Below are 115,343 nucleotides of genomic sequence, written 5' to 3' on the forward strand. Positions count from 1 at the left end.
AAGCGGCCGTTGAAACCGTCAGCGAGGCTCTTGAACAGGTAAAAGAAACCGTTGCCGAGATGCCGTCTGAAGTAGCCGAGGCTGTTGAGGAAGCAGCAGAACAGGCTGAAGCGGCAAAAGAAGCGGCCGTTGAAACCGTCAGCGAGGCTCTTGAACAGGTAAAAGAAACCGTTGCCGAGATGCCGTCTGAAGTAGCCGAGGCTGTTGAGGAAGCAGCAGAACAGGCTGAAGCGGCAAAAGAAGCGGCTGTTGAAACCGTCAGCGAGGCTGTTGAACAGGTTCAAGAAACCGTTGCCGAGATGCCGTCTGAAGTGGCCGAGGCTGCTGAGGAAGCAGCAGAACAAGCCGAAGCGGTCAAAGAAGAAGTTGTTGAAGCAGTTAGCGAAGCTGTCGAGCAATTTCAAGAAGCCGTTGGGGAAACACCGGCTGAAGCCCCTGCTCCGGTAGAAGAACACAAGCTCAGTTGGGCTGCGCGTTTGAAACAAGGCTTGACCAAATCACGCGACAAAATGGCAAAATCGTTGGCCGGCGTGTTCGGCGGCGGACAGATTGACGAGGATTTGTACGAAGAGCTAGAAACCGTGCTGATTACCAGCGATATGGGCATGGAAGCCACCGAATACTTGATGAAAGACGTGCGCGACCGCGTCAGCCTCAAAGGCCTCAAAGACGGCAACGAATTGCGCGGTGCGCTGAAAGATGCGCTGTATGACTTGATTAAGCCTCTGGAGAAACCTTTGGTCTTGCCGGAAACCAAGGAGCCTTTCGTGATTATGCTTGCCGGTATCAACGGCGCGGGTAAAACCACATCTATCGGTAAATTGGCCAAATATTTCCAAGCGCAGGGCAAATCCGTGTTGCTGGCGGCAGGCGATACTTTCCGTGCCGCCGCGCGTGAGCAGCTTCAAGCTTGGGGCGAGCGCAACAATGTGACCGTGATTTCGCAAACCACAGGCGATTCCGCAGCCGTTTGCTTCGATGCCGTCCAAGCTGCGAAAGCGCGCGGGATCGACATCGTGCTGGCTGATACAGCCGGCCGTCTGCCGACGCAGCTTCATTTGATGGAAGAAATTAAAAAAGTGAAGCGCGTGTTGCAAAAAGCCATGCCTGATGCACCACATGAAATCATCGTCGTGCTTGATGCCAACATTGGTCAAAACGCCGTCAACCAAGTCAAAGCCTTTGACGAAGCTCTGGGTCTGACCGGCCTTATTGTGACCAAGCTCGACGGTACGGCCAAAGGCGGCATCCTTGCCGCCCTTGCCTCCGACCGCCCTGTTCCTGTCCGCTACATCGGCGTAGGCGAAGGTATCGACGATTTGCGTCCGTTTAATGCCAGAGCGTTCGTGGATGCCCTATTGGATTAAACAGACAGGTTGAGGCTTTGTGAACGCTGTTTGCAGGGTGTTTCATGCACTTTGAAGGCTCTGTATTCGGTATGGGATACCTAAGCCAAACAGGCTGTTAAAAAGGCCGTCTGAAACCTAAAATCAGGTTTCAGACGGCCTTTATTTTATTTGCAGGTTTAGTTTTTCCGTGCGGTAACAAACTCGGCCAGTTGGCGCAGGCGCAGGGCTTTGTCGCCGAATGGCTCGATCAGGGCAACGGCTTCTGCAATCAGCGTTTCTGCGTAAGTACGCGCGGCCTGAAGGCCCATCAGTTTGACGTAGGTCGGTTTGTCGTTGTCCAAGTCTTTGCCGGCGGTTTTGCCCAAGGTGGCGGTATCGGCTTCGCAGTCCAATACATCGTCGATCACTTGGAAAGCCAGACCCAATTTGGCGGCGTAGCGGTCTAAGGTTTGGATTTGCGCCGGTGTTAAGTCCGGGCAGGAAAGTGCGCCTAAGGCCACGGCAGCACGGATGAGCGCGCCGGTTTTGAGGCTGTGCATCTGTTCCAGTTCGGCCTGATTCATGGCTTTGCCGACATTGGCAAGGTCGATGGCTTGTCCGCCCGCCATGCCGAGACTGCCGGATGCTTGGGCCAGTGTGGACAACATGGCAAGCTGACGTTCGGCAGGCAGGCCTGTCGGACGGCTCAGTACATCAAAGGCTTGGGTTTGCAACGCATCGCCGACCAAAAGGGCGGTTGCTTCATCGTATTGCACATGGCAGGTCGGTTTGCCGCGGCGCAGACTGTCGTTGTCCATCGCCGGCATATCGTCGTGAACCAACGAATAGACGTGTACCATTTCGATGGCCGCCATCGCCTGCTCGACGGCATTTTGGTTTGCTTCGCCCAATTCGGACGCGGCAAGCACCAAGAGCGGGCGCAGCCGTTTGCCGCCGCCGAGGGTAACGTAACGCATGGCTTCGTGCAGCGTATGCGGCACTTGGCTTTCAGACGGCAAGAAATGCGCCAGCAGCAATTCGGTTTGTGCTTGGGCTTTTTGCTGCCATGTTTTGAGTTCATTCGCCGGGTTCAAGGTTCAACTCCTTCAGTTCGCCGGCATCCAAGACTTGCAGTTTCTGCTCGACTTCCGCCAATTTGGTTTGGCAGTATCTGACCAATTCGTTGCCTTCCTGATAGGCGGCCAAAGCGTCTTCCAGCGGCATTTCGCTGCTTTGCATGGCTTGGGTCAGGGTTTCGAGGCGGGATAAGGCTTCTTCAAAGGATTGGGGGGCGTTTTTTTTCATGGTTTGAAATGATGGGCAGAAAAGGGGAATTGTAGCATTTTTAGATGATGAAGGCCGTCTGAACAGGGATGAAAACGAAATCAAAGATTTCTGTTTCTTCGTTCAGACGGCCTTTTTTCAAACGGAATAACGTTATCAGCCCGGTAAAACGGCTTTTTGATAGTTGAGCGCGATAAACTGCTTCTCGGCATCCAATTCGGTGATTTTGAACAATGCCTGTGATTTGGGCAGCGCGTCAAACGGGATACCGGTCGCGCGCGTTACCAGCGGCAGGCCTTCAATGCGGACGAGGTCTTCTTTGAGGATGGTGGCCGTCAGCTCGCTCGTGCCTTGCTGTTGCAGATAGACGAGGCTCCAGTAGGCTTCCATTTGGCGTTGGAAGTCGGCGTAGGCTGTATAGGCGGCATCAAAGTCGCGCAGTGCGGCGAAAAGCTCGGCATCGCTGTTTTGATACAGCGGCTCGGCCGTGTCGTCGATCAGGCTGATCAGCTGCTTTTGGTTGATGTAGTCGGCGGCGCGGCGCAGCGGCGAGGTAAACCAGCCATAATGCTGCACGCCCATGCCGATGTGCGGCTCGGATTTGGTGCTCATGCGCACTTTGCCTGCCGGTTGGACGCGGAAAAGACCGGGCAGCTCGTTTTCGTCCAGCATTTGCGCCCAAGTGCTGTTGGCAAGAATCATCATCTCGCTGACTAGCGTATCGATGGGCGAACCGCGTTCGCGGCGGACGACGGATACGTTGCCTTCCTCATCCAATTCGATGCTGTAATCGTATTGCGGCGCACGGTCGGGTTCGTATTTGCCGCGCGCTTTTTGTAAGGCGATGGCAAATTGATAGAACCAAATCAGGTCTTGATGGTGGGCGAACATCATTTCGCCTGCTTCGTCCAAGCCGGTTTCGGCGTTGAAATGCGGCTCGATGGTTTGGATGCGCAGGTTTTCGGCGATGTTGACCGCTTCGATTTTGCAGGTTGGCGCGCCGATGTTGAACTCGTTGTCCACATCGAAATAAATGCTGATGGAAGGGCGGTATGCGCCTGCATCAAGGCTGAACGCGGCAATCCAGTTTTCGGGCAACATGGTGATTTTGCCGCCGGGGAAATAAACCGTGCTCAAGCGTTCCATGATGTTTTTTTCCATTTTGTCGCCTTGTTTAATGGCAAGCGACGGTGCGGCGATGTGGATGCCGACGCGTTTCATGCCATTGCCCAAGTCGGTCAGGCTCAAGGCATCGTCCACTTCGGTGGTCGATTCGTCGTCAATGGAAAAGGCGGTAACGTCGGCTTTGGGCAAGTCGGGCATTTCAGGAAGCGGAAGGTCGGGGAAACCTGTTCCTTTGGGGAAATATTTGATTTCAAACCCGTCTTGCAGGTATTGGGGAATGGACGTAATGCCGCCCGTTTTTTTCGCCAATTCGTAGGCGGAGGTTTTCAATGCATCGGCAGCTTTGGTAAAGGCTTTGTAGGTCAGCGACTGCTTGTCGGGTGCGTGCAGGATGGTTTTCAAATCCGCCGCGATTTCAGACGGCATCTTGCCGCGTTTCAAGGCTTCTGCCCAAGCGTCGATTTGCGCGTCTTGCTGTTTTTTGCGTTCGATGGCGGCAAGCGCTTGTTTCAAAGTTTCTTCGGGGGCGGCTTTGAACACGCCTTTGGCTTTTTTGTAGAAATACATCGGCGCGGCGTAAAGCGCAATCAAAGTCGCCGCCAGCTCGGTTTTGGTCGGCGCATGGCCGTAATATTCTTCGGCGATGGCTTCGGCGGTAAATTCCTCTTCGCTGCATACTTCCCACAATAAATCTGTGTCGATGTCCGCCGCCTGCGCCTGCGCGTTCTCCAAAAACGCCGCCATATCGCCGTCAAACTCGGCAAAGACATTGTTTGCCTTTACTTTGGTGCGCTTGCCGTGTTGTGTATCGACTTGGTAGGTGGCATCGTTTTTTTGGACAATAGAGGCAACTTTGAATTGGCCGGACTCTTCGTAAAAGATATTCATTTTTTAGGATTTTATGATTTGTAGGAAACGCGTGATTTTAGCAGATTTGCACAAGAAAGGCCGTCTGAAAAACATACTTTCAGACGGCCTGTTCAAACGGCGGATGATTAATACTGATATGCCGCCAGTTTGCGTTTGATTTCAGGCAGGGCTGCGCGTGCGGCCTGTTCACCCAGTTGGATGGCGCGTTGTTTTTGGTCGAAGCCGCCAACCGAACCCAGCTCCAAAACCTGCGGTTTGATGACCACATTGGCTTGGCCCAATTCTTGGTGCAACGCAGTTTGACTCATTACGTTGAAGGTTTGGTCAAGATAGGAGAACATGCCTTGGCTGACATTTTTGGCCGGACGGGCGGAAATATCGACGGCAATGATGAAGTTTGCGCCCATTTTTTTCGCCGCGCTGACCGGTACGGGCTGCGACAGGCCGCCATCTACATATTTGCGGCTGCCGATAACGACAGGTTGGAACACATTTGGAATCGAAGCAGAAGCGCGGACGGCCTGTCCGGCATTGCCTACGTTGAATACCACCGGTTTGCCGCTTTCAAAATCGGTCGCGACGGCGGCAAATTTGATGGGGAACTGCTGCATCGGGCGGTTGCCGACTTTACGGTTGATGTAGTTTTGCAGTTTTTCGCCTTTGATGAAGCCGCTGGTGGACAAGGTCAAATCCACCAAATCGGTTTTACCCAAAATTTCCGCTTCCAATTCGAGGCGGTCGGGCGACATTCCCGAAGCGTACATACTGCCGACAATCGAGCCGGCGGATGTGCCGGTAACGATTTTGACCGGAATATTGTTTTCTTTCAAAACCTTAATAATCCCGATATGGGCAAAGCCTTTGGACGCGCCGCCACCCAAAGCCAGCGCAACCGTGGCTTTCGGTTTGGGTGCAGTATGCGAAACCGTATTTTGACCCTGCGTAGAAGGTTTGGATTGCGGCGCGTTGCCGCTCGGACAGGCAGCCAATACCAAGACGGACGAAGCGGCTAAAAACGTTTTGAATGTGGAAAAAAGTTTGTTCATGTTCAGACAGCCTTTAATATGTCGAAAGGGTTATTTTACTCTGAAATTAAGTCGAAAGGCCGTCTGAAATCAGGTTTCAGACGGCCTTTTAAATGAAGTTTAAGCCAATTCGAGCTGTTTTTCCAAACTTTCGACCAGTTGATCGTCCAAATTCAAAGCTTGGGACAAACGGCTCAGGAACACGATTTCCTTGCGTGATAAGTCCGCGCAGACCAATCTGGCCGCCAGATAAGTTTCGGCTGCCAAAGCCTCGTCGCTGCCGACCGAAGCGGCAATTTGCTCGATAGAGGCCGGTTGCGCATATTCCGCCTGCAGCCATGCCGCCGTTTCCGCATCGCTGCCGCTTTCACGCTCAATGGCCGCGCGTTCCGCATCATCAATCAGGCCGTCTGAAGCCGCCGCTGCAATCATCGTTTGCAAAATCACACGGCTGTGGTTTTCACCAATCAGGCCGGCAGGTTGGAACGCACTTTGCGGCAATTCGTCCTGCTGGCGGTTTTGTTTCCAGTTTTGATAGCCTTTATAAGCCAGAAAACCCAAAGCGGCGACCGAGCCGGCCTTGACCAGCTTCTTCGCGTTTTTCTTTTTCAACAGCATCGATGCCAAAGCACCCGTCAGCGCGCCGCCGCCGAAAGAATTGAGCGGGCTTTCCGCCACCGCTTTGCCGCCTTTTTGGGCCGCACCCAAAACCTGATTGAGCAACTGACTGAAATCCATAAAAAAATCTCCTGAAAACCAATACATTGCAAATATAGAGTAGAAACACCCAAAAACCAAGCCAAAGAAAGTTAAAAGGTGCAAACAAGTTTTCAGACGGCCATAGCCGACTTTCGGTACAATCACACCATTCCAAACAATAAACCCCATCATGACCGATACCGCCCAAATCATTACCAGCTATGGCCGCCGCTATATTGTCCGCACTCCCGACGGTCAAACATATGACGCCACCACCCGCAAAAAACGCGTTGATTTCGCCTGTGGCGACCAAGTCCGCATCAGCCCCATCAACGGCGAACAAGTCGTGATTGAAGACTACCTCCCGCGCGAAAGCCTGCTCTACCGCCAAGACGCGTGGAAAACCAAACTGATTGCCGCCAACGTTACCCAACTCCTCATCGTAACCGCCGCAAGCCCCTCACCCAGCGAAGCCCTGTTGCAACGCGCCCTCCTCGCAGCCGAAGCGGCCGGCATCGACGCCGTTATCGTCCTCAACAAAGCCGACCTCCCCGAAACCGCCCAATGGCGCGAGAAACTCAAATTCTACGAAACCCTCGGCTATTCGGTGGTCGAAACTAACGCATTGGAAAACGCCGACATCCTGCGTCCCATTTTAGAAGGGCAAACCAACATCCTGCTCGGACAAAGCGGCATGGGCAAGTCCACCCTGACCAACGCCCTACTCGGCAACCAAGCCGCCCGAACCGGCGACATTTCCACCGCGCTCGACTCCGGCAAACACACCACCACCCACGCCCAACTGTACGATTTAAACGCAGAAACCCGACTCATCGATTCCCCCGGCCTGCAAGAATTCGGCTTGCACCATCTCCAAGCTGCCGATTTATTGCAATACTTTCCCGACCTGCACCACCTCATCGGCCAGTGCCGTTTCCATAACTGCACCCACCGCGCCGAACCCGGCTGCGCCGTCAAAGCTGCTGCCGAATCAGGCGAAGCCAAACCCGAGCGTATCGAGTTTCTGCAACGCGTTACCGATGAATTGTTGAGATAAAGTTTTAAGCAAATAAGCGTTTGGATAAATAAAAAGGCCGTCTGAAAATTTCAGACGGCCTTTTGTTGAAGCATAACCAAATTTACCTTTCAACCGGTATCGCTACCTTAGCGGGAAAGAGACGGTGCTTTTCGTGGCGGATTGATCATGAGAAGCACGGCTTCTTCAATTTTTTTGTCCTCCCGATCATGGAGCTCTACCGGAAACTTCAGACGCAACACTGCAACAATAGCGCCAACCGATAAGCCTGCATCATGAAGCAACTCAATTTCTTTAAGTACAGGTGCGGAAAGGTTTAACATGGTTTCTCCTTAAGATTTGATACTTAGCCCACTTTATCCCCGGGCTGTGCGCCTGCGTCGACATCGAGGAGCTTCAGTTTGCCTTCTGCTGTGGCGGCGGAGAGGATCATGCCTTCGGATACGCCGAATTTTGCCATTTTGCGCGGGGCGAAGTTGGCGACGGCGATGACCATGCGGCCGTTCAACTCAGTGGGATTGGGATAAGACGCGGCGATGCCGGAGAAGATGATGCGTTTTTCAAAACCGAAATCGAGGTCGAATTTCAGGAGTTTGGTGCTGCCTTCGACGGCTTTGCAGTTCAATACTTTGGCGACGCGCATGTCGATTTTCATGAAGTCGTCGAAGCTCGCTTGTTCGGCGACTTTTTCGTATTTACCTTCTTCGGCGGCAGGCGCAGGGGTCGTCTGAATGCTTTGTTTGTTGGCTTCGATTAAGTCGTCCACTTGTTTTTGCTCCACTCGTTGCATGAGGTGTTCGTATTTGTTGATGGTGTGTACGCCCAAAGTTTCGCGTGTGTTTGCCCAAGTGATGGCTTTCAAATTCAGGAATTTGGCGGCGTTTTCGGCCACTTTCGGCAATACGGGGGCGAGGTAGGCGGTCAACATGGTAAAGGCGTTGATGAGTTCGCTGCATACTTCGTGCAGGCGTTCGTCTTGGCCTTCTTGTTTGGCCAGTTCCCAAGGTTTGTTGGCATCAACGTATTCATTGACAATGTCTGCCAAGGCCATGATGTCGCGCAGGGCTTTGGCGTATTCTCGGCTTTCGTAGCATTCGGCAATGGCTTTGCTTTGCGCAGTCAGTTTTGCCAGCAATGCGCTGCCTGAAACGTCTTTCAGACGACCTTCAAAGCGTTTGGCGATGAAACCTGACGCGCGGGCGGCGATGTTGACGTATTTGCCGACGAGGTCGCTGTTGACGCGGCTGATAAAGTCTTGCAGGTTCAAATCGATATCTTCGATTTTGCTATTGAGTTTGGCGGCGATGTAGTAGCGCATCCACTCGGGGTTCAGGCCTTGTTCCAGATAGGATTTGGCGGTGATGAATGTGCCGCGCGATTTGGACATTTTTTGTCCGTCCACAGTCAAAAAGCCGTGTGCGTACACGCCGGTCGGGGCGCGGTGACCGGAGAAATGCAGCATGGCGGGCCAGAACAGGGCGTGGAAATAGAGGATGTCTTTGCCGATGAAGTGGTACATCTCGGTTTGGCTGTCGGCTTTGAAGTATTCGTCAAAATCGGCGCCGATGCGGTCGCACAGGTTTTTAAACGACGCCATGTAGCCGACGGGCGCATCCAGCCAAACGTAGAAATATTTGCCCGGCGCGTCGGGGATTTCGAAACCGAAATACGGCGCGTCGCGGGAGATGTCCCAGTCGGACAGGGTGGTTTCTTCGCCTTCGCCCAGCCATTCTTTCATTTTGTTGAGGGCTTCGGGTTGCAGATGGGGCTTGCCGTCGTGCGGATTGTTGCCGGAAGTCCAGGCTTTGAGGAAGTCGGAGCATTCGCCGAGTTTGAAGAAGAAGTGTTCGGATTCGCGCAATTCGGGTTTGGCACCGGAAACGGCAGAATACGGGTTGATCAGTTCGGTCGGGGAATAGGTCGTGCCGCAGACTTCGCAGTTGTCGCCGTATTGGTCTTGGGCGTGGCATTTCGGGCATTCGCCTTTGACGAAGCGGTCGGGCAGGAACATTTGTTTTTCAGGGTCGAAAAGCTGCTCGATGACGCGGCTCTCAATCTTGCCGTTGGCTTTCAGCGCGCGGTAAATGTCTTGGGAAAACTGTTTGTTTTCAGGGGAATGGGTGCTGTAATAATTGTCGTAGCCGATGAAAAAACCGGTGAAGTCGGCGAGGTGCTCTTCGCGCACTTTGGCAATCATGTCTTCGGGCGCGATGCCTTGTTTTTGCGCGGCAAGCATCACGGGCGTGCCGTGGGTGTCGTCGGCGCAGCAGTAGTAGCATTCGTGGCCGCGCAGTTTTTGAAAGCGCACCCAAACGTCGGTTTGGATGTGTTCGACCATGTGGCCGAGGTGGATGCTGCCGTTGGCATAGGGCAGCGCGGAAGTGACAAGGATTTTGCGTGTCATGGTTTGTGCTTTTAAAAACAATGGATAAAGATGTTGGGAATTATACCGCAAAACAATACGCAAAGGCCGTCTGAAACCCGATTGCCGGTGTTTCAGACGGCCTTTTATTTATCGGCTGCGTATGGGATTAACCGCGTACGCGTTCGATTTTTGCGCCTACGCCGCCGAGTTTTTTCTCGATGTATTCATAGCCGCGGTCGAGGTGGTAGATGCGTTCAACGATGGTTTCGCCTTCTGCGACCAAACCGGCCATGACGAGGCTGGCGGAGGCGCGCAGGTCGGTTGCCATCACGACGGCGCCGGAGAGTTTTTCCACGCCTTTGATGTAGGCGGTGTTGCCTTCGGTGGTGATGTCTGCGCCCATGCGGTTGAGTTCGGGAACGTGCATGAAGCGGTTTTCAAAAATGGTTTCCACCACGCGGCTGCTGCCTTCGGCAATGGCGTTCATGGCCATAAACTGCGCCTGCATGTCGGTTGGGAAGCCTGGGTGGACGACGGTGCGGATGTCCACGGCTTTGGGGCGTTGTTGCATGTCGATGGAAATCCAGTTGTCGCCTGCTTCGATGATGGCGCCTGCTTCGGTCAGTTTGTTTAGCACGACTTCCATGGTTTTTGGGGCGGCATTGCGCAGGACGACTTTGCCGCCGGTCATGGCGACGGCGCAGAGGAAGGTACCGGCTTCAATACGGTCGGGAACGACGCTGTGTTCGCAGCCGTGCAGTTCTTTTACGCCTTCGATGGTCATGGTTGCTGTACCGATGCCGCTGATTTTTGCACCCATTTTGACGAGGCATTCGGCCAAATCGACGACTTCGGGCTCGATGGCGCAGTTTTCGAGGATGGTGGTGCCTTCGGCAAGCGTGGCCGCCATCAGCAGGTTTTCGGTACCGCCTACGGTCACGACGTCCATGGTGACGCGCGTGCCTTTCAGACGGCCTTTGGCTTTGACGTAACCGTGTTCGATGGTGATTTCCGCCCCCATGGTTTCGAGACCTTTGAGGTGTTGGTCAACCGGGCGCGAACCGATGGCGCAGCCGCCGGGCAGGCTGACTTGGGCTTCGCCGAAGCGGGCGAGGGTCGGGCCCAAAACCAAGATGGATGCGCGCATGGTTTTCACCAGCTCATAAGGTGCGCAGGTGTTGTTGACTGTGCCGCCGTTGATTTCAAATTCGGAAATGTTGTCGGTCAAAACACGTGCGCCCATGCCTTGCAGCAGTTTTTGAGTGGTTTTGACGTCGGCGAGCATGGGTACGTTTTTCAGGCGTAAAGTGCCGGAAGTCAGCAGACCAGCACACATCAGCGGCAGGGCGGCGTTTTTCGCGCCGGATACGGTGATTTCGCCGTTGAGGGGGCCGTTGGCAGAGATTTTGAGTTTGTCCACAGGATGTCTTTCGTTATTTGTCTGCACGGTTTATGCCGCACAAATGAAATGAGATGGGTAATAAACCATCAATTATAAGGGATTATGCCCTTGCTGTTAGATTTGGCAGTATTAAATTTTCACAAGGTTTGTTTACGTTGCGAAAGGATAAGATTTCAGGCCGTCTGAATGGTTCAGACGGCCTGTTTGCCAAGGCTTATTTTTTGGCTTTGAAGCCTAAAAGGTGTTGCGTGGTGGCCAGCCATGCGCCGAATACGCCCAGCGCGATGACGAAGCCGAATACCAGCGACATTTCGCTAAATGTGAAGAAACGCCAGCCGATGTTCAGACCGTAGGGTTTGAAAATCGCGTCCACCAGCGGCCGTACTTCGGCCAAAAGCCAAGCCGACAAGCCCAGGCTGACGGCGGCGGAGAAAATACTCTGCCACATTGCCTGATAAAGGAAAGGACGGCGGATGAAGGAAGCGGGCGCACCCAAAAGCTTGGTGATTTCCAGCTCTTCCTTACGGCTGAGGATTTGCAGGCGGATGGTGTTGTGTGCCACTAAGACAAAGGCCATGCCCAATGTCAGCGAGAGGAACCACAAAATCTTGCGGATAAATTCGTTAATACGATAAAGGGTTTGTACCCATTCCGTATCCATGGTTGCCGATTCGACGCGCGGCAGCTTGGTAATGTCTTTATAGATGGCCTGCATCTGATTCGGCGAAGTGGCAGGGTCGGGCGTAACGATAAAGACGTCGGGCAACGGGTTGCCATCGAGCATGGAAACGAGGTTTTGGTCGAGATTGGTCTGCAATTCTTCCAAACCTTCCTGCTTGCTGATAAAGCGGACTTTATCGATACGGCTGTCGCGTTGGAGCAGGTTTTTCACCGTATCGGCATCAGAACTTGCCGCATCGGTGTCCATATAAACCGTAATCTGTGGCGATTCGTTAAGTTTGCCCAACACGCTTTGTCCGCTTTGGATACCCAAATACATAAACAGCGGCAAGGTCATGGCAACGGCAAGCATGAACAGGGTCAGCAACGTGCCGATGGGTTGGCGCAGAAGTTCTTTGAGTGCGGCGCGCGCCGATTCGACGTGTAACGAGATGTAGTGAATCATACTCATGCGAGGCGTCCTTTCTGCAGGCGCAAGACGCGGTGGCCGTAATCCGCCATCAGCGTTTCATCGTGCGCCGCAACAATCACGGTCGTGCCTGCTTCATGGAAGGTTTTAAACAATTCCATAATATCCAGCGCGTAGGCGCGGTCGAGACTGGCGGATGGCTCGTCGGCAATCAGCAGGCTGGGTTGGTGAACCACTGCGCGCGCGATGCACAAACGTTGTTGTTCGCCGCCGGACAAAGTGATGGGCATATCGTTTTCGCGGCCTTTCAAGCCGACTTTCTCAATCGCAATACGCGCACGCTCTTCCGCTTTGCGCGGCTGGTAGCCGCCAATCCGCAAAGGCAGGATAACGTTTTGCAAGACATTGCGGTCGTAGAGGATTTTGTGGTCTTGGAAGACAATGCCGATATGTTGGCGCATAAAGCCGATCTGATTGTCGCTCAAGGTGCCGAGGTCTTGATTGTTGAACCAAACCTTGCCTTTGGTGGGCTTGGTAATGCCTGAAATCAGCTTCAAAATGGTGGATTTGCCCGAACCCGAATGGCCGGCAATAAAAATCATCTCACCTTTGTTAATCTGGAAACTGACATTTTTCAGGGCTTCGAAACCGCCGGGATAGGTTTTGGAAACTTGTTCGAAACGGATCATGGGTTTTCCTGAAAATAGGGTTTCAGACGGCCGGTATCATCGATAGGGCAACATGCCGTCTGAAAAAATGGGGATATTCACAGATTATAAATATTTCGGCTGCTTTTTGATAGTGAAACCCCGGTTCTGCCTGTGGATACACTGCCGGTTTGCAACACAAAGCAATATGGTTTGAAATAAAGGCCGTCTGAACGATTGGGTTTCAGACGGCCTTGGTATCAGCGCAGGTTAAGTACCCTATCCGCTGTTTTATTTACATTTGGTTTTGGCCAAATTCACGGCGGCGGTCAGGCTTTTTTCGTTGACTTCGCCGGTGATGGTTTGTTTGTAGCCGCATTTCGGCGCTTCGACGACAGTGAAAGGCAATACGCCGACGTTGTTGCCGTGGGCTTTCATGAAGTTGCGGCTGTTGGCGCCGGTGTAACGCCAAATCGGATAGCTGACCGGCGTTTGTTTTAGGAATTTGCCGATATTGTCGGTCGTATCCAGTGCGATGCCGACCATATCGACGCTGCCTTTTTTCTGCGCTTTGTACCATGCGGACATGGCAGGCATTTCTTTACGGCAGGGGCCGCACCAGGTTGCCCAAAGGTTGACCACGCGCACGGGGGCTTTGAGCGATTCCAGGCTTTGCGGTTTGTTGTCCTGCCAACCTGCCGTTTCGTCGGCGGCAAAGGCTGGCGCAGCGGTAAAAACGGCGGCGGACAAGAGAAGGGCGGTTAAGGCTTTCATGGTTGTATCCTTGAGGTTGCCAATCGAAATTGGGTTTATTGTAAAACGGTTTGGTGGGTATGCCTACCGATTCATATCAAGAGATCAGGTAAAAAGTTTGAGTAAAAATCAGTTGCAGACGATAATAACCGCCATCATTGAATGATTTTGCAATAATACGGAGAATTTCATGCCGTCTGAATTCACACTTTATCACAATCCGCGTTGCAGCAAATCGCGTGCCGCGCTGGCTTTGCTCGAAGAAAAAGGCGTTGCCGCCGACGTGGTCAAATATCTGGATACCGCGCCCGATTTGGCGACTTTGCAGGATATGTTTGCCAAACTCGGCATCGAATCGGTGCGCGGCATGATGCGCACGAAAGACGATTTGTACAAAGAATTGGGTTTGGACAATCCCGATTTGGACAATGCTGCCCTGCTTCAGGCAATCGCCGAACACCCCGCCCTGCTCGAGCGTCCCGTTTTGGTAACGCCTACGCGCGCAGCCATCGGCCGTCCGTTGGAAAACATTGCCGCCCTACTCGGCTGATAGGGTTGGATAAGGCCGTCTGAAGATGATTTCCCTGCTTAAAAGCCGCAATGGCTTGCGATACTACCTGTTTCGCGGCCTTGCTTTGAGCGTTTTGCTGGTGTGCGGTATTTTTTTGAGCGGCACATGGCAGATTTACCGGACAGGTTCGCACACCTTGCCGAAGGACGCTCATGCCGATGCGGCGGTGGTGTTGGGTGCGGCGGCGTGGGACAAACGCCCGTCGCCGGTATTCCGTGAGCGCATCAACCACGCCATCACGCTCTACCAAAGCCATCGGGTCGGCAAAATCATTTTCACCGGCGGCACGCCCAAAAAAGGATTCATGACCGAAGCCGAAGTGGGGCGCCGATACGCGCTCAAGCAGGGCATACCGGCGCACAATATCCTGTTTGAAAACACATCGCGCAACACTTACGAAAACCTGCGCAATATCGTCCCCATCATGCACGCCAACGGAGTCGGCAGCATTATCGTTGTCAGCGACCCGTATCATTTGGCGCGCGCCGAAGAAATGGCCGCCGATTTGGGCTTGTCGGACGCGCAGTTCTCCGCCACCCCGACCACGCGCTTTGACGAGCGCAACAAGAAAGCCAAGTTTCTGATGCAGGAGAGCTATTCTTTGTTTCTCTACCGTATCGGCAAATGGAGCGATGCGGTTTGGAATTGGATAGGTGGTTGAGCCTTCGGTAATCCATGTAAAAGGCCGTCTGAAGCCTTTTAGGTTTCAGACGGCCTAAATGTATTCTTACTTATTGATATTGATTTGCAGCTACACTGCCAAATAAGACTACAGCCAGTACCAGATAAATTACCATTACGATGGCAAACAGAATCAAGGCAGCCTTGAAATAATTAGCTTTATTCGGATTGGTGTTTGAACCGAATGCCCATACAAGCATCATAACTATATTGACCAGCGGAATCATCATAATCAAGTTTGTTATCAACCATTCTTTGACGCTTACAATTGGAGCCTGTTGATGGCCGATTTGGTTTTGTTCAGTCATATCTTGTCCAATACATTAAATAAAAAGAATAATAATTATACATAATAAAGCCTTATTAGTATAGCATACATATTCAGACGGCCTGAGCCTATGATTTTTGCAGCCGCTATTTCAATTGGATGTAAAACGTACCGTCCGGCACGACGGGCAGGTATTTGCGGTAGAAGTCCAGATAGGTCTTGTTTGGGTCTATGTCGGCAAACTGCTGCGGATACAGGGTTTTGGCGATAAATTGCGCGCTGGCCAAATCGGCGAGCGAGCGGGAGGCGGTGTGGTAGATGCCGTAAACGCGTTTGTTTTTGACGGCAGGAATGTCTGCCCAGCCTTTGCGTTTGACAAATCCGGCCAGGCGGCGTTGCGCATCGGCCTGGCTGATGCCTATGCCCATCGCCATAATGTCAGGCTTGTCTTTATGGCCGTTTTCCGTCCCCGAAATGACGATGACGTCGGGTTTGGCCGTCAGGAATTTTTCAGGGTTTACCGGTCCCCAGTTTTTAACGTAAGGCGCGGCGATATTGTTGCCGCCTGCTGTGTCGGCAATCGCGCCCCACATATCTTTGCCGAAGGTGTAGCTGTATTCGGACGGGCCTTTGTCGCCGAACTCGATATAGATTTTCGGTTTGGACTGCTTGGCGCGCGCGACGCGTTTTTGGATGTCGGCAATGCCTCGGGCGTATTCGGCGGCAATTTTTTGGGCGCGCGCCTGCGTACCGTTGAGTTCACCGAAAATTTCCGCACTGCGCGTGTGCCGCGCGACGGTTTCGGCGTTGAAATCGACCACGACGACGGGTATGCCTGCCGCTTTAATGCGCGGCAGGTGGGTGGCGATGGCCTTATACTGCCAGTCGGCCAGAATCAATACGTCCGGCTTGAGCGCGAGCGTTTTCTCCAGTGAAAACGTGCCGGTGTTGATGTTGCCGATGTCCGCAATGTTTTGCAGCGTAGGCAGCTTCTGTTTGAACATAGCCCAGCTGCCGGGATTGAATTTCTCCCAAAACTCACGCGAAATGCCGATGACGTTTTTAAATTTGTCCGCGCCCGTTACCGCGATATAGTCGGGATAGTAAAACGCCAAAACCGCGCGTTTGACAGGGACATCGACTTTGACTTCGCGTCCCAATACGTCTTTGATAGTTTTGATTTCGGCTTGGGCAAAAAGGGGCAGGAGGGCGAGGGCGGTAAATAAAGCGCGTTTGTTCATGAGCGGATACTTTCAAAGAAATAATTATCATTTGTCTTGTTTTCGGGAGAAAAGTTCCCAAACGGTCCTTCTGCGCCGACATTATTTTCAGACGGCCTTTTGTTCGTTGTTTAAACCACGCCGAAAAAGTAAAATAACCGTTTTAAAAGATTTTGGAGCCATCATGACCGTCAAAACCCGTTTCGCCCCCAGCCCAACCGGCTACCTGCACATCGGCGGCGTACGCACCGCGCTGTTCTCATGGGCGTTTGCCCGCCATCATAAAGGCGAATTCTTATTGCGTATTGAAGACACCGACTTGGCGCGCTCTACTGCCGAATCCGTCAACATCATCCTCGACGGCATGAAATGGGTCGGCCTTGATTACGACAACGCCGACAACGTCGTTTACCAAACCCGCCGTTTCGACCGCTATAAAGAAGTCATTGCCGAACTTTTAGAAAAAGGCCATGCCTACTACTGCTATTGCAGCAAAGAAGAGCTGGAAGCCATGCGCGAGAAAGCCGAAAAAGAAGGCACGGCGACTTACGATCGCCGCTGGCGTCCGGAAGAAGGCAAAACCCTGCCCGAAATCCCTGCCGACGTGCAACCCGTTGTCCGTTTCAAAACGCCTTTGGACGGCGTAACCAAATGGACGGACTTGGTCAAAGGCGAAATCTCTATTCCCAACGAAGCGCTCGACGACCTGATTATTGCCCGCGCCGACGGCACACCGACCTACAACTTCTGCGTTGTCGTGGATGACTACGACATGGGCGTTACCCACGTTATCCGCGGCGACGACCATGTGAACAATACCCCGAAACAAATCAACATCTTAAAAGCCATTGGCGCCACCCTACCCGAATACGGCCACTTGCCCATGATTCTTAACGAGCAAGGCAAAAAAATCTCCAAACGCAGCGGCGATACCGTTGCCATTACCGATTTCGGCGCAATGGGCATCCTGCCCGAAGCCATGCTCAACTATTTGGCACGCTTGGGCTGGGCGCACGGCGACGACGAATTCTTCACAATGGAACAATTCATCGAATGGTTTGATTTGAAAGACGTTTCCCCATCTCCAAGCCGCATGGACTTGAAGAAACTCTACTGGATTAACGGCGAACACATCAAAATCACGCCTAACGACAAACTGGCTGAAATGGTGAAACCGCGCCTCGCCCTGCGCGATATCCATGAAACAAGCAAGCCTGCTTTGAAAGACGTGTTGGCATTGGTCAAAGACCGCGCCCAAGACCTGAACACCCTCGCTGACGAGTGCCTCTACTTCTACGTCAAACAAACCCCTGCCGAAGCTGACGTGCAGAAACACTGGGACGACGAAGCCGCCGCCCGTATGCTGCGCTTTGCCGAACGCCTCGAAGGTTTGGAAGACTGGACCGCCGAAGCCATCCACGATCTCTTCAAACCTTTCTGCGACGAAGAAGGCATTAAAATGGGCAAACTCGGTATGCCCCTGCGCCTCGCTGTCTGCGGTACGGCGAAAACCCCAAGCGTCGATGCCGTATTGGCATTAATCGGCAAAGAAGAAGTGTTGAAACGGATCCGTTCGTAAGGCATGAATGATAAAAGGCCGTCTGAAATGTTTCAGACGGCCTTTTTATTTTGAACAGGATTTATTTATTCTTCTTCGTTCGGTTTATTTTTATCTTTTTTGCGCCATAGGCCTTTAAACAATGCGCCTGCTGCAACAGCACCGAAAATAATCAGTTTGCCGAATTTAGCCAGTAATGCGCCGGCCAAAGCTAATAATCCCAGTTTTTTTGCAGCGATACCGCCAACCAAGGCAGCCAGTCCGTATTCGGCCACTTTGTCGGTTGCAGCATTGAAATCGCTGTAGCGCTTGCCTTCATTGAATTCGATATTACCCAACAATTCTTGCACAATAGGTTTGTATTGATCTATGCTTTTCAAATCGGTGATCATAGTCAATTCAATATAGCCTTCGCGTCCCAGCTGGAAAGTATTGTAGTTGATGGCAGGATTGGGATCGGGTTCGTTTTTATTCAGAACGTCAATCGACCAAATCAGACGATGGGTCTTTGCATCATATTGCGGTTTTTCTACCCAGCCGCGTGTTTCCAATTCCGGCAGGTTGCGGGAGGCACGCTCTTTATTTTGTTCCTCGGTCCCTTCTTTCAGTTGCTCGAGCATGGCCTCAACATCCCATTCTTTGGCATCATCGTCTTTGATGTAGCCGGAATCGGTAAAGGTCAGGTCTACTATCCAATTAGTGTCGCTGTCCTCGTTCTCCGATTCGGGGAGAATCAGGCCGTAGCGGTTGGGATCTGTGGCATTACCTGCTTCCCTCATCATGGCGTTGGCGCGATTTTTTTTCACAAAGACCATTTTTGCAGGCAGTTTCAGTTTGGCCTGATTGCCCAAATCAACGGTTGCCGGGCCTTGGATGATCTGGTCGTCAACGTAGTTCGCGATAGAATCTGAGGCTTGTTGCACTTCTTGCCCGGATGCCTCGACGGCAGAAGCGGTATCAGCGTTGGCTGCAGAAGCCGGCAGGGTTTGGATAGATAGTAGGGCTGCCAAAACGGCATAGGCGAGACGGTTGCTTTTCATCATAGAGTTCTCATGGAAGAAGAATTAAAAAAGATGCAGACAGCCGCAACACCATATGCTCCGGCATGACTAAAGGGTAAATTTTACAATAAATAAATCATATTTACATATTTAAATATGACTGTAATTTAAAAATACAGGAAAGCTTTTTGACGAGAGGCAGAGCCATCATTGTGAAACTCAAAAAGGCCGTCTAAAAATTTTTCAGACGGCCTTTTATAATAAAACCAGAAAATAATGGAATAAGGCGGAGAATATGAGAAAATAATAGCCGCCTGCCTGTCACAACAGTTGATTGAATTAACTTTTATCGGCAGCCTGAATGTCCGGATTGGATAAAATAAGCCATTAAGAACAAAGACCAACAAGCATATTATGTAAAATTGGCGGCGGAAAAATCGGCTTTGCGCTTTACTTTACAAATCAAACAACTTTAAAGGAAAACCCATGAAAAAAACCTTACTTGCCCTGATGATGTTATCCGCCGCCGCCGCGTATGCCGGTGAGGCGGAAGACCGTTTGCTGTCCGTCCAATCGGTTTACCGCGCTGCTTTGCATGAGCAAAACAGCAACGATAGCAAAATCATTTCCCTGCAAAGTGATTTGGAAAGCGCGCAGCGTCGTTTACAGGCTGCGCAATCCGATATTGACCGTTTGAAAGGCGAAATTCAGACGGCCTTGGCTCAGAAAGAGCAGCAAAATGCCAAGCTGCAACAAGCCGGCCAGATGTTGGATGCGGCGTGGAATGCCGTTTACGGCGTAGGCGGCAGCAAGGCGAATCAATAATTTAGACATTGTATTATTTGCGTTTTACGCTTCTTTTATCATATTTATAAGGAAACCTCATGTCCCTACCTCCCTGCCCGAAATGCCACTCCGAATACACGTACGAAGACGGTGCCCAATACGTTTGCCCTGAGTGCGCCCATGAGTGGAATGAGGCCGATGCTGCGGCTGCCGGCGATGATGCCTTGGAAGTCAAAGATGCCAACGGCGCGGTCTTGCAAGATGGCGATACGGTTGTCTTAATTAAAGATTTGAAAGTCAAAGGCAGCTCTATGGTCATCAAGCAAGGCACCAAAGTCAAAGGCATCCGCTTACAAGAGGGTGACCACAATATCGGTTGCAAAATCGATGGCAGCGCGATGAACTTGAAATCTGAGTTCGTTAAAAAAGCCTAAAGATTTTATTTTTATCTAAAAATAAATATCCTGCTCAGATTATTGAAGCCTACAAGAAAGGCGAAAATTCTGCTTTAGATGGTGATTATACTGTCTTTGGTCAAGTCATAAATGGCATGGATATTGTGGGCAAGATTGCCGAGAGCAAAACTGGTGAAAACACCAAACCCAAAAACGAGATTAAAATTGAAAAGATCGAAGTTATCAAAGATTACGACTTCAATAAATAATTTTCAGTTTAAATAAGAAAGGAATGTAATACATATGATTATCTGGGGCTATAAAGGCTATCAAAAAGAACTAGGACATACTCAGTCTGTTATCCAATGCGGAAACTGTCAACAAACCGCTCCTTGGGACATTATTGAGACGGGTCGAAAATTTTCCCTCTATTGGATTCCTCTTATTCCTTATGGAAAAAAATATTACGTCCTATGCCCAGTTTGCCAACGCGGTAAAGAAATTGAAAAACAAGAAATTAATGAATATTTAAATTATTAAAATTAAAAAGAGGCTGGTCATGAAATTACAGGCCTCTTACTCTTGTTATTTAAAAAAACAAAACATTCTTTCGGAAGGTTAACCTGAAAGGCCGTCTGAAAAAACGGCGGCAAAATGTTCCGCACATACGCGGGTGCAAAACCGTTAAAATAACGCTTTCCCCTATTCTACGGAACCATTATGCCTCAGCCGACCGCCAAACAGATTTTGCACGAAGTATTCGGTTATCCCGAATTTCGTGGCAAGCAGGAGGCTATCGTCAATGCTTTGGCCGGCGGCGAGAGTTTGATGGTGCTGATGCCGACGGGCGGGGGCAAGTCTTTGTGTTACCAAATTCCGGCGCTGATGCGCGAAGGCGTGGCGGTTGTCGTATCGCCGCTGATTGCGCTGATGAACGACCAAGTGGCCAGTCTGCATGTGGCCGGGATTGAAGCGGCGGCAGTCAACAGCAGCACATCGGCAGATGAGGCGCGCGATATTGCCGACAAGCTTGCCCAAGGCCGTCTGAAACTGCTTTATGTCGCGCCGGAACGCTTGGTTACCGACCGCTTTTTGCGTTTTCTCGACCAACAAACCGTCAGCCTGTTTGCCATTGATGAGGCGCATTGCGTCAGTCAATGGGGACACGATTTCCGCCCCGAATATCAACAGCTCGGCATGCTTGCCGAACGCTATCCGAACATCCCGCGCATCGCCCTGACCGCTACCGCCGATGCGGCCACGCGCGCCGACATCAAGCATTATCTGCATTTGGACAATGCGCCCGAATTTATCTCCAGCTTTGACCGCCCGAATATTTATTATCAGGTTATCGAAAAAAATAATGGCAAAAAACAATTGCTGGATTTTATCCGTAAGCAGATGCATGGGCAAAGCGGCATTGTGTATTGTTTGAGCCGCAAAAAAGTCGAGGATGTGGCGCAGTTTTTGTGTGAAAATGGCTTGGAGGCGATTCCGTATCATGCCGGTTTGAGCATGGACGTGCGCGAGGAAAACCAACGCCGCTTTACGCATGAAGACAATATTATCGTAGTGGCGACCGTGGCGTTCGGCATGGGCATAGACAAACCCGACGTGCGCTTTGTCGCCCATCTCGATATGCCCCAGAGTGTCGAACATTTCTATCAAGAATCGGGGCGCGCCGGCCGGGACGGGCTGCCTGCCGTGAGCTGGCTGTGTTACGGCTTGAACGATTGGGTGTTGCTGCGTGAACGGATTGCCGAGGGCAACAGCGACGAGGTGCAAAAGCAAATCGAAATGCAAAAACTCGATGCCATGCTTTCCGTCTGCGAAACCGCCGCTTGCCGCCGCGTACTGCTGCTCAAACATTTCGGCGAAGAATCCGAACCCTGCGGCCATTGCGACAACTGCCTGCATCCGCCCGTGCGGTTTGACGGCACGGTGTTGGTGCAAAAATTACTCAGCTGCGTGTACCGCGCCGGACAACGTTTTGCCGCCGGTTACATCACCAACCTTTTGCGCGGTAAAAGCGACGATTGGATACAGCGCAACGGCCATGACAAGTTATCCACATTCGGCATCGGCAGCGAACAGACCGACAAGGAATGGCGCAGCGTCATCCGCCAGTGCATCAGCTTGGGCTATCTCACCGTCAATGTCGAGCAGCATCAAGCCCTGCAGCTGACCGAAGCGGCCAAACAAGTCCTCAAGGGTGAAACCGAAGTCATGCTGCGCCCCCTGCGCCGCGAAAAAACGGCCACCCAAAAGCCAAAAGACGATTGGTTGCGTACCGAGCGCGAAGAGCGTTTGTGGCAGGCATTGCGCCAATGGCGGCAACAACGCGCCCGGGCAGAGGAAGTGCCGGCCTATGTGGTTTGCGGCGACAAAACCCTGCGCGATATTGTCGAAAAAATGCCCCGAAGTTTGGAAGATTTACACCAAATCTACGGCTTGGGCGAGGCGAAAATCAATAAATTCGGTTTGGAGATACTCGACGTTTGCGAAACAGCTGAAGCCGGTACGGTTTCCACAGACAGCGCACAAGTTATCCACAGCTTGGGCGAGCGCGAACAGGCCTTAAAACGGGCTTTGGAAACTTGGCGCGAGCAGCAGGCAAGTGCCGATCAAGTGACGCTGGGAACGGTGTTCTCCAACGAAAGCATGGACGACTTGCTGACCAATACGCCTGCCGAACCCATCGACCTTTTGGGCGTGTATAAACTCGGCGAAAAACGTATCGAGCAATACGGAGAGGGCATTTTAAACATCTGCCGCCCGTTTTCAGACGGCCTGAGCGAAGAGGATAAACGCAAACGCCGATTGATGCGCCGTCTGCTTCAGTGGAACATAGATACTGCCCGCCATGAAGGCCTCGAAGCCTATCAGATATGTAGCAAAGTCACCTTGCGCGCGATTGCCGCCCGACGGCCGCAGGATTTGGCGGAGCTGGCGGAAATCCACGGCATGAATGAGGATAAAACCGACAAATACGGCACGGAAATTGTTGAATTGTGTAAACAAGCGGATTAATTGACCGCGATTATCATCAAAGGCCGTCTGAAACCCAATCAAGCATCGTATTTCAGACGGCCTTTTTGAATTTTTAATCTTTATAAAACAATAAATAAGAAAATATTTGTATTGAATGTGTCAGTTTTTTGAGGCTGTCACGTCTAAACAGGCATGAAAGATGGGATGGTGCCGATGGATTTTTCGTCCCATCCCATTTGACACACATCGATTAGGAAAATAAATGAACACCTCATCCAACTCCTCTTGGCAGGCCGCTTTCGGCTTGTTGACGCTCAGGCTTTTTGCCGCGTATGAATTTCTTGAGTCCGGCCTGGAAAAATGGAACGGGGAAAACTGGTTTGCAGATATCAACAGTCAATTTCCCTTTCCATTCAATTTGTTGCCGGATACGGTTAACTGGAATTTGGCCATGTGGGCGGAACTGGTTTTGCCTGCGCTGCTCATCGTCGGCTTGGCAACGCGGCTGTCCGCGCTGGGATTGATGGTCGTAACGGCTGTCGCATGGTCTGCGGTACATGCCGGCTTGGGGTACAATGTGTGCGACAACGGTTATAAAATGGCACTGATTTATTTGGTGGTTTTATTTCCTGTCCTGTTACAGGGCGCAGGCCGTCTGTCTTTGGATGCACTGCTGAAGAAACGCTGTTGCCGCATCAAGCATTTTCTTTAAGGATTATCTTTAAGGATTAATGGTCGCGGGCCGACTTTAAATGCCCGATATTATCCCTTGATTTGTTTTAAAACCCATATTTTAAAAAGGAAGTTGAAATGAAAAAAAATGTAGCTGCTGCTTTGGCCGGTGCACTGTCCCTGTCTTTGGCTGCTGGTGTTGTTGCCGCTGATAAAGCCGCCAGCGACGTGGCCGTTGAGAAAACTGTTAAAGCTGCTGAAGGTACTTGCGGCGCGGCTGCCAAAGCCGGTGAAGGTACTTGCGGCGCAGCCATGAAAAAAGCACACGCCAAAAAAGGCAAAGCATCTAAAGCCAAAGCTGCCAAAGTAGTAGAAGGCAAATGCGGCGAAGGTAAATGCGGTTCTAAATAATCCTGCAACATACCTTTAACAAAGTCGCATTTTATAAACGAAAATGCGACTTTGTCGTTCATACGGCACCATAACAGGACATCACCATGATTCAACATGCAGGCTTGGGCTACCGCCGCGACTTGGCGGAAGACTTCCTCTCGCTTTCAGACGACAGCCCGATACGCTTTATCGAAGCCGCCCCCGAAAATTGGCTGAAAATGGGCGGCAGGGCGCGCAAACAGTTTGACCGCGTGGCGGAACGGCTGCCGTTGGCGTTACACGGATTATCCATGTCGCTGGGCGGACAAGCCCCGCTGGATACCGCTTTGATAGACGGAATCAAAGAAATGATGCGCCGTTATGACTGCACGTTTTTCTCCGATCATTTGAGCTACTGCCATGATGGTGGTCATCTTTACGATTTGTTGCCACTGCCTTTCACTGAAGAAATGGTGCAACATACCGCGCGCCGTATCCGCGAAGTGCAGGATCGGTTGGGCTGCCGCATTGCCGTAGAAAACACGTCCTACTACCTGCATTCTCCGCTTGCCGAAATGAACGAAGTCGAGTTCCTTAACGCCGTTGCCCGTGAAGCCGACTGCGGCATTCATTTGGACGTGAACAATATTTACGTCAACGCCGTCAATCACGGACTGTTGTCGCCTGAAGCCTTTTTAGAAAATGTGGATGCAGGGCGCGTGTGTTACATCCACATCGCCGGACACGATGTCGAAACCCCTGAGCTTTTAATTGATACCCACGGCGCGGCGGTTTTGCCGACCGTTTGGGATTTGCTCGAACTGGCCTATGCCAAGCTGCCGACGATTCCGCCTACTCTGTTGGAACGCGATTTCAATTTTCCGCCTTTTGCCGACCTCGAAGCTGAAGTTGCCAAAATCGCCGACTATCAAACGCGTGCCGGAAAGGAATACCGCCGTGCAGCCTGAAACCTCCGCCCAATACCAACACCGCTTTGCCCAAGCCATACGCGAAGGCGAAGCCGCCGACGGATTGCCGCAAGAGCGCCTGAATGTCTATATCCGCCTGATACGCAACAATATTTACAGCTTTATCGACCGCTGTTATACCGAAACGCTGCAATACTTTGACAGCGAAGAATGGGGCCGTCTGAAAGAGGGTTTCGTCCGCGACGCACGTGCCCAAACGCCCTATTTTCAAGAAATCCCCGGCGAGTTCCTCCGATATTGCCAAAGTCTGCCGCTTTCAGACGACCTTTTGGCATTGATGGACTTTGAACACACTCAGCTGCTCGCCGAAACCGCTCAAACCGACAGCGAAGCCTCACCTGCCGATTCAGACGATTTGGCTTACACCCTTTCTCCCGCCGCCTTTGTGCGCCGTTATCAGTATGACGTGACCGACGAATTGCAGGAGGTGGAAACTGCTGTTTTGGTGTGGCGCGATAAGGAAGACGACGTGATGTATCAAACGCTCGACGATTTCGACGCTTTATTGTTGGAAACACTGGCAGAAACGCCCACTTCCCTAAACGGCCTGCAAACCATGCTGGCAGAGTTCATGCCGTCTGAAAACGCTTGGCAGGACGCATTAAGGCAGAAATGGACGGATTGGCTGGAACAGGGCATTTTGGTTGCGGCATAAATCAAGGCCGTTTGAAACGGACGCAGTCGGTTTCAGTAAAACAAAAATACTACTGAAATCGTTTATAGATTCAATCGCATGCTCTTGCCGTATCAGCGTAAAATCAGAAGCATATTGATCATTCATTTCATACTGATACATTATGGCCCTACCCGAACTGACCGATGCCGAGCTTGCCGAATCCCGTAAACTGCTGCTGCGCTTTGCTCATATCCAACTGCCCGACCGCCCCGATTTGGCGGAAGACCTCGTACAGGAAACCATGCTTTCTGCCTACCGCGCAGCCGAGAGTTTCAAAGGCGGCGCCCAAGTGAGCAGCTGGCTGTTTGCAATCTTAAAAAACAAAATTACCGACTGCCTGCGCCAAATCGGGCGGCAACGCCAAGTTTTCGTCACGCGCGACGAAGAAGCTTTGGATGAAGCCTTTGAAGGACATTTTGCCGCCGACGGGCATTGGACAGACGAAGGACAACCTCAGGGTTGGGACTCGCCCGAAGCCAGTTTGAACAATAAAGAGTTCTACCAAGTTTTGCAGACCTGCCTCTACCATCTGCCGGAAAACACCGCCCGCGTGTTTACCATGAAAGAAATTCTCGGTTTTTCAAGCGATGAAATCCGCGAACAATGCGGCATCAGCCATGCCAACTACCACACCATCATGCACCGCGCGCGCGAAACCTTGCGCCAGTGCCTGCAAATCAAATGGTTCTCCCATGCCTGACAGGAAAATGCCATGAAAAAATGCCGCAAAATAACCGATCTGATTTCCAAACAGCAAGACCAAGTACGTCTCAGTCTTTTTAACCGCATTGCCCTTGCCGTCCACCTGTCGCTCTGCCCCCGTTGCCGCGAATATAAGAAACAGCTCGAATTAATCAGCAACGCCATGCACAAGATATTTCGATGATTCAAAAAAGGCCGTCTGAAACCTGCCCCTGTCAGTTTCAGACGGCCTTTTTGTATCTGCTTTATTTATTGCTAACTTGGAATAAGCCATGGTTTGCCGTTCACTTTTTTAGCTGCATTTATTTTTAAACTTGCGCCGTTGACCTTTGTTTTTTGAGGCATGGCTGAAGATTCTAATACGGTAGAACAAGATAAAGGCCGTCTGAAAGATGAATTTCAGACGGCCTTTTTCACGGCTTTTAGTGTTGTTCTTCCGGCTCGGGTTCGTCTTTGCCGAACCAGTTGTCAAAGCGGATGGTATATTTCAACTCGCCACCGGAGGAGCGTGTGCCGATGCGGGCAACGGCTTGGATGGCGCGGGTCAGTTGGTACACGAGTTTGACGGATTGTTCGGCGCTGGAAATGCCGTATTCGTAACCTGCGTAGAGGTTGTTGGTGAGCTGTTTGCCGACGGTCAGGACTTGTTCGGCAGGATTGAGCTCGCCGGTTTGGGCGTTGCGGCTGCGTTTGCTGGTAAAGCCCAAATCATCGACAAGGCCGATGCGGTCGTTGACTTGGCCGGCAAGCAGCGCGCTGGCGGCCGCAGAGAGCGTGGCGTTGTCGCCGTCGCTGCCGCTGCTGGCACGGTTGAGGATGAGCCAGGAGAGTTTGTCTTTTTCACTCATGGCTTCTTTGGCAACCAAGGTTACGCGCGGATTGTTGAGGCTGCCGAGGACTTCGACACCTGCACCGACCGGGGAGAGACGGCGTTCGGCACGGATGTTGAGGTTTGGATTGGTCAGCGGGCCGACAAAGGAAACCGAGCCTTTGGTGATGTCGAGGTCTTGGCCGTAGGCTTTGTAGCGGCCTTTGACAACGCGCACGGTACCGACGCCTTGGACGGCTTCGCCCGGACGTGATGTGATGGCCAGTTTGCCGCCGATGGTAACGTCTGCGCCGTAGCCGACAAAACGGACATTGTCGTTGATGTTCAAGACAAGGTTCATATTAATCGGCGTGGTGGCCGTTGCTTCTTTTTTGGTTTCGCCCAGTACGACCACGTCGTCATCGAGGGTCGGCATGGAGGATTTTTGTGAACCGAACCTGCCGTAGTCGGTGTTGAGCGTGCCGTTGAGCGATACGCCTTTTTCCGGATTGTAGAGGACTTTGGCCGCGCCGGAGAGCTGCAGTTGGCGGTTTGGACGCGAGAGGGTGCGGTATTTGTCGAAGACGATGTCCACGTCGACATCGGGGTTGGCGTTGGCAAGGTTGACCGCACCTTTGAGCTCAATCGTGCCGCCACGGTGGAATTTGAGGCTGTCGATCACCCATTTTTGACCCTGCAGGCGCGAACGCAATACGCCGTTGTCGAGAATCAGGCCTTGGGTTTGATGGCGGTAATAGAGGTTGTCGCCGTTAATCAGGCCGCTCAGTTGCGGATCGTTCAGACGGCCTGCCAAGTTGACGGCGGCGTTCAGACGGCCTTTGAGGGTTTGGCCGACGGGCAGGAAGTTGCGGAAGACTTCGAGGTTGGCAACGTTCAGGTTGAGTTTGCCGCTCAGGGGGGCGGTGTCGAAGCTGGTACCCTGACCGATGTTGACGGTACCGTCGGCTCGGCCGTAATTGGTTTGGAGGTCGAGGTTGCTGTTGACGGTAGGTGAACCGAGTCGGCCGCCGATGGTGGCGGTCGCGTTCAGACGGCCTGCAATGCCTTGGGCTGTGGCCGGCATAAAGGATTTGAGCGAGCCCAAATCGGGAACGTTGATATTGACTTTGCCGCTGACGGGGGCGTTGTTGATGTTGTTGCCGAACTGTTGGGCGATGCCGAGCGTGCCGTCAACTTTGCCGAAGCGGGTGTTGCCTTCCAGCGTGCTGTCGATGCGGCCGTTTTGGAAACGGGTGCGCAGGGCGAGTGCGGAAAGTCCCAAAGGCTGTTTGTTTTTCGGATCTTTGCTCGGCAGGATGATGTCGCCGCTTTGACGGCTGATGTTGAGGAAGCCGCGCGCGTTTTGACTGTAAGCCAAATCCCAGTCGCCGCCCAAGACGAGGTTGTGTTCGATGGGCGGGGTGTAGAAGTTGTGCAACTCGGTAATGTGCAGATTTTGCGCGCTGCCTTTACTGGTAATGCCGGCTTTTTTGTCCCAAACGAAATTTTGCAGGTTGAGGCTGCCGCCCATGGCCGCCCAGCGTGCGCTGCTGAGGGAAACGCGTTCGCTGCCGGCTTCGAGGTTGAGGCGGTTTTGCAGTTTGAGGTTGAACGCGCCGTTGATGTCGAGCGTGTCAACCGTGCCTTTCCATTGGGTTTGGTCTTTGTTGAGGCCGCCGGTGGCGTCGAGGTCGAGCTTGTAGCGTTTGTTGTCCACCGCCATGCTGCTGTTGCCGCGGATGTGGTGGTGCGAACCTGTGCCGCTGATGAGCAGGTTGACGTTGTCAATCATGGCCGCGCCGCCGGAGACGGCGATGTGTTCGCCTTTAATATCGGCACTCAACGGACGGTTGGTGTCGGGCGAACCTTTAAGTTTGAAGTCGAGGGTGCGGATATTGACGGTATCGGCGACTTTGAAGTTGCGCGCTTCGCCGTTCAAATCGGCTTCAAGGGTTTTGAGGCCGTCTGAAAAGCTGCCGGAGATGTAGCCGCGCGCGTTGAGCAGGCCGCCCAAGCCGAAGCCGAAACGCGACAAATCGGGGGCGGTAATATTGAGGTTGAGGCGGTCGCCTTTTTTGCCGAAGCTGCCGTTGGTTTTGACGATGTTGCTGCCGAGGGTCAGGTCGGTCAGGGCGCGAGAGAGGTGTTTGTTTTCATAGGCGACGTCGGCTTTGCCGCTGAGCGGAACGCCGTTGAGCGTACTCGGTGCAAACTGCATTTTGCCGGCGAATTTTTCTTGCGCCAGTATGCCGGTTAAGTTGATGTTGCCGTTGACGCTGCCTTGCGGAAGCTGCGGATCGATGCGCGCAGGGTTGAAGGCTTTGCTGACGATGTCCAGCTGCAGTTTGCGGTCTTTGAAGAGTTCAAGCGAGCCTTTGGCGTTGAGTTCGCCGCCGTTTTGCGGAACCAGGCGGACTTTGTCGAGCTTGAGTGTGCGCTGGCCGAGCTGTTTGTCGGTTTGGAAAAACAGCATGCCGTCTGTGCGTGCGAATCCGCTGTCGAGATTCCAGTTGACGACAGGGGAGGAGGTTTCGCCTTTGACGTCGATACTGCCGTTCAGACGGCCTGCGATATTTTGACGGACAAAGTCGTCTGCGCCGGTATTGTTGATGCCCAGTGCGAGTTTGAGCTGGTCTTGGGCGGTATCGATAGTGCCGGATACGTCGATGCTGCCGTCTTTGAGTAGGCCGACGCCGATGTCTTCGATTTTGACCGTGCCTTTATCATCGACAATGAATTCGCCGAGGATGCGTTTGACGGGGATATAGTTTTCATCGGCAAAACCGGCTTGGTCGTTTTCCAAGTCTATCGAGCCTTCCAGCGCAACGCCGTCTGTAAAGGACGGAATGGTGGTGGCGTCGAAATTCAGACGTGCTTTGGGCAGGGTGGGCAGGAAGGCCTGCGGATTGATGTTGGAACCTTTAACCAGGATTTCGCCGACGGTTTCGTTGAGGCTGTCGGCGAATGGGTGAATGGTGGACTTGGCCGACAAATGAACGTTGTCGCCGTCGAGCAGCAGGTCGGTGGATACGTCTTGCAGGCTGCCCCACAGGCGCACCGTGCCGTGTATGGTTTCGCCCTCAAGCTGGCCTTTGGTGTAGATGGCGGTATTGAGGACGTAGGGTTTGTTCAAACCGAGCACCACCGCGCCTGTCGAGCTGCTCCAGGGCGTGTCGGCGGTTTTGATGTGGAGGCGGTGTTCTTTTTTGTCGTAATGATAGGCTGCGTGCAGATGGTCGAGATAGACGGTCTGCTTGTCAAAACGCTTGCCCACGCTGATTTTGCCGGTTTCCAAACGGTCGAGATAGGCGGTAACGGGCAGGTCTATGCTGTCGGGCAGGCCTTTTGAAGGCTCTTCTTCTTTAGGCGGCGTGCGTTTGGTCACGATGGCGATGTCGCCGGCCACGACTTCGGTAATGTGCAAGGACGGACGGGTCAGCTCGGACGGTTTCCAATCAAAGCGGAAGCTGCTGATTTTGATGTCCGCACCCTCTGTTTCAATCAACCATTTGTCGCCTCCAAAACCTTCAATCAGCGTACCTTTCAGCGTATCCGAGGAGATTTTGACACCGAACCATGACGGGATTTTGTACAAACCGAAACGCAAACCCGATTCCGTACCGACCAGCCAGCCGATTGCGCCGGCGGAAACGGTCAATACGCCCAAGGCGGACAGGACAAAGCCGCGCAACAGGCGTTTTTTGCGCTTTGGCGGGGCGGGCTGTTGTTCAGACGGCGTGGAAGTGTTTGCAGTATCGGTCATGATATTTTTCTGTTTGTCTGTTTTTCAGACGGCCTGGAATGGCTGAGGCCGTCTGAAAGAATGGATGGTGTATGTTTGTTAAAACCTTGTGCCCAAGCTGATGTGCCAGCGGATTTTTTTGTCGTGGTGGCTGTAGGCAATGTCGAAGGAGAACGGCGCAACCGGGCTGAACCAGCGCACACCCAAGCCGGTACCGTGTTTTAAGGTCATGTGTTTGAAGTTGCTTGCCGCATCGCCGACATCGTGGAAGATGGCGCCTGAGAAGCTTTTGGTGACCGGGAATTGATATTCGAGGCTGCCGACCACCAAGGCGCGTTGTGGCAGGACGGAGCCGTTGGGGCCGGCCAAGCCGATGCTGTCGAGTTCGTAACCGCGTACGGAAGTTGCGCCGCCGGTACGGAACATCAGGCTGGACGGCACTTCTTCGCCTTCGCGGGCATAAACGTAGCCTGCCTGTCCGCGTACGATGAATGTACCGATTTTTTTGTTTTCAGGCGTGAAGAAATAGCCTGCCCGTGCCGTGGCGCGTGCTATTTGAGTGGAGGAGAGGAGTTTGCCCAAAGTTGTACCGATTTTGCCGTCGAGGTAATAGCCGTTTTGAGGGTGCAGCTCGGTTTCGATGCTTTGCCGTTTCCATGAGGCGGTCAGCATGGTGGCATGGCTTCGGCCCAAATCGTAGCTGGTGTCGGGGACTTTGCGGTCTTCGGTAATAAATTCGAGGCCGAAGCGGGCATCGATATTGTTGCGGTCGCGGACATACCAAATACCGCTGGACAGGGCGCGTTTTTCAAGGTTTTGCGTGGTCGAGCGGTTGTAGGAAACGTTGCTGGTCCAGTAGTTGCCGCGGTTGTTACGCGGTTGGCTGATACCGGCGGCCAGCGTGGTTTCGTATTTGTCCATGTCCCAAACGATGGAACCAATGTAACCTTTGTTAAAGAGGTTGTAATAGTCGTAGGCGATGCGGCCGCCGATTCCGTATTCGGAGTCGTAGCGGATACCGGTTTCCAGTTTGTGGCGTTTGACTTCGGTCACGTTGATTTTGACGGGAACGCGGTCGCCTTGCAGTTGGTCGAAGTCGGCTTGTACGGACGCGCCGGAATAGTGGCCATTTTGCTCGAGCGCCTGTTGCAGGTCGAGGATTTTGTCCAAGTCGTAAGGCGAACCGGGGTGGAAGCGCGCCATGCCGGAAACCACGTTTTCAGGGTAGCGGCGCGTGCCGGTGATTTGGAACTCGCCAAAGTAAATGGGGCGGTTGCTCTCTACGATGACGTTCAAATCGGCTTTTTGGGTATTGGGATTGATGGTGGCTTGGGTGGTAGTGAGTTTCGCCAAAGGGTATTTTTTGCGTGTTACCGCGCTGAGGACGGAGGTTTTACTCGCACTCCAGCCATCTTGGTCGAAGTTTTCGCCAACGGGCTGTTGCCAGTTTTCCATCGCATTTTGGTAGTACTCGGCCAAGTTGTCATCATTCAATACGTCGCCAAGGATGGCCACGCTGACGTTGTCGACTTTGGTGCGCGGGCCGGGGGTGACGTTGACGGTATAGCTTTCGCCGTGGTCTTGAATATTGACGTTGCTGTTGAAGTAGCCTTTGGTCCGGAGCATCGTTTTGACGTTGTCGGGAGCCTCTTCGGCGAGGAAGCCGACCTGCTCTTTGTCCAGCTCTTCGTCCTGCTGCTGGGTAATCAGCGGCAGGTATTCTTCAAGCATTTCTTTGACTTCGCTGTCTTGGGTGTCGATTTTGACGGGAAATTTGGGCTTGAGTTTGCCTGTCTGGTCGTCTTTGGGCTGCTTGGGCATTTTGGATTCGGGAACAGCTTCGTAGTCTTCCGCTTTGGGAACGGAAGTATCTACTGCCAACGCGTGTCCGTAGGCGAGCGCCAATGATGCAAATAAAACAGGGTAGGTCAGTTTGGTCATGATGTGTGTTCGACAGCGACAATTCTTCAGTATGGGGATTTTAACATTATTTCTGCAAGGTTTCAGGCTATGGTTATAAACGGAAATTTAGCGTGATAATGTTGCAAAATGTGACGTAAGGGCGGATTTTGGTTTGTTTCTATCTGATTGTAATATTTATGTTTTGTATTTTGACTGATGAAGTTGCCTTTGTATTCGGCCTTATGGCGCAGATTTCAGGCCGTCTGAAAGCAAGATATAGAGAAGTAAAGCAACGGTATGGGCATACTTTAAAGTAGGGTTTGAGCAGTTTTGACCGTATTTTTGGCATAAAGTGCCAACTGTGTCATAAATGCTAAACTTTGATGCTGTTTTTGTGAGGTGTGCATGAAAACCTCGCCGACAAATGATTTTTTATTTTAGAATGTAAGACTTTTTTAACATATCTTTAAATTGAAGGAACGGATATGGCAAGTGGCAATCCGCTTTTGAACGCGCTTAATCGCGTCAGCCTGGTGGCGCAAATCGCCATCGGCTTGGTTTTAGGTATTCTTGTAGGTGCAGTTGCGCCGCAAGTTGGTATCAGCGCAGGACTGCTGGGCAGCCTGTTTGTCGGTGCGCTTAAGGCTATCGCGCCGATTTTGGTATTCGTTTTGGTGACTGCCGCCATTGCGCAACACCAAAAAGGCAATCAGGCCCACATCAAACCGATTTTGATTTTGTATATTTTCGGTACGTTCGCAGCGGCTGTGGTGGCGGTTGTCGCCAGCATGGCATTCCCGACCACGCTGATTCTGCGTGCGGCCGGCGATGTATCCGTTGCGCCGCCTTCCGGCATTGTCGAAGTATTGAAAACGCTGTTGATGAATTTGGTGGCCAACCCGATTAACGCGCTAGCCAATGCCAACTATATCGGCATTTTGGCTTGGGCTTTGGTATTGGGCGCGGCTTTGCGTCATCACGGTTCGGATACGACCCGCCAAGTGGCGGCCGATTTGGCTGATACCGTTTCGACCGTTGTGAAATGGATTATCCGTTTTGCGCCGTTGGGTATTTTCGGCTTGGTGTCTTCTACTATTGCGGAAACCGGTTTTGAAGCGCTTGCCGGCTATATGCAGCTGTTGGCCGTATTGCTCGGCTGTATGCTGTTTATTGCGTTGGTGGTCAACCCGATTATTGTGTGGACGCAAATCCGCAGCAATCCTTTCCCGCTGGTGTTTACCTGCCTGCGCGAAAGTGGCGTGTATGCCTTCTTTACCCGTTCTTCCGCCGCCAATATCCCTGTGAACATGGCATTGGCGAAAAAACTGGGTCTGCACGAAGACACTTACTCTATCTCCATTCCATTGGGTGCAACCATCAATATGGCCGGTGCGGCAATCACCATTACCGTTTTGGCGATGGCTGCGGCGCACACGCAAGGCATTACGGTTGACTTCGCCACTGCCCTGCTGCTGAGCCTGGTGGCTACCGTCAGCGCGTGCGGTGCATCCGGTGTGGCCGGCGGCTCGTTGCTGCTGATTCCTTTGGCGTGCAGCCTGTTCGGTATCGATAACGATGTGGCCATGCAGGTGGTTGCCGTCGGCTTCATCATTGGTGTGATTCAAGACTCTGCAGAAACTGCGTTGAACTCTTCCACCGACGTTTTGTTTACTGCCGCTGCCGATTTGGGCCGTCAACGTAAAGAGTGATTTTTAAGGGCAACCTAAATCCAGCAAAGGCCGTCTGAAAAGTTTCAGACGGCCTTTGTTTTGGGCAAAGGAAAAGGGATTTTTAGATGGTCAAGCCGATAGATTGGTTTGGTCGGACTGACGGTATCCGCTGTCATCAGTCGGATTTTTCCCGTAAAATACAGTCTTGAATGTATTTGAACACCTCTTTTCAGACGGCCTGACCGTCTTATCACATTTGCAAAAACAATGATTAAAAAAATATTCTCATGGTTCGAGTCCCGCATCGACCCTTATCCCGAAGCCGCTCCGAAAACGCCAGAAAAAGGGTTGTGGCGGTTTATTTGGAGCAATATTGAAGGCGTGCGCAAATGGATCGCCGTGTTGGCCGTGTTTACGGTCGGCGTCGGCATCATGGAAGCCTTGATGTTCCAATTTATGGGCAAGGTGGTCGACTGGCTCGGCACTTATACGCCGCAAACGCTTTTTGCTGAAAAAGGCCATGCATTAATCGGCATGATGGCCATGGTGGCATTTTTTGCCGTTTGGACCTTTTTCGCGTCCAGTGTGCGCCTGCAAACCCTGCAAGGCGTGTTCCCCATGCGCCTGCGCTGGAATTTCCACCGCCTGATGTTGGGACAAAGCCTAGGCTTTTATCAGGACGAATTTGCAGGACGTGTGTCCGCCAAAGTCATGCAGACCGCGCTGGCGTTGCGCGATGTCGTGATGACCGTCGCCGATATGGTTGTGTATGTGCTGGTGTACTTCATCACTTCCGGCGTGATTCTGTCCTCATTCGATGCTTGGCTTATCGTGCCGTTTATTTGCTGGATGATTGGATTCGCGATGATTATGCGCTTTCTGATTCCCAAACTCGGCAAAACCGCTGCGCGTCAGGCCGATGCGCGCTCGCTGATGACTGGCCGCATTACCGACGCCTACTCCAATATCGCCACCGTCAAACTTTTCTCCCATGGCGCACGCGAGGCCGCCTATGCCAAGCAATCGATGGAAGAATTTATGGTGACCGTCCATGCCCAAATGCGTTTGGCAACGCTGCTGCACACCTGCAGCTTTATCGTCAACAGCTCGCTGACCGTCGGCACGACCGCCTTGGGTATTTGGCTTTGGTATCACGGCCAAGTCGGCGTAGGCGCGGTAGCTACGGCCACGGCCATGGCATTGCGTGTGAACGGTTTGTCGCAATACATCATGTGGGAGTCTGCCCGATTGTTTGAAAACATCGGTACCGTCAACGACGGCATGGCCACCCTGTCCAAACCACACACCATCCTCGACAAGCCGCAAGCCCTGCCGCTGAAAGTCACCCGAGGCGAAATCAAGTTTGATCACGTCGATTTCTCCTACGAAGCAGGCAAACCGCTCCTCAACGGCTTTAATCTGAACATCAAACCCGGCGAAAAAGTCGGCTTGATCGGCCGCAGCGGCGCGGGCAAATCCACCATCGTCAACCTGCTCCTGCGTTTTTACGAACCGCAAAGCGGCACGATTTCGATCGACGGCCAAAACGTGGACAGCGTTACCCAAGAAAGTCTGCGCGCCCAAATCGGTTTGGTAACGCAAGATACCTCCCTGCTGCACCGCTCCGTCCGCGACAACATTATCTACGGCCGTCCCGATGCGACCGAAGCCGAAATGATTTCTGCCGCCGAACGCGCCGAGGCCGCCGGTTTTATTCCTAACTTAAGCGATGCCAAAGGCCGACGCGGCTATGATGCGCACGTTGGCGAACGCGGCGTGAAACTTTCCGGAGGCCAGCGCCAACGTATCGCCATTGCCCGCGTCATGCTCAAAGACGCGCCGATTCTATTGCTTGACGAAGCTACCAGCGCGCTCGACTCCGAAGTCGAAGCCGCCATCCAAGAAAGCCTCGACAAAATGATGGAAGGCAAAACCGTGATTGCCATCGCCCACCGCCTCTCCACCATCGCCGCGATGGACCGCCTCATCGTCTTGGACAAAGGCCGCATCATCGAAGAAGGCAGCCACACCGAGTTGCTCGAGAAACAAGGTCTGTATGCCAAACTTTGGGCGCACCAAAGCGGCGGCTTCTTGAGTGAGCATGTCGAGTGGGAAAACAATTAAACGCTTTGAAAGAAGATAAAAGGCCGTCTGAAAACATTTTCAGACGGCCTTTATTAATGAAGCAAAGGGCAGCTGGGATAACCGCTTTTTCAGTTGAAACCTTAGTTTTACAGTCCCAGCGACCAAGCATTTTGGTGTTCGGACAAGTCTTCCAAGCGGTTTTCGTAATGGGCGAAGATTTCTTCGATGATTTCGTCCTCGTCGTCGATGACGCGGATCAAGTTCAAATCCTCTTCCAAAATCAGGTTTCTGCCCAGCAACTGCTCGCGTATCCAGTCCAACAGACCCGCCCAAAATGCTTTGCCCACTAAGATAATCGGGCGGTCGGGCGTTTTGCCGGTTTGCACCAAGGTCAGGCTTTCAAACAATTCGTCCAGCGTGCCGAAACCGCCGGGCATGACGACATACGCCACGGCGTGTTTGACGAACATGACTTTGCGCGGGAAGAAGTGTTGGAATTTAATCGACAAATCCTGATACGGATTGGCTTTTTGCTCGTGCGGCAACACGATATTCAACCCCACCGCCGGACTTGCGCCTGCAAACGCGCCTTTGTTGGCCGCTTCCATAATGCCCGGTCCGCCGCCGGAAATGACGGAAAATCCGGCATCCGACAGTTTGCGGGCCAAGCGCAATGTGAACTCGTAGTCGGGATGGTTTTCAGGCGTGCGCGCGCTGCCGTAAATGCTGACGGCTGGCTGAATGGCGCGCAATTCTTCGCCGGCTTCGACAAATTCGGAAATAATCTTCAATACATGATACGACTCGCGCGCCTGAATATCGCGGCGTGTTTCGTCGGGCAGCATGGGTTTGGGCAGTTTTTTGAGCAGGCTCACGGCTTTTCCTTCGTGTTTTTATGTGCAGTATTGTAACCCGAAAGGGGCGGGCCGTCTGAAAGTTGGGTTTCGGCGGCAAGTGTACCTGCCACATTTTCAAAAGCCCGTTACAATATCTGCTTTTATTCAACTGCTCCGCCATGCTCGATATTATCCACCGCAACAGCCGCATCATTGCCATCAACAAACCTGCCGGAATGCTGGTACACCGAAGCTGGTTAGACAAACACGAAACCCGTTTTGCCGTGCAGACCCTGCGCGACCAAATCGGGCAGCACGTCTATCCCGTCCACCGCCTCGACCGCCCGACTTCCGGCGTCTTGCTGTTTGCCCTCGATACGGAAGCTGCACGGTTATTGACGCAGCAGTTTGAAAACAAAACCATCGAAAAAACCTATTGGGCGATTGTTCGCGGTCATCTGCCTTCAGACGGCCTGATTGATTACGCCCTCAAATATATGCCCGACAAAATTGCCGAAGCGCAGACCGAAGCGACTTTGCAGGAAGCGCAAACCGCCTACCGCTGTCTGGCACAAACCGAGTTGCCGTTCCAATCCGCCCTGCGTTACCCGACCTCGCGTTATTCGTGGGCCGAACTCACGCCGCACACCGGCCGCAAACACCAACTCCGCCGCCATATGAAACACATTTTCCACCCCATCGTCGGCGACACCAACTACGGCGATTTGCGCCAAAACCATGCCGTTGCCGAACATGTTGGCACGCAACGCCTGATGTTGCACGCGCAGAGCCTCAGTTTTCAAAGCATAGAAGACGGTAGTCGGATTATCGTACAAGCGCCGATAGACAACGACTGGCGGCTTTGGATGGAAAAATTCAAAACCGAGGCCGTCTGAAAATCCAAACTGCACATTTTCAGACGGCCCGGTCATGGAAAAAAACAGGCAAATCCCTTACAATACGCCCCTAAAATTTTGAAAGAACACAAGAATCATGGAAGCCGAAGTAATCAACCAGCTTAACAACACCCTAAACGACTTGGAGAAGCGCAGCGAAGACATCCGCGTCTATATGGACTATCAAGGCAAAAAAGACCGCCTTGAAGAAGTCGTCGGCCTCTCCGAAGACCCGGAACTCTGGAACGACCCCAAACGCGCCCAAGAAATCGGCAAAGAGCGCAAAATCCTCGAAGGCATCGTGGTGACGCTCGACAACATCGCCACAGGTATCGAAGACAACCGTATGCTGATTGAAATGGCTGTCGAAGAAAACGACGAAGAAGGTTTCGCCGCCGTACAGGAAGATGTGGCCGGTTTGGAAAAACAAATGGCCGACCTCGAATTCAAACGAATGTTCAACCAGCCTGCCGACCCGAACAACTGCTTTATCGACATCACCGCAGGCGCAGGCGGTACCGAAGCCGAAGACTGGGCAGGTATGCTGTTCCGCATGTACAGCCGCTACGCCGAGCGCAAAGGCTTCAAAATCGAAATCCTTGAAGAAGACGACGGCGAAATCGCGGGCATCAACCGCGCCACCATCCGCGTGGAAGGCGAATACGCCTACGGCTTGCTGCGTACCGAAACCGGCGTCCACCGCTTGGTGCGCTACTCGCCGTTTGACTCCAACAACAAACGCCATACGTCGTTCTCATCCGTGTTTGTTTATCCCGAAATCGACGACTCCATCGAAATTGAAATCAACCCTGCCGATTTGCGTATCGACACTTACCGCGCATCCGGTGCAGGCGGTCAGCACATTAACAAAACCGACTCCGCCGTGCGTATTACCCACGAGCCGACAGGGATTGTGGTTCAATGTCAAAACGACCGTTCTCAACACGCCAACAAAGCCGCCGCAATGGAAATGTTGAAATCCAAACTGTACGAATTGGAAATGCGCAAACGCAACGAAGAGAAACAGGCGTTGGAAGAAGGCAAGTCCGATGTGGGTTGGGGCAGCCAAATCCGTTCGTACGTCTTGGACTCTTCACGCATTAAAGACCTGCGTACAGGCTACGAAGTCGGCAACACCAAAGCCGTATTGGACGGCGATTTGGACGGCTTCATCGAAGCCAGCCTGAAACAAGGTGTGTAAACCGTAAGAGATAAACAGGCCGTCTGAAAGGTTTCAGACGGCATTTTTCAGTTTGAAAGAAACATTATTTTGCAAATATTAAAACATGTTTTGCAAATGCAAAGATTGGCGGTAATATATAGTTTCTATAAAAATGATTGGTAGGTGCAATAGGCCGTCTGAAGCCTGAGCCTGTCCGATATATTAGGAGAACTTATTAAATGTCCGGTCAAAAGCTGTCTTCTGCCGAGAAAACTTTCTTCGGCCATCCTTTGCAATTATCCACCCTATTCCATATTGAGCTGTGGGAACGTTTTTCCTTCTACGGTATGCAGGGCATCCTGCTGATTTATCTGTATTACGCCGCGAATCAAGGCGGTTTGGGTATGGATAAGGCTTTGGCCGGCGGTATTGTTGGCGCATACGGCGGCAGCGTTTACCTGTCCACCATTCTCGGCGCATGGTTGGCCGACCGCATTTGGGGCGCGGAACGTACCCTGTTTATTGCCGGTATCGTCGTGATGACCGGCCATATTTTATTGGCGATTGTGCCGGGCTTGATGGGATTGTTGTTGGGCTTGGTGTTTATCGCGCTGGGCAGCGGCGGCGTGAAATCGTCTGCCGGTTCGATGGTCGGCTCTTTGTATGAACGGGACGACCTGCGCGAATTGCGCGATGCCGGTTTCTCTATTTTCTATATTTCCATCAATATCGGCGGTTTCTTAGGCCCTTTGTTGACCGGTATTTTGCAAGACGGAATGGGATTCCATTACGGTTTCGGCGCGGCGGCCGTCGGTATGGCGTTTGGCCTGCTGTGGTATTCGCGCGGCCGTAAAAACCTGCCGCATACGCCGGCTCCCAATCCGTTGCGTCCTGAAAAGGTACAGACCGCCATGGCTGTCGGCGTGTTGCTGGTTTTGGTGTTGGGCAGCGTGATTGCTTCCGGTGCGCTCAATCTTGAGAACTTTTCACGCTGGCTTTTGGGCGTGGTCATTATCACCGTTATCGCTTATTTTACACGCCTGCTGGGCAGTAGTCAGGTTGAGGCAGCCAATAAACGTTACATCATGGCCTATATTCCGCTGTTTTTGACCATTTGTATGTTCTGGGCGGTTTGGTTTCAGGTGTACACCGTTGCAACGGTTTATTTTGACGAAACGGTTGACCGTACTTTCTTCGGCTTTACCGTGCCTGTTTCATGGAAAGACTCGATACAGGCCATGTGGGTGGTTCTCTTTTCCGGCGTGATGGCCGCGGTGTGGACGAAAATGGGCAAACGCCAACCTAAAACGCCGTTGAAATTTGCGCTGGCCATGTTGATAACCGGCGTCTCTTATTTGTGTTTCATTCCGTATATTTCATCCGGAACCCCGATGCCGATTATCGTGTTTATGCTGGTGTTGCTGGCAATTACGATAGGTGAGTTGATGCTGTCGCCGATTTCGTTGTCGTTCTCCACCAAAATCGCACCGAGCATGTTTAAAACACAAATGGTTGCGTTGAATTTCTTAGCATTGTCCATCGGCTTTACCTTGGGCGGAGTGTTGTTTAAAGACTACTACAATGCTCAGTCGCCATTGGATTTCTACTGGATGCTGGCCACCATCGGCGCGGTAACCTGCGGTATCCTGTTGGTACTCGCCCCGGTATTGAACCGCATGCTCAAAGGTGTCGATTGATTTTTCCATTTAAATGGATGTGATGTACGCAGGCCGTCTGAAAAGAATCAGTTTTCAGACGGCCTGATGTTTTTATTGAGGTTTGGAAAAGGGCGGTTTCCATATTTTTGAAGTAAATCGGACATGAGGAAAATCCGAATTAAATGATACATGATTAAACTGAAATTAAAATTGTGAAATATTAAATAAGAATAAGAATTGTTCTCATAACTTTATTGAATTTATTGAGGTTTTTTTGCTGATTTGCTGATATTTACCTTTAAATGGCTTTTGAAATTCGATAAAATGGTAATCTATTTTTAAGATTTGTCTGTCAACCAGTTAGGTACGACCATGTTGGCCAGTTATTTTCCCGTCCTCGTATTCATCCTCGTCGGCCTTGCGGCCGGCGTGCTGTTTATTTTGCTCGGCACAATTTTAGGCCCGAAACGTCACTATGCCGAAAAAGACGCGGCTTACGAATGCGGTTTTGAAGCCTTTGAAAACGCAAGGATGAAGTTCGACGTACGCTATTACCTCGTCGCCATCCTCTTTATCCTGTTTGATTTGGAGGTCGCGTTCATGTTGCCGTGGGCAGTCGTGTTCAAAGATTTGGGCGCGTACGGCTTTTGGTCTATGCTGGTGTTTATCGTTGTTCTGACGGTAGGCTTTATTTACGAATGGAAAAAAGGTGCGCTGGAATGGGAATAGAAGGCGTTTTGAAAAAAGGTTTCATCACCACCAGCGCGGATACGGTGTTGAACTATATGCGTACCGGTTCATTGTGGCCGGTTACTTTCGGCTTGGCCTGTTGCGCCGTGGAAATGATGCATGCAGGTATGGCGCGTTATGACCTTGACCGTTTCGGCATCATTTTCCGTCCGTCCCCACGTCAGGCTGACCTGATGATTGTGGCGGGTACGCTCACCAACAAAATGGCGCCTGCACTGCGCCGCGTGTACGACCAGCTTGCCGAGCCGCGCTGGGTATTGTCTATGGGTTCGTGTGCTAACGGCGGTGGCTATTATCATTATTCTTATTCCGTTGTGCGCGGTGCCGACCGCGTCGTGCCGGTAGACGTTTATGTGCCGGGTTGTCCGCCGACTGCGGAAGCCCTGATTTACGGCCTGATTCAGCTCCAACAAAAAATCAAGCGCACTTCCACCATCGCGCGTGACGAGTAAGGAGAGGACGATATGGCAAGCATTCAAAACTTATACGAGACCGTCGTCGGCGTGCTTGGCGATCAGGCAAGCAAAGTCATTTCAGCTTTGGGCGAGATTACCGTCGAGTGTCTGCCCGAACACTATATTTCAGTCATGACCGCATTGCGCGACCATGAAGAGTTGCATTTCGAGCTTCTGGTTGACTTGTGCGGTGTCGATTACAGCACTTACAAAAACGAAGTATGGCAGGGCAAACGCTTTGCCGTCGTCAGTCAGCTGCTTTCCGTTAAAAACAATCAACGCATCCGCGTACGCGTCTGGGTTTCAGACGACGACTTCCCCGTGGTCGAATCCGTAGTCGATATTTACAACAGCGCGGATTGGTACGAGCGCGAAGCCTTTGATATGTACGGCATCATGTTCAACAACCACCCGGACTTGCGCCGCATTCTGACCGATTACGGCTTTGTCGGACATCCGTTCCGCAAAGACTTCCCGATTTCCGGCTATGTGGAAATGCGTTACGACGAAGAGCAAAAACGCGTGATTTACCAACCTGTTACCATTGAGCCGCGCGAGATCACGCCGCGTATCGTCCGTGAGGAGAACTACGGTGGCCAATAAATTAAGAAACTACACCATCAACTTCGGCCCGCAACACCCTGCGGCGCACGGCGTATTGCGTATGATTTTGGAGTTGGAGGGCGAAACCATCGTCCGTGCCGATCCGCACATCGGCCTCCTGCACCGCGGTACTGAAAAACTGGCTGAAACCAAAACCTATCTGCAAGCCTTGCCCTATATGGACCGCTTGGACTACGTTTCCATGATGGTCAATGAGCAGGCGTATTGTTTGGCAGTAGAAAAACTTGCCGGTATCGATGTGCCTATCCGCGCCCAGTATATTCGCGTGATGTTTGCCGAAGTAACGCGCATCCTCAATCACTTGATGGGCATCGGTTCGCACGCCTTCGACATCGGCGCGATGACCGCCATCCTTTACGCCTTCCGCGACCGAGAAGAGCTGATGGACTTGTACGAAGCCGTTTCCGGCGCGCGTATGCACGCAGCCTACTTCCGTCCCGGCGGCGTTTACCGCGACCTGCCCGACTTCATGCCTAAATACGAGAGCAGCAAATTCCGCAACGCCAAAGTATTGAAGCAGCTCAACGAATCCCGCGAAGGCACCATGCTCGACTTTATCGACGCCTTCTGCGAACGTTTCCCGAAAAACATCGACACACTCGAAACCCTCCTGACCGACAACCGTATTTGGAAACAGCGTACCGTCGGCATCGGCGTTGTCACTCCTGAGCGCGCCATGCAAAAAGGTTTTACCGGCGTGATGTTGCGCGGTTCCGGCGTGGAATGGGACGTTCGTAAGACACAGCCTTACGAAGTGTACGACAAAATGGATTTCGACATCCCAGTCGGCGTCAACGGCGACTGCTACGACCGTTACCTCTGCCGTATGGAAGAAATGCGTCAATCCGTACGCATCATTAAACAATGTTCCGAGTGGTTGCGTGTCAATCCGGGCCCGGTCATTACCACAAACCACAAATTCGCTCCGCCCAAACGTACCGAAATGAAAACAGGTATGGAAGACCTGATTCACCATTTCAAACTTTTTACCGAAGGTATGCACGTTCCTGAGGGCGAGACCTATACCGCTGTCGAACATCCGAAAGGCGAGTTCGGCGTTTACATCATTTCAGACGGCGCAAACAAACCCTACCGCCTGAAAATCCGCGCACCCGGCTTCGCCCACCTGCAAGGCATGGACGAAATGGCAAAAGGCCACATGCTGGCCGACGTCGTTGCCATCATCGGTACGCAGGACATCGTATTCGGGGAGGTTGACCGATAATGTTATCCGCAGAATCCTTAAAACAAATTGATATTGAGTTGGCAAAATATCCTGCCGACCAACGCCGCTCTGCCATTATGGGCGCATTGCGTATTGCCCAGACCGAAAAAGGCTGGCTTGCTCCCGAGACCATCGCCTTTGTTGCAGACTATATCGGCATCTCGCCAGCACAAGCCTACGAAGTCGCTACCTTCTACAATATGTACGACCTTGAGCCTGTCGGCAAATACAAACTGACCGTTTGTACCAACCTGCCCTGCGCCCTGCGCGGCGGTATGGCTACCGGCGAATACCTGAAGAAAAAACTCGGTATCGGCTACGGCGAAACCACCCCTGACGGCAAATTTACCCTTGTCGAAGGCGAATGCATGGGCGCATGTGGCGATGCTCCGGTCATGCTGGTCAACAACCACAGTATGTGCAGCTTTATGACCGAAGAAGCGATTGACAAGAAACTTGCCGAACTGAAATAAAAGGCCGTCTGAAAACAACGGCTGCAACCGATACGAAAACGAACAGGCACACCAAAAATGGCTATTTACCAATCAGGCGTGATTTTTGACCAAGTGGATACCGCCAATCCCGATTGCTGGACATTGGACGAATACGTCAAACGTGGCGGTTATACCGCCCTGCGTAAAATCCTGTCCGAAAACATCTCGCAAACCGATGTGATTGACGAAGTCAAAACCTCCGGTTTGCGCGGTCGTGGCGGTGCGGGCTTCCCGACCGGTTTGAAATGGAGCTTTATGCCCCGTTCCTTCCCGGGCGAAAAATATGTGGTTTGCAACACTGACGAAGGCGAGCCGGGTACATTTAAAGACCGCGACATCATCATGTTCAATCCTCATGCCCTGATTGAAGGCATGATTATTGCTGGTTACGCGATGGGTGCGAAAGCCGGCTACAACTATATCCACGGCGAAATTTTTGAAGGCTACCAACGTTTTGAGGCCGCTTTGGAGCAGGCGCGTGCCGCAGGCTTTTTGGGTAAAAATATTCTGGGTTCGGATTTTGAATTTGAACTCTTCGCCCACCACGGCTACGGCGCATATATTTGCGGCGAAGAAACCGCATTGCTCGAATCGTTGGAAGGCAAAAAAGGCCAGCCGCGCTTTAAGCCGCCATTCCCTGCTTCGTTCGGCCTGTACGGCAAACCGACTACCATCAACAATACCGAAACGTTCTCCTCCGTCCCCTTCATTATCCGCGACGGCGGACAGGCATTTGCCGATAAAGGTATTCCGAATGCAGGCGGTACCAAATTGTTCTGTATTTCTGGTCATGTCGAGCGTCCGGGCAACTATGAAGTGCCATTGGGTACGCCGTTTGCCGAAGTTCTGAAAATGGCGGGTGGTATGCGCGGCGGTAAAAAACTTAAAGCCGTTATTCCCGGCGGTTCGTCCGCGCCCGTGTTGCCTGCCGATATCATGATGCAGACCAATATGGACTATGACTCGATTTCCAAAGCCGGCTCGATGCTGGGTTCCGGTGCGATTATCGTCATGGACGAAGACGTGTGCATGGTGAAAGCCCTTGAACGCCTGAGCTACTTCTACTACGACGAGTCTTGCGGCCAATGTACCCCCTGCCGCGAAGGTACGGGCTGGCTTTACCGCATCGTCCACCGCATTGTAGAAGGCAAAGGCCGCATGGAAGACTTGGATCTGCTGGATTCTATCGGTAACCAAATGGCAGGCCGCACCATCTGCGCCCTTGCCGATGCCGCCGTCTTCCCTGTCCGCAGCTTTACCAAGCATTTCCGTGATGAGTTTGTGCATTACATCGAACACGGCGGACCGATGAAACCGAATAAGTGGTGCTAAGTTTTCAGACGGCCTCTAAAAGAATTATTTATTAAATACCCGTAACTAGGAACGAACCATGTTACAAATCGAAATCGACGGCAAACAGGTATCTGTGGAGCAGGGCGCGACGGTGATTGAAGCCGCGCACAAGCTCGGTACTTATATCCCGCATTTCTGTTACCACAAAAAACTTTCCATCGCCGCCAACTGCCGTATGTGTTTGGTGGACGTGGAAAAAGCCCCCAAACCTCTGCCCGCCTGTGCCACGCCGGTTACAGACGGCATGATTGTGCGTACGCATTCGGCAAAAGCCCGAGAGGCGCAAGAAGGCGTGATGGAGTTCCTGCTCATCAACCATCCGCTTGATTGTCCGACCTGCGACCAAGGCGGCGAATGCCAGTTGCAGGATTTGGCGATGGGCTACGGCAAAACCACCAGCCGTTATACCGAAGAAAAACGTTCTGTCGTCGGCAAGGACATGGGTCCTTTGGTTTCCGCCGAGGAAATGAGCCGTTGTATCCACTGTACCCGTTGCGTTCGTTTCACTGAAGAAATCGCCGGCGTGCAAGAAATCGCTATGGCCAACCGCGGCGAACATTCCGAGATCATGCCTTTTATCGGTAAAGCAGTGGAAACCGAATTGTCAGGCAACGTCATCGATTTGTGCCCTGTCGGCGCATTGACCAGCAAACCGTTCCGCTTCAACGCGCGTACTTGGGAGCTGAACCGCCGCAAATCCGTTTCCGCCCATGATGCTTTGGGCAGCAACCTGATTGTGCAAACCAAAGACCATACCGTCCGCCGCGTGTTGCCGTTGGAAAACGAAGCGATTAACGAATGTTGGCTGTCCGACCGCGACCGTTTCGCCTACGAAGGCCTGTATCACGAAAGCCGTCTGAAAAACCCGAAAATCAAACAGGGCGGCGAGTGGATGGATGTGGATTGGAAAACCGCGTTGGAATATGTCCGCAGCGCGATTGAATGTATCGCCAAAGACGGCAACCAAAATCAAGTCGGCGTTTGGGCCAATCCGATGAATACGGTTGAAGAGCTGTATCTGGCCAAAAAACTCGCCGACGGCTTGGGTGTTAAAAATTTTGCCACCCGTTTGCGCCAACAAGACAAACGTCTTTCAGACGGCCTTAAAGGTGCGCAATGGTTGGGACAAAGTATCGAATCTTTGGCTGACAACGATGCCGTATTGGTAGTCGGCGCGAACTTGCGCAAAGAACAGCCGCTCCTGACCGCCCGCCTGCGCCGCGCCGCCAAAGACCGTATGGCCTTGAGCGTATTGGTCAGCAGCAAGGAAGAATTGTTTATGCCGCTTCTGTCTCAAGAAGCCGTACATCCCGACGAGTGGGCAGGCCGTCTGAAAAAACTGTCTGCCAATGCGGAACATGCCGTTACCGCCAGCCTGAAAAACGCTGAAAAAGCAGCGGTTATTTTGGGCGCGGAAGTGCAAAACCATCCTGATTACGCCGCCATTTATGCCGCCGCGCAAGAGCTGGCAGACGCGACCGGCGCAGTGCTGGGCATTTTGCCACAAGCCGCCAACAGCGTTGGTGCGGACGTATTAGGTGTGAACTCTGGCGAGAGCGTTGCCGAAATGGCAAGCGCACCGAAACAGGCAGTCTTGCTGCTCAACGTCGAGCCTGAAATCGATACGGCGGACGGCGCAAAAGCCGTAGCCGCGTTGAAACAGGCGAAAAGCGTGATGGCGTTTACACCGTTTGTCAGCGAAACGCTGCTGGACGTGTGCGACGTATTGTTGCCGATTGCGCCGTTTACCGAAACCTCGGGCAGCTTCATCAATATGGAAGGCCGTCTGCAATCTTTCCACGGCGTGGTACAAGGCTTCGGCGATTCGCGTCCGATGTGGAAAGTGTTGCGCGTATTGGGCAACCTGTTTGACCTGAAAGGCTTTGAATACCACGATACCGCTGCGATTCTGAAAGATGCGCTGGATGCGGAAAGTCTGCCGTCCAAACTGGATAACTGCAGCACATGGACAGTGGAGGGCGTTCAGACGGCCTCAAACCGCCTCGTCCGTGTCGGCGGCGTCGGTATTTATCACACTGATTCTATCGTACGCCGTTCCGCACCGTTGCAAGAAACCAGCCATGCCGCCGTGCCTGCTGCGCGTGTAAATCCGAACACATTGGCACGCTTGGGCCTGCAAGACGGACAAACCGCTGTCGCCAAACAAAACGGCGCAAGCGTATCGGTTGTAGTCAAAGCCGATGCCGGACTGCCTGAAAACGTGGTGCATCTGCCGCTGCATACCGAAAATGCCGCGCTGGGTGCGTTGATGGACACTATTGAACTGGCGGGAGCTTGATCATGCAAGAATGGTTCCAAAACCTCTTTGCCGCAACGCTCGGTCTGGGCGATTTGGGTATCACCGTAGGTTTGGTGGTATCCGTTATCGTCAAAATCGTGATTATCCTGATTCCGCTGATTCTGACCGTTGCCTACCTGACATATTTCGAACGTAAAGTCATCGGCTTTATGCAGCTTCGTGTCGGCCCGAACGTAACCGGCCCGTGGGGTCTGATTCAGCCGTTTGCCGACGTTTTCAAACTCTTGTTTAAAGAGGTAACCCGTCCGAAGCTGTCAAACAAAGCCCTGTTCTACATCGGCCCGATTATGTCGCTCGCCCCGTCTTTCGCGGCATGGGCAGTGATTCCGTTTAACGAAGAATGGGTGCTGACCAACATCAATATCGGCCTTTTGTACATCCTGATGATTACCTCGCTGTCGGTTTACGGCGTGATCATCGCAGGCTGGGCTTCCAACTCCAAATATTCGTTCTTGGGCGCAATGCGTGCTTCCGCACAAAGCATTTCCTATGAGATTGCCATGAGTGCCGCGCTGGTGTGTGTCGTAATGGTATCGGGCAGCATGAACTTCTCCGACATCGTTGCCGCACAAGCCAAAGGTATTGCCGGCGGCTCGGTATTCTCTTGGAACTGGCTGCCGCTCTTCCCCATCTTCATCGTCTATCTGATTTCCGCCGTTGCCGAAACCAACCGCGCGCCGTTTGACGTGGCAGAGGGTGAGTCTGAAATCGTTGCCGGTCACCACGTCGAATATTCCGGCTTCGCATTCGCGCTGTTCTTCCTTGCTGAATACATTTTCATGATTCTGATTGCCGCGCTGACATCGCTGATGTTCCTCGGCGGCTGGTTGTCTCCGTTCCCACAAAGCTGGGGCTTTATCGGCACGCCTTCCGCATTCTGGATGTTCGTGAAAATGGCAGCGGTGCTGTACTGGTATCTTTGGATCCGTGCAACTTTCCCACGCTACCGTTACGACCAAATCATGCGTTTGGGCTGGAAAGTACTGATTCCGATCGGCTTTGCCTACATCGTGATTTTGGGCGTGTGGATGATTTCACCGCTGAACTTGTGGAAATAAGTTTCAGACGGCATCTTGAGGCCGTCTGAACAAAGCGATTTTGAATACCTAACGAAATCCCTGATTTGAGGGAACATAAATATGGCTAACTTAGTAAAAACCTTTCTGCTTGGCGAATTGGTAAAAGGCTTGGGCGTAACGCTCAAAAACTTTTTTGCCCGCAAAGACACAATTTATTTCCCCGAAGAGAAAACGCCGCAATCCGTGCGTTTCCGCGGCCTGCACGCGCAACGCCGTTATCCGAACGGCGAAGAGCGCTGTATTGCGTGTAAATTGTGTGAGGCAGTTTGTCCGGCAATGGCGATTAACATCGAATCGGAAGAACGCGAAGACGGCACCCGCCGCACCAAGCGTTACGACATCGACCTGACCAAGTGCATCTTCTGCGGTTTTTGCGAAGAGGCCTGCCCGACCGATGCGATTGTGGAAACCCATATTTTTGAATACCACGGCGAGAAAAAAGGCGACTTGCACATGACCAAGCCGATTCTTTTGGCCATTGGCGACAAATACGAACCCGAAATCGCCAAACGCAAAGCCGCTGACGCGCCGTATCGTTAAGGAGCAGACGAATGACTTTTTCCGCAATTCTGTTCTATATCCTTGCCGCCATCGTTTTGTACGGTGCGGTTCGTACCGTTACCGCTAAAAACCCTGTGCACGCCGCTTTGCATTTGGTGCTGACCTTCTGCGTGAGCGCGATGATTTGGATGCTGATGCAGGCCGAATTCTTGGGTGTGACGCTGGTAGTGGTTTACGTCGGCGCCGTGATGGTGTTGTTCCTGTTCGTCGTGATGATGCTGAATATCGACATCGAAGCCATGCGCGCCGGTTTCTGGCGTCATGCGCCGGTTGCCGGCGTGGTCGGCACATTGTTGGCGGTTGCCCTGATCCTGATTTTGGTCAACCCGAAAACCGACCTGGCCGCATTTGGTCTGATGAAAGACATTCCGGCCGATTACAACAATATCCGCGATTTGGGTAGCCGTATTTATACTGACTACTTGTTGCCGTTTGAGTTGGCGGCGGTATTGTTGCTGTTGGGTATGGTAGCCGCGATTGCATTGGTTCACCGCAAAACTTTCAATCCGAAACGTATGGATCCTGCAGACCAAGTTAAAGTACGTGCCGACCAAGGCCGTATGCGCTTGGTAAAAATGGAAGCTGTGAAACCGCAAAAAGAATTTGTTGAAGAGAGCGAAGTTTCAGACGGCCTCAAGCCGGAAGGGGAGGGCAAAGCATGATTACCTTGACGCATTATCTGGTATTGGGTGCGCTCCTGTTCGGTATCAGCGCAATGGGTATCTTTATGAACCGCAAAAACGTGCTGGTATTGCTGATGTCCATCGAGCTGATGCTCTTGGCGGTAAACTTCAACTTTATCGCCTTCTCGCAATATTTGGGCGATACTGCCGGACAAATTTTCGTATTCTTCGTACTGACCGTTGCCGCTGCCGAATCTGCCATCGGTTTAGCGATTATGGTGCTGGTGTACCGCAACCGACAAACAATCAACGTTGCCGATTTGGATGAGTTGAAAGGGTAATCATGAACGATATGACTTTATATTTGATAATTGCCCTTGTTCCGTTGGCAGGCTCGCTGATTGCGGGTTTGTTCGGCAATAAAATCGGACGTGCCGGTGCGCATACGGTTACGATACTCGGCGTGGCGGTGTCTGCAGTGTTGTCGGCTTATGTGCTGTGGGGATTCCTCAATGGCAGCCGTACCAAGTTTGACGAGAACGTTTATACCTGGCTGACAATGGGCGGCTTGGATTTCTCCGTCGGCTTCTTGGTCGATACGATGACGGCGATGATGATGGTCGTGGTAACGGGCGTGTCGTTGATGGTGCATATCTACACCATCGGCTATATGCACGATGAAAAAGTCGGCTACCAACGCTTCTTCAGCTATATTTCTTTGTTTACATTCAGCATGTTGATGCTGATTATGAGCAACAACTTTGTCCAGCTCTTCTTCGGTTGGGAAGCGGTGGGCTTGGTGTCGTATCTCTTGATCGGTTTCTATTTCAAACGTCCGAGCGCGATTTTTGCCAACCTGAAAGCCTTTTTGATCAACCGCGTCGGCGACTTCGGCTTTTTGCTCGGTATCGGCTTGGTACTTGCCTATTTCGGCGGCAGCCTGCGCTATCAGGACGTATTCGCCTATCTGCCTAACGTACAAAATGCGACCATCCAGCTTTTCCCCGGTGTGGAATGGTCGTTGATTACCGTAACCTGCCTGCTCTTGTTTGTGGGTGCGATGGGTAAATCGGCTCAGTTCCCGCTGCATGTCTGGCTGCCCGATTCGATGGAAGGCCCGACGCCTATTTCCGCATTGATTCACGCCGCGACGATGGTTACGGCGGGTCTGTTCATGGTATCGCGCATGTCGCCGATTTACGAAATGAGCAGCACCGCGCTGTCGGTCATTATGGTTATCGGCGCGATTACTGCCCTGTTTATGGGCTTCTTGGGCGTGATTCAAAACGACATCAAACGCGTGGTTGCGTATTCCACTCTGTCGCAACTGGGCTATATGACCGTGGCTCTGGGCGCGTCCGCCTATTCCGTGGCGATGTTCCACGTCATGACCCACGCCTTCTTTAAAGCCTTACTGTTCTTGGCGGCGGGTAGCGCCATTATCGGTATGCACCACGACCAAGATATGCGCCACATGGGCAATCTGAAAAAATACATGCCGATTACTTGGCTGACCATGCTGATCGGTAACTTGTCGCTGATCGGTACGCCGTTCTTCTCCGGCTTCTATTCCAAAGATTCGATTATCGAAGCGGCGAAATACAGCACCCTGCCGGGCAGCAGCTTTGCCTATTTTGCCGTCCTCGCCAGCGTTTTTGTTACTGCGTTCTATGCGTTCCGCCAATACTTTATGGTGTTCCACGGTGAAGAGAAATGGCGCAGCCTGCATGAGCATCATGATGATCATCATGGCGAAGAGCATCACGGCTTGGGCAAAAACGACAATCCGCACGAAAGCCCGCTGGTTGTTACCCTGCCTTTGATTTTGCTTGCCATTCCGTCCGTCATCATCGGCTATGTTGCCATCGAGCCTATGCTTTACGGCGATTTCTTCAAAGATGTGATTTTCGTCAATGCCGACGCGCATCCAACCATGCACATCATGAAGGAAGAGTTCCACGGCGCATTGGCAATGGTGTCGCACAGCCTGCATTCGCCTGTACTCTACCTCGCTATCGCAGGTGTCTTGAGCGCATGGCTCCTGTACGTCAAACTGCCGCACCTGCCTGCGAAAATTGCACAGGCATTCCGTCCGATTTACGTTTTGTTCGAAAACAAATACTACCTCGACGCCCTATATTTCAACGTCTTCGCCAAAGGTACGCGCGCATTGGGTACTTTCTTCTGGAAAGTCGGCGATACCGCCATTATCGACAACGGTATCGTCAACGGCTCTGCCAAACTGGTCGGCGCGATTGCCGCGCAAGTGCGTAAAGCCCAAACCGGCTTTATCTACACCTACGCCGCCGCTATGGTATTCGGCGTATTGGTACTGCTCGGCATGACCTTCTGGGGATTGTTCCGATAAGAATAAGGTTTCAGACGGCCTTAAACCTTAAGGCCGTCTGAAACGAAGAAATATCCACATAAACACATTTTTATTTTAACCACAGGTTAACCACTATGTTTTCCAACTACCTACTCAGCTTGGCAATATGGATACCCATCGCCGCAGGTGTGCTGGTTTTGGCGACCGGTAAAGACAGCCGTGCGCCGCTGGCGCGTGTGCTTGCCTTCATGGGTGCGCTTGCCGGTTTCTTGGTAACGCTGCCCCTGTTTACCGGTTTCGACCGTTTGAGCGGCGGCTATCAGTTTACCGAGTTCCACGAGTGGATTCCGCTTCTGAAAATCAACTACGCATTGGGCGTGGACGGTATTTCAGTGCTCTTTATCATCTTGAATGCGTTTATTACGCTGTTGGTGGTATTGGCCGGTTGGGAAGTCATTCAGAAACGTCCGGCGCAGTATATGGCCGCTTTCCTGATGATGTCGGGTTTGATTAACGGCGCGTTTGCCGCGCAGGATGCGATTCTGTTTTATGTGTTCTTCGAGGGTATGCTGATTCCGCTGTACCTGATTATCGGTGTATGGGGCGGCCCGCGCCGCGTCTATGCGTCGGTCAAGCTGTTCCTCTATACGCTGATGGGTTCGCTCTTGATGCTGGTTGCCATGGTTTACCTGTACTATCAGACAGGCAGCTTCTCTATTGTTGATTTCCAAAACATCAAACAGATTCCGTTGGGCGTACAACAGCTTTTGTTTGTAGCGTTCTTCCTGTCATTTGCCGTAAAAGTGCCGATGTTCCCTGTGCACACATGGTTGCCGGATGCCCACGTTGAAGCGCCGACCGGCGGTTCGATGGTGTTGGCGGCAATTACGCTGAAACTGGGTGCGTATGGTTTCTTGCGCTTTATCCTGCCGATTATGCCGGATGCGGCACGCTATTTTGCCCCTGTAATCATCGTATTGAGCCTGATTGCCGTGATTTATATCGGTATGGTGGCTTTGGTGCAAACCGATATGAAAAAACTGGTGGCGTACTCTTCCATCAGCCATATGGGTTTTGTTACTTTGGGTATGTTCCTGTTTGTGAACGGGCAATTGAATGACTGGGCATTGAAAGGCGCAATCATTCAAATGATTTCCCACGGTTTTGTGTCCGCCGCCATGTTTATGTGTATTGGCGTGATGTACGACCGCCTGCATACCCGCAATATTGCCGATTATGGCGGCGTGGTCAATGTAATGCCTAAGTTTGCGGCGTTTATGATGTTGTTCGGTATGGCCAATGCCGGTCTGCCTGCGACTTCCGGCTTTGTGGGCGAGTTTATGGTGATTATGGGCGCGGTTAAAGTGAATTTCTGGGTAGGTGCGTTGGCTGCTATGACTCTGATTTACGGTGCGTCTTATACCCTATGGATGTACAAACGCGTTATTTTTGGTGCGATCCACAATCCGCACGTTACCGAAATGAAAGACATCAATTGCCGCGAATTTGCGATTTTGGCGATTTTGGCGGTTGCTGTTTTGGGCATGGGTCTGTATCCGCAAGCGTTTATCGAAGTGGTGCATCAAGCGGCAAACGATTTGATTGCTCATGTGGCACAAAGCAAGATTTGAGGTGTGTAAATGAACTGGTCTGATTTGAATTTAATGCCTGCCATGCCCGAAATCGTGCTGCTTGCGCTATTGGGTGTCGTATTGCTGGCAGACTTGTGGATTTGCGATAAAAACCGCTATCTGACCCATCTGATGAGTTTGGGAACGGTCATCATCGTGGCCGTAACCCAATTGGCGGTATGGGAGCAGGGCAGTGTCGATGCCTTTCACGGTATGTATATTGCAGACGGTATGTCCCGTTTGGCAAAACTGGTGCTGTATGCGCTGACTTTCGGTCTGTTTATTTACAGTAAACCGTACAACCAAGACCGCCAAATCTTTAAAGGCGAGTTTTACACCCTGTCGCTGTTTGCCCTGTTGGGTATGAGCGTCATGGTCAGTTCGGCACATTTCTTGACTGCGTATATCGGTTTGGAATTATTGTCTTTGTCGCTGTACGCCATGATTGCCCTGCGCCGCGATTCCGGCCGCTCTGCCGAGGCCGCGCTGAAATACTTCGTATTGGGTGCATTGGCTTCTGGCCTGCTGCTCTATGGTATTTCCATGGTTTACGGTGCCACTGGCTCCCTTGATTTTGCTTCCGTCTTGGCTTCTGCTTTCAATGAGCAGGCCAATGAATGGTTGTTGAAATTGGGTATGGTGTTTATTGTGGTCGCCATTGCATTTAAATTGGGTGCGGTTCCATTCCATATGTGGGTACCCGATGTGTACGATGGCGCGCCGACCTCTGTTACCGCCTTTGTGGGTACAGCTCCGAAAATTGCCGCTGTTGTCTTTGCGTTCCGTATCCTTGTTACCGGTATGGGTACCATACATTCAGACTGGGCGCCGATGTTGGCCATTCTTGCCGTTGCTTCTTTGGTGGTCGGTAACCTTGCTGCCATCATGCAAACCAATATCAAACGTATGCTTGCCTATTCCACCGTATCGCACATGGGCTTTATCTTGTTGGCGTTTATGGCAGGCGCAGTCGGCTTTACCGCAGGTTTGTATTACGCCATTACCTATGCTTTGATGGCGGCAGTCAGCTTCGGCGTTTTGATGGTATTGTCCACCAAAGACATTGAATGTGAAAACATCAAAGACCTCGCAGGCCTTAACCAACGCCATGCATGGTTTGCCTTCCTGATGTTGCTGTCTATGTTCTCCATGGCGGGTATTCCACCGCTGATGGGTTTTTACGCCAAATTCGGAGTGATTATGGCACTCTTGAAACAAGGCCATGTTTGGTTGTCCGTATTTGCCGTCATCATGTCGCTGATTGGTGCGTTCTACTACCTGCGCGTGGTCAAAGTCATCTACTTCGATGCTCCTGACCATGACCAGCCGGTCGGCAGTAACTATGCCGCCAAATTTGTTCTGACGGTCAATGCCTTCCTGCTGCTCCTGTGGGGTATCATGCCGCAAACCGTTATCGACTGGTGTGCCAAAGCATTGATAAATACCCTGTAAGCTTCAAACAAAACCAACGGCGGCTGTTCCAAAGTCGCCGTTTTTGTTAGGATTCGCATTCGGATGAAATATACCCAAAGTTCAGACGGCCTCAAGCCTTTGAACAATCATCAAGCAGGTATCATCAAGATATTGAATATCCCACGGATAATGATGGGCAAGAATGCCCATTTAACATGTTAAAATCACACGCAGGCCGTCTGAAAACAGAAAGACCATCATGACCGCATCCATGTACATTCTTTTGCTGTTGGCACTTATCTTTGCCAACGCACCATTTATTACTACCAAATTCTTCGGCATCATCGCCCTGAAACGCAAACACATCGGCCATCACTTGATCGAATTGCTGGCAGGCTTCCTTCTTACCGCGATTCTCGCCTATATTCTCGAATCACGCGCCGGTGCCGTACATACCCAAGATTGGGAGTTTTACGCGACCGTTGTCTGCCTCTACCTGATTTTTGCCTTTCCATGCTTTGTATGGCGTTACTTTTGGAATGAACGGAATAGAGAGTAGGATTTGAATTTGAATAAGGAAAAGGCCGTCTGAAAGATTTTCAGACGGCCTTTATTTTGTTTGATGTTAAATATCGGTTAGAAAACAAGGCTGTTGGGGCGTAAAGCCTTGTCGTGAGGGCGGTTTAACGGTACTATTCTCGGTTAATCCTGTTTTATTCCTATGAAATTGAAAGTATAAGATGATTAATGATATTCAAAAGACAGCTGAAGGCAAAATGCAGCGTTCTCTGGAAGTATTGAAAGACAATCTGGCTAAAGTGCGTACCGGCCGTGCGCATACCGGCCTGCTTGACCAAGTGGAAGTGGAATACTGGGGCAGCATGGTGCCTGTGAGCCAAGTGGCAAACGTAACGCTTTTGGATGCGCGTACGATTGGTGTGAAACCTTTCGAGAGCAATATGGCTTCAAAAGTTGAGAAAGCGATCCGTGATTCCAACTTGGGCCTGAACCCTGCTTCTGTCGGCGATTTGATCCGTGTCCCTATGCCTATGTTGACTGAGGAACGCCGTAAAGATTTGATCAAAGTGGTACGCGGCGAGGCGGAAGAGGGCCGTGTGTCTATCCGCAATGTGCGCCGTGATGCAAACGACCATATCAAAAAATTGTTGAAAGACAAAGAGATTTCTGAAGATGAAGCCCGCCGTGGCGAGGAAGCGGTTCAGAAGTTGACCGACAAATATATTGCTGAGGCAGACAAGCTCTTGGCTGCCAAAGAAGAAGATTTGATGGCGATTTAATCCTGTGTGCAAACCGTTCAGACGGCCTTTGGACGGTTTGCTCCCTGAAAGGCAGACATGAAAAGCAGTACGCAGACGATTTTGGAACACTCTGCCATCCCCCGACATATTGCTGTGATTATGGACGGCAACGGACGTTGGGCAAAGAAGCGTTTTCTTCCCCGTGTGATGGGGCATAAACGCGGCTTAGATGCGCTGGAGAACATGGTGAAGCATTGTGCTGAACTGGGTGTGCAGTATTTGACCGTGTTTGCTTTTTCGACTGAAAACTGGCGACGCCCCGAGGAAGAGGTTTCTTTTCTGATGGGGCTGTTTTTGCAGGCTTTGCAAAAGCAGGTACGCCGTTTGCACGACAACAATATGCGCTTGAGAGTCATCGGCAGCCGTGAGCGGTTTAACGCTGAAATTCTGAAGGGGATTGAGGCGGCAGAGGCGTTGACGGCAAACAATACCGGTTTGACTTTGAGCATTGCCGCTGATTATGGCGGCCGCTGGGATATTTTGCAGGCGGCAAATCAGTTGATTGCCGAGGGTGTAACTGAGATTACGGAAGAGGCGTTGTCGCGCTATTTGATGTTGGGCGATGCACCCGAGCCGGATTTGTTTATCCGCACCGGCGGTGAGACGCGCATCAGTAATTTCCTGCTGTGGCAGATGGCGTACGCGGAACTGTATTTTACGGATACGCTGTGGCCTGATTTTAATGAGAAATCGTTGAACGAAGCGATTGTTTCGTTCCAAAAACGGGAGCGCCGCTTCGGGCGGACTTCCGAACAGCTGCCGGTTGAGCAGCAACGGGGTTGAGAACTATGTTGAAACAACGAATTTTAACGGCACTGTGGCTTTTGCCGCTGATGCTGGGTATGCTGTTTTATGCGCCTATGTGGCTGTGGGCAGCGTTTTGCAGCCTGATTGCCATGCTGACTTTGTGGGAATATGCCCGCATGAGCGGCTTGGACAGGCTGAAAATCAATCATTATTTGGCTTCAACGCTGGTGTTCGGCGTGATTGCCTATGCCGGCGGTTGGCAGTTGCCTGATTTGGTTTGGTATGTCGTATTGGCGTTTTGGCTGATTGTCATGCCTTGGTGGCTGAAAGCGAAATGGAAGTTGAACGGCGGCTGGCAGGCTTACACGGTCGGTTGGTTGTTGGTGATGCCGTTTTGGTTCGCACTGGTTTACCTGCGCCCTCAGCCTGAAGACGCGTTGTCTTTATTGGCGATTATGGGCTTGGTGTGGGTGGCCGATATTGGCGCGTATTTCTGCGGCAAGTCGTTTGGCAAGCGTAAAATTGCGCCGACCATCAGCCCGGGTAAAAGCTGGGAAGGTGCGATCGGCGGAGCATTGTGCGTTGCCGTGTACATGACCATCGTATGGAAAGCCGGTTGGCTGGCTTTTGAAGCCGGGTGGTTCAAAACGATTTTGATCGGCTTGATTCTGACCGTTGTCAGCGTGTGCGGCGATTTGCTGGAAAGCTGGCTCAAACGTGCGGCCGGTATTAAAGACAGCAGCAATCTGTTGCCGGGACACGGCGGCGTATTCGATCGTGTGGACAGCCTGATTGCCGTTATCAGCATTTATGCCGCCTTTGTATATTTGTTTTAAACCGCCTGTCTGACGTGGTTGAGGGAGCTGATTGTGTCCGAACAAAAACAGATTTCATCTTTATCGATCTTGGGCGTATTGTTGGCACTGGGATTGATGGCTGCGGCGTTTATTTTGGGCGTGCAGTTTAAGAATCTGCGCCAACCGGGGACGATTACCGTAAAAGGTTTGGCGGAGAAAAACTTCCAATCCGACAGCGCGACGTGGAATACGGGCGTAAATGCGCACGGCGAGAGCTATCAGGAAGTTTTGGATTTGCTGACGGCAAGACGCAAGAAGCTGTCTAAATTTTTGGGCGAGCAAGGCTTTACGGCGGCTGAAATGAAAGTGGGCCTGCCTGAAGTGTCGCGCGTTTTCAATGAAACCCGAGACGAACTGGACAACGTAACCCGTACGCCCAACGGCTACGATGGCGACCTCAATATTGTGGTCAACACCAAAAAACTGGACAAAATCCAAGCCGCCCAGCGTGCCATTTTGAATTTCCGTGCGCAAAACGAATTTATCCGCTTCGACAATCCGCAATATTTGTTGGGCAATTTGGAAACCATCAAACGCGATTTGATTACGCAGGCGACTGAGGATGCGCAGAAACGCGCGGCCGAATTTGCCAAAACCGGCGGCGGCAAAGTGGGTGCCATGCGTTCTGCTTCGCAAGGCTCGTTCAACATCTATGCCGACACCGGCAGCAGCGAGGACGACGAGTACGGCGGTTCTTACGATAAAAGCACCGTCGGCAAGCAAGTCCGACTGGTTGTTACCATCGAATACGGCATTGAGTAATTCTTTCAGACGGCCTTTTCAGCTGGGAGGCAAAAGGCCGTCTGAAAATTGGAAACGGCAAAGAAATTTATTTCAAACACAATGAATACCGTTTGCACAGCACACAAAGAACACACCATGACACAACAAGTTCTGACCATATTAGGCAGTACCGGCAGCATAGGCGAAAGCACTTTAGACGTTGTTTCCCGCCATCCCGAAAAATTCCGCGTGTTCGCACTGGCAGGGCATAGGCAGGTGGACAAGCTGGTGGCACAATGCAAACAGTTCCGCCCGGAATATGCCGTTGTCGGCGATGCTGACCATGCGGCCGAGTTGGAAAAGAAACTCAAACAAGAAGGCATCAGTACGCAGGTTTTATATGGTTCTCAAGCCTTGATTGATGTCGCCTCTGCCGATGAAGTCAGCGGCGTGATGTGTGCCATTGTCGGCGCGGCTGGCTTGCCGTCGGCTTTGGCTGCCGCTCAAAAAGGCAAAACCATTTATCTGGCAAACAAAGAAACACTGGTGGTTTCCGGCGCATTGTTTATGGAAACCGCCCGCCAAAACGGCGCCACCGTCTTGCCGATTGACAGCGAACACAACGCCATCTTCCAAGTATTGCCAAGGGATTACACAGGCCGTCTGAATGAGCACGGTATCAATTCGATTATCCTAACCGCATCGGGCGGACCCTTCCTTAACACCGATTTAAGTACATTTGACAGTATTACGCCCGAGCAGGCGGTCAAGCATCCGAATTGGAGCATGGGTCGCAAGATTTCCGTCGATTCCGCGTCAATGATGAATAAGGGCTTGGAATTGATTGAGGCGCATTGGCTGTTTAACTGTCCGCCGGAAAAACTGGAAGTCGTCATCCATCCGCAATCCGTGATTCACAGCATGGTGCGTTATCGCGATGGTTCGGTATTGGCGCAGTTGGGCAATCCCGATATGCGTACGCCGATTGCTTATTGTTTGGGTCTGCCCGAACGTATCGATTCCGGCGTGGGCGAACTGGATTTTGGAGCATTATCCGCGTTGACCTTCCAAAAGCCTGACTTTGACCGTTTCCCATGTCTGAAACTTGCTTATCATGCCATGAATGCAGGCGGCGCCGCACCTTGCGTGTTGAACGCTGCCAACGAAGTTGCCGTGGCCGCTTTTTTAGATAAACGCATCAAGTTTACCGATATTGCCAAAGTCGTGGTCCACTGCCTTGCCCAAGATTTTTCAGACGGCCGTCACGATATCGAAGGCCTGCTGGCGCAAGACGCGCAAACACGCAGGCAGGCAGAAGCCTTTATCAGCAAACAATAAAGCTTCAATGACAGGCCGTCTGAAACGTCAACCGCTTGGCATTTAGGCAGACAAAATGGAACAACTGCCTTTATAATCGGTTTTCAGACGGCCTTATCCGTTGATTATCACATTCCACTCAGGGGGTTTTTTTGCAAACCTTTTTAGCCTTTATCGTCGCCATTCTGATTTTGGTCAGCCTGCACGAGTTCGGACACTATATTGTTGCCCGCTGGTGCGGCGTTAAAGTCGTGCGCTTTTCCGTCGGCTTCGGTAAGCCCTTTTTCACCCGAAAACGCGGCGATACCGAGTGGTGTCTTGCCCCGATTCCGCTGGGCGGTTACGTTAAAATGGTCGATACGCGCGAAGGCGAAGTGGCGGAGGCAGATTTGCCGTACGCCTTTGACAAGCAGCATCCGGCCAAGCGCATCGCCATTGTCGCCGCCGGCCCTTTGACCAATTTGATTTTGGCCGTTTTGCTTTACGGTTTGAGCTTTTCCTTCGGCGTGACCGAGTTGCGCCCCTATGTCGGCATGGTCGAGCCTGCCAGTATTGCCGCCAAAGCAGGTTTTCAGGCAGGTGATAAGATTGTATCGGTCAACGGAATTGCCGTAAAAGACTGGAGCGATGCGCAAACTGAGATGGTGTTGAACCTTGAAGCCGGTCCTGTAAAAGTTGCTGTTCAGACAGCCTCAAATACCCAAGCCATCCGCATAATTGATGCCGCTGGCACGCCTGAAGCAGGTAAAGTTGCGAAAAACCAAGGCAACATCGGCCTTTTGCCTTTTAGAATTACTAACCGCATCGGCAAAGTCTTGGCCAATAGTCCTGCCGAAAAAGCAGGTTTGAAGGAAAACGACAAACTGCTGACCGCCGATGGGAAGCCCATCGAAAGCTGGCAGGCATGGACGGAACTCTTCCGCGCCAGCCCCGGCAAACGAATCGAACTGACTTACGAGCGCGATGGTAAAATACTGGCGACCGCTATCCGGCCGGACAGCGTCGAGCAGTCGGCAGGCGTGCTGGTGGGTAGAGCAGGGCTCGCCGCCCAGGCGGATAAAGAGTGGGATAAAACCATCCGCTACCGTTATACACCTTCCGTTGCCCAAGCCTTTGAATTGGGTTGGAACAAAACCGTCAACTATTCGTGGACGACCCTCAAATTTTTCGGAAAACTGGTTACAGGCAATGCCTCTTTGAACCATATTTCCGGTCCCCTGACCATTGCCGATGTCGCCGGACAATCCGCCAAACTCGGATTGCAGAGCTACCTCGAATTTCTGGCCTTGGTCAGCATCAGCTTAGGCGTGTTGAACCTTTTGCCCGTGCCCGTTTTAGACGGCGGACATTTGGTTTTCTACACCGCCGAATGGATACGCGGAAAGCCTTTGAGCGAGCGCATACAGGCAGTCGGCCTGCGCTTCGGACTGGCAGCCATGCTTTTGATGATGGCTGTGGCTTTCTTTAATGACATCAACCGTTTGTTTGGATAATTTATGAAACTGAACCAGATTGCCTCCGCTTTAATGGTATTGAGCCTGTCTCCGCTGGCATTGGCTGACTTTACCATTCAGGACATCCGCGTCGAAGGCCTGCAACGCACCGAGCCAAGTACCGTCTTCAACTACCTGCCCGTTAAAGTCGGTGATAATTTCAATGATGCGCGAAGTGAAGAAATCATCAAAAAACTCTACGCAACCGGTTTCTTTGACGACGTACGCGTCGAGACCATGGACAATCAAGTCCTGCTGACCGTGATTGAGCGTCCGACCATCAGCTCGCTCAATATTACCGGCGCGAAAATGCTGCAAAACGATGCCATCAAGAAAAACCTTGAAGCATTTGGTTTGGCGCAATCCCAATACTTCAACCAAGCAACGCTGAACCAAGCCGTTGCCGGTTTGAAAGAAGAGTATTTGAGCCGTGGCAAACAGTCTATCCAAATCACTCCGACCGTAACCAAACTCGCCCGCAACCGCGTGTCTATCGATATTGCCATCGAAGAGGGCAAATCTACCAAGATTACCGATATTTCATTTGAGGGCAACGAAGTTTATTCCGACCGCCGTCTGATGAAACAAATGTCCCTAAGTGAAGGCGGCATGTGGACTTGGATCACCAAGAGCAACCAGTTCAATGAGCAAAAATTTGCTCAGGACATGGAAAAAATCACCAATTACTACCAAAACAACGGCTACTTCAACTTCCGCATTTTGGATACCGATATCCAAACCAACGAAGACAAAACCAAGCAGACCATTAAAGTAACCGTCAGTGAAGGCGACCGCTTCCGTTGGGGCAATGTACGCATCGAAGGCGATACGCTGGAAGTGCCGAAAGAAGATTTGGAAAAACTGCTGACCATGAAGCCGGGCAAATGGTACGAGCGTGCGCAAATGTCCAATTCGCTCGAAGCCATCCAAAACCGCATGGGTCAGGCAGGTTACGCATTCAGCGAAATCAATGTCCAACCTATTCCAAATGCCGAAACGCATACTGTTGATTTCGTGTTGACCGTTCAACCGGGCCGCAAAATCTATGTAAATGAAATCAACATTACCGGCAACAACAAAACCCGTGACGAAGTCATCCGCCGCGAGTTGCGCCAAATGGAATCGGCTCCTTACGATTCTGCCAAACTGCAACGTTCTAAAGAGCGCGTTGAGTTGTTGGGCTACTTCGACAACGTTCAATTTGATGCGGTTCCTGTGGCCAATACGCCCGACCAAGTTGACCTGAACATGAGCCTGACCGAACGTTCTACCGGCTCGCTCGACTTGAGCGCAGGTTGGGTTCAGGATACCGGTTTGGTGATGTCTGCCGGTGTGGCTCAAGACAACTTGTTCGGCACGGGTAAATCCGTTGCCCTGCGCGCTTCCCGCAGTAAAACCACAGTAAACGGCTCATTGTCGTTTACCGACCCATACTTCACACCTGACGGCGTAAGCTTGGGCTACGACCTTTACGGCAAGTCTTACGACCCGCGTAAAGCTTCTTCCAGCGCGAAACAATATAAAACCACAACTTTCGGCGGCGGTTTGCGTATCGGTATTCCGGTTACCGAATATGACCGTGTGAATTTCGGTTTGGCCGCAGAGCGTCTGACCGTGAACACCTACAAAGGCGCGCCTAAACGCTATGCCGACTTTATCAATCAATACGGTAAAGGCGACGGCAGCGGCGTGGGTAACTTCAAAGGCTGGTTGTACAAAGGTACCATCGGCTGGGGCCGCAACAAAACCGACAATGCCTTGTGGCCGACCCGCGGTTACCTGACCGGCGTAAACGGCGAAATCGCTTTGCCGGGCAGCGACCTGCAATACTACACCCTGACCCACAACCAAACTTGGTTCTTCCCGTTGAGCAAAGATTTCACGTTGATGCTGGGTGGCGAAGTCGGTTATGGCAACGGCTACGGCAAAACCAAAACCATGCCGTTCTTTGAGAACTTCTACGGCGGCGGTTTAGGCTCTGTCCGCGGCTTTGAAAGCGGTACGCTGGGCCCGAAAGTTTATGACGAATACGGCGAGAAAATCAGCTACGGCGGTAACAAAAAAGCCAACGTTTCCGCAGAGTTGCTCTTCCCGATGCCGGGCATTAAAGACTCGCGTACCGTCCGTCTGAGCCTGTTTGCCGATGCGGGCAGCGTGTGGGATGACAAAACCTACAACGACAGCAGCAGCAATTCTTATTACACCAATGGCGCGCTCCAAAACGTGTATGGCGTAGGTACAACGCACAAATCGACATTCAAAAACGAATTGCGTTACTCTGCCGGTGCTGCCGTGACCTGGCTCTCTCCGCTGGGTCCGATGAAGTTCAGTTATGCTTATCCGATTAAGAAAAAAGAAGGCGACGAAATCCAACGCTTCCAATTCCAACTCGGTACGACATTCTGATGATGTTTAGGCCGTCTGAAACCGGGTTTGTCCGTTTCAGACGGCCTCATGGCAGATTGGCGGCAAGCTTATTGCAAACCGCCCGTTTGTTTTCAAGCAAGGATTTTTATCATGAGTAAAATAGCCGACACCCTCCGTGTCCTCGCCGTAGCCCTGCCGGGTTTCGTGCTGTTGCCGCAAGCGGCGGCGGATGGCGTGCAGAAAATCGGTTTTATCAATACCGAGCGCGTTTATCAGGAATCCAAGCAGGCGCAAAACATTCAGATGACTTTGGAAAAAGAGTTCAAAAGCCGTCAAACCGCCTTGCAAAAGCTGCAGCAGGAAGGCGAGGCTTTGGAGCGAAAACTGAGCGGCGACAAGCTCAGCGACAGCCAAAGGGAAGCGGAAACCCAAAAATGGCGCAATCTGGTACAGAAATTCCGCAAGCAGCAGGCCGAGTTGGCAGAAGACTACAACCTGCGCCGCAATGAAGAATTCGCTGCGCTTCAGCAAAATGCCAACCGCGTCATCATCGATTTGGCCAAACGCGAAGGTTACGACTTTATCTTGCAGGACGTGATTTACGTCAACGGCCGCTACGACATTACCGACAGCGTTATCAAAGCCCTAAACGCACACTGACCCTGCTCGGCAGCGAATGTAACCATACAGACAAACCTAAGGCCGTCTGAAACCCAAACCGGCATCTTTCAGACGGCCTGACATCTTGACGGCAGATTATCATGACTTCACAAGCATACACCCTGTCCCAAATCGTTTCCCAACTCGGCGGCGAATGGAAAGGCGAAGACATCGCCATTACTGCCGTCCGTCCGTTGGATCAGGCGCAGGCGGAACACATCAGCTTTTTGGCCAACCCGAAATACAAAGCCGAAGTACACGACAGCCAGGCAGGCGCAGTAATTGTGTCACCGAAAGCCGCAGACGAATTTGCGGGCCGCAACCTGATTGTGGCTGCCGACCCTTATCTTTATTTCGCCAAAGTGGCACGATTGTTCTCGCCGATTGTCAGAGCACAGGGCGGCGTACATCCGACCGCCGTTGTCGAGGTAAGCGCCAAAGTACCGGCAAGCTGCGAAATCGGCGCGAATGCCTATATCGGCGCGAATGCCGTATTGGGCGAAGGCTGCCGTATTTTGGCCAATGCCGTTGTCCAACACGATTGCACGTTGGGCGATGAAGTCGTGTTGCATCCCAACGCCGTCATCTATTACGGCTGTACTTTGGGCAACCGTGTCGAAATCCACAGCGGCGCCGTCATCGGCGCAGACGGTTTCGGCTTGGCCTTCGCCGGCGATTCATGGTTTAAAATCCCGCAAACCGGCGCAGTCACGCTGGGCGATGATGTGGAAATCGGTTCGAACACCAATATCGATCGCGGCGCAATGAGCGACACGACCGTCGGCAATGGCACCAAAATTGACAACCAAGTCCAAATCGGCCACAACTGCAAAATCGGTTCGCACACCGTTATCGCCGCCAAAACCGGTATTTCCGGCAGCGTCACCATCGGCAATTATTGCATTATCGGCGGCGGCGTCGGCACGGTCGGACACATCGAAATCGCCGATAAAACCACCATCGGCGGCGGTACATCAGTTACCCACAGCATTACCGAAAGCGGCCAGCATCTGGCCGGTATTTTCCCGATGTCGGGCTACAAAGACTGGGCGCGCAATGCCGTTTATATCCACCGTTTGAGCGAAATGAACAAACGCCTCAAAACGCTGGAAAAACAGCTTGCCGACAGCGACGAAGCCTAAAGGCGGCGCAAACAGTCCGCGCCCCCGCATCCGAATACGTTTAAACCCAATACAAACAAGGAAAGACGAACATCATGGACGTACAACTCCCGATCGAAGCCAAAGACATTCAAAAACTTATCCCACACCGTTATCCGTTTTTGCAACTCGACCGCATTACTGCGTTCGAACCGATGAAAACCCTGACTGCGATTAAAAACGTCACCATGAACGAGCCGCAGTTCCAAGGCCACTTTCCCGACCTGCCCGTGATGCCCGGCGTGCTGATTATCGAAGCCATGGCGCAAGCGTGCGGCACACTCGCCATCCTCAGCGAAGGCGGCCGCAAAGAAAACGAATTCTTCTTCTTCGCCGGTATCGATGACGCCCGTTTCAAACGCCAAGTCATCCCCGGCGACCAATTGGTTTTTGAAGTCGAGCTGTTGACCAACAAACGCGGTATCGGCAAATTCAACGCCGTTGCCAAAGTCGACGGCCAAGTTGCCGTTGAAGCCGTGATTATGTGCGCCAAACGCGTGGTGTAAGAATGGGACAGGCCGTCTGAAAGTTCAAACGGCATCTTGCAGGCAATACCTGTATCAGACAGCAAGGAGACAGCATGACCCTTATCCATCCGACCGCCGTCATCGACCCTAAAGCCGAACTCGACTCCAGCGTCAAAGTCGGCCCGTACAGCATCATCGGCCCCAATGTCCAAATTGGTGCGAATACCGAAATCGGCCCGCACGTCGTCATCAACGGCCATACGACTATCGGTGAAAACAACCGCATTTTCCAATTTGCCAGCCTCGGCGAAATTCCGCAGGACAAAAAATACCGCGACGAGCCGACCAAGCTGATTATCGGCAACGGCAACACCATCCGCGAATTTACGACGTTCAACCTCGGTACGGTTACCGGCATCGGCGAAACCCGTATCGGCGACGACAACTGGATTATGGCCTACTGCCACCTCGCCCATGACTGCGTGGTCGGGAATCATACCATCTTCGCCAATAACGCCTCACTCGCAGGCCACGTTACCATCGGCGACTATGTCGTCTTGGGCGGCTACACGCTGGTGTTCCAATTCTGCCAAATCGGCGACTACGCCATGACCGCGTTTGCCGCCGGCGTACACAAAGACGTACCGCCGTACTTCATGGCTGCAGGCTACCGCGCCGAACCGGCCGGCCTCAACAGCGAAGGTATGCGCCGCAACGGTTTCACTGCCGAACAGATTGCCTCCGTCAAAGATGCGTATAAAACCATTTACCATCGCGGCATTCCGTTTGAAGAGGCTAAGGCAGAGATTCTGAAACGCGCCGAAACCCAAAGCGAATTGGCGGTATTTAAAGACTTTTTTGCACAATCCACACGCGGCATTATCCGTTGATTGATGGATTGAAGGCCGTCTGAAACTTTTTCAGACGGCCTTTGGATTGCAAAAATCCGCGCAGTAGGGCAGTTTCCTGTCTGTTTGCTGCCGATGCCGTCTGAAAACGGGCGGGCAAATGTCCGCCACAAAATCTTTTAGCTTCCAAACCTCAATAACACATGAATCCCAATCCCTCCCCCCTTATCGCCATCAGCGTCGGCGAAGCTTCCGGCGACTTGCTTGGCGCACATTTAATCCGTGCCATTAAGGCGCGTTGCCCGAATGCGCGGTTTACCGGCATCGGAGGCGAGCGCATGAAGGCGGAGGGTTTCGAGAGTTTGTACGATCAGGAAAAGCTGGCGGTGCGCGGTTTTGTTGAGGTCATCAAACGCCTGCCGCAGATTTTAAAAATCCGCAAAGGGCTGGTGAGCGATTTAATCCGCCTCAAGCCGGATGTGTTTATCGGCATCGATGCGCCGGACTTTAATCTCGGCGTGGCGGAAAAACTCAAGCAGGCAGGTATTCATACCATTCATTACGTCAGCCCGTCGGTTTGGGCATGGCGGCGCGAACGGGTCAATAAAATCGTGCATCAGGTCAACCGCGTGTTGTGCCTGTTTCCGATGGAGCCTCAGCTTTATATCGACGCCGGCGGCAAGGCTGAGTTTGTCGGTCATCCGATGGCGCAAACCATGCCCGTGGAAGCGGATAGAGCGGCGGCGCGGCAGAAGCTGGGCGTTCCTGCGGACGTACCCGTGTTTGCCATATTGCCCGGCAGCCGCGTGAGCGAAATCGATTACATGGCGGCGGTGTTTTTTCAGACGGCCTTATTGCTGCTGAAACGTTATCCGCAGGCACGGTTTTTACTGCCTGTGGCAACGGTCGCAACGCGCAAACGCATTAGCGAAATTTTGGCGCAACCTGAATTTGCCGCCCTTCCCATCACGCTGACCGACAAGCAGTCGGATACGGTTTGCACCGCTGCCGACGTGGTATTGGTTACCAGCGGTACGGCGACTTTGGAAGTGGCCTTGTGCAAGCGGCCTATGGTCATCAGCTACAAAATTTCGCCGCTGACTTATGCGTATGTGAAACGCAAAATCAAAGTGCCGCATGTCGGTTTGCCCAATATTCTGTTGGGTAAAGCCGCCGTTCCCGAGCTGCTGCAACACGATGCCGTCCCTGAAAAACTGGCTCAGGCCGTGGCAGACTGGTATGACCGCCCCGAAGCTGTGGCCGCGTTGGAACAGGATTTCCAAGCCTTGCATCTGCTGTTGAAAAAAGATACGGCGGCATTGGCGGCTGCAGCAGTATTGGAAGAAGCCGGATTTTCAGACGGCCTGAAAGACAAGTAAGGAAAATACATGAATTTATTGGGAGCCTTGGCCAAGGTTGGCAGCCTGACGATGGTGTCGCGTATTTTGGGCTTTGTGCGCGATACGATTATCGCCCGTGCGTTTGGTGCAGGCATGGCGACGGATGCGTTTTTTGTCGCGTTCAAACTGCCCAACCTGCTGCGGCGCGTGTTTGCAGAGGGCGCATTTGCCCAAGCCTTCGTACCGATTTTGGCGGAATACAAAGAAACCCGTTCGCCCGAAGCCACGCAGGCGTTTGTGCGTCATGTGGCCGGTATGTTGTCGTTTGTGTTGGTCATCGTTACCGCGCTGGGCATACTAGCCGCGCCGTGGGTGATTTATGTTTCTGCGCCCGGTTTTGCCAAAGAAGCCGATAAGTTTCAGCTCTCCATCGACCTGCTGCGGGTAACGTTTCCTTATATCTTTTTGATTTCACTATCCTCTTTTGTCGGCTCGATACTTAATTCCTATCATAAATTCGGCATTCCCGCCTTTACGCCGACATTTTTGAACATTTCCTTTATCGTCTTTTCCCTGTTTTTCATACCGTATTTTGATCCGCCTGTTATGGCGTTGGCGTGGGCGGTATTTGTCGGCGGCGTGTTGCAGTTGGTGTTCCAACTGCCTTGGTTGGCGAAACTGGGCTTCTTGAAAATGCCCAAACTCAGCTTTAAAGATGCGGCGGTCAACCGCGTAATGAAACAGATGGGGCCGGCTATTTTGGGCGTGAGCGTGGCGCAGATTTCCTTGGTTATCAACACCATTTTTGCTTCGTTTTTGCAGTCCGGCAGCGTGTCGTGGATGTATTACGCCGACAGGCTGATGGAATTGCCGACCGGTGTTTTGGGCGTGGCACTCGGTACGATTTTGCTGCCTACCTTGTCCAAACACGCCGCCAGTCAGGATACCGAGCAGTTTTCTGGCTTGCTCGACTGGGGTTTGCGCCTGTGTATGCTGCTGACCTTGCCTGCCGCCGTCGGCCTTGCCGTGTTGTCTTTCCCTCTGGTTACGACCTTGTTCATGTACCGTGAATTTACGCTGCATGATGCGCAAATGACCCAACACGCGCTGATTGCCTATTCCTTTGGCTTGATCGGGCTGATTATGATTAAAGTATTGGCTCCCGGTTTCTACGCCCGCCAAAACATCAAAACCCCCGTTAAGGTCGCTATTTTCACGCTAATTTGCACGCAGTTGATGAACCTTGCCTTCATTTCGCCGCTTAAACACGTCGGCCTATCCCTCGCTATTGGTTTGGGCGCGTGTCTGAATGCAGGTTTGCTGTTTTTCCTTTTGCGCAAACACGGCATCTACCGCCCCGGTAAAGGTTGGGCAGCGTTTTTGGTTAAAATGGTCATCTCTTTGGTCGTCATGGGCGGCGGTTTGTGGCTGGCGCAATATTATCTGCCGTTTGAATGGGTGCACGTCGGCGGCTTTAAAAAAGCAGGCCAGCTCTGCGTCCTGATTGCCTTGGGCGGCGGCCTCTATTTCGTTTCCCTCGCCGCGCTCGGCTTCCGTCCGCACCATTTCCGCAGGGTGGAAAAATAGGCAGCCGCAGGGCGTATGTGCTTGGTTAAAGACTATTCACTAAAAAGGCCGTCTGAAACATTTTCAGACGGCCTTTTCTTGCTTTACGTTTTAACTGTAAAGCTTCGCTCCTTTTTTGACGAACTCAATCGCTTTTTCTTCCATGCCTTGCTGCTGGGCTTTTTGCTTGTCGGCGTAGTCGCGCACTTCCTGCGTGATTTTCATCGAGCAGAATTTGGGGCCGCACATCGAGCAGAAGTGGGCGATTTTCGCGCCTTCGGCGGGCAGGGTTTCGTCGTGGAAGCTCTCGGCGCGTTCGGGGTCGAGGCTTAAGCGGAATTGGTCGCGCCAGCGGAATTCGAAACGCGCTTTGCTTAGGGCGTTGTCGCGTAATTGTGCACCCGGCCAGCCTTTGGCGAGGTCAGCGGCGTGGGCGGCAAGTTTGTAGGTAATGATGCCGGTGCGCACGTCTTCTTTGTCGGGCAGGCCGAGATGCTCTTTCGGGGTAACGTAGCAAAGCATGGCTGTGCCGTACCAGCCGATATTGGTCGCGCCTATGCCCGAGGTGATGTGGTCGTAGCCGGGGGCGATGTCGGTAACGAGTGGGCCGAGGGTGTAGAAAGGCGCTTCAAAGCAGTGTTGAAGCTCTTCGGTCATGTTTTCTTTCACGCGTTGCAACGGTACATGGCCGGGGCCTTCGATCATCACTTGTACGTCGTGTTTCCACGCTTTGGCGGTCAATTCGCCCAAGGTGTGCAGCTCGGCGAATTGGGACTCGTCGTTGGCATCGGCAATGCAGCCGGGACGCAGACCGTCGCCGAGGCTGAACGATACGTCGTAGGCTTTCATGATTTCGCAGATTTCGTCGAAATGCGTGTAGAGGAAGTTTTCCCGATGATGGGCGAGACACCATTTCGCCATGATAGAGCCGCCACGCGATACGATGCCGGTGAGGCGGTTGGCGGTCATCGGTACATAACGCAGCAACACGCCCGCGTGTATGGTGAAATAGTCCACGCCTTGTTCTGCCTGCTCGATTAAGGTGTCGCGCACCAAATCCCAAGTCAAATCTTCGGCGATGCCGCCGGTTTTTTCCAAAGCTTGGTAAATAGGCACAGTACCGATGGGGACGGGCGCGTTGCGGATAATCCATTCGCGTGTTTCGTGGATATGTGCGCCGGTAGACAAATCCATAATCGTGTCCGCGCCCCAACGCAGCGACCACACCATTTTTTCGACTTCTTCGGTCAGGCTGGAGGTTACGGCGGAGTTGCCCAAGTTGCCGTTGATTTTGACGCGGAAGTTGCGGCCGATAATCATCGGTTCGAGTTCGGGATGGTTGATGTTGGCAGGGATGATCGCGCGTCCGGCGGCGATTTCTTGGCGCACAAATTCGGGCGTGATTTGGTCGGGATGGGTCGGGATATTCGCGCCGAAACTTTGTCCTGCATGTTGTTTCAAGAGCTTGGCGTATTCAGGCCGTCTGAAAAGCTCGTCCAGCTTCATGCGTTCGCGTATGGCGACAAACTCCATTTCCGGCGTAATGATGCCTTGGCGGGCGTAGTGGAGCTGGGTTACATTGCGGCCTGCTTTGGCGCGGCGCGGGCGGGTGATTTGGTTGAAGCGCAGATGGGCGGTTTTCGGATCGTGCGCACGTTCGGTGCCGTATTCGCTCGACAGGGTAGGCAGGATTTCGGTATCGCCGCGTTCATCCAGCCATGCAGTGCGGACGTGCGGCAGCCCTTGTTTCAGGTCGATGTGTGCCGCCGGATCGCCGTATGCGCCGCTGGTGTCGTAGACAGGAATCGGTGGATTGGCTTCCGTACCTTGCGCCGTGTAGGTGTCGTCCTGACGGATTTCGCGCAAAGGCACGCGGATGTCGGCGCGGCTGCCCGGGATATAGACGCGGTCGGAATTGAGATATTGGAAGCGGATGCCGATGTCTTCGCTTAAGTCGGAAAGACGGCGCGCCTCATCGCCGGTTTTTTTAGCGGTAGTCATAAAAAATTGCTCCTGTTTCTCGGTTATGAAATGGAAACAGGAGCATTGCTTTTTTTCAGACGGCCTTGTGGATATCTTCAATCAACCGTCTAAAATCACATTTGCCGAAACTCCCCACGCAGGTATTATCCTGTTCGGGTGTAAAGGGTATTTCTCAGCCGCTCGGTTTGAAAGCAGCACCCCTGTTTCTTTATTAACGAAAATTAAACCATGCGGATGGTTTTTTGTAAAGCGGCGTTTTTCGCATTTTCTATCAAAAACGCTTGACAGTGACTCCGTCTTTCCGTATAGTTACAACTTCTGACGCGGGATGGAGCAGCATGGTAGCTCGTCGGGCTCATAACCCGAAGGTCGTAGGTTCGAATCCTGCTCCCGCAACCAAATATAAAAATCCCCTGCAATCGCAGGGGATTTTGCTTTATACGGCATTTATTGCGAATTGCGGATGAATTGATGGAAAGGCCGTCTGAACCATTGGGTTTCAGACGGCCTTTCTTGTTAACCGTGTAATCAGCGGTTAATTCGTTTTTATTTTGTGAGTTTGTGTTTTTCAGACGGCCTATTGTTGTTCCGGATCGGTATCGTTGCGCAGGTGTTCTTTCAAGCGCAGTAATTCTTTTTTGTCCAACCATTTATTGCGCGAACGTTGCAACAGAATCACCAATGCGGCGATTTCGTTGCGCATATTGGTGCTGAGCCAGAGGAAGCCTTGCCAGTCGTAATGCAGGCGGGCGGCAGGTTTGCTTAGTTCGGTATTGAGCGAAGTATCGATGCGGATGCGGCGGGCGTAGTGGCCTTTGATGAGGCGGACGGTCAGGCGCAGTTCGCGTTGGAGTTGGTTGAAATGGCGGTCGAGCAGGCGGATTTCGCTTTCGTTGAGCGTGGGCGCGCGCAGTTTGGCGGCGGTGGTCAGGAGCAGCTCGGTGGTGTTGACGATTTTGCGGTGAGCATGCTGCATGGCTTCCATCATATTGTTGCTGATGTGGCTTTCGCCGGATGTGGCGGCCAGATGGCTGCGGCTTTTGACCATACGGGCGTTGATTTGGCGCATTTTAATCATGTTTTGCTCCAAACGCTCGCGCGTCATGCGCTTGCCGTTGCTGATTTCGGCAATCATTTTGGCGCAGTCGGTGAGGTTGTCGGCAAGCATGAAGCGCCACATCAGGGTGGAGCGCAGGGGCAGGAGTTTGGCGGCGGCAATGGCGATGGCGGCACCAATCAAAACGTTCATGGCGCGCATCAGGCCGCTGTCGAGCCAGTGGTGGCTGCTGTCGCCGATGAGCATGCACATGGTCAAACCGGCAAGCATAGCGACATAACCATTTTTGCCGACTGCCGACCAACCGGCCACCGCGCTGGCGGCACCGATAATCAGATAGAAGAAAACGCCGTCTTGCAAATAATGCTGATTCAACCATAAAACGGCCAACCCAACACCCAAACCGATGGCCGTACCGAGCATGCGTTCGACCGCTTTGGAGTAAATCGCGCCTTGGAATTGCAGCATGCCGAGGACGACAAAGACGGTCATGCCGATCCACTCACCGTGTTGCAGGTGGAAGACTTTGGCCAACAGGGTGGAAAACACGATTGCCAAGCCGAGGCGGAAGGCGTGGATATGGCGGCGATAGCGGTAGCGTTCGTAGGCGTTGAGCCAGCGTTCGGAAAAATGAAGGCGTTCGGATTGGGCAGGCATGTTGTAAGACGTATCGGTATGTGGGGATGTAAATTATAACTGATTGGTAAAGCAGATGAAATTTGAACTGCTCCCCAACGGTTTGAACTATTGCAGAATTTCTCTGCCGCAAGCAGATATAATGGCGGCTTTGAATCAGACAGGCGGTAAAGAAATGGCGACGGTTTTAAGCGCAGGCGTGGACGAAGCGGGGCGCGGCCCTTTGGTCGGCAGCGTATTTGCGGCGGCAGTGATTTTGCCGGAACATTTTGACCTGCCGGGTTTAACCGATTCAAAAAAACTGAGCGAAAAAAAGCGCGATATGTTGGCGCAGATGATTAAGGAACAGGCGGTTGCGTGGAGCATTGCCTTTGCCGACCCCGACGAAATCCTGCGACTGAACATCCTGCACGCAACCATGGCGGCGATGAAGCGCGCAGTCGAGGGGCTGTCGGTTGTGCCCGACAAAGTGTGGATAGACGGCAACCGCGTGCCGAAAGATTTGAATGTCCCTGCCGAAGCCGTGGTCAAAGGCGACAGCAAAATCATCGAAATTTCCGCCGCTTCGGTTTTGGCCAAAACCGCGCGTGATGCGGAAATGTATGAATTGGCGAAACGCTATCCGCAATACGGGTTTGACCGCCATAAAGGCTACGGCACGGCGCAACATTTGGCCGCGTTGAAACAATACGGCGTATTGCCGGAACATCGCCGCGATTTCGCACCGGTCAAAACCTTATTGGCACAAGGCAATCTGTTTGAAGAATGAAAGCATACAAAAGGCCGTCTGAAAGATTTCAGACGGCCTTATTTTTTTAGGAAAGTATTATTTCAACGCAGCCAAACACTCTTTAATCAACTCAGGGCCGCGATAAATCAAACCGCTGTACACCTGAACCGCACTGGCTCCCAAGCGGATTTTTTCTGCCGCATCCGTGCCGTTCATGATGCCGCCGACGCCGATAATCGGCAGCTTGCCGTCAATGCGTTCCGCCAAAAGTTTCAACACCTGATTGCTTTTCTCACGAACGGGCAAACCGCTCAAGCCGCCTTGTTCGCCTGCGAGCGGATGGCTGCCCAAGCTTGATTTGTCGATGGTCGTGTTGGTGGCGATGATGCCGTCCATTTCCACAGATTTGACCACATGGGCGATGTCGTCGATTTGCGCTTCGTCCAAATCCGGCGCGATTTTGACCGCCAGCGGTACATATTTGCCATGCGCGGCCGCCAGTTGCGCCTGTTTGTTTTTCAAGGCTTCCAACAATGCGCTCAACTCGTCGCCGCCTTGCAAGGCGCGCAGGTTTTTCGTATTGGGGGAGGAAATATTGACCGTGATGTAGCTCGCGTGGGCGTAGGCTTTTTCCAAACAAATCAGATAATCGTCGGCCGCGTTTTCAATCGGCGTAACGGCATTTTTGCCGATGTTGATGCCCAAAATGCCTTTAAAGCGGCTGTTTTCAATGTTGCGGATCATCGCGTCGATGCCGTGGTTGTTGAAACCCATGCGGTTGATGATGCCTTGGTGTTCGGGAACGCGGAAAAGACGCGGCTGCGGATTGCCCGGCTGCGGCTTGGGCGTTACCGTGCCGATTTCGACAAAGCCGAAGCCCAGTGCGGCAAACGCATCGATACACTCGCCGTTTTTGTCCAAACCTGCCGCCAAGCCGACCGGATTGGGCAGCTGCAAACCCATCAGCTCGATTGGCCGGGTGTGGCTGTCCACCTTGGGCAGCAGGCCGAGTTTCTCGATAGAACGCAAACTGTTGAGCGTGAAATGATGGGCATTTTCTGCATCGAAGCGGAACAGGATGGGGCGGACGAGTGAATACATGGCGGCGGCTTTCTGAACGGTTGATGAATTTGGCGTTATTTTACCTGAAACCATCAAACTGCCCCAAACGTCTGTATCGATATGATTTTATTGTTTGGCGTCAAATGAAAATAAATAGGGCTTTTGCGTGTAGTCGGATAGTTCATTAAAATGGTAAGAGAGAGGCTTTTCAGACGGCCTGATGGATGTATCAAAAGGCCGTCTGAAAAGTTTTGATTTGATTGTTTACCTGATACAGGAAGATTTTTTATGAAACAGGCGGTTGATCCTTATGCGAGTTTCCGTGAACTAACGCTGCGGGGGATGATACTCGGCGCGTTGATTACGGTGATTTTTACGGCATCCAATGTGTATTTGGGCTTGAAGGTGGGTTTGACTTTTGCGTCTTCGATTCCGGCTGCGGTAATTTCGATGGCGGTTTTGAAGTTTTTTAAAGGCAGCAATATTCTGGAAAATAATATGGTGCAGACTCAGGCTTCGGCTGCGGGTACGCTCTCCAGTATTATTTTTATTTTGCCGGGTTTGCTGATGGCCGGTTATTGGGCAGGCTTTCCGTTTTGGCAGACTACGCTGCTGTGTATGTCCGGCGGTATTTTGGGCGTGATTTTCACCGTGCCTTTGCGTTATGCGATGGTGGTGAAGAGCGATTTGCCTTATCCGGAGGGCGTGGCGGCGGCCGAGATTTTGAAGGTCGGCGACCATGATGCGGACCAACAGGAAGGCGGCAGCGGTATCAAGGAATTGGTGTCGGGCGGCGCTCTGGCCGGTTTGATGAGCTTCTGTGCAAGCGGTCTGCGCGTGGTGGCGGACAGCGCGAGCTTTTGGTTTAAAGGCGGCGCGTCGGTGTTTCAAGTGCCGATGGGCTTTTCGCTGGCTTTGTTGGGCGCGGGCTATTTGGTCGGCCTGACCGGCGGTATCGCGATTTTGCTGGGTATTTCGATTGCCTGGGGTGTGGCCGTGCCTTATCTGTCGGCGCATATTCCGCAACCTGCCGATATGGAGATGATTCCTTTTGCGATGTCTTTGTGGAAGGAAAAAGTCCGTTTTATCGGCGCGGGTACGATCGGTATTGCGGCTATTTGGACGCTGTTGACTTTGATGAAACCGATGGTCGAGGGTATGCGCCTGTCTTTCCGCAATTTCGGCGGTGCGCAGATGACCGAACGCACGGAACAGGATTTGTCGCCTAAGGCGATGATTGCCTGGGTGTTGGCGATGATGCTGGTGTTGGGCGTGTCTTTCTTCCACTTTATCGGCGACTCGCATATTTCCGGCGGTTTGGCTTGGCTGTTGGTGGTTGTATGTACGCTGCTGGCTTCGATTATCGGCTTTTTGGTAGCCGCGGCTTGCGGTTATATGGCCGGTTTGGTCGGTTCGTCTTCCAGCCCGATTTCGGGTGTGGGCATCGTCTCGATTGTCATTATTTCTCTGGTGTTGCTGTTAGTCGGCGAATCCGGCGGCTTGATGGCGGACGAGGCAAACCGCAAATTCCTGCTGGCGTTGACGTTGTTTTGCGGCGCATCTGTGATTTGTGTGGCTTCGATCTCCAATGACAACCTGCAGGATTTGAAAACGGGTTATCTGGTAAAAGCGACGCCTTGGAAACAGCAGGTTGCGCTGATTATCGGCTGCGTTGTCGGTGCATTGGTGATTTCGCCTGTGTTGGAGCTTTTGTATGAAGCCTACGGCTTTACCGGCGCAATGCCGCGTGAAGGCATGGATGCGGCCCAAGCCCTTGCCGCGCCTCAGGCAACTTTGATGACCACCATCGCCCAAGGTATTTTCTCGCACAATCTGCAATGGGATTATATTTTTACCGGCGTGGCCATCGGCGTGGCGTTGATCGCGGTCGATTTCACATTGCGCAAATCCTCCGGCGGCAAGCGCGCCTTGCCGGTATTGGCCGTGGGCATGGGCATTTACCTGCCGCCGTCTGTGAATATGCCGATTGTGATCGGCGCGGTATTGGCGGCTGTGTTGAAATCCGTTATCGCTCGCCGTCAAGAAAACCGTGAAGGCCGTCTGAAAAATGCGGAACGTATTGGTACGCTGTTCTCCGCCGGTTTGATTGTTGGCGAGAGCCTGATTGGTGTGATTATGGCGTTTATCATTGCCTTCTCCGTAACCAACGGCGGTTCGGATGCGCCTTTGGCCCTGAACTTAGAAAACTGGGATACGGCCGCCAAATGGCTGGGCTTGGCGTTTTTTGTCTTCGGTATGTTCGTGTTTGCACGCCGCGTGTTGAAAGCAGGACGTTAAGTTTGCAGGTTGAGAAAAGGCCGTCTGAAACCCAAAAAATTGGGGTTTCAGATGGCCTTTTTAGTGAGAATTTGTTTGGAATGATTTTAGGAAGTTTGGGTATAATTATCGCGGGGCTGGTAGCAAAAAAGCCCCATTGCAGTGGGGCTTTGTGCTGAAACCGCCCTAGAAAGGATGGTTTCAATCATGAAACATACCACTCGCACGGGTCGTTCATGGCTGAGACTGCGAACAGTCGTTAGGATTATCTTAACCCTGTTCCTGCTCTTAGTCAATTAAACGGCTGAAAACAAAAAACTGTTTTTCAGTTTCCGCCTGTTTGTCATGAACAGGCGGTTTTTTATTGTTTAACGCTGATTCAAACAATCTGCAATCGCTTTGGCAATTTTGGCACTGGCGCCTTGATGTTGCGAAATGAATTGCTCGGTGTGGCTGATCAGCTGTTGGCGCAGCGTTTCGTCGTCGAGATATTGGCGCGTGGTTCTGTACCAGGCTTCGGCGGTTTCGACGCGGACGGCGGCTTTGGCTTCGACTGCGCCTTTGCAGGCTTGGGCGAAGTTGTAGTTGGAGTAGCCGAAGAGGGTAGGGACGCGGCAGGAGATGGGTTCGATGATGTTTTGGCAGCCTGCATCGACGAGGCTGCCGCCGACGAAGGCAATGTCTGCGCTGAGGTAGTAGGCGGCAAGTTCGCCCATGCTGTCGCCTATCCAAACCTGTGTATCGGGGGAAACGGGTTGTCCGTCGCTGCGTTTTTGGACGGTATAACCAAGTGATTTGGCGGTATCGTAGGCCGTCTGAAAGTTTTCAGGGTGGCGCGGGACGATGACCAGCAAGGCATTGCCGCGGTAGCCCTGCCATGCTTTGAGGAGCAGCTCGGCTTCGTCTGTGCCTTTGTACACGCGCGTGCTGGCGCAGACGACGACGGCTCGTGCGCCGATGCGTTCTTTAAAGGCGGCGGCAAGCGGACGCAGGTCGTCGGGGGGCGCGATGTCGTATTTGGTGTTGCCGCAGACGTGGACGTTGGATGCGCCGATGAGGTGCAGGCGCTCGGCATCGGCGGCGGTTTGGGCAAAGCAGCCGGAGAGGCTCTGCATGGCAGGCTCGACCAGCTTGCGGATTTTGAGGTAGCCGCGTTGGGATTTTTCGGAGAGGCGAGCGTTGGCCAAAAAGAGGGGAATGCCTGCTTCTTGGCAGCCGTGCATTAGGTTGGGCCAGATTTCGGTTTCCATCAAAATGCCGCAGATGGGGCGGTGTTCGGCTAAAAATCGGGCGACCCATTCGGATTTGTCGTAGGGCAGGTAACGGCATTGCGCATCGGGGAATAGGGATTGTGCGGTGGCGCGGCCGGTCGGCGTCATTTGGGTAATCAAAAACGGCGAGTCGGGAAAATGGCGGCGCAATGCCTGGACTAAAGGTTCGGCCGCACGCGTTTCACCGACGGATACGGCGTGTATCCAAATCGGGCGTTGTACGGGATTGGGATACGCCTGCCCGAAACGCTCGCCCCAATGCTCGAGATAGGCTGGGGATTTGAGGGCGCGGCGGCGCAGGTGGCGGCGGATCAGGAAGGGGGCGAGGTGCCACAGCGTGGCGTAAAGGCGGCGTATCATGCTTACGGGTCTTGTGTCGGAATAGGCCTATTTTATCGGAAACTGAAACGGAAGATATAGCTTTGATGCGTGTTTTACGCAAAGGAAACAGGCCGTCTGAAAGGTTTCAGACGGCCTTTGATGCAGGCATAAACGCGTTTACTTCACTTGCGCCATGTATTTTTTCAGACGGCCTTTGCTCTGCATGGCGCGGTTTTCCATTTCATCGACAACGGCTTGCGCTTTGGCTTTGTTCACCGGTTTGCCGACCTGAATCACGCCGCTCATGTTCATCATGCGGTGTGGCGGGCAGGTATAGACATACACGCCTTCTTTGTCGAGTTTGAGGGTGAAGTCTTTACCGTCTTCGGAGAGGAAGTCGGCAACGCCGTCGGGCAGGGCTTTGCTTTGTACCCAGTGGCCGCTGTTGGCGGCTTTGAAGGTAACAGTATCGCCGACTTTGGCGTTGACGTAGCCGGGTTCGAACACCATGCTGCCGTCTTTGCCGTTGTCGAGCATTTTGACTTCGTGGTTGGCGGCGTATGCGCTAAGGGAAGCGGTCAGCATCAGGAGGAAGAGGGATTTTTTCATGGAGAAAGTCCTTTCTAAGGATAAAAAATATGGGGCGGGCTGATGAGTCGGAGAGGCAAGCCTTGGGCTTACCGCCCTCTCCCTAACCCTCTCTCGCAGGAGAGGGGATAAGTTGCAGGGAGTTTGCAGGCCGGATGCTCAAATCCGACATTTGCAGGAGCGGTTAAGTTACGCACTCTTCCGCATCGGGCGGATAACGGGCAGGCCTTTGCTGTCGTACAAAAGCTCGATGTCCACTTTGTACAATCTGCCGATCATGTCCGCCTGTAACACGTCCTGCGGCGCGCCCTGCGCCTGTACTTTGCCTTCGCCGAGCAGAATCACGCCGTCTGAAAACTGCGCGGCGAGGCTCAAATCGTGTAAGACCATCAACGTAACCAGATTGTGTTCGTGCGTGTATTGCACCACGCGTTCTAAAAGATTGAGTTGATGGTGCATATCCAGCGCGCTGACCGGTTCATCCAGCATCAGGATTTCGGGTCGGCGCAGCATGACTTGGGCAAACATGACGAGCTGCCGCTGTCCGCCGGAAAGCCGCATGACGTCGCGGTGCGCCAGATGGCCGATGCCCAGCTCCGCCATAATACTTGCGGCTTCGTGCAGCAGTTCGTCGCCGACGTGCATATGCAGCGCGTCCATGCGGCCGAGCAACACGACTTCCAGTGCGGTCAGCGAGGCTTCGGCGGCGGTGTCCTGCGGCATATAGCCTATGCGTTTGCGCCAGCTTTGCAGGTGGATTTTGCTCAACACTTCGTTGCCGTAGCGGATGGTGCCTTTGTGCGCCACTTCGCCGAAAATCGTTTTCATCAGCGAGGATTTGCCCGTGCCGTTCGGGCCGAGCACGGAATAGACTTTGCCTTGTTCCAGCGTCAAATCGATATTGTCGGCGACCACATAATCGCCGCGCCGGATGTGTACGTTTTCAAGTTTCAACATTTCAGACGGCCTATCGTTTCGTTAATACAATCCAGAAGAAGAACGGCACGCCGACAAACGACGTAACAATCCCCACCGGAAACAGCGCGCCCGGGATAATCACCTTGGACAACACGCTCGCCACCGACAAAAACGCCGCCCCCGCCAGCATCGCGCCGGGCAGGAAGAAACGTTGGTCTTCGCCCAAAAGAATCCGCGCCACATGCGGCGCAACCAAGCCGATAAAGCCGATGACGCCGACAAAACTGATGGCCGTCGCCGTCATTACCGCCACCAACACCAGCGTTTTCAGACGCAAAAATTGCAGATTGATGCCCAGCCCGACGGCGCGTTCCTCGCCCAAGCGCAGCGCAGTCAGCTTCCACACATCGCGCGAAAGCAGAAACACGCATACCGCCGTAACCGCCGCCGTAACGATGACTGTTTCCCAAGTTGCCTTGTTCAAACTGCCGAACAGCCAAAACAGAATCTGCTGCGAAATCTCAGGCGCGGCGATAAACTGAATCAGCGACAAAATCGACTGAAACAGAAACAATAGCGCAATCCCCACCAGCACCAACATCGCCGAATTGAAGCGGCGTGCCGAGGCAAACAGAAACAAGATGCCCGAAGCCAGCATGGTCATCACAAACGCACCGATGGGAACGGCGACCGTTTCAGGCAGCCCGAAACCGCCGAACGCAATCACCGCCGACGCGCCCAAACCCGCCGCCGCCGCCAAGCCCAGCGTATAAGGGCTGGCCATCGGGTTGTTCAGGAGCGTTTGAATTTCCGCACCGCCGACACCTAAAGCCGCACCGACTACCAAGGCCATCACCGCAATCGGCAGGCGCAAATCCATCACAATCAGGCGGTTCATTTCATCGACTTCGGGTTTGCCCAGCAAAACATTGACCACTTCGCCGACGGGCAGCGTGTCCGTCATCGCAGGGCCGGTGGCGATGTCGAATAGGAAACTGACCGCCGCGATGACTAAAAACATCAACACAATCAACCAACGCTTGCCTTCCAACTTGCGCTGGTTTTTCACAATCTCGGCGACAACCGAATCATTCATGTTTCAAACCTTTAAAAAAGAGTGTTGTGAAAGGGGAGAAACAGGTTTGCCTTTTTCTTCCGCAAAAATTTCAGACGGCCTTCCGATTTAAAAGGCCGTCTGAAAATCTAAATTACCTTATTGTCCTTTCGGATAGAGGTAGAACGTGCCGTTCGGTACGACGGGCAGGTTTTGGCGGTAGAAGTCCAGATAGGTCTTCTCAGGGTTGAAATCCTTAAACAACTGCGGATAAATCGCTTTGGCCATAAACTGAATCGACGCGCTGTCGGACAGCGTGCGCGAGTTGGCGTGGTAGGCGGCGTAGAGGCGGTTGTTTTTAATCGCAGGCAGGTTGGCCCAGCCGGCGCGTTTGGCAAAGCCTGCCAAGCGTTTTTCCGCTTCGGCTTTTGGAATGCCCCAGCCCATCACCATGGCGGCAGGGTTTTTCTTCAATTCGGTTTCGCGGCCGGTAATCACGATCACGTCGGGTTTGGCGGCGAGGACTTTTTCAGGATTGATCGGGCCGTAGAATTCGACCGAAGAAGCGGCGATATTGTTGCCGCCGACCAGTGTCGCCATCGAACCCCACATGCTCTTGCCGAAGGTAACGCTGTGTTCGGCAGGGCCTTTGTTGCCGAACTCGATATAGACTTTAGGCTTGGGCAGGTTGGCTTTTTGCACGCGCGCTTGGATGGTGTCGGCAACGCGTTTGTAGTCTGCCGCCAGCTTGTCGGCTTTTTGCTGCTGGCCGGTCAGCGTGCCGATAAGCTTGGTCGATTGGACGTGTTTGGCCACCGTTTGCGCGTTGTAGTCCAACACGACGATGGGGATGCCGGCCTTGTTGATGCGGTCGAGATCGGAACCCAAAGCCTTGTATTGCCATTCGGCCAAAACCAGCAAATCGGGTTTCAGTGCCAATACTTTCTCAATCGAAAAAGTGCCGACTTCCACTTCGCCCACGTCGGTCAGCTGATTCAGTTTAGGCACGGCTTTGCTGAACGCCGCCCAGCTTGGCGGCGCCCAGTCGGCCCAAACTGCTTTGGAAAAACCAACGACGTTGTCCAGCGCGGTTTTGCCGCCGATGGCCATGTAGTCTTGGTAGTAGAAGCCCAACACCACGCGCTTGGCAGGCAGGTCGACAGTTACCTTACGGCCGAGGATATCGGTCAGCTGAACGGGTTTGGCAAAAGCGGATACGGAGCCGACTGATAAAGCGGCGGCGGCAATCAAAGCAGAAAGTTGCGTAAATCTCATGAATCATTCCTTTAAAATATGATGATAATTACTATCTTTTTATAAATTTACAAGGTATTGAATCTTTTTTCAAGCGAATGTAGGGATAGACATATTTCGAAATAAAAAGTTTCATCATTAAAACGAAGGGATAGTGTTTATATAGGGCTTGGGTGTACTGAAGACCTAGTAAAAAGGAATGATATGGGGTGCCTAAAGCCATAGTGGGCAGTAGCTGGAATGGATAGGTAAAGGGTTTTTTATTGCAAAAAATAAAAGGTATCCGGTTGAAAACAAGGCCGTCTGAAACCTTGCAATCAGGGTTCAGACGGCCTTTGGTGGAGGCATAAAAGTTTTATTTCACTTGCGCCCTATATTTTTCAGACGGCCTGTAAGTAGTGTTTGGGAAAAGTGAAAAAGGTTGGTTTTTGAAATGGCGAAATAGGGAAGAAGAGGGCTTGAGGGAGAGTCGGGCGTAAACCCAAAATGGGACGAATAAAAGGGCGTGTATCGAAACACGCCCTTTTTAGAGATTCAGACGGCCTGTGATTCCGCCTGTTCGCTTTGGTTGAGGATTTTAATCAGTTTTTCAGCTTTTTCCGGGTCTTCGCAGCGCAGGATTTTGGCGGCATCGTTTTCGAGATGGCCGGTGTGGCTGTGCAGGATGATGTTTTTAACCGAAAGCAGGTTGTTGGGGTTCATGGAGAAGCGACGCAGGCCCATGCCGAGCAACAGTCGGGTGAAGACGGTATCGCCGGCCATTTCGCCGCAGATGGATACGCCTTTTTCCATGCGGTTTGCCGTGCGGATGATGTGTTGCAGCGTTTTGAGGACGGCAGGGTGGCCGGGTTGGTAGAGGTGGCTGACGCTGTCGTCGCCACGGTCGACCGATAGGAGGTATTGAATCAGGTCGTTGGTGCCGATGGAAACGAAGTCGACGAGCTTGAGGATGCTGCCGACGGTCATGGCGGCGGACGGGATTTCAATCATGCAGCCGATGCTGACCGGGCCGAAGGTTTCGCCGCGTTCGGTCAGTTGGCGTTGGGCCGTGTCCAGATGGATAAGGCATTGGCGCACTTCGGAAATGGACGTAATCATCGGCCACATCATGCGTACGGGGCCGTGGGCGGCGGCGCGGAGGATGGCGCGCATTTGGGTGCGGAACATGACCGGCTCGGCGAGGCACAGGCGGATGCCGGTCAGGCCGAGTGCGGGGTTGAGGCTGCCGTTGGGCGTGCTGTTTTGGCCGAACCAGCGCGGATTTTTATCGACGCCCAAATCGACGGTGCGGATGGTGATGTTTTTGCCTTTGAGTTTTTTGACGATGCCGGCATAGACTTCGTATTGTTCGTCTTCGGTCGGCATGTTGTCGCGGTTGAGGTAGAGGAATTCGCTGCGGAACAGGCCGACGCCGTCTGCGCCGAAGTTGTGCAGGGCTTTGATGTCTTCGGCGGATTCGATGTTGGCGAGCAACTCAATGTTGATGCCGTCGGCCGTGGTGGCGGCGGTTTTTTTGATTTTGTTGAGTTCGCGCTTGTGGCTGCGGTATTCGCGGGCGAGGCGGCGGTATTCGTTGAGGACAACTTCGTCGGGATCGATGATGAGGACGCCGTTGATGCCGTCGACGATGACGATTTCGTTTTCGGTAATGAGTTTGCGGGCGTTATGCAGGCCGATGACGGACGGGATATCGAGGCTGCGGCCTAAGATGGCGGTGTGGCTGGTCGGGCCACCGGCATCGGTTACGAAGGCGGTAATGTGCTGCTCTTTGAATAGTACGGTATCGGCAGGCGAGAGGTCGTGCGCGATGAGGACGGTGTCGTCAAACAGGTTGCCGGCGAGGTTGATTTCGTTGCTTTGTCCGACAAGGTTGTTGTGGATGCGGCGGACGACTTGGAGCATGTCCTGTTTGCGTTCGCGCAGGTAGTCGTCGTCGATGCTGTCGAACTGGGCGGCGAGTTTGTCGCTTTGTTGTTTCAATGCCCATTCGGCGTTGATTTTCTGCTCGCGCAAAATGTCGATGGGTTCGCGCGAGAGGGTGACGTCGGTCAGCAGCATCAGGTGCAGGGAGATGAACGCGCCCAATTCGGTCGGGGCGTTTTCGGGAATCGCGCCGCGCAGCTGTTCCAATTCTTTGCGCGTGGCTTTGATGGCGTTGTCGAAACGGGTAACTTCGGCATCGAGCTTGTCGGGATCGATGTCGTATTGGGGGACTTCCGTTGTGCCGCGCGTGATGAGGTGGGCGTGGCCGATGGCAATGCCTTTGCCCGCGGCCACCCCGTGTAGGACGATGCTCATTATTCGCCCTCGCCGAAGTAGTCGTTGATGAGGTCGGTCAACGCCTGCATGGCGGCGGCTTCGTCTGCGCCTTCTGTTTCCAGCTCAATCACGGTGCCTTTGGCGGCGGCCAGCATCATCAGGCCCATGATGCTTTTGCCGTTGACGCGGTTGCCGTTTTTGGTGACCCAGACTTCGCTTTGGAATTGGGAGGCGGTTTGGGTGAATTTGCTGGAGGCGCGCGCGTGCAGGCCGAGTTTGTTGATGATTTCGATTTCTTGTTTGAGCATGGATGTCCCCTAAATGTAATGTTCGTAAAGTGAATGTTTTCAGACGGCCTTAGCCGTGTTCTTTGCACACCAGGTCTTCAGGTGCGGATGTAATGGCGAAAATGCCCCGGATGGCGGCTTCTTTGACGGTTTCAGTGAAGTCGGAGAGGTTTTCGGCTTGTGATGAGTATTGGATGGCTTTAATCATCATCGGGGCGTTGAGGCCGGTCAGGATGGCGGATTTGTTTTCGCGCACCAGCCGGCGTGCGGCGTTGCATGGGGTTGCACCGAAGATGTCGGTCATGATCAGCACGCCGCGGTTGTCGGGAAATTCCTGCAATGCGGCGATAGCGTTGTTGATGATGTCGTTTTGATCCTCGTCGGGCTGTACGCCGAGGATGTGGAGATTTTCGGGGAAGCCGTTGGGAAAGAAATGATCGGCCAAACCGCGATAGGCTTCACCTATGGTTTCATGTGTAATGATTAACAAACCTATCATGATGTGTTCCTAGCATGGGGTTGAGGCCGTCTGAAGATTTTTCAGACGGCCTTTGTTTTATTTATTGTTTAAGGCGTAGATTTCGCCGAGGTTGCGCCAACAGCCGGCGGCGTCCATACCGTAGCCGAAGACGTAGCGGTTGGGCACGTCCAAACCGACATAATCGGCTTTGGTTGGTTTTTCTTTGTCGATCAGTTTGTTGGCAAACACGGCCGCACGGCAGCTTGCCGCACCCATTTCCAACAGTTTTTCCTGAATGGCGGCCATGGTGTGGCCTTCGTCTAAAATATCGTCCAAAACGACTACATGACGGCCTTTGATTTGCTCGGGGTCGGGCATGCGTTTCCAGTTGAACGCGCCGCCTGCGAGTTTGTCGCCGTAGCGGGAAACATGGACGTAGTCAAAGTCCAAAGGGAAGCGCAACAGCGGCAGCAGCTGCCCTGTAAACACCACCGCGCCACCCATCACAGGCAGGAGCAGGGGGTATTTGTCGCCCAAGTCGCGGGTAATGTCGTCGGCAACTTTTTGCAAGGCCGCACGGCATTGTTCTTGGCCAAACAGCAAGTCGGCATTGTCCAGCATGGCTTGGGTTTCAAGGCGTTTGGTTTCTAAGTCGGTCATGATAGGTCGTGTTGAGTGCGGTTAAAAACAAATTATATAGCGGATTCAATCAATTTTCGATACAAGGCGCGGCAATAGTGTGGTGAAAGTGAAGGGAATTTAAGCAGATCATGTTCAGACGGCCTTTTGTCCTTCCGCTTCGTCCACCAGCAAAAATGCCGTCAAAGCCAAAGCGGTCAATATCGCCGTCAACACCATCGCCCGTCCGTAATTGTCCGCACCGGCGCGTCCGAGATAATCGTAAATCAAAGTGGTCAGCGTCTGCCATTCGGGGCGAGACAGGAACAATGTGGCCGCAAATTCGCCGATACACGTTGCCGAAGCCAAAGTCAGGCCGCGCCGCAAGGCCGGTTTCAATAAAGGCGCGGTTACATAATAGGCCGTCTGAAAACCGTTTGCGCCCATAGTACGCGCCGCCGCCGCGTAATCTTTGGGCAAACCGTCCCATGCGGCCAATACGTCTTTGGCCACAAACGGATACGCCAACAGCGCGTAAGTCGCCGTCAGCAGCCACAGCGAAGCCGTCCACTGCGGATAGAGCAGCAATACGCCAAACGCGATGCACACGGGCGACACCATAAACGGCAAAAACATCAGCGCGCGCAACCACGCCATTTGCCGTGCCGCCGCCGCATACAGTACGCCCAATACCGTCGCCGCCGCCACGGCAGCCGCAGAGAAACGGATAGTGTTCCACACTGCCGTCCAAGTCTGCGCTTCAAACAAAACCGACCACGAAGAGCCTGCCGCTGCCGCCTTGAGCCACACCGCCACCAAAGGCAGCAGGCAGCACACTGCCAACATGGCCAATACCGTTGCCGTCAGCCATTTTTCCCAAGCCCGTACCGGCGCGCGCGGAGGCAAAGGCGAGACCGACTTATCCACAGCCACGCGCTTGCTCCAATACGCATACAAACCGCCTGCCGCCGCCGTGACCGCCAGTACCAGCCACACCAGCACCGACGCACGCGCCATGTCCAACTCATACGCTACCAGCCGGTAGATTTCCACTTCCACCGTTGCAAAACGTTCGCCGCCGAGCAGCAAGGCCAGCCCGAAGCCTGAAAAACAATATAAAAACACCAGACACGCGCCACCGGCAACCCACGCACGCACCACCGGCCATTCGACCCAGACAAACCGCCGCCACGCGTCCGCGCCCAAAGATTGCGCCGACAGCAACCGCGCCTGCGGCACACGCACAAATCCCTGATACGCCGAGCGCACCAAAACCGGCAGGTTGAAAAACACGTTGCCGTAAATCAGCAGCCACGGCGTGTCCTGCCAACCTGCCGCCAGCATGCCGTGTGCGCCAAACAAGGCCAGCACGCCCATGCCCGCGACCAAAGTCGGCATCACAAAAGGCAGCATCAGCAGGCGCAAAACCGTGCGCCGTCCGGCAAAGTCCATCCGCGCCAGCACCCATGCCGCAGGCACGCCCAAAGCCGTTACCAAGACACAGGTCAAAACCGCCTGCGCCACCGTCCAGCCCAAGCGCAGGCGCATATAGTCATCAGCCACTACTTCCGCCCAAGCGCCTTCGCCGTCGTAAAACGCCAGTGACAGCAAAGGCGCGGCCACCATGACTGCCAAGAAACCCAAAGGCAGAAGCAACAGCGCAAACCGCCGAATCCAAACCTGCATCGATGCGTACCCGAGAATAAAAACGCCTATTTTAGCCCGAGTTCGGCATAGAAGGTGGTATTCCTGCCCTTGTTTTCAGACGGCCTGTGCAGCTTTACGGATAAAACCGCCGTTTCTTCAAATTTTCCAAACATTTACGAAATCTCTTCAAAAAGGCAACATAATTGTTTGGGCATTTTTGTTACAATGCCGCCGATTCAAAAAACCAAACAAATCAAAAACAAGGAAACATTATGACCGCTACACGCCCACAAACCTACGATGCCGTCGCGCGCGCGTTGCACTGGCTGACCGTACTCGGTTTCATCGGCATCCTCTCCACCATTACCGTTTGGACCATCTACGATGGCGAAGAATGGGTCAAATCGCTCTTCGGTGTGCATAAATCCATCGGTTTCATCACGCTGCTGGTGATTGCCGTGCGCATTGTTTGGGCTTTGCTCAATGCGTCCAAACGTCCTGCCGCCGACAGCTTTGCCGCCAAAGCAGGCCACCTTGCCCTTTACGTCCTCATGCTTGCCGTTCCCGTTATCGGCATGATCCGCCAATACGGCGGCGGCCGCGGCCCGTTGAAAGTATTCGGTGTCGAAGTGATGCAGGGTTCGCCTGAGAAAATCGAATGGATGTCCAACCTCGGCAATATGGCGCACGGCAAACTTGGCTGGCTGCTCTTCGCGCTGGTCGCCGGCCACATCGCCATGGTTGTTGTCCACCGCATTCAAGGCCACGACGTTTTATACCGCATGATCGGTCGTCGTTCTTAAGTGTAAAACGGTAAACAGCCAAGGCCGTCTGAAAACAGTTTGACTAAGCAAAAACTGTTTTCAGACGGCCTTTTTGTATTTGTGTTAATCTGAAAAAAGTAGGGCAGGCATTTTGCCTGACTGTTGTCCAAATACTGTAACCCGTACCGAGAAACACCATGACTGCTCCCATTCTCGCCATCACTTCCGGCGAACCGGCCGGCATCGGCCCTGACATCTGCCTCGATTTGGCTTTCGCCGACCTTTCTTGCCGCACCGTTGTTTTGTGCGACAAAAATCTGTTGGCACAAAGGGCCGGACAGCTCGGCAAATCCGTCATCCTGCGTGATTTTCAAGCCCAAGCGGCTGAACCGTTGCCCAAGGGCGAACTCGAAGTCCTGCATATTCCTTTAGATGCCGAATGTCGGGCGGGCGAACTCAATCCTGCCAATGCCGCGTATGTCCTCCGGCTGCTGGATACGGCGTATCAAGGCATTTCAGACGGCCTGTTTGCCGGTATGGTGACCGCGCCGCTGCATAAAGGCATCATCAACGATGCCCACGCAGGCAACGGCTTTTTCAGCGGCCATACCGAATACCTCGCCGAAAAAAGCCATACCGAACAAGTCGTCATGATGTTGACCGGCGGCGGCCTGCGTGTGGCGTTGGTCACCACCCATCTGCCACTGAAAGACATTTCCGCCGCCATCACGAAGCCTTTAATCGAGTCGGTTGTCCGCATTCTTGAACACGACCTGCGCCATAAGTTCGGCATAGCCAAACCGGTCATCCTCGTTACCGGTCTCAACCCCCACGCCGGCGAAGGCGGTCATTTGGGACACGAAGAAATCGACACCATTATTCCGGCGCTTCATGCCCTGCAGGCCGAGGGCATAGACGCGCGCGGCCCTTATCCGGCCGATACCGTGTTCCAACCCTTCTTGCTCAAAGATGCCGATGCCGTCCTCGCCATGTATCACGACCAAGGGCTGCCGGTGCTCAAATACGCCGGTTTCGGCGAAGGCGTGAATATCACCCTCGGCCTGCCCTTTATCCGCACTTCCGTCGACCATGGTACTGCCTTGAACTTGGCAGGCACAGGCAAAGCCGACTCCGGCAGCCTGATGACCGCCGTCCTCGCCGCGCTTGATATGGCGCACAATATGCAGCAGGCCGTCTGAAGCGTGAAGGTTTAATCGTTCGCAGGCGTAATGTGTTCCTGTAACAGCATCATCAGGGAACATCTGCCTGCTGATTTGATGAAGCCGATGGATGTTTGGACAATAATCAGCGTTTTATTGGAAAAACCATATCAAAAGGCCGTCTGAAACCCCGATGTTTAGGGTTTCAGACGGCCTTTTGGTTTTTTGGTTTACCAAATTTCAGACAAAGTTTCTTTGACTTTGGCCTTCACTTCCGCACCGAAGCGACGGCTGAGCATTTTGCTGAAATCGTCTTGCGGCGTGTAGTTGACCAGCTCGGGGGCTTTGACAACATCGCGGGCAACGCTGTAAATGCTGCCGAAGTCGTCAATCAGGCCGACCTGTTTGGCTTCTTTGCCGGTATAGATGCGGCCGCTGAAAACATCGGGATACTGTTTGTCTTTCAACCTTGCGCCGCGGCCGAGTTTGACGGCTTTGATAAATTCTTGGTGGATATCACCCAACATGGTTTCCCAAATTTGGGTTTGCGCCGGGGTTTCAGGTGTGAAAGGGTCACCCATGCCTTTGTTGCTGCCGGCGGTTTTCAGACGGCGTTTGACACCGGCTTTGTCCATCAGGCCGGTAAAGTCGAAACCGCCGCCGATCACGCCGATGCTGCCGACAATACTGGAAGGGTCGGCGTAAATTTTGTCGGCTGCGGCGGCAATGTAGTAGCAGCCGGAAGCGCACATGTCTTCGGCAACGAGGTAAACAGGGATGTCTTTGTGTTCGGCTTTGAGGCGGCGGACTTCGTTAAAGGCTATGCTGGACACGACAGGCGAACCGCCGGGGCTGTTGGCGCGAATGATGATGGCTTTGGCGTTACCGTTTTCGTAGGCGGCTTCCATGCTATCGCGCAGGATTTGGACTTGGTCGTCGATGTCGTTGCCGATTTCGCCGGTCAGGTCGATAACGGCGGTGTGTTCGCTGCGGGCTTGGACCGACGTGGTTTTTCCTTCTTCTTCCGCAAGGCCGAAGATCAGGCTGAGGAAGATGAGGACGGCGACACCGCGCCAGATATTGCGCCAAATGCGGGCGCGGCGTTGTTCTTGGTAGGCGGCAAGGAGGACTTCGCGCAGGGTGTTGCGCTCCCAGTTGTCGACGGGGGTGGAGGCTGAAGAGGGTGTGTTTTGGGCATCGCCTTCACGGTGGATTCGGTATTGCATGATGTGATGTGCTTTCTTGTAGGTCGTCTGAATGTTCAGACGGCCTTATCGGTTTTAGTTGATGGAATAGCCGCGCAGGTATTGCGTACGTTCGCGGGTCATGCGGGTTTCACACTGCAGACGCAGGTATTCTGCTTGTGCGGCGTTGTCTGCGGACGCGGCGGCTTGTTGGCAGTTGAGTTTTTTGCTTTGAATCCAGGCGCGTTGTTCGCCGAGGATTTGTTGTTTGACATCGCTGTCTAAGCCGCCCCAGAGGTCGTTGATCTCGCCGTCTGCCTGACGGTTTTGCGCGCGCGCGTTGTCGAGTTCGCTTTGGCTGAGGCCGGGCAGCTCGTTGCGCGGAGTTTCACGGTCAGGGTGCAGGACTTCGTAGTCTGAATCGTCGTCATCATCGGTCAAACCGACGGCTTGGCTGGCGGCGTTGTTTTCAAGGATGTCTTGCGGATTGACAGTCGGCGGTTCTTCCGTGTTTTGGTTTTGCAGCAGCTTGATGGCCTGCTCTTTGGATACAGGCTTGCCGTCTATCATGACGATGCTTTTTACGCCGTAGGGCAGCAGGGTGGCGGAAAGGGTTTGGGCCGTGGTACTCAGGGTGTTGTCTTCGAGAACCGGTTTGCCGTCTTTATCGGGGGTGTAGAGCAGGGTGGTGCTGAACGTGTTGTTTTGAAAAGTCAGGTTGCTGCCCATCAGTTTTTGTTCGAGCATGTCGGACAACGGGGTGTTGCCGTAAATCAGCGGGCTGTTGTCTATGGCCGTTTTGAGGATGGTGTCGGGAATGCGGATTTTGAGGTTGGCGCGGCAGATGGCTTTGCCGTTGTCTTCGGTTTCTTTGGGGTCTTCAAGCAGGGTTTCTAATTCGAGGCCGGCAGCGATGATTTTGTCGGCATCGACGAATTGGCGGTTGTCATTGCGGGCAAAGGAGCGCGCTTGTTGTTTGAGGGTGTCTTCGATGGTGGTACGGATGTTTTGCAGTGTGGCCGGTTGGGCGCAATCAAGCGCGGCTTTCGGCTCTTCTTTGCTGCATGCGGCAAGAAGAATCGTGCTTAAAATCAATACGGAAGCGGTTTTTTTGTACATGGGTACTCCTGAAGATGACGGCCTTTCAGACGGCCTGACGTGCTTATCATAACAAAAGCACTTGCAGCAAGTAAATGCGGCAAGTGCTTTTCTATGTCGGACGTATCAGCCTTTGATGACGCTGATGAAGCCGGAGAGGATGGCGGCGTTGAGCAAGTCAACGAAGAACGCACCCACCATAGGCACAATCAAGAAGGCTTTGTGAGACGGGCCAAAAGTTTGGGTAATGGACTGCATGTTGGCAACGGCAGTCGGGGTAGCACCCAAACCGAAGCCGCAGTGACCGGCCGCCAATACGGCAGAGTCATAATCGCGACCCATGAAGACATAGGTAACGAAGGTTGCGTACAGAATCATCACGACGGTTTGTACGGCCAAGATGATGGTCACAGGACCTGCCAGACCGGTCAATTCCCACAGTTTCAGGTTCAGAAGAGCCATAGACAGAAAGAGGGACAGGGAGGCGTTACCGAATACGTCGATGGCGCGGTCAAACATATTGACTTTGAAAGCTGCGGTCAGGACGTTGCGGATGACCACGCCTGCAAACAGACACCATACGAATTTAGGCAAGTCGAAAAAGGCTTTGTCGTAGCCGTCGACAATTTCGGCAAAAGCCAAACATGCGGCAAACATCGCGAGCGTTTCGACAGCGGAGTCAGCCGTAATCAGGCGGGTGCGCTGTGCTTGTTCGAAGATGTCATCAGTAGCATCGTTGTCGTCGGATTTGGCAGTTTTGACGATAGGTTTACGGCCCATTTTGTTGATCAGACGGCGTGCAACAGGACCACCGATCAAACCGCCGAATACCAGGCCGAAGGTGGCGGCAGCCATACCCAAGCCGGTTGCACCGGTCAGGCCGAATTTGCTTTCAAAGTCAGGACCCCATGCACCGGCGGTACCGTGACCGCCGGTCAGGGTAATCGAACCGGTAATCAGGCCGATCAGCGGATCTAAGCCCAATGCGCTCGCCAAGCCGACACCGACGAAGTTTTGGACGATGATGAATGCACCCACCACGGCGGTAAAGATAACCAAAGGCAAACCGCCCGCTTTTAAACGGGAGAAGTCGGCGCTCAAACCGATGGATGTAAAGAATATAAGCATGAACGCATCTTGCAGCGGTTTTTCAAATTTGAAGCTGACGCCGTAGGCTTCGTGCAGGGCGAACAGGACGATAGCGGCAACCAAGCCGCCGGCGACCGGCTCGGGAATATTGAAGTCTCGTAAGAATTTGATTTTTTGAACCAGAAATTTACCAACCAGCAACACGAGCGTGGCGGCAATCAGTGTGTAATAACTGTTGAATTCCCATTCCATGTTGTTTCACCTCCTAGAAATGTTTTTCCGAGCATCCGTTTTTGTTCCGGATGTAGTGTGTTTCAACGCTTGGCGTTATCCGCCGAGTGTCATGGTATTGATGCGCGGACAAGGCGTTTTCAGAAAGAAATGAAAACAATGACGTGTCCGTGAAAAATAACTGGCAAATATTAGGGGAATAGTTAAAGATTGTCAAAAAATGCGAGTGTAAATATTTTCAGACGGCCTTTTGCCCGATGGCATGGTGCACTTCGTGGCGCCATTGTTCTAATAGGGATGTTAATGATTCGGCCGAAGTGTGGCCGTTGCTGATGGCGGCCTGCAGCCAGTAGCAGGCGGTCGGAACATGGCAGCTTACACCTTGTCCGTGATAGTAAAAACAGGCGAGGTGGTATTGGGCGGAAGGGTGGTTTTGTTCGGCAGCGATGGCGTACCAGTGGGCGGCCGACCGAGGGTCTTGCGCCGTACCGAGACCGTAATGGTAGATGCGACCTAAGGCTGCCGCCGCATTTTTATGATGGAACTCGGCCGCTTCCATGTAATTTTTGCGCGCGGTATTGTAGTCGGCAGGACGGCCGATGGCGTGGGCTTGTGCTTCTGCCAAACGGTAGATAGTTTCGATTTGTTGCTGTTGCAGGGCGGCTGTTTTGATTTGTTCGTATTGTTGCGGATGGTACAGTGCGGCGTCGCTGATGAGTTTTTGTGCCGCGGCGGCAGAACCCAGTGCGGCGGCACGGTGGTAGTAATCGTGCGCGATATGGTTGTCGGCTTTGATGCCGAGGCCGTAGCGGTAGAGGTCGCCCATGATTTTCAGCGCTTCGGGATGGTCTTTCTCGGCAGCAGCTTTGGCATAGCGCGCCGCTTGGAACGGGTCGCGTTCGGAAAGTTCGCCGGTCAGGGCGTATTGGGCCAGCTTGGCCTGTGCTTCCGCTTGCTCCTTATCGGCGGCACGACGATACCATTCTAAGGCTTCGGGTCGGCCTTGGGCAGCAAGAAGGTCGGCTAGTAGGGTTTGTGCGGCGATGTGGCCGGTTTGCGCGGCTTGTTCGAGATATTGTTCGGCTTGTGCGTGGTTTGGGTTGATACCTGTGCCGTAGAAGTAGATTTGACCGAGTTGCCAACAGGCGGCAGTTATGCCGAGCGTGGCCGCTTTTTCGTATTGTTCGATGGCTGTTTCAACGTCGCCTTGGCGTTGATGATGGCGTGCCAGATGGTAATACGCAGGCGCGGCATATCGGGCAGCGGCAAGCTCCGCCCAGTAGAGGGATTGTGGATCGTTGCGTTGCGCGTGGTAACGCATGAGGATTAATTGGGCTTCGAGGTGACCTTGCTCACCCAGCCAGGCGTAGTCGTTAAGAAGCTGTCCGGTCGGGGTGCCGTTGTGTTCGCGTTGTTGCAGCAGGGTAAAGAGTGCCTTGGGGTGGCGTTGGGCAGCGGCAGCTTCCAACCATGGAAGTGCCTGCTTCGGATGACCGTTTTGCAGCAGATGATTGCCCAATACAAAAGCAGCTTCCGTATATCCCTGCTCTGCGGCCTGTTGCAGCAGGGGCAGGGCTTGGGTAGTATTGGATTGTTCCAAAAGGGCGGCGGCTTGCCGGTAGAGGATATCAGGAGCGGCGGTCATGGTTTGCGGGCGGATATAAAGTGGAAGACGGATGCTGCGGAATATGGGCGGCGATACCGGTTGAGAGCTTTGTAAAAATTTTGCTCGGCATAGTTTTGTAGAGTGTATTACCTTGCTGGCTTATCTTTAGGATGTTTGGCTTGTTATATTGTTTTGCCTAGTGGTACATCCATATTTTGTGCGTTACAAAGGGTTCAGGTTGAGTCGGTATGCGCTCATGACAGCTCGGTCATTATACTGTTTTTGTAATTTATTGTTAATGATAAATGCAGGTTTTTGTGTTTTATTTACATGGCAGTAGCTAAGGTATTGATTGTTTCAGGCCGTCTGAAATGTTTTTCAGACGGCCTGAACTTTTCCCTCACTAAGTCAGGTTGCTGGTGTAGAAGAGTCGGAGGTGTTTTTGTTGGGGAAAAAGACCTGACTATAGAAGTTGCCGTTAATTTGGGTCACGTTGAGGTGGTACATACGGTAGGCATGGAACAGCTCTTTGTCAGGTGGTGTCGGATGATTCCAAAATTCTGCCAAGGTATTTTGGTCAGTAATGCCGGGAATGTCGTAATGGGCGCGGCCGAGAACCTTAACTGGCATATTGTGTATCAATCCGGACAGGCCGCTGGTGCTGTTGATGGTAACCATGCCAAGACCGTGACGCAGGAAAACGGGCAGGGGGACATCATGGACGTAAGTGATACGGCCTTTGAGTTTGGGGTGTTCTTTGATAAAGCGTTTAATGTCGCGCCAGTAGTCGATAAAACCGCGATCCATCGGATGATGCTTGATGATGATGTTGGTATCGGCAGGCGCGTGCTCGGCAAATGAGCTCAAAACATGGAGCAGGAAGCTACGGACGCTGGGAAAGTCGCAATGGATACGGACTTGGCTGTCATTGAATACCTGCAAGGGAACAATAAAAAACTTGCCGTATTTGCCTGCTTCCACACGTTTGGCGATTTGAATGTCTTCAATATAGTAGTTCAAACGCTTGAGAATGGAGAGCGACCATAGTTTGAGGTAATGGCCGGCATTGGGTGCGCGGTGGTGGATGTAGTCGGGATATTTGCGTGGATTGCGGAACAATTCGATATAGTAACGGATGGCGTTTTTTGCCATGGGCGTAAACCCACCGCGTACCGGCGTTGGCGCTTCATATTCTTGTTGGGCCAGTTTGGGGAATTGTTCAAGAAAAAAGTCGGCACGGCGCGGCAGAGGGGAAAATGCGTTGACGCCGTCTTTTTCTAAGGTGATGTAGTAGGGGCGGAAATAGCCTTCTTCAAACGCCCAGAAACTGGCTTGGTTTTCGTTTGCAATGCGTTTTGCGATGACGTGATAAGGGCGTGTGTCGCCAAAGCAGACAACCGCCTGGATGTGATGTTGAGCGATGTATTCTTGCAAAAATTCAGGAAAGGCATCGTAGCTGTCGTTAAAAAAAACGGTATGAGCTTGAGTGGGCGGATAAAAATAGTCGTCGCCTGCATTAAAGTTGAATTTATGTACGGTTTTGCCGTTTTCAGTCAGCCAATTTGCAAGGCGCAGAAAAAAATCGCCGACAGGGCCTTGAAGCAGCAGGATATTTTCTGCGCTTTCAAGCAGGTTTTGCAGGTTGTTTTTGAGGACGGTCTGTTTCATGTCGCAATGTGGTTTTGTTTTTTATGTAATAGTTTTAGGTTGAACTTTCAAGCATACGCCAAGAGAATTAACGATGCAAAAGCAATGATGCCACAATAGAGGCAAGTTCATGACGTATTGTTAATTTAGATGGTATTTATTTAAAAGATCGATATAGTTGTTTGATTTTACCTAATTTTTTAGCAAAGTACCCGCGATGTAATCCGTTGTTGTTTTTTTGCATATTTTTTTGTCGTATCAGGATTTGGGCAGCAGTTTCCGCATTGATGGCCTGATGGGTTTCGGGATGGATATAGTCGGGGTAGTGGATGAGCGTGCCTGCAATCAGCTGCCAAAGCTCAAGCCTGCGGTTGCGGCGCGGAATGGGGAGCAGATCTTGGGTAAGCCCCCAACCTGCATAGAAAGGCAGGCCGTAGCAGCTGACTTTTTTGCCGCGCAACAAGGCTTCAAAACCGGTCAGCGAAGTCATGGTGTGAACTTCGTCTGCGTATTGGAGACAAGTCAGGATGTCGGCTTGTTCGGCGGTTTGGTTGGCATATCGTGCCGTATCTTCAGGGGAAATATGGCCGATACGGTTACCGCTGACTACATCGGGATGCGGTTTGTAGATAATATAGGCATCGGGATTGCGTTCGCGTACGGTACGGAGCAGATCCAGATTGCGATAGATTTGGGGCGAACCGTAGCGGATAGACGCGTCATCTTCAACCTGGCCGGGAATGAGGATTACGGTTTTGTCGGTTGACGGGGCGGTGAAGTCCGAGCTGCCGACGTTGTATTTGCTGATGTGGTTTTCGGTCAGTATTTTTTGCAGCTTCAAGGCCGTCTGAAAGTCTTGATCGTCGAAGTTTTGGTTTTGTAGGATGTGTTCAAGACGGGACGGGATTTCAGCATTGAAATAAATGCCCATATCGTCGGTAACGAGCGACAGCGGCGGCACTAAATTAGAACCAAGCCCGACCGAGCGGATAAAGCCGTCTTCCATGCGCAGCAGGGGGATATTATGTTGTTCGGCAAAACGGACGATGGCCTCTTTGCCGTTACCCCAGGCAAGGATGCGTGCATCATCGGACAGTTTGACCCCGGCCAGTTTTGGGGTGGAAGAGATAAATTTCAGACGGCATGAGGGTACGTTAAAGAACGGTTTGGCAACCGCGCGTTTCCACAAAGACATACCGACGCAATACAACTCGCCACGCAATTTGTCGTTTTTGCGTTTGACCGTCGCCAGATAGTCGATGACATCAAAGAGGCTGCCTACTTCGCCGGTATTGGGGTTGAGGTAGCGGCTGTATTGCAGATAGGCCGCGGCGAAGAGTTGTAGCAAGTTGCGGGGGGTGCGGCGTTGGGTTTGAACAAGGCTGTCGATTTTAGGATGGCGGTCGTCGCTCACGCCCCATCCGGCATACCACGGCAGGCCGAAGGTGGCCAGTGGTTTGCCGCACAAAAGCGCCTCAAAGCCCATTTGCGAGGTAACGCAATAAACTTTATCGACGTTTTGCAACAAAGAAATCGGATTGATGTCTTCTGCCAAAAGATGGACACGGTGTTGCTGCGCAAGCTGGGTCAGATAGCCTTGTTTTTTGCCGCACAAAACATCGGGATGGGTTTTGACCCAGATATCGGCTTGCGGGTTTTCATTCAAGGCCGTCTGAAACATCAGTTCAAACGTAGAGACGTCTGCACCGCCATACTGGATGGCCATATCGCCGAAGGTTTGGTCGATGATGAGGACGGTTTCAGGTTTGGATGGGGAACGCAAAGGATGATCGTCTGAAAGTTCGGGTGCGTGGTTGTATTTGGATAGGTGGTGTCGTAGGATGAAATCCATCGCCTGCTGCGCCTGAGCCAAGGTTTCAGATGGCATGGTATCGGCGGCAAGAATCAGTTGTTCCAAACGCGAAGGACGGGTGGTGTCGTAGTAGATACCGATGTCGTCATAGACGATGGAGTAGGGCGGATAACCGGAGACGCCCAGTCCGACTGAGCGTAAAAAACCGTCCTCAAGATTGAGCAGGGGCAATCTTAAGATATGTGCTAATTTTCTGCGTTTGGGATGTTTCTTGCCCCAAAATACTGCGGTCTTATCCGTTGAAATTTTGTCTAAAAATTTGGTTAGCAAGAGACGTTGTTTAAATAGGCCGAATGTTGAAAAAATCATTTTAAATTATTATGTTATCTATCAAATATCATTAATGTAAGAATTTATTCTGCCTCTATTTCAAAGTAAGTGTCCATAAAATTACGGAAATGTAGGGCATAGTTTTTATCCGCATTATTACTGTTTGGATCATTAATACAGAAGGAATGGGGCATGTGAAGATGTTCTTTTTTAAATAATAATTTTTTATATTGAGTCTGAGCATGTGAACTGCGTATGTTGAAATAGTAGCAAATTTCACGTTTTGGTGTAGCGTATCCGTCAAGGTACATCAACCAGGGTACCAAGAAACTGGCCATATTAAGTTCAGAATTATGGCGAACCTTGTTATTTAGGAAAGAATTTATTTCATCTTCAAATAATAACCATGCCTTTTCAAAGGATGTCTTTCTTAGTGGAATATAGGTATGTACTAAAGGTGTATCAATATTAATTTTTGGATAATATTTTTTTAAGAGTATAAGAGCATGTTCTGATGCAGTTAACGTTGGCGTAATTAATCCTCGTTGATACATTTTTTGCAGACTTTTATTGGCAACAAATAGGGAAGCCAAGCCATTATTTTCAAAAAAGTGGTTAGGCGTCAGTGGTCTTGCAACGAAAACATCATCATTGAAATAAATAAAATGTTCACTTAAATCTGGAATTTTATATAAGTTTGCTTCAATGACGTGGGAATTAAACGTTGGTAAGTATTTGGCATCAATAATTTGCGAATGATTGATTAATTTAATTTTAGAATAGGTGTTTTCATTTAACCATTTAGGTTTTTGATCCGCCGTTACAATAAAAATATTGCGGACCCACGGCATAAACTTCTGTACGGCCTGTACTGAATAAAAAAGTTCATTATGGTTGGAAAAGCGGGCAGGGTCGGTCGCATACAGGCCGATATCTTCCTGATCAATGGGCTGCAGGGTGCGGTAATACTGTTCTTGCCATGCTTTATCGGTATTGTCGACCCAAGTAAAAACAACATCGATGGGGAAGTTTGGCAAAACGTTTTCTGTGAGTGACGCAAGATTGGCATCTGCATTGATCAGAGTGAATTCTTCAGTTTCAGGAATAGGCTGTTCTACATTATAAGGAGGAAAGCGTTTATTTAGAAAATCCCTAAAGAAAATATGGGGCTCTCTAAAAAATTTTCTAATTTTATTTAAATTCATTTGAAACTTTCTAATACTACAAAATAGAAACAGTTGATTCTGTTATGTTTTGAAGTTATCCAAACGTTACGGCTTCGGCCAATACTTTGCCTGCCAAGTCTTTAGGCGACAGGCTCGGCTCGCCTTGCAGCGGCCAGTCGATGCCGACTGTCGGATCATTCCAAATCAGCGAGTGTTCGGCTTTGGGGTTGTAATAATCCGTGCATTTATAGACGAACTCAGCTTCATCGCTCAGTACATAGAAGCCGTGTGCAAAACCTTCGGGTACCCACAGCTGGCGTTTGTTTTCTGTGGACAAGATCTCGCCTACCCATTTGCCGAAAGTAGGGGAGTCTTTACGCATATCGACGGCCACATCGAATACTTCGCCGACAACCACGCGCACGAGTTTGCCTTGTGTGTTTTCGGTTTGATAGTGCAGGCCGCGCAATACGCCTTTGCTGGATTTGGAATGGTTTTCCTGCACGAAGGTGCGGTCGCAGACTTGGGTTTTGAACCACTCGTCGCGGAAGGTTTCCATAAAAAAGCCGCGCGCATCGCCGAAGACTTGCGGCTCAAGCAGTTTTACGTCAGGAATGGCGGTATCAATGATGTTCATCGTTTTATCTTTCATCTAAAGGCCGTCTGAAAAGTTTCAGACGGCCTCAAACATTATTTTTTCAACAGGCGCAGCAAATATTGGCCGTATTGGTTTTTCGCCATCGGGCGCGCCAGTTCTTCCAGTTTTTCATCAGAAAGCCAACCGTTGCGCCAAGCGATTTCTTCCAGGCAGGCGATTTGCAGGTCTTGGATGTTTTGCACGGTTTGGACAAATGAAGCGGCTTCGTGCAGGCTCTCGTGGGTGCCGGTGTCCAGCCATGCGAAACCGCGTCCCAAAAGTTGTACCGACAATGAACCATCTTCCAAATACATTTGGTTGAGGTCGGAAATTTCCAATTCGCCGCGGGCGGACGGTTTGATTTGTTTGGCGAACTCGACAACGCGTTGGTCGTAGAAGTACAAGCCGGTTACCGCCCAGTCGGATTTGGGCTGTTGCGGTTTCTCTTCGATAGACAGGGCGTTGAAGTTTTCGTCAAATTCAACCACGCCGAAACGCTCGGGGTCTTTGACCTGATAACCGAATACGGTTGCGCCGTGGGTCTTGGCGGCGGCCTGTTTCAATGTTTGCGTAAATGATTGGCCGTAGAAAATATTGTCGCCCAAAACTAAGCAAACATTGTCGTTGCCGATAAATTCTTCGCCGATGATAAATGCCTGTGCCAAGCCGTCCGGACTGGGTTGAACGGCATAGCTGATGGAAATGCCGAAATCGCCGCCGTCGCCAAGTAGGCGTTTGAAAGAGGCGTTGTCTTCGGGCGTGGTAATCACCAAAATATCGCGGATTCCTGCCAGCATCAATACGGACAGGGGATAGTAAATCATGGGCTTGTCGTACACGGGCAGCAGTTGTTTGGATACGCCGCGCGTGATGGGGTAGAGGCGCGTGCCGCTGCCGCCAGCAAGGATGATGCCTTTCATGGGTTTTCTCCTGAGTAGTGTGTGTTTGTGTGATTTTCAGACGGCCTAATATGGGGACAGGCCGTCTGAAAACTTATTTTCCGGTGCCTAAACGCTCTAAACGGTAGCTGCCGTTCAATACGTTTTGCCACCAGGTTTTGTTGTCCAAATACCATTGCACTGTTTTGCGGATACCGGATTCGAATGTTTCCTGAGGTTTCCAACCCAGCTCCCTGCCGATTTTGGCAGCGTCGATGGCGTAGCGCACGTCATGGCCGGGGCGGTCTTGTACGAAAGTAATCAAATCTTCATAACGCGCCACACCCGCCGGTTTTTCAGGAACAAGCTCTTCCAGCAGGGTGCAGATGGTTTTGACGACTTCAATATTGGCTTTTTCATTGTGGCCACCGATATTGTAGGTCTCGCCGACAACACCTTCGGTAACAACCTGATACAGTGCGCGCGCGTGGTCTTCGACAAACAGCCAGTCACGGATTTGCATACCGTCGCCGTAAACGGGCAGTGGTTTGCCGTCGAGCGCGTTCAGAATCATTAAAGGAATGAGTTTTTCCGGAAAATGGTAGGGGCCATAGTTGTTGGAGCAGTTGGTTACGATGGTCGGCAAACCGTAAGTACGCAACCATGCGCGGACGAGGTGGTCGCTGGACGCTTTAGAGGCAGAGTAGGGGCTGGACGGCGCGTATGGCGTAGTTTCTGTAAACAAATCGTCTGTGCCGTGCAAATCGCCATAGACTTCATCGGTAGAAATATGGTGGAAACGGAAGGCTTCGCGTTTTTCAGACGGCATTTGTTGCCAGTAGGCGCGGGCCGCTTCAAGCAGATTGAATGTGCCGACGATATTGGTTTGGATAAATTCGCCTGCCGAATCGATAGAGCGGTCGACATGGCTTTCCGCAGCCAAGTGCATCACGGCATCAGGCTGGTGTTGTGCGAATACGCGGTCGAGTTCGGCGCGGTCGCAAATATCCACTTGCTCAAAAGCATAGCGAGGATTATTGGCTACCCCAGTCAAAGATTCCAAATTGCCGGCATAAGTCAGCTTATCGACATTGACGACAGAGTCTTGGGTGTTTTGGATAATATGACGGACTACGGCCGAACCGATAAAGCCAGCCCCACCGGTAACAAGGATTTTTTTCATAAATTTCAGAGGATAGCCAAAAAATATAAATGGATTATAGCAGACAGAAAGTGTGTTTTTCAGATAAAGAGGCCGTCTGAAAACATCTCTTTCAGACGGCCTGTATCAGGTCAACTTAATCGTCGTAGCCATTTGGGTTGTTGCTGACCCAACGCCATGAGTCTTCCATCATCTGCGCCAAATCGCGTTTGGTCTCCCAACCGGTTTGCGCTTTGGTGTAGGCAGGGTCGGCATAGAAACAGGCTAAATCGCCATCGCGACGCGGTTTGATTTGGAACGGAATGGTCAAACCGGAGGCTGCCTCAAAGGCACGGATGATTTCCAATACCGAATAAGCACGTCCCGAACCCAAATTAAACAGGTGTACACCCGAAACATCGCTTTTCGCCTGCATGGCCGCCACATGGCCTTCCGCCAAATCCATCACATGGATATAGTCGCGCATACCCGTACCGTCTGGGGTAGGGTAGTCATCGCCGAAAACCGACAATTGCGGCAGCTTGCCTGAAGCCACTTGGCAGATATAAGGCAGCAGATTGTTTGGGATACCGTTTGGCTGCTCGCCAATCAAACCGCTTTCATGCGCACCGATAGGGTTGAAATAGCGCAACAAAATCACGCTCCAGCGCGGATCGGCCTTTTGGATATCCGTCAAAATGCGCTCCACCATAGACTTAGACGTACCGTAAGGGCTGGTCGTATCCCCCGGTTGCATATCTTCCGTATAAGGTACTTTACCCGGATCGCCGTAAACCGTAGCCGATGAGCTGAACACAATCTTAAATACGCCGGCACGCGCCATTTCTTCAGCCAAAACCAAGCTGCCCGACACATTGTTGTCATAGTATTTCATTGGTTCGGCCACGCTTTCACCGACTGCCTTTAAGCCGGCAAAATGGATGACGGCATCAATATCGTGTTCTGCAAAGATTTGACGCAACACTTGACGATCACGGATATCCCCTTGGTAAAAAGGCACAGACTTGCCGGTAATCTTTTCCAAGCGCGGGAGGATGTTGGCAGACGAATTGCACAAATTGTCCAAAATCACGGCATTAAAGCCTGATTTCAGCAGGGAAACAACGGTATGAGAACCGATAAAACCGGTACCGCCGGTGATAAGAATAGTCATTGGTTTTCCTTAATTAAAATTGTGTTTGGGAGTCGTGAAACCGGTTGGCTGAAAATACAAACGCTTTCAGATGACCTGATGTAAATGTTGTCAAAGAGGGATTGCTTTATTTGGATATTGTATATTTAGTTACCTGAAAAGTAAAAAAATATGGGATAATCACAGTGTTATGCACAGGGTGCAAAGCGTTATCATTTCAATTTTAATAAAAGGATCTTACCATGTCAGTATCTAACGAAGTTTTGGCGTTGATTTCACAAGTTGCACAAAAACAAGTGTCAGCAAATGAAGAATTGTTGTCTACAGGACTTATTGATTCTGTGAGCGCAATGGATTTGGTTATGGCCATCAAACAAAAATTTGATGTTGATTTGCCGTTTGAGCAACTGGTTGATATTTTGGCAAACTCAGCCAATATCATTCAATATGTTGAAAATAATTACAAAGGCTAAATCATGAAACAATTAAATGAATTCCAAAATCTTGATGATTTTTTGGAATACCGTTTCAGCCAAACTTCGGGAAAAGCGTTAGTTAATGATACTCAGGAATGTTCTTGGGAAGAGTTGCGCGTAAAAATAGCCGCATTTATCGAGGCTTACAAAAGCATAGCAGATATTACCAAAAACATTCCTCTGGTGTTGCACGGCCATAAAGAAATTGATTTTGCAGTGGCAATTTATGCCTGCTTATTAAACAAAATCCCTTTTATTCCGGTGGATAGTATTTATCCTGAAAGCCGTCTGAACAATATCTGCCAACTGTCGAAAGCACGCTTTGTGTACCGTTCGGCAACGCAAACTTTTGAAAAGCAGACTGACGAAGAAGTAGAGCTGGCTGAAAAAGATTTGGCTTACATCATGTTTACTTCAGGAACAACCGGCGCACCTAAGGGTGTGCAAATCGGTCGTGAAGCCGTGTTTAACCTGATGAAATGGATGAAAGAGCAGCTTAATTTAGCCGCACCTAATGTATTCATGAATCAGGCTCCGTTTGCGTTTGATTTGTCAATGTACGAAATCTTTGGCAACTTGGCTTACGGCGGTTGCATTGTCATGAACAGTCGTGATGCTATTTCTAATCCTGCCACCTGGATTGATTTTTTGGCCAAACAACAAATTACTACCTGGGTTTCCACGCCTTCTTTTGCCATGCAGCAGCTGCTTAACCCTAAATGTAGTCAAGCTACTTTACCGAGTTTGAAAGAATTTTTGTTCTGCGGCGAAAAACTTGGCAAACCAGTAGTAAATATGATTTTTCAAAAATTTCCCGGTGTCCGTGTTATCAATACCTATGGTCCGACTGAAGCTACTGTAGCAACAACTTACGTTGATATTACACCTGATATGCTGGCGGCAGAGGAAGAGTTGCCTGTAGGCGTTGCCGTGCTTAATTCCAAATTAGAGATTGTTGACGAAGAGATTTGGATTAGCGGTAACCATGTGATGCGTGGCTATCTGAACAACGAAACTGAAAATGCTAAACGCTTGGTAGTACACAGTGCAGATAACCGGACTTATAAAACAGGTGATTACGGTTTTGAAAAAAAAGGATTGTTCTATGTACAAGGCCGTAAAGACGAGCAGATTAAGCTCAATGGCTACCGTATCGAACTTTCAGAAATTGAAGAAAAAATCCTTAACCTTAAGGAATTTGCCTTTGATAATGTGGCAGTAGTGGCTTTGAAACGCAACACAGGCGCAGTATTGCGTTTGGTGTGTTTCTATACAGCCAAGCAAAGTGCCGATACTCAGGCGATCAAAGACGCATTAGTACAAAATTTACCGTCTTACATGATGCCGTCTGAATTTATTTACATTGATGAAATTCCAGTCAGCACCAACCACAAAACCGACAAAAAAGCATTGTTGGAAAAATATCAGCGAGGTTTATAAAAATGGATTTATATCAAATTCAGAAAAATATCTTACAAAAAACCAAGATTAATCCTCAAAAGGTTAACGCTTGGATTTATGAAGATCAAAGTATAGTGTTCGATTTTCTGTTGAATGACTATTTTGTCAGCATCAGCTATTCGACATCAGGACAATCTTTTAACTTTATTGAGCGTAATAAGAGCAAGGTTTCTAAAATTTCTATTTTTCCAAAATTTCTGAAATATATTTCAGAAATTTATGGAAGTTACCCGCAATCGGTTAATCAGGAAAAGACAGTATTGTCTTTTAAATTTGCTGAAGCTGATTGGGTAAAAATTGAGGATAAATTTAGTGAGATTTTAGAAGTTACTTCCATTTATCTTGGCAGCGAACTGTGCTACATCCTGAATGTTGAAAAAAATAAAGGCATTAATTTAGCCGAGTATTTGGATAAGCCGGAAGTTGAATACATTGGTGTCAAAGGCGACAGTAATGAGTTTTTCCTAACCTATGCTCGGAAACATGGTTTAAGTAATTATGTTTATGAGCTAAATAATAAAGGTTTTTTAGCTGTTGAACACAAAATGGGTGTAAGTGTGTTCCGTCGTGTGAACAAGCACAGCTATAAAGATCTTTTAGCCTATTTCTCAGACTCTTTCCATGAGTTGGAAAATGTACTTTATACTGTTGAAGCACCTAAATCTATTAACGCTAATAAGAAGAACTTATTAATATTATTTTCATATACGCATAAAAATAATGAAAATATGCTAGATAGGTATTATAGTCATCCATTTCCATTTATTGCTAACAATATTATGCCTAATACCTATATTATCCGTGTAACTGATATAGCAGGTGCATTTGGTAGTCATGGTTTAAATACTAAGTTTGATGAAAATATTGAAGATAATATTCAGCGGTTTATCAAGAGTCTAATGAATATTTATGGAATAGAAAAGGAAAATGTAATACTCTCAGGATTCTCTTCAGGAGGTACTAGTGCTATCTATCATGGATTGATTGGTGGGTATAAAACTTTTGCTATTGATCCTTTTTTAGGTAATCATAATAATTACTATAATGGGAAGGATCCTGTGTATTTATATTCAATCCGCAAACCGATTATGGAAACATTTAAAGAACTACCTACCAAAATCAATCATAATTTTGAGAATCAAGTGGTTATCTCCTCTGCTAAGGTTTCTGAGTTTTATCAAGATATTAAAGAATTTAAACGATCTTTGCCTGCAATCGTATTATATGAATTTGATTTTGAGAAGATCCAGAAACATACTGATTTCCCAAGTAATGCTTCATTTTTAATACATACCATTATTAATAATTTGCTGTTGGACATCCATATCACTGATTCGGACATTAATCTGAATTAAAATATGAAGTAGATATATGGTGGCTTGATTAGTGTATTAACAGTAAAGGCCGTCTGAAAACATAAAAGTTTTCAGGTGGCCTTTTTTAAGATAACACAAAATTACTTTAAACAAGCCAATTGTTTTTTCAGACATTTAGCCTGCAATACTTTGTCATCTTTAGCTTCAGCTATTTCGGCTGCCAGTTTCCAATATGCTGCTGTGTCTTGTAGAGAGAGGCTGTCAAAATAACGTTGTGCTGTCTTATGCTTTTTTAGACGGCATAAAGCAGTTGTATAAAGATACATTGTTTCCGGTGAGGTTTGTGCAAAATCAGCCAATATTTTGGTGACAGACTCCCAATCTTGGTTTTGGGCAAGTTTTTCAGCTTCATACAAGGCCAAAGACGGATTCTCAGGATATTTTTGGCGCAGTTGAGCCAATAGATATCCTTCGCCGTCAGTGTTGCCGGTAGCGTACATTTTTTTCAGATAATCGACTGTTAAATCTTCAGGAATTAAGAGTAGGTTTTCTTCAAAGGCACGGTTAAGCTGGGTAAATAATTTTTCAGAGTCACCACGTAATTTTGCAAGTCTTGCAATGGCAATACGACAACTTGGGTCGTTTTTTGTGTGCTTTTCAAAAGCAACCAAATACTGATGTGCGCCTTGTAAGTTGCCAAGTTTCATGCAGAGGTAAGAAGCCAACAGCTCGGGTTTTAGATAGCCTTTTTGGCGATCATCCAAGCTATCAATATACATTCTCAGTAAAGCCAATGCTACAAAATAATTCTGCTCCGATAGCTTTTGTGCTACGGTCAACAAAGGTTGATATGAGTCGGGTAAGTCTGTACCTATCCGGGCAAACAGTTTTTCATACGGCCTTTTTGCTTGGTGAAATGAGGCTGCAAGCAATGAGATAAGTAAATCATTTTGCGTTCCTATATGCTCGTTTTCAGCAAAAAATTCCGCCCCTTTAACAGCATTACCGATATATAAGTCCATTTTCGCATGCCAGTAACCTGCGGTATCGGGATAATCAGGTAACAGGTTTTGCAAAGTATCAAACTGTTTGCTCTCAAATAAAGCGTTCAGATAACGATGGCGATAATCAGCTGTTTCTTCCGCATTCAGACGGCCTGTATCAAGCAGAGTTTGGATACGGGTTGCTGCCAAGTCCCATACTTGATGATTCTCTGCTTGCTCAATCATATTGATTAAAATCGGCAGATTGTCAGCGGTTTCGGCATGGTCAAGAGCAGTAATAGCTTGATACACACGTTCACAGTTGCCACCTTCCTGAAAGGGGAAAGTATCGCGGATGCGAGCAAGATATTCGGGTTTGGCATGTCCTGATTTTAAAATGCTTTCTAATTCAGCCAGCGTTTCATGCTGATTGATGGTAATAGGGCCAAATCCGTCAGTTTCGTAAGAAAAATAGCCTTTTTGATAGGTGTGCGTACCTGAAAAGAAGGCTTCTTTATCAAATTGATAGTAAATAATTGCCTTATTCAGATAGGCCATGTCGAATGCTACTGATGAGTAGTCGGTAATCAATACGGCGCAACGTCCGAAAAGATACTGAATACTTTCAGTTTCACGCAGTCCACTCCAGATTTTTATATAGGTAGGGACATTCATTACTTCCAAATAGGGCTCGATATTTGGGTGTGGTGCAAAAATTACTTCGTAGCCGTAGGTTTCTGCCATTTCCTTCAGGCGCTGGTCGTGAAGCAGAGCCTGCCAGTAACGGGCATAGTCAGTTTCCATAAAAGCACTGTTGAGCGTACGAGTATTGCTACCTGTACCGATATTTTGACCGACAATGTTATTGCGCCAAGTTGGCATAATCAGGATCTTGCGACTGTCGGGCTTATTTTTTGATAGTAAGGAGTCGTAGCGTGGAAATCCAGTTAGTGCTACTTCTTTTTCGGTCAGTTTGTAGGTATTGAAATCAGCCTTAATCGAGTGACTTTCTGGCTCAGTGGTGGTAATGAAACAGTGTAGGTTTTGTTTGCTATTTGTCCATGCGGAAAGATTGTCTTTAGTTACTCCGTGCTGGAGAAAGACAAATTTTTTGCTGTGTTCGTATAAATCCCCAAAATAATTGTTAATGTGTTTTTCTAAGTGGCTGGAAATGATTTTTTCAGCTTTACGTAAACGTCGTTTGTATTCGCTACCACCAAATTCTATAAGATTGAAGCCTTCCTGTTTGAGACGGTTCCAGTCTGGGGCAGTTCTGTTGAGTACGAAATAGCAAGTTTGTTCGGGGTGGTTCTGCACCATATAACGATAGAAATGCTCGGCATTATCATCGGCTTTGGTTTCCCTGTCCATCAAGAGCCAGCTGCCATCTGAAAGGTATTTCTCAGATGGTGTAAATAAACCAGTAAGTTCATTTAATGAGATACCGCGCATAAAGGTTTTACCTTTAATCGAAATCCGCATTGCTTTTTTGTTGAGTAAGATATTAATTTTAGCGTTGTCTGAAACGTCACCATAGGGAACCCACAAACGTTTTTCGTAAACAAATAATTGTTCATTTAGCTTATTGACCACGTTTTTTGCATAGGCGGGGACAAGATCACGCCCATCAGCCTGTACAGAATATGGCTGGTCGAAATAGGTAAAATAGCTGATAAGAAACTGCTTGCGTTCACGATCAATGTTTTCAATATAGGCGATTTGGAATGGTGGATCGCTCTGTTTGAACATTCCAAGCATACCAACCTTATGGAATAGCCATACTCCTGCTAAGCCAAATTCCATAATATTTTTTTCATCAATATAATTGAAAACCTGCTGCATTAGATCATAAAAATGTGATTTTTGTTTGGCATTCAGCAAATCTAGACGCTCAGGTCTATTAAGCAATTGTTGGATATACCATGCCATATCGTATAATGCGGTTTTTTGTATTGAAGATGGTACATGCCCTAAGCAGTTTTTATAGTTTTGGAGCATAGGCAAGAAGCCATACTCAAAAACATTAGAAAACTTTTCCACTTTTTGCCAAGAAGTATCTAAAGTGGATGTGCCGCTTTCACGTTTGCGATAGAAGTAGACAGCATCTTTATCAAACACAGCTTTTGCGTTCTGTAAATCTAATAAATAGTCTGCAATAAATTTGCCATCTTCGAAGTTTGGCTTGACATTGTGGTCAAACATCAAGTTCTGTTTTTTAATATAGCTGACTCTGAAAAAGGTGGAGGCAGCTGACATATTGATAAATTTATCGAGCTTAGCAACATCAATAACATGGGTTTTGTCAAAACGGAATCTTAAAGGATGGCTGTCATTAATAGTATTTTGATTTTCAAGGAAAAACTTCATATTAGTAGCTACGGTTACTGCCGACGGATGTTGGCTAATCTGGGTATCTACTGATTTGAAGTAGTCGGGGTGAAGATAATCGTCAGGGTCAGTAAATACTACCCATTCAGTTTGTGTATGTTGCAACCCCAAATTACGTGCCGAGGCCTGACCACCGTTTTCTTTGTAAAAATAATGGATATTTTTTGGAAACTTGGTTTGCCATCGTTTGATGATTTCTGCCGAATGGTCGGTTGATCCATCATCTACTAGAATAATTTGAATGTGTTTTTTGAAGTTTAAGCTTTGTTTGACGATACTGTCAAAATAGTCATCAAGGTATTTTTCGACGTTATAAACTGCCGAAACAATTGTAAATTGGTTGCTACCTTCGTATTTTAAGGGAAGGTATTTTTTGAGTTTCATTACACGTTTGGCATACATGTCGCGAAAAAAGAGTTTAGGGTCTCGTAAGAGCTTCCGAAATTTTTTATTGTTCATTTTTTGACCTTTTATTTTTATTTGGTTTTGAAGTAATTTTCCAGCATTTGAATCAGTTTGTCCTGGTAGTTTTCAATCTGTTGCTGGCTGTGAAAATCGTTGGCACAAAAAGAGTGTGGCTGCTGCCCAATTTTTTTATTTTCCAAGATCTTGATATATTGGGCAGGCGCTTTGTTGGAGCGGCTATTAAAATAATAACATATTTCATTACCTACTGTGGATTGCATGTTTAAAAAACATCTACATAAGGGACGAGGAAGGTGGCAAAATTCAGATCGTGGTTGGAAAAATAGTTGGATAAAAAGGCTTTAATCTCAGTACGGTAGGTAGTGTCACCAAACAAATTCACAGCTGCTTTTAAACAGAAGAATATAAGCGGACAGCCAATATGGTAATTGTAATAGTATAATACAGTTTTTGAAGCAGAATGAGTTGGTGTATCGGTTTCTTTTTTGGACATTTGTTTTAGGCTTTTGTCTGTAATAAAAAGAGAAGCAATTCCGTTGGTGTGAAAGGTTCCTTCGGTAAGGGGGAGAACAGTAAATATATTGTTGTTAAAATAGATGAAGTATTCATTTAGATTGGGAATGTTGTGCAGGTGTGCTTAGATTACATGAGAATTGAAGGTGGGTAGGTATTACGGGTCAATGATTTGACCGTGATATATTATGCTGACGTTGGGATAGTTGACGGAATTGAGCTGGTCAGACTGTTTTCGATAACAATAAGTTTGTCATGCTCTGTTGCACGCTGTTCAGCGTTGCGGACAGAGCATCTTTTGTTGAGATAGTCGCGGAAGAATACACCTGGTTGTCGAATCAGTTTTTTAAGTTTTCTCATGACGGTATTCGCTGTAATGTGATGTTTTTTGATACTTATGTCAGGTTTTCAGACGGCCTAATATTTCATCAGGTGTTATAATGGTCGTGCTTAATTAAAAGTATAGTGAGATTTAATCAATGTTGAAAGCAGAATGTCTTACCCGCAGGGGCATGTTATTGTTGTACGTCAGTCTGTTGGCTGCATGCTCTTCTCTTCCTAATTCTGGTCCGAGTACGCGAAATGTTGTTGCTTTGGGGCAACAGCCGGCTACGGCCGAAGTGCCGGAGGTGGAATTGATTGATGTGAATGGTGCGGTGGCTCAGTCACTATATCAAGCGCAAGTTAATCAGTCATTTGCTCAGTTGGGCGATGGTACATCATCAATAGGGGCTATCAATATAGGCGATGTGCTGGACATTACGATTTGGGAAGCTCCTCCGGCTGTGTTGTTCGGTGGTGCTTTGTCGTCTACCGGTTCGGGTAATGCGCAGCAAACTAAGCTGCCCGAACAGATGGTCAGCTCTTCAGGTACGATTTCTGTGCCGTTTATCGGCGATGTGTCTGTCCTTGGTAAAACACCGGTTCAGGTGCAAAACATTATTAAAGGCCGTCTGAAAAAAATGGCGAACCAGCCGCAGGTAATGGTGCGTATGGTGCAAAACAATGCGGCGAATGTATCGGTTATCCGCGCGGGTAACAGTGTGCGTATGCCTTTGACGGCTGCAGGCGAGCGTGTGTTGGATGCGGTGGCTGCCGTGGGCGGTTCGACTGCGAATGTACAAGATACGAACGTGCAGCTGACACGCGGTAATGTTGTGAGAACGATTGCATTGGAAGATTTGGTGGCGCATCCGCGTCAAAATATTTTGTTGCGCCGAGGTGATGTAGTCACGATGATTACAAACCCGAGCACATTTACATCTATGGGTGCGGTTGGTCATACGCAGCAGATTGGTTTCTCTGTGAAGGGCTTGTCTTTGGCTGAGGCTGTGGGACGTATGGGCGGTCTGCAGGATTATCGTGCAGATGCGCGCGGCGTATTTGTATTCCGTTATGCGCCTTTATCCGAGCTGCCTCCTGAGAAACAATCTAAATGGGTTGAAAAGGGCTATGGCGATCGTGCGGAGATTCCTGTGGTCTACCGTTTGAACCTGGCAGATGCGAATTCTATGTTTTGGATGCAGCGTTTCCCTGTGAAGGATAAGGACGTGGTGTACGTATCGAATGCGCCGATGGCTGAAGTACGCAAGTTCTTGTCATTTGTGTTCTCGCCTGTGGTTAGCGGTGCGAACAGTATTAATAATTTAGTGAACTAATGGGGAAAATAATGTCTGAGCAAGTTTCTGCAAATGTGGATGTGAAACCGGAACAACCGGCTCCCGAAAAGAAAAAGGCCAAGAAGTCTTGGTTGCGTAAGATTAATCCGTTGCTTTGGGTAACGGTTATCGTGCCGACTTTGTGTTCCGGTGTGTATTACGGGCTATTTGCTTCTGATCAGTTTACATCCCAGTCCAGCTTTGTGGTGCGTTCTCCTAAGAGCCAATCGTCTTTGAACGGCTTGGGCGCCATTTTGCAGGGGTCTGGTTTTTCTCGTGCTCAAGACGATATTTATACCGTGCAGGAATATATGCAGTCGCGTTCGGCTTTGGATGCGTTGCGTAAGAAAATGCCCGTGCGTGATTTTTATGAAAAAGAAGGCGATATTTTCAGCCGTTTTAATGGTTTTGGCCTGCGTGGCGAGGATGAGGCGTTTTATCAATACTACCGAGATAAGGTATCCATCCATTTTGACTCTGTCTCAGGCATTTCCAATTTGAGCGTTACATCGTTCAATGCCGGTGAATCTCAAAAGATCAATGATGCTTTGCTCAAACAAGGTGAGGTATTGATCAACCAGCTGAACGAACGTGCGCGTCAGGATACGATTCGTTATGCTCAGGAAGTGGTCAATTCGGCTGAAGAGAAAGTTAAAGAAGCTTCGGCCCAATTGACAAAATTCCGTGTGTCCAACGGTATTTTTGACTTGAAGGCGCAATCTGATGTGCAAATGGGTTTGGTGTCTAAATTACAGGATGAGTTGATTGTCATTCAAACCCAGCTTGACCAGGTAAAAGCCGTTACGCCTGAAAACCC

The 115,343-nt window shown here is 51.2% G+C and carries 101 protein-coding genes, 1 tRNA gene and 1 riboswitch (1 of these 103 only partly in view); of the genes, 59 read left to right on the forward strand and 43 right to left on the reverse strand.

Annotation, left to right across the window (positions count from 1 at the left end):
- The first annotated feature begins 59 nt into the window (after positions 1–59).
- Positions 60–1,367 carry a signal recognition particle-docking protein FtsY gene (gene ftsY / locus ACTHTY_RS03655; RefSeq protein WP_440366679.1) on the forward strand — a complete coding sequence of 436 codons (1,308 nt, stop codon included), beginning with the start codon at positions 60–62 and terminating at the stop codon, positions 1,365–1,367.
- 158 nt (positions 1,368–1,525) lie between these two features.
- On the opposite strand, the gene ACTHTY_RS03660 is transcribed toward ftsY, so the two are convergent.
- The 5 genes from ACTHTY_RS03660 to ACTHTY_RS03680 form a co-directional block, all read right to left on the reverse strand.
- The gene (locus ACTHTY_RS03660) at positions 1,526–2,422 is read right to left on the reverse strand and encodes a polyprenyl synthetase family protein (protein ID WP_440366511.1); all 897 of its coding nucleotides are present in this window, start codon (positions 2,420–2,422) and stop codon (positions 1,526–1,528) included.
- A complete protein-coding gene (locus ACTHTY_RS03665) occupies positions 2,406–2,633 on the reverse strand; it encodes an exodeoxyribonuclease VII small subunit (RefSeq protein ID WP_003681131.1) in 228 nt (75 codons plus the stop codon). Before ACTHTY_RS03665 ends, ACTHTY_RS03660 begins: the two co-directional genes overlap by 17 nt.
- Positions 2,634–2,768: 135 nt before the next feature.
- Positions 2,769–4,625, reverse strand: coding sequence for a ribonuclease catalytic domain-containing protein (locus ACTHTY_RS03670; protein WP_440366512.1), 1,857 nt, complete (start codon positions 4,623–4,625; stop codon positions 2,769–2,771).
- A 107-nt stretch (positions 4,626–4,732) separates the two neighbouring features.
- Positions 4,733–5,653 (reverse strand): patatin-like phospholipase family protein, encoded by a 921-nt coding sequence (locus tag ACTHTY_RS03675; protein WP_440361246.1) that lies wholly within the window; start codon positions 5,651–5,653, stop codon positions 4,733–4,735.
- Positions 5,654–5,752: 99 nt separating this feature from the next.
- The gene (locus ACTHTY_RS03680) at positions 5,753–6,370 is read right to left on the reverse strand and encodes a tellurite resistance TerB family protein (protein WP_440366680.1); all 618 of its coding nucleotides are present in this window, start codon (positions 6,368–6,370) and stop codon (positions 5,753–5,755) included.
- A gap of 151 nt (positions 6,371–6,521) precedes the next feature.
- Between ACTHTY_RS03680 and rsgA the strand changes: the two genes are divergently transcribed.
- On the forward strand, positions 6,522–7,388 hold the full coding sequence (gene rsgA, locus ACTHTY_RS03685; RefSeq protein ID WP_440366513.1) for a ribosome small subunit-dependent GTPase A: 867 nt from the start codon (positions 6,522–6,524) through the stop codon (positions 7,386–7,388).
- Positions 7,389–7,495: 107 nt separating this feature from the next.
- Here the strand turns inward: rsgA and ACTHTY_RS03690 are convergent, their stop codons facing one another.
- The 6 genes from ACTHTY_RS03690 to ACTHTY_RS03715 form a co-directional block, all read right to left on the reverse strand.
- The gene (locus tag ACTHTY_RS03690) at positions 7,496–7,690 is read right to left on the reverse strand and encodes a hypothetical protein (protein ID WP_049328774.1); all 195 of its coding nucleotides are present in this window, start codon (positions 7,688–7,690) and stop codon (positions 7,496–7,498) included.
- Between the two features lie 23 nt (positions 7,691–7,713).
- Entirely contained in the window at positions 7,714–9,771 is a 2,058-nt protein-coding gene (gene metG / locus ACTHTY_RS03695) for a methionine--tRNA ligase (protein WP_440366514.1), read from the reverse strand.
- 127 nt (positions 9,772–9,898) lie between these two features.
- Complete coding sequence (gene murA, locus ACTHTY_RS03700) at positions 9,899–11,152, reverse strand: UDP-N-acetylglucosamine 1-carboxyvinyltransferase (protein ID WP_003747808.1); 1,254 nt, start codon at positions 11,150–11,152, stop codon at positions 9,899–9,901.
- A 196-nt stretch (positions 11,153–11,348) separates the two neighbouring features.
- Positions 11,349–12,266 carry a permease-like cell division protein FtsX gene (gene ftsX, locus ACTHTY_RS03705; protein WP_440366515.1) on the reverse strand — a complete coding sequence of 306 codons (918 nt, stop codon included), beginning with the start codon at positions 12,264–12,266 and terminating at the stop codon, positions 11,349–11,351.
- A complete protein-coding gene (gene ftsE / locus ACTHTY_RS03710; RefSeq protein ID WP_004519169.1) occupies positions 12,263–12,913 on the reverse strand; it encodes a cell division ATP-binding protein FtsE in 651 nt (216 codons plus the stop codon). Before ftsE ends, ftsX begins: the two co-directional genes overlap by 4 nt.
- A gap of 249 nt (positions 12,914–13,162) precedes the next feature.
- Complete coding sequence (locus ACTHTY_RS03715; RefSeq protein WP_003747814.1) at positions 13,163–13,645, reverse strand: TlpA disulfide reductase family protein; 483 nt, start codon at positions 13,643–13,645, stop codon at positions 13,163–13,165.
- Positions 13,646–13,814: 169 nt separating this feature from the next.
- Here ACTHTY_RS03715 and arsC point away from each other — a divergent pair, with 169 nt between their 5' ends.
- Both arsC and ACTHTY_RS03725 read left to right on the forward strand, forming a co-directional pair.
- Positions 13,815–14,174: an arsenate reductase (glutaredoxin) gene (arsC, locus tag ACTHTY_RS03720; RefSeq protein WP_004519164.1), complete on the forward strand. Its 360-nt coding sequence runs from the start codon at positions 13,815–13,817 to the stop codon at positions 14,172–14,174.
- 25 nt (positions 14,175–14,199) lie between these two features.
- Positions 14,200–14,856: a YdcF family protein gene (locus ACTHTY_RS03725; protein ID WP_049323693.1), complete on the forward strand. Its 657-nt coding sequence runs from the start codon at positions 14,200–14,202 to the stop codon at positions 14,854–14,856.
- 70 nt (positions 14,857–14,926) lie between these two features.
- Here the strand turns inward: ACTHTY_RS03725 and ACTHTY_RS03730 are convergent, their stop codons facing one another.
- Positions 14,927–15,184, reverse strand: coding sequence for a hypothetical protein (locus tag ACTHTY_RS03730; RefSeq protein WP_049333040.1), 258 nt, complete (start codon positions 15,182–15,184; stop codon positions 14,927–14,929).
- A gap of 106 nt (positions 15,185–15,290) precedes the next feature.
- On the reverse strand, positions 15,291–16,385 hold the full coding sequence (locus ACTHTY_RS03735) for an ABC transporter substrate-binding protein (RefSeq protein ID WP_440366516.1): 1,095 nt from the start codon (positions 16,383–16,385) through the stop codon (positions 15,291–15,293).
- Positions 16,386–16,548: 163 nt separating this feature from the next.
- Here ACTHTY_RS03735 and gltX point away from each other — a divergent pair, with 163 nt between their 5' ends.
- Positions 16,549–17,943 (forward strand): glutamate--tRNA ligase, encoded by a 1,395-nt coding sequence (gene gltX / locus ACTHTY_RS03740; protein WP_440366517.1) that lies wholly within the window; start codon positions 16,549–16,551, stop codon positions 17,941–17,943.
- Positions 17,944–18,008: 65 nt separating this feature from the next.
- Here gltX and ACTHTY_RS03745 read toward each other — a convergent pair whose 3' ends face one another.
- Entirely contained in the window at positions 18,009–18,965 is a 957-nt protein-coding gene (locus ACTHTY_RS03745) for a DUF2167 domain-containing protein (protein ID WP_440366518.1), read from the reverse strand.
- 444 nt (positions 18,966–19,409) lie between these two features.
- On the opposite strand from ACTHTY_RS03745, the gene ACTHTY_RS03750 reads away from it, so the two are divergent.
- The 11 genes from ACTHTY_RS03750 to ACTHTY_RS03800 all read left to right on the forward strand — a co-directional run bounded on the left by ACTHTY_RS03750 (position 19,410) and on the right by ACTHTY_RS03800 (position 26,690).
- Positions 19,410–19,748: a hypothetical protein gene (locus ACTHTY_RS03750; protein WP_004519158.1), complete on the forward strand. Its 339-nt coding sequence runs from the start codon at positions 19,410–19,412 to the stop codon at positions 19,746–19,748.
- Positions 19,749–19,807: 59 nt separating this feature from the next.
- Positions 19,808–20,143, forward strand: coding sequence for a zinc ribbon domain-containing protein YjdM (locus tag ACTHTY_RS03755; protein ID WP_049323689.1), 336 nt, complete (start codon positions 19,808–19,810; stop codon positions 20,141–20,143).
- A 41-nt stretch (positions 20,144–20,184) separates the two neighbouring features.
- Positions 20,185–20,373 carry a peptidylprolyl isomerase gene (locus ACTHTY_RS03760; protein WP_440366681.1) on the forward strand — a complete coding sequence of 63 codons (189 nt, stop codon included), beginning with the start codon at positions 20,185–20,187 and terminating at the stop codon, positions 20,371–20,373.
- 34 nt (positions 20,374–20,407) lie between these two features.
- Positions 20,408–20,644: a zinc-ribbon domain-containing protein gene (locus ACTHTY_RS03765; protein ID WP_049333028.1), complete on the forward strand. Its 237-nt coding sequence runs from the start codon at positions 20,408–20,410 to the stop codon at positions 20,642–20,644.
- Positions 20,645–20,824: 180 nt separating this feature from the next.
- On the forward strand, positions 20,825–23,134 hold the full coding sequence (gene recQ, locus ACTHTY_RS03770; RefSeq protein ID WP_440366519.1) for a DNA helicase RecQ: 2,310 nt from the start codon (positions 20,825–20,827) through the stop codon (positions 23,132–23,134).
- 223 nt (positions 23,135–23,357) lie between these two features.
- Positions 23,358–23,807 carry an HvfX family Cu-binding RiPP maturation protein gene (locus ACTHTY_RS03775; protein WP_440366520.1) on the forward strand — a complete coding sequence of 150 codons (450 nt, stop codon included), beginning with the start codon at positions 23,358–23,360 and terminating at the stop codon, positions 23,805–23,807.
- A 98-nt stretch (positions 23,808–23,905) separates the two neighbouring features.
- Positions 23,906–24,178 (forward strand): hypothetical protein, encoded by a 273-nt coding sequence (locus tag ACTHTY_RS03780; RefSeq protein ID WP_049349240.1) that lies wholly within the window; start codon positions 23,906–23,908, stop codon positions 24,176–24,178.
- A gap of 86 nt (positions 24,179–24,264) precedes the next feature.
- Positions 24,265–25,107 (forward strand): HvfB family MNIO-type RiPP peptide maturase, encoded by an 843-nt coding sequence (locus ACTHTY_RS03785; protein WP_070624893.1) that lies wholly within the window; start codon positions 24,265–24,267, stop codon positions 25,105–25,107.
- Positions 25,097–25,783: an HvfC family RiPP maturation protein gene (locus ACTHTY_RS03790; RefSeq protein WP_440366521.1), complete on the forward strand. Its 687-nt coding sequence runs from the start codon at positions 25,097–25,099 to the stop codon at positions 25,781–25,783. The genes ACTHTY_RS03785 and ACTHTY_RS03790 overlap by 11 nt, the downstream gene beginning before the upstream one ends.
- Before the next feature lie 142 nt (positions 25,784–25,925).
- Positions 25,926–26,504, forward strand: coding sequence for a sigma-70 family RNA polymerase sigma factor (locus tag ACTHTY_RS03795; protein WP_440366522.1), 579 nt, complete (start codon positions 25,926–25,928; stop codon positions 26,502–26,504).
- 12 nt (positions 26,505–26,516) lie between these two features.
- Positions 26,517–26,690 carry a zf-HC2 domain-containing protein gene (locus ACTHTY_RS03800; RefSeq protein WP_141745160.1) on the forward strand — a complete coding sequence of 58 codons (174 nt, stop codon included), beginning with the start codon at positions 26,517–26,519 and terminating at the stop codon, positions 26,688–26,690.
- Positions 26,691–26,928: 238 nt separating this feature from the next.
- On the opposite strand, the gene ACTHTY_RS03805 is transcribed toward ACTHTY_RS03800, so the two are convergent.
- Together ACTHTY_RS03805 and ACTHTY_RS03810 are read right to left on the reverse strand one after the other, a co-directional pair.
- The gene (locus ACTHTY_RS03805; protein ID WP_440366523.1) at positions 26,929–31,077 is read right to left on the reverse strand and encodes a translocation/assembly module TamB domain-containing protein; all 4,149 of its coding nucleotides are present in this window, start codon (positions 31,075–31,077) and stop codon (positions 26,929–26,931) included.
- Between the two features lie 78 nt (positions 31,078–31,155).
- Positions 31,156–32,997: an autotransporter assembly complex protein TamA gene (locus ACTHTY_RS03810; RefSeq protein WP_440366524.1), complete on the reverse strand. Its 1,842-nt coding sequence runs from the start codon at positions 32,995–32,997 to the stop codon at positions 31,156–31,158.
- Positions 32,998–33,443: 446 nt separating this feature from the next.
- Between ACTHTY_RS03810 and sstT the strand changes: the two genes are divergently transcribed.
- Together sstT and ACTHTY_RS03820 are read left to right on the forward strand one after the other, a co-directional pair.
- Positions 33,444–34,667, forward strand: coding sequence for a serine/threonine transporter SstT (gene sstT / locus ACTHTY_RS03815; protein ID WP_308881967.1), 1,224 nt, complete (start codon positions 33,444–33,446; stop codon positions 34,665–34,667).
- A gap of 228 nt (positions 34,668–34,895) precedes the next feature.
- Complete coding sequence (locus ACTHTY_RS03820) at positions 34,896–36,752, forward strand: ABC transporter ATP-binding protein (RefSeq protein ID WP_440366525.1); 1,857 nt, start codon at positions 34,896–34,898, stop codon at positions 36,750–36,752.
- A 107-nt stretch (positions 36,753–36,859) separates the two neighbouring features.
- Here the strand turns inward: ACTHTY_RS03820 and ACTHTY_RS03825 are convergent, their stop codons facing one another.
- Positions 36,860–37,588: a TIGR00730 family Rossman fold protein gene (locus ACTHTY_RS03825; RefSeq protein WP_003686578.1), complete on the reverse strand. Its 729-nt coding sequence runs from the start codon at positions 37,586–37,588 to the stop codon at positions 36,860–36,862.
- Between the two features lie 140 nt (positions 37,589–37,728).
- On the opposite strand from ACTHTY_RS03825, the gene truC reads away from it, so the two are divergent.
- The 31 genes from truC to murJ all read left to right on the forward strand — a co-directional run bounded on the left by truC (position 37,729) and on the right by murJ (position 71,007).
- A complete protein-coding gene (gene truC / locus ACTHTY_RS03830; RefSeq protein ID WP_440366526.1) occupies positions 37,729–38,445 on the forward strand; it encodes a tRNA pseudouridine(65) synthase TruC in 717 nt (238 codons plus the stop codon).
- Positions 38,446–38,542: 97 nt separating this feature from the next.
- A complete protein-coding gene (prfB, locus tag ACTHTY_RS03835; RefSeq protein ID WP_003681666.1) occupies positions 38,543–39,646 on the forward strand; it encodes a peptide chain release factor 2 in 1,104 nt (367 codons plus the stop codon).
- Positions 39,647–39,846: 200 nt separating this feature from the next.
- Positions 39,847–41,304, forward strand: coding sequence for an oligopeptide:H+ symporter (locus ACTHTY_RS03840; RefSeq protein ID WP_440366527.1), 1,458 nt, complete (start codon positions 39,847–39,849; stop codon positions 41,302–41,304).
- A gap of 333 nt (positions 41,305–41,637) precedes the next feature.
- On the forward strand, positions 41,638–41,994 hold the full coding sequence (locus tag ACTHTY_RS03845) for an NADH-quinone oxidoreductase subunit A (RefSeq protein ID WP_003686600.1): 357 nt from the start codon (positions 41,638–41,640) through the stop codon (positions 41,992–41,994).
- Positions 41,985–42,467: a NuoB/complex I 20 kDa subunit family protein gene (locus ACTHTY_RS03850; RefSeq protein ID WP_002215610.1), complete on the forward strand. Its 483-nt coding sequence runs from the start codon at positions 41,985–41,987 to the stop codon at positions 42,465–42,467. Before ACTHTY_RS03845 ends, ACTHTY_RS03850 begins: the two co-directional genes overlap by 10 nt.
- Positions 42,468–42,479: 12 nt before the next feature.
- Positions 42,480–43,073, forward strand: a complete 594-nt coding sequence (locus tag ACTHTY_RS03855; protein ID WP_002216335.1) for an NADH-quinone oxidoreductase subunit C — start codon at positions 42,480–42,482, stop codon at positions 43,071–43,073.
- On the forward strand, positions 43,063–44,319 hold the full coding sequence (nuoD, locus tag ACTHTY_RS03860; RefSeq protein WP_049332998.1) for an NADH dehydrogenase (quinone) subunit D: 1,257 nt from the start codon (positions 43,063–43,065) through the stop codon (positions 44,317–44,319). The genes ACTHTY_RS03855 and nuoD overlap by 11 nt, the downstream gene beginning before the upstream one ends.
- Positions 44,319–44,792, forward strand: a complete 474-nt coding sequence (gene nuoE, locus ACTHTY_RS03865) for an NADH-quinone oxidoreductase subunit NuoE (RefSeq protein ID WP_003747873.1) — start codon at positions 44,319–44,321, stop codon at positions 44,790–44,792. The genes nuoD and nuoE overlap by 1 nt, the downstream gene beginning before the upstream one ends.
- Positions 44,793–44,849: 57 nt before the next feature.
- On the forward strand, positions 44,850–46,145 hold the full coding sequence (nuoF, locus tag ACTHTY_RS03870) for an NADH-quinone oxidoreductase subunit NuoF (RefSeq protein WP_003676995.1): 1,296 nt from the start codon (positions 44,850–44,852) through the stop codon (positions 46,143–46,145).
- A gap of 58 nt (positions 46,146–46,203) precedes the next feature.
- Positions 46,204–48,465, forward strand: coding sequence for an NADH-quinone oxidoreductase subunit NuoG (nuoG, locus tag ACTHTY_RS03875; protein WP_440366528.1), 2,262 nt, complete (start codon positions 46,204–46,206; stop codon positions 48,463–48,465).
- Between the two features lie 2 nt (positions 48,466–48,467).
- Positions 48,468–49,544: an NADH-quinone oxidoreductase subunit NuoH gene (gene nuoH, locus ACTHTY_RS03880; RefSeq protein WP_002216340.1), complete on the forward strand. Its 1,077-nt coding sequence runs from the start codon at positions 48,468–48,470 to the stop codon at positions 49,542–49,544.
- 81 nt (positions 49,545–49,625) lie between these two features.
- A complete protein-coding gene (gene nuoI / locus ACTHTY_RS03885) occupies positions 49,626–50,105 on the forward strand; it encodes an NADH-quinone oxidoreductase subunit NuoI (protein ID WP_070837200.1) in 480 nt (159 codons plus the stop codon).
- Positions 50,106–50,116: 11 nt separating this feature from the next.
- Complete coding sequence (locus tag ACTHTY_RS03890; RefSeq protein ID WP_049323662.1) at positions 50,117–50,788, forward strand: NADH-quinone oxidoreductase subunit J; 672 nt, start codon at positions 50,117–50,119, stop codon at positions 50,786–50,788.
- The gene (gene nuoK / locus ACTHTY_RS03895) at positions 50,785–51,090 is read left to right on the forward strand and encodes an NADH-quinone oxidoreductase subunit NuoK (RefSeq protein ID WP_004519135.1); all 306 of its coding nucleotides are present in this window, start codon (positions 50,785–50,787) and stop codon (positions 51,088–51,090) included. Before ACTHTY_RS03890 ends, nuoK begins: the two co-directional genes overlap by 4 nt.
- Before the next feature lie 2 nt (positions 51,091–51,092).
- On the forward strand, positions 51,093–53,117 hold the full coding sequence (gene nuoL / locus ACTHTY_RS03900) for an NADH-quinone oxidoreductase subunit L (protein ID WP_440366529.1): 2,025 nt from the start codon (positions 51,093–51,095) through the stop codon (positions 53,115–53,117).
- 95 nt (positions 53,118–53,212) lie between these two features.
- Positions 53,213–54,709 (forward strand): NADH-quinone oxidoreductase subunit M, encoded by a 1,497-nt coding sequence (locus tag ACTHTY_RS03905; protein WP_440366530.1) that lies wholly within the window; start codon positions 53,213–53,215, stop codon positions 54,707–54,709.
- A 9-nt stretch (positions 54,710–54,718) separates the two neighbouring features.
- The gene (gene nuoN / locus ACTHTY_RS03910; protein WP_070504153.1) at positions 54,719–56,161 is read left to right on the forward strand and encodes an NADH-quinone oxidoreductase subunit NuoN; all 1,443 of its coding nucleotides are present in this window, start codon (positions 54,719–54,721) and stop codon (positions 56,159–56,161) included.
- A gap of 220 nt (positions 56,162–56,381) precedes the next feature.
- Positions 56,382–56,681, forward strand: a complete 300-nt coding sequence (locus ACTHTY_RS03915) for a DUF2818 family protein (protein ID WP_293190625.1) — start codon at positions 56,382–56,384, stop codon at positions 56,679–56,681.
- A gap of 181 nt (positions 56,682–56,862) precedes the next feature.
- Complete coding sequence (gene frr, locus ACTHTY_RS03920; RefSeq protein ID WP_049332978.1) at positions 56,863–57,420, forward strand: ribosome recycling factor; 558 nt, start codon at positions 56,863–56,865, stop codon at positions 57,418–57,420.
- A 57-nt stretch (positions 57,421–57,477) separates the two neighbouring features.
- Positions 57,478–58,224, forward strand: a complete 747-nt coding sequence (locus ACTHTY_RS03925) for an isoprenyl transferase (RefSeq protein WP_070584408.1) — start codon at positions 57,478–57,480, stop codon at positions 58,222–58,224.
- A gap of 5 nt (positions 58,225–58,229) precedes the next feature.
- Positions 58,230–59,024 (forward strand): phosphatidate cytidylyltransferase, encoded by a 795-nt coding sequence (locus ACTHTY_RS03930; protein ID WP_440366531.1) that lies wholly within the window; start codon positions 58,230–58,232, stop codon positions 59,022–59,024.
- Positions 59,025–59,057: 33 nt separating this feature from the next.
- Complete coding sequence (locus tag ACTHTY_RS03935) at positions 59,058–59,807, forward strand: SIMPL domain-containing protein (protein WP_440366532.1); 750 nt, start codon at positions 59,058–59,060, stop codon at positions 59,805–59,807.
- Positions 59,808–59,924: 117 nt separating this feature from the next.
- The gene (ispC, locus tag ACTHTY_RS03940; RefSeq protein WP_440366533.1) at positions 59,925–61,106 is read left to right on the forward strand and encodes a 1-deoxy-D-xylulose-5-phosphate reductoisomerase; all 1,182 of its coding nucleotides are present in this window, start codon (positions 59,925–59,927) and stop codon (positions 61,104–61,106) included.
- A gap of 131 nt (positions 61,107–61,237) precedes the next feature.
- Complete coding sequence (gene rseP, locus ACTHTY_RS03945) at positions 61,238–62,578, forward strand: RIP metalloprotease RseP (RefSeq protein WP_049328734.1); 1,341 nt, start codon at positions 61,238–61,240, stop codon at positions 62,576–62,578.
- Between the two features lie 3 nt (positions 62,579–62,581).
- Positions 62,582–64,984 (forward strand): outer membrane protein assembly factor BamA, encoded by a 2,403-nt coding sequence (bamA, locus tag ACTHTY_RS03950; RefSeq protein ID WP_440366534.1) that lies wholly within the window; start codon positions 62,582–62,584, stop codon positions 64,982–64,984.
- Positions 64,985–65,095: 111 nt separating this feature from the next.
- Entirely contained in the window at positions 65,096–65,605 is a 510-nt protein-coding gene (locus tag ACTHTY_RS03955) for an OmpH family outer membrane protein (protein WP_070748884.1), read from the forward strand.
- 101 nt (positions 65,606–65,706) lie between these two features.
- Positions 65,707–66,747: a UDP-3-O-(3-hydroxymyristoyl)glucosamine N-acyltransferase gene (gene lpxD / locus ACTHTY_RS03960; protein WP_440366535.1), complete on the forward strand. Its 1,041-nt coding sequence runs from the start codon at positions 65,707–65,709 to the stop codon at positions 66,745–66,747.
- 74 nt (positions 66,748–66,821) lie between these two features.
- Complete coding sequence (gene fabZ / locus ACTHTY_RS03965; RefSeq protein WP_003681704.1) at positions 66,822–67,271, forward strand: 3-hydroxyacyl-ACP dehydratase FabZ; 450 nt, start codon at positions 66,822–66,824, stop codon at positions 67,269–67,271.
- Positions 67,272–67,345: 74 nt separating this feature from the next.
- Positions 67,346–68,122 carry an acyl-ACP--UDP-N-acetylglucosamine O-acyltransferase gene (gene lpxA / locus ACTHTY_RS03970; RefSeq protein WP_070606394.1) on the forward strand — a complete coding sequence of 259 codons (777 nt, stop codon included), beginning with the start codon at positions 67,346–67,348 and terminating at the stop codon, positions 68,120–68,122.
- 161 nt (positions 68,123–68,283) lie between these two features.
- The gene (gene lpxB / locus ACTHTY_RS03975) at positions 68,284–69,459 is read left to right on the forward strand and encodes a lipid-A-disaccharide synthase (RefSeq protein ID WP_440366536.1); all 1,176 of its coding nucleotides are present in this window, start codon (positions 68,284–68,286) and stop codon (positions 69,457–69,459) included.
- A gap of 9 nt (positions 69,460–69,468) precedes the next feature.
- Positions 69,469–71,007 (forward strand): murein biosynthesis integral membrane protein MurJ, encoded by a 1,539-nt coding sequence (gene murJ / locus ACTHTY_RS03980; protein ID WP_440366537.1) that lies wholly within the window; start codon positions 69,469–69,471, stop codon positions 71,005–71,007.
- 90 nt (positions 71,008–71,097) lie between these two features.
- On the opposite strand, the gene thiC is transcribed toward murJ, so the two are convergent.
- A complete protein-coding gene (gene thiC, locus ACTHTY_RS03985) occupies positions 71,098–72,987 on the reverse strand; it encodes a phosphomethylpyrimidine synthase ThiC (RefSeq protein ID WP_440366538.1) in 1,890 nt (629 codons plus the stop codon).
- Positions 72,988–73,081: 94 nt separating this feature from the next.
- Positions 73,082–73,181, reverse strand: a riboswitch (TPP riboswitch).
- A gap of 110 nt (positions 73,182–73,291) precedes the next feature.
- On the opposite strand from thiC, the gene ACTHTY_RS03990 reads away from it, so the two are divergent.
- Positions 73,292–73,368 (forward strand) — tRNA-Met (locus ACTHTY_RS03990).
- Between the two features lie 178 nt (positions 73,369–73,546).
- On the opposite strand, the gene ACTHTY_RS03995 is transcribed toward ACTHTY_RS03990, so the two are convergent.
- On the reverse strand, positions 73,547–74,683 hold the full coding sequence (locus ACTHTY_RS03995; RefSeq protein ID WP_440366539.1) for an FUSC family protein: 1,137 nt from the start codon (positions 74,681–74,683) through the stop codon (positions 73,547–73,549).
- Between the two features lie 154 nt (positions 74,684–74,837).
- Between ACTHTY_RS03995 and rnhB the strand changes: the two genes are divergently transcribed.
- Positions 74,838–75,431: a ribonuclease HII gene (rnhB, locus tag ACTHTY_RS04000; protein WP_188212876.1), complete on the forward strand. Its 594-nt coding sequence runs from the start codon at positions 74,838–74,840 to the stop codon at positions 75,429–75,431.
- Positions 75,432–75,488: 57 nt separating this feature from the next.
- Here the strand turns inward: rnhB and ACTHTY_RS04005 are convergent, their stop codons facing one another.
- On the reverse strand, positions 75,489–76,493 hold the full coding sequence (locus tag ACTHTY_RS04005) for a quinone-dependent dihydroorotate dehydrogenase (RefSeq protein ID WP_440366540.1): 1,005 nt from the start codon (positions 76,491–76,493) through the stop codon (positions 75,489–75,491).
- A 249-nt stretch (positions 76,494–76,742) separates the two neighbouring features.
- On the opposite strand from ACTHTY_RS04005, the gene ACTHTY_RS04010 reads away from it, so the two are divergent.
- A complete protein-coding gene (locus ACTHTY_RS04010) occupies positions 76,743–78,752 on the forward strand; it encodes an OPT family oligopeptide transporter (RefSeq protein ID WP_107868214.1) in 2,010 nt (669 codons plus the stop codon).
- 347 nt (positions 78,753–79,099) lie between these two features.
- Here the strand turns inward: ACTHTY_RS04010 and waaA are convergent, their stop codons facing one another.
- The 10 genes from waaA to ACTHTY_RS04060 all read right to left on the reverse strand — a co-directional run bounded on the left by waaA (position 79,100) and on the right by ACTHTY_RS04060 (position 89,447).
- Entirely contained in the window at positions 79,100–80,362 is a 1,263-nt protein-coding gene (waaA, locus tag ACTHTY_RS04015) for a lipid IV(A) 3-deoxy-D-manno-octulosonic acid transferase (RefSeq protein WP_440366541.1), read from the reverse strand.
- Between the two features lie 138 nt (positions 80,363–80,500).
- Positions 80,501–80,932, reverse strand: a complete 432-nt coding sequence (locus tag ACTHTY_RS04020) for a plastocyanin/azurin family copper-binding protein (RefSeq protein ID WP_070590107.1) — start codon at positions 80,930–80,932, stop codon at positions 80,501–80,503.
- A 168-nt stretch (positions 80,933–81,100) separates the two neighbouring features.
- Positions 81,101–81,868, reverse strand: coding sequence for an ABC transporter ATP-binding protein (locus ACTHTY_RS04025; RefSeq protein WP_440366542.1), 768 nt, complete (start codon positions 81,866–81,868; stop codon positions 81,101–81,103).
- Positions 81,869–81,878: 10 nt separating this feature from the next.
- On the reverse strand, positions 81,879–82,925 hold the full coding sequence (locus ACTHTY_RS04030; protein ID WP_004519102.1) for a FecCD family ABC transporter permease: 1,047 nt from the start codon (positions 82,923–82,925) through the stop codon (positions 81,879–81,881).
- Positions 82,926–83,042: 117 nt separating this feature from the next.
- Entirely contained in the window at positions 83,043–84,158 is a 1,116-nt protein-coding gene (locus tag ACTHTY_RS04035) for an ABC transporter substrate-binding protein (RefSeq protein WP_070843609.1), read from the reverse strand.
- 513 nt (positions 84,159–84,671) lie between these two features.
- A complete protein-coding gene (ptsP, locus tag ACTHTY_RS04040) occupies positions 84,672–86,435 on the reverse strand; it encodes a phosphoenolpyruvate--protein phosphotransferase (RefSeq protein WP_440366543.1) in 1,764 nt (587 codons plus the stop codon).
- The gene (locus ACTHTY_RS04045) at positions 86,435–86,704 is read right to left on the reverse strand and encodes an HPr family phosphocarrier protein (RefSeq protein ID WP_003683718.1); all 270 of its coding nucleotides are present in this window, start codon (positions 86,702–86,704) and stop codon (positions 86,435–86,437) included. The genes ptsP and ACTHTY_RS04045 overlap by 1 nt, the downstream gene beginning before the upstream one ends.
- A 49-nt stretch (positions 86,705–86,753) precedes the next feature.
- Positions 86,754–87,182 (reverse strand): PTS sugar transporter subunit IIA, encoded by a 429-nt coding sequence (locus tag ACTHTY_RS04050; RefSeq protein ID WP_049344952.1) that lies wholly within the window; start codon positions 87,180–87,182, stop codon positions 86,754–86,756.
- A gap of 57 nt (positions 87,183–87,239) precedes the next feature.
- Complete coding sequence (locus ACTHTY_RS04055) at positions 87,240–87,803, reverse strand: hypoxanthine-guanine phosphoribosyltransferase (RefSeq protein WP_070646501.1); 564 nt, start codon at positions 87,801–87,803, stop codon at positions 87,240–87,242.
- Positions 87,804–87,917: 114 nt separating this feature from the next.
- Positions 87,918–89,447, reverse strand: coding sequence for an ABC transporter permease (locus tag ACTHTY_RS04060; protein WP_440366544.1), 1,530 nt, complete (start codon positions 89,445–89,447; stop codon positions 87,918–87,920).
- 233 nt (positions 89,448–89,680) lie between these two features.
- Between ACTHTY_RS04060 and ACTHTY_RS04065 the strand changes: the two genes are divergently transcribed.
- Both ACTHTY_RS04065 and pdxA read left to right on the forward strand, forming a co-directional pair.
- On the forward strand, positions 89,681–90,211 hold the full coding sequence (locus ACTHTY_RS04065) for a cytochrome b (RefSeq protein WP_003747948.1): 531 nt from the start codon (positions 89,681–89,683) through the stop codon (positions 90,209–90,211).
- 158 nt (positions 90,212–90,369) lie between these two features.
- Positions 90,370–91,371 carry a 4-hydroxythreonine-4-phosphate dehydrogenase PdxA gene (gene pdxA, locus ACTHTY_RS04070; RefSeq protein WP_440366545.1) on the forward strand — a complete coding sequence of 334 codons (1,002 nt, stop codon included), beginning with the start codon at positions 90,370–90,372 and terminating at the stop codon, positions 91,369–91,371.
- A 191-nt stretch (positions 91,372–91,562) separates the two neighbouring features.
- On the opposite strand, the gene ACTHTY_RS04075 is transcribed toward pdxA, so the two are convergent.
- The 11 genes from ACTHTY_RS04075 to galE form a co-directional block, all read right to left on the reverse strand.
- Positions 91,563–92,558, reverse strand: coding sequence for a S49 family peptidase (locus ACTHTY_RS04075; protein WP_296116357.1), 996 nt, complete (start codon positions 92,556–92,558; stop codon positions 91,563–91,565).
- Positions 92,559–92,612: 54 nt separating this feature from the next.
- Positions 92,613–93,635 (reverse strand): lysozyme inhibitor LprI family protein, encoded by a 1,023-nt coding sequence (locus ACTHTY_RS04080; RefSeq protein WP_440366546.1) that lies wholly within the window; start codon positions 93,633–93,635, stop codon positions 92,613–92,615.
- A gap of 105 nt (positions 93,636–93,740) precedes the next feature.
- Positions 93,741–94,955, reverse strand: coding sequence for a sodium/glutamate symporter (gltS, locus tag ACTHTY_RS04085; RefSeq protein ID WP_440366547.1), 1,215 nt, complete (start codon positions 94,953–94,955; stop codon positions 93,741–93,743).
- A 217-nt stretch (positions 94,956–95,172) separates the two neighbouring features.
- The gene (locus tag ACTHTY_RS04090) at positions 95,173–96,579 is read right to left on the reverse strand and encodes a tetratricopeptide repeat protein (protein ID WP_440366548.1); all 1,407 of its coding nucleotides are present in this window, start codon (positions 96,577–96,579) and stop codon (positions 95,173–95,175) included.
- 369 nt (positions 96,580–96,948) lie between these two features.
- Positions 96,949–98,208, reverse strand: coding sequence for a capsule biosynthesis protein (locus tag ACTHTY_RS04095; RefSeq protein WP_440366549.1), 1,260 nt, complete (start codon positions 98,206–98,208; stop codon positions 96,949–96,951).
- Positions 98,209–98,344: 136 nt separating this feature from the next.
- Complete coding sequence (locus ACTHTY_RS04100; RefSeq protein WP_440366550.1) at positions 98,345–100,369, reverse strand: capsular polysaccharide biosynthesis protein; 2,025 nt, start codon at positions 100,367–100,369, stop codon at positions 98,345–98,347.
- Positions 100,370–100,413: 44 nt separating this feature from the next.
- On the reverse strand, positions 100,414–101,535 hold the full coding sequence (locus tag ACTHTY_RS04105) for a stealth family protein (protein WP_440366551.1): 1,122 nt from the start codon (positions 101,533–101,535) through the stop codon (positions 100,414–100,416).
- Between the two features lie 55 nt (positions 101,536–101,590).
- Entirely contained in the window at positions 101,591–102,133 is a 543-nt protein-coding gene (rfbC, locus tag ACTHTY_RS04110) for a dTDP-4-dehydrorhamnose 3,5-epimerase (RefSeq protein WP_440366682.1), read from the reverse strand.
- A gap of 53 nt (positions 102,134–102,186) precedes the next feature.
- Positions 102,187–103,053 (reverse strand): glucose-1-phosphate thymidylyltransferase RfbA, encoded by an 867-nt coding sequence (gene rfbA, locus ACTHTY_RS04115; protein ID WP_049349316.1) that lies wholly within the window; start codon positions 103,051–103,053, stop codon positions 102,187–102,189.
- Between the two features lie 73 nt (positions 103,054–103,126).
- The gene (rffG, locus tag ACTHTY_RS04120; protein ID WP_440366552.1) at positions 103,127–104,194 is read right to left on the reverse strand and encodes a dTDP-glucose 4,6-dehydratase; all 1,068 of its coding nucleotides are present in this window, start codon (positions 104,192–104,194) and stop codon (positions 103,127–103,129) included.
- Between the two features lie 115 nt (positions 104,195–104,309).
- Positions 104,310–105,326, reverse strand: a complete 1,017-nt coding sequence (gene galE, locus ACTHTY_RS04125) for a UDP-glucose 4-epimerase GalE (protein WP_440366553.1) — start codon at positions 105,324–105,326, stop codon at positions 104,310–104,312.
- 221 nt (positions 105,327–105,547) lie between these two features.
- Between galE and ACTHTY_RS04130 the strand changes: the two genes are divergently transcribed.
- The 3 genes from ACTHTY_RS04130 to ACTHTY_RS04140 are packed head-to-tail and all read left to right on the forward strand — an operon-like array spanning position 105,548 to position 108,597.
- On the forward strand, positions 105,548–105,778 hold the full coding sequence (locus ACTHTY_RS04130; protein WP_003747973.1) for an acyl carrier protein: 231 nt from the start codon (positions 105,548–105,550) through the stop codon (positions 105,776–105,778).
- Positions 105,779–105,781: 3 nt separating this feature from the next.
- A complete protein-coding gene (locus ACTHTY_RS04135; protein WP_440366554.1) occupies positions 105,782–107,221 on the forward strand; it encodes an AMP-binding protein in 1,440 nt (479 codons plus the stop codon).
- Between the two features lie 2 nt (positions 107,222–107,223).
- The gene (locus tag ACTHTY_RS04140; protein WP_263339837.1) at positions 107,224–108,597 is read left to right on the forward strand and encodes an XcbB/CpsF family capsular polysaccharide biosynthesis protein; all 1,374 of its coding nucleotides are present in this window, start codon (positions 107,224–107,226) and stop codon (positions 108,595–108,597) included.
- A gap of 101 nt (positions 108,598–108,698) precedes the next feature.
- Here the strand turns inward: ACTHTY_RS04140 and ACTHTY_RS04145 are convergent, their stop codons facing one another.
- Both ACTHTY_RS04145 and ACTHTY_RS04150 read right to left on the reverse strand, forming a co-directional pair.
- Positions 108,699–112,388 carry a CDP-glycerol glycerophosphotransferase family protein gene (locus ACTHTY_RS04145; RefSeq protein ID WP_440366555.1) on the reverse strand — a complete coding sequence of 1,230 codons (3,690 nt, stop codon included), beginning with the start codon at positions 112,386–112,388 and terminating at the stop codon, positions 108,699–108,701.
- 17 nt (positions 112,389–112,405) lie between these two features.
- Positions 112,406–112,615, reverse strand: coding sequence for a hypothetical protein (locus ACTHTY_RS04150; protein ID WP_440366556.1), 210 nt, complete (start codon positions 112,613–112,615; stop codon positions 112,406–112,408).
- Between the two features lie 732 nt (positions 112,616–113,347).
- On the opposite strand from ACTHTY_RS04150, the gene ACTHTY_RS04155 reads away from it, so the two are divergent.
- Positions 113,348–114,526, forward strand: coding sequence for a polysaccharide biosynthesis/export family protein (locus ACTHTY_RS04155; RefSeq protein ID WP_440345032.1), 1,179 nt, complete (start codon positions 113,348–113,350; stop codon positions 114,524–114,526).
- A gap of 11 nt (positions 114,527–114,537) precedes the next feature.
- Positions 114,538–115,343, forward strand: partial view of a capsule biosynthesis protein gene (locus tag ACTHTY_RS04160; protein WP_036492193.1) — the 5' portion only. It continues 364 nt past the right edge of the window; only the first 806 of its 1,170 coding nucleotides appear in the window; it begins with the start codon at positions 114,538–114,540; its stop codon lies beyond the right edge, outside the window.

The organism is Neisseria sp. P0019.S002 (genome assembly GCF_051957155.1).
Taxonomy (GTDB): Bacteria; Pseudomonadota; Gammaproteobacteria; order Burkholderiales; family Neisseriaceae; genus Neisseria; species Neisseria perflava.

Excerpts from the sequence above, each read along its gene's own strand:
- ftsY (WP_440366679.1), top strand. The coding sequence starts at position 60 with ATGCCGTCTGAAGTAGCCGAGGCTGTTGAGGAAGCAGCAGAACAGGCT.
- ACTHTY_RS03665 (WP_003681131.1), bottom strand. The coding sequence starts at position 2,633 with ATGAAAAAAAACGCCCCCCAATCCTTTGAAGAAGCCTTATCCCGCCTC.
- ACTHTY_RS03670 (WP_440366512.1), bottom strand. The coding sequence starts at position 4,625 with ATGAATATCTTTTACGAAGAGTCCGGCCAATTCAAAGTTGCCTCTATT.
- ACTHTY_RS03675 (WP_440361246.1), bottom strand. The coding sequence starts at position 5,653 with ATGAACAAACTTTTTTCCACATTCAAAACGTTTTTAGCCGCTTCGTCC.
- ACTHTY_RS03680 (WP_440366680.1), bottom strand. The coding sequence starts at position 6,370 with ATGGATTTCAGTCAGTTGCTCAATCAGGTTTTGGGTGCGGCCCAAAAA.
- rsgA (WP_440366513.1), top strand. The coding sequence starts at position 6,522 with ATGACCGATACCGCCCAAATCATTACCAGCTATGGCCGCCGCTATATT.
- ACTHTY_RS03690 (WP_049328774.1), bottom strand. The coding sequence starts at position 7,690 with ATGTTAAACCTTTCCGCACCTGTACTTAAAGAAATTGAGTTGCTTCAT.
- metG (WP_440366514.1), bottom strand. The coding sequence starts at position 9,771 with ATGACACGCAAAATCCTTGTCACTTCCGCGCTGCCCTATGCCAACGGC.
- ftsX (WP_440366515.1), bottom strand. The coding sequence starts at position 12,266 with ATGAGTATGATTCACTACATCTCGTTACACGTCGAATCGGCGCGCGCC.
- ftsE (WP_004519169.1), bottom strand. The coding sequence starts at position 12,913 with ATGATCCGTTTCGAACAAGTTTCCAAAACCTATCCCGGCGGTTTCGAA.
- ACTHTY_RS03715 (WP_003747814.1), bottom strand. The coding sequence starts at position 13,645 with ATGAAAGCCTTAACCGCCCTTCTCTTGTCCGCCGCCGTTTTTACCGCT.
- arsC (WP_004519164.1), top strand. The coding sequence starts at position 13,815 with ATGCCGTCTGAATTCACACTTTATCACAATCCGCGTTGCAGCAAATCG.
- ACTHTY_RS03725 (WP_049323693.1), top strand. The coding sequence starts at position 14,200 with ATGATTTCCCTGCTTAAAAGCCGCAATGGCTTGCGATACTACCTGTTT.
- ACTHTY_RS03730 (WP_049333040.1), bottom strand. The coding sequence starts at position 15,184 with ATGACTGAACAAAACCAAATCGGCCATCAACAGGCTCCAATTGTAAGC.
- ACTHTY_RS03735 (WP_440366516.1), bottom strand. The coding sequence starts at position 16,385 with ATGAACAAACGCGCTTTATTTACCGCCCTCGCCCTCCTGCCCCTTTTT.
- gltX (WP_440366517.1), top strand. The coding sequence starts at position 16,549 with ATGACCGTCAAAACCCGTTTCGCCCCCAGCCCAACCGGCTACCTGCAC.
- ACTHTY_RS03745 (WP_440366518.1), bottom strand. The coding sequence starts at position 18,965 with ATGATGAAAAGCAACCGTCTCGCCTATGCCGTTTTGGCAGCCCTACTA.
- ACTHTY_RS03750 (WP_004519158.1), top strand. The coding sequence starts at position 19,410 with ATGAAAAAAACCTTACTTGCCCTGATGATGTTATCCGCCGCCGCCGCG.
- ACTHTY_RS03755 (WP_049323689.1), top strand. The coding sequence starts at position 19,808 with ATGTCCCTACCTCCCTGCCCGAAATGCCACTCCGAATACACGTACGAA.
- ACTHTY_RS03765 (WP_049333028.1), top strand. The coding sequence starts at position 20,408 with ATGATTATCTGGGGCTATAAAGGCTATCAAAAAGAACTAGGACATACT.
- recQ (WP_440366519.1), top strand. The coding sequence starts at position 20,825 with ATGCCTCAGCCGACCGCCAAACAGATTTTGCACGAAGTATTCGGTTAT.
- ACTHTY_RS03775 (WP_440366520.1), top strand. The coding sequence starts at position 23,358 with ATGAACACCTCATCCAACTCCTCTTGGCAGGCCGCTTTCGGCTTGTTG.
- ACTHTY_RS03780 (WP_049349240.1), top strand. The coding sequence starts at position 23,906 with ATGAAAAAAAATGTAGCTGCTGCTTTGGCCGGTGCACTGTCCCTGTCT.
- ACTHTY_RS03785 (WP_070624893.1), top strand. The coding sequence starts at position 24,265 with ATGATTCAACATGCAGGCTTGGGCTACCGCCGCGACTTGGCGGAAGAC.
- ACTHTY_RS03795 (WP_440366522.1), top strand. The coding sequence starts at position 25,926 with ATGGCCCTACCCGAACTGACCGATGCCGAGCTTGCCGAATCCCGTAAA.
- ACTHTY_RS03800 (WP_141745160.1), top strand. The coding sequence starts at position 26,517 with ATGAAAAAATGCCGCAAAATAACCGATCTGATTTCCAAACAGCAAGAC.
- ACTHTY_RS03805 (WP_440366523.1), bottom strand. The coding sequence starts at position 31,077 with ATGACCGATACTGCAAACACTTCCACGCCGTCTGAACAACAGCCCGCC.
- ACTHTY_RS03810 (WP_440366524.1), bottom strand. The coding sequence starts at position 32,997 with ATGACCAAACTGACCTACCCTGTTTTATTTGCATCATTGGCGCTCGCC.
- sstT (WP_308881967.1), top strand. The coding sequence starts at position 33,444 with ATGGCAAGTGGCAATCCGCTTTTGAACGCGCTTAATCGCGTCAGCCTG.
- ACTHTY_RS03820 (WP_440366525.1), top strand. The coding sequence starts at position 34,896 with ATGATTAAAAAAATATTCTCATGGTTCGAGTCCCGCATCGACCCTTAT.
- truC (WP_440366526.1), top strand. The coding sequence starts at position 37,729 with ATGCTCGATATTATCCACCGCAACAGCCGCATCATTGCCATCAACAAA.
- prfB (WP_003681666.1), top strand. The coding sequence starts at position 38,543 with ATGGAAGCCGAAGTAATCAACCAGCTTAACAACACCCTAAACGACTTG.
- ACTHTY_RS03840 (WP_440366527.1), top strand. The coding sequence starts at position 39,847 with ATGTCCGGTCAAAAGCTGTCTTCTGCCGAGAAAACTTTCTTCGGCCAT.
- ACTHTY_RS03845 (WP_003686600.1), top strand. The coding sequence starts at position 41,638 with ATGTTGGCCAGTTATTTTCCCGTCCTCGTATTCATCCTCGTCGGCCTT.
- ACTHTY_RS03850 (WP_002215610.1), top strand. The coding sequence starts at position 41,985 with ATGGGAATAGAAGGCGTTTTGAAAAAAGGTTTCATCACCACCAGCGCG.
- ACTHTY_RS03855 (WP_002216335.1), top strand. The coding sequence starts at position 42,480 with ATGGCAAGCATTCAAAACTTATACGAGACCGTCGTCGGCGTGCTTGGC.
- nuoE (WP_003747873.1), top strand. The coding sequence starts at position 44,319 with ATGTTATCCGCAGAATCCTTAAAACAAATTGATATTGAGTTGGCAAAA.
- nuoF (WP_003676995.1), top strand. The coding sequence starts at position 44,850 with ATGGCTATTTACCAATCAGGCGTGATTTTTGACCAAGTGGATACCGCC.
- nuoG (WP_440366528.1), top strand. The coding sequence starts at position 46,204 with ATGTTACAAATCGAAATCGACGGCAAACAGGTATCTGTGGAGCAGGGC.
- nuoH (WP_002216340.1), top strand. The coding sequence starts at position 48,468 with ATGCAAGAATGGTTCCAAAACCTCTTTGCCGCAACGCTCGGTCTGGGC.
- nuoI (WP_070837200.1), top strand. The coding sequence starts at position 49,626 with ATGGCTAACTTAGTAAAAACCTTTCTGCTTGGCGAATTGGTAAAAGGC.
- ACTHTY_RS03890 (WP_049323662.1), top strand. The coding sequence starts at position 50,117 with ATGACTTTTTCCGCAATTCTGTTCTATATCCTTGCCGCCATCGTTTTG.
- nuoK (WP_004519135.1), top strand. The coding sequence starts at position 50,785 with ATGATTACCTTGACGCATTATCTGGTATTGGGTGCGCTCCTGTTCGGT.
- nuoL (WP_440366529.1), top strand. The coding sequence starts at position 51,093 with ATGAACGATATGACTTTATATTTGATAATTGCCCTTGTTCCGTTGGCA.
- ACTHTY_RS03905 (WP_440366530.1), top strand. The coding sequence starts at position 53,213 with ATGTTTTCCAACTACCTACTCAGCTTGGCAATATGGATACCCATCGCC.
- nuoN (WP_070504153.1), top strand. The coding sequence starts at position 54,719 with ATGAACTGGTCTGATTTGAATTTAATGCCTGCCATGCCCGAAATCGTG.
- ACTHTY_RS03915 (WP_293190625.1), top strand. The coding sequence starts at position 56,382 with ATGACCGCATCCATGTACATTCTTTTGCTGTTGGCACTTATCTTTGCC.
- frr (WP_049332978.1), top strand. The coding sequence starts at position 56,863 with ATGATTAATGATATTCAAAAGACAGCTGAAGGCAAAATGCAGCGTTCT.
- ACTHTY_RS03925 (WP_070584408.1), top strand. The coding sequence starts at position 57,478 with ATGAAAAGCAGTACGCAGACGATTTTGGAACACTCTGCCATCCCCCGA.
- ACTHTY_RS03930 (WP_440366531.1), top strand. The coding sequence starts at position 58,230 with ATGTTGAAACAACGAATTTTAACGGCACTGTGGCTTTTGCCGCTGATG.
- ispC (WP_440366533.1), top strand. The coding sequence starts at position 59,925 with ATGACACAACAAGTTCTGACCATATTAGGCAGTACCGGCAGCATAGGC.
- bamA (WP_440366534.1), top strand. The coding sequence starts at position 62,582 with ATGAAACTGAACCAGATTGCCTCCGCTTTAATGGTATTGAGCCTGTCT.
- ACTHTY_RS03955 (WP_070748884.1), top strand. The coding sequence starts at position 65,096 with ATGAGTAAAATAGCCGACACCCTCCGTGTCCTCGCCGTAGCCCTGCCG.
- lpxD (WP_440366535.1), top strand. The coding sequence starts at position 65,707 with ATGACTTCACAAGCATACACCCTGTCCCAAATCGTTTCCCAACTCGGC.
- fabZ (WP_003681704.1), top strand. The coding sequence starts at position 66,822 with ATGGACGTACAACTCCCGATCGAAGCCAAAGACATTCAAAAACTTATC.
- lpxA (WP_070606394.1), top strand. The coding sequence starts at position 67,346 with ATGACCCTTATCCATCCGACCGCCGTCATCGACCCTAAAGCCGAACTC.
- lpxB (WP_440366536.1), top strand. The coding sequence starts at position 68,284 with ATGAATCCCAATCCCTCCCCCCTTATCGCCATCAGCGTCGGCGAAGCT.
- murJ (WP_440366537.1), top strand. The coding sequence starts at position 69,469 with ATGAATTTATTGGGAGCCTTGGCCAAGGTTGGCAGCCTGACGATGGTG.
- thiC (WP_440366538.1), bottom strand. The coding sequence starts at position 72,987 with ATGACTACCGCTAAAAAAACCGGCGATGAGGCGCGCCGTCTTTCCGAC.
- ACTHTY_RS03995 (WP_440366539.1), bottom strand. The coding sequence starts at position 74,683 with ATGCCTGCCCAATCCGAACGCCTTCATTTTTCCGAACGCTGGCTCAAC.
- rnhB (WP_188212876.1), top strand. The coding sequence starts at position 74,838 with ATGGCGACGGTTTTAAGCGCAGGCGTGGACGAAGCGGGGCGCGGCCCT.
- ACTHTY_RS04005 (WP_440366540.1), bottom strand. The coding sequence starts at position 76,493 with ATGTATTCACTCGTCCGCCCCATCCTGTTCCGCTTCGATGCAGAAAAT.
- ACTHTY_RS04010 (WP_107868214.1), top strand. The coding sequence starts at position 76,743 with ATGAAACAGGCGGTTGATCCTTATGCGAGTTTCCGTGAACTAACGCTG.
- waaA (WP_440366541.1), bottom strand. The coding sequence starts at position 80,362 with ATGATACGCCGCCTTTACGCCACGCTGTGGCACCTCGCCCCCTTCCTG.
- ACTHTY_RS04020 (WP_070590107.1), bottom strand. The coding sequence starts at position 80,932 with ATGAAAAAATCCCTCTTCCTCCTGATGCTGACCGCTTCCCTTAGCGCA.
- ACTHTY_RS04025 (WP_440366542.1), bottom strand. The coding sequence starts at position 81,868 with ATGTTGAAACTTGAAAACGTACACATCCGGCGCGGCGATTATGTGGTC.
- ACTHTY_RS04030 (WP_004519102.1), bottom strand. The coding sequence starts at position 82,925 with ATGAATGATTCGGTTGTCGCCGAGATTGTGAAAAACCAGCGCAAGTTG.
- ACTHTY_RS04035 (WP_070843609.1), bottom strand. The coding sequence starts at position 84,158 with ATGAGATTTACGCAACTTTCTGCTTTGATTGCCGCCGCCGCTTTATCA.
- ptsP (WP_440366543.1), bottom strand. The coding sequence starts at position 86,435 with ATGAGCATCGTCCTACACGGGGTGGCCGCGGGCAAAGGCATTGCCATC.
- ACTHTY_RS04045 (WP_003683718.1), bottom strand. The coding sequence starts at position 86,704 with ATGCTCAAACAAGAAATCGAAATCATCAACAAACTCGGCCTGCACGCG.
- ACTHTY_RS04050 (WP_049344952.1), bottom strand. The coding sequence starts at position 87,182 with ATGATAGGTTTGTTAATCATTACACATGAAACCATAGGTGAAGCCTAT.
- ACTHTY_RS04055 (WP_070646501.1), bottom strand. The coding sequence starts at position 87,803 with ATGACCGACTTAGAAACCAAACGCCTTGAAACCCAAGCCATGCTGGAC.
- ACTHTY_RS04060 (WP_440366544.1), bottom strand. The coding sequence starts at position 89,447 with ATGCAGGTTTGGATTCGGCGGTTTGCGCTGTTGCTTCTGCCTTTGGGT.
- ACTHTY_RS04065 (WP_003747948.1), top strand. The coding sequence starts at position 89,681 with ATGACCGCTACACGCCCACAAACCTACGATGCCGTCGCGCGCGCGTTG.
- pdxA (WP_440366545.1), top strand. The coding sequence starts at position 90,370 with ATGACTGCTCCCATTCTCGCCATCACTTCCGGCGAACCGGCCGGCATC.
- ACTHTY_RS04075 (WP_296116357.1), bottom strand. The coding sequence starts at position 92,558 with ATGCAATACCGAATCCACCGTGAAGGCGATGCCCAAAACACACCCTCT.
- ACTHTY_RS04080 (WP_440366546.1), bottom strand. The coding sequence starts at position 93,635 with ATGTACAAAAAAACCGCTTCCGTATTGATTTTAAGCACGATTCTTCTT.
- gltS (WP_440366547.1), bottom strand. The coding sequence starts at position 94,955 with ATGGAATGGGAATTCAACAGTTATTACACACTGATTGCCGCCACGCTC.
- ACTHTY_RS04090 (WP_440366548.1), bottom strand. The coding sequence starts at position 96,579 with ATGACCGCCGCTCCTGATATCCTCTACCGGCAAGCCGCCGCCCTTTTG.
- ACTHTY_RS04095 (WP_440366549.1), bottom strand. The coding sequence starts at position 98,208 with ATGAAACAGACCGTCCTCAAAAACAACCTGCAAAACCTGCTTGAAAGC.
- ACTHTY_RS04100 (WP_440366550.1), bottom strand. The coding sequence starts at position 100,369 with ATGATTTTTTCAACATTCGGCCTATTTAAACAACGTCTCTTGCTAACC.
- ACTHTY_RS04105 (WP_440366551.1), bottom strand. The coding sequence starts at position 101,535 with ATGAATTTAAATAAAATTAGAAAATTTTTTAGAGAGCCCCATATTTTC.
- rfbC (WP_440366682.1), bottom strand. The coding sequence starts at position 102,133 with ATGAACATCATTGATACCGCCATTCCTGACGTAAAACTGCTTGAGCCG.
- rfbA (WP_049349316.1), bottom strand. The coding sequence starts at position 103,053 with ATGAAAGGCATCATCCTTGCTGGCGGCAGCGGCACGCGCCTCTACCCC.
- rffG (WP_440366552.1), bottom strand. The coding sequence starts at position 104,194 with ATGAAAAAAATCCTTGTTACCGGTGGGGCTGGCTTTATCGGTTCGGCC.
- galE (WP_440366553.1), bottom strand. The coding sequence starts at position 105,326 with ATGACTATTCTTATCACCGGCGGTACCGGTTTTATCGGTTCTCATACC.
- ACTHTY_RS04130 (WP_003747973.1), top strand. The coding sequence starts at position 105,548 with ATGTCAGTATCTAACGAAGTTTTGGCGTTGATTTCACAAGTTGCACAA.
- ACTHTY_RS04135 (WP_440366554.1), top strand. The coding sequence starts at position 105,782 with ATGAAACAATTAAATGAATTCCAAAATCTTGATGATTTTTTGGAATAC.
- ACTHTY_RS04140 (WP_263339837.1), top strand. The coding sequence starts at position 107,224 with ATGGATTTATATCAAATTCAGAAAAATATCTTACAAAAAACCAAGATT.
- ACTHTY_RS04145 (WP_440366555.1), bottom strand. The coding sequence starts at position 112,388 with ATGAACAATAAAAAATTTCGGAAGCTCTTACGAGACCCTAAACTCTTT.
- ACTHTY_RS04150 (WP_440366556.1), bottom strand. The coding sequence starts at position 112,615 with ATGCAATCCACAGTAGGTAATGAAATATGTTATTATTTTAATAGCCGC.
- ACTHTY_RS04155 (WP_440345032.1), top strand. The coding sequence starts at position 113,348 with ATGTTGAAAGCAGAATGTCTTACCCGCAGGGGCATGTTATTGTTGTAC.